Genomic DNA, 115343 nt, shown 5'->3' on the forward strand with positions numbered 1-115343 from the left:
AGAACCACCGGTGCCGGTCCCTCGTGATCACGTCGGGCGCCCCGAGCGGGGGTGCGTGGCGCCCTCGGCGGCCGTACGCAGGTAGTGGTGCAGACCGCGGGTGGGGAGCGTGAAGGTGTGCCCGCCTTCCTGTGGCGCCCGTGGCGTCGTCCCGCTCATCGACCCCACCCGGCTCTCGCCCATCAGCGGGTGAGCCACGACTCCCCTTCTCGTGCGCTGACCCGGCCGTCCGCCGCTCGGTGGATCAGTCCGTGCGTCTGCGCAGCAGCGCGAGCTCGTGGTTCAGCTCGGCGAGGAAGCGGACGACCACGCGCAGTTCCTCGGTCGTGAAACGCCCGCGCGCCGTGTCGGTGCTGCGCGCGAGCGGCTGGAAGTACTCCCGCGCCAGGCTCTTGGCCCGGTCCGCGTACTCCAGATGCACCACACGGCGGTCGTCGACCGCCCGGACACGCCGGATGTGCCCCGCCCGCTCCAGGCGGTCCAGGCATGCTGTCATCGCGCCGGAGGTGAGGTTGAGCTGTTTGCGCAGACGGCCGGGTGTCATGGGTGCGTCGGGTCCGCCGCCGTCGAGGATCGCTATCAGGGCGAGCATGTCGGTGTGGTGCAGACCGTGCGCCTGAGCGAACTCCTGGACGATGCGGTTGAACTCGCCGGTCATCCGGCGCAGTTGCACCGCGAATGACTGCAGCCCGGTCGGGCACTCCTCGGGCGGAGGAGGCGCTGGGGTTTGTGAGCCGCTCATAGCGGCCAGTATAGGATCACTCGATGATTGACATAATCGACCGTCGACATAATCTCTCGCGTCATAGGAACCCACATGACAACCGCACCACGGCGGGCCCGGTGGCTCGTACCGCTCGCTCTGTTGATCGTCTGGCTCGGCGTGGGCGGAATGCTCGGCCCCTACGCGGGCAAACTGGGCGAGGTGGCCACCAACGACCAGGCCTCCTTCCTGCCCCAGAGCGCCGAGTCCACACAGGTGCTCGACGAGCGCGAGGCGTTCGACCAGCAGGAGACGCTGCCCGCGATCGTCGTGTGGACCGCGGACGGCGAACGGATCACCGACGCCCAGCGCTCGGCCGCCACCCGCGCGGTCGCCGGGCTCGCCGGTGAGCCCGGCGTCGTCGGCGAGCCCTCGCCCGCCTTCCCCTCCGAGGACGGCAAGGCCCTGCAGTCCGTGGTGCAGGTGGAGCCCGACCTCGGTGATGGGCTGGCCGACGTCGTCGACGAGGTGCGCGAGGCCGCGGGCGCCGTCGACGGCACCACGGCCGAGGTGGCGGGCCCCGCGGCCAGCCAGGTGGACCTGTCCGACGCGTTCGCCGGCATCGACGGTCTGCTGCTCGGAGTGGCCCTCGCCGCCGTGCTGGTGATCCTCCTGCTGGTCTACCGCAGTGTCCTGCTGCCCTTCGTCATCATCCTCGGCTCCGTCTTCGCGCTCGGTCTGGCCTGCGCCATCGTCTACGTCCTCGCCGACCGTGACGTGGTGCGCGTCGACGGCCAGGTGCAGGGCATCCTGTCCATCCTCGTGATCGGCGCGGCCACCGACTACGCCCTGCTCCTCGCCGCCCGCTTCCGCGAGGAACTCGCCGTGCGGGGCGACCGGTTCGCCGCCGCGCTCGCCGCCGTACGCCGGTCCTTCGGCGCCATCACCGCCAGCGCCGCCACCGTCGCCCTCGGTCTGCTGACGCTGCTCGTCAGCGACCTCACCAACAACCGCGCCCTCGGCCCGGTCGGCGCCATCGGCATCGTGTGCTCCGTGCTGTCCGCGCTCACCTTCCTGCCGGCCGCCCTCGCCCTGCTGGGCCGCAGCGCGTACTGGCCCGCCAAGCCCAAGGAGTCGGACGCCACCGTCGAAGGACACAGGGTGTGGCGCCGCGTCGCCGCGACCGTCGACCGCAAGCCGCGCCGCGTGTGGGTGGTGACCGCACTGGTCCTGGCCGTCTTCGCGGCCTTCTCCCCGTCCCTGTCCGCCAAGGGCACCCCGCTCGACGAGATCTTCGTCAACGACGCGCCGTCCGTCGCCGCGCAGAAGACACTCGGCGAGCACTTCCCCGGCGGATCCGGCAACCCGGCCGTCATCCTCGCCGACGCCGACCGGCTCGACGAGGTCACGGCCGCCGCGAACAAGACCGAGGGAGTGGCCTCCGCCGCCACCGTCTCCGCCTCCGGACGGCCCGGCGGCGGGGAGCCCAAGATCGTCGACGGGCGGGTGCGCGTCGACGCCACGCTGGAGGCCGCCGCCGACAGCGACGCCGCGAAGCAGACCGTCGAACGGCTGCGGGACAACCTGCACGGCATCCCGGGCGCCGACGCCCTCGTCGGCGGTTACACCGCCCAGCAGGTCGACACCCAGCAGACCGCCTCCGACGACCGCGCGCTGATCGTGCCGATCGTCCTCGTCGTGATCCTGCTGATCCTCGTCCTGCTGCTGCGGTCCGTGATCGTGCCGGTGCTGCTGGTGGCGACCGTGGGGCTCAACTTCCTGGCCACCCTCGGCGTCTCCGCGCTGGTCTTCCAGCACCTCTTCGGCTTCAGCGGAACGGACGCGTCGGTCCCGCTGTACGGCTTCGTGTTCCTGGTCGCCCTGGGCGTGGACTACAACATCTTCCTGATGTCCCGGGTCCGCGAGGAGGCCCTGTCGCACGGCACCCGCCAGGGCGTGCTGCGCGGTCTGACCACCACCGGCGGCGTCATCACCTCGGCCGGCGTGGTGCTCGCCGCGACCTTCGCCGCGCTGATGGTGATCCCCCTGGCCTTCCTGGTCCAGATCGCCTTCATCGTCGCCTTCGGCGTCCTCCTCGACACCCTTGTCGTCCGGTCCCTGCTGGTCCCGGCCCTGGTGATCGACATCGGCCCGAAGGCCTGGTGGCCGGGCACGCTGTCCCGCCCGACGCCCCCGGAGAACCCGGACACGACGGCCCCCGAACGTACGTGACACAACCGGGAAGGGGGCGGGCGGCCAGGCGGCTGCCCGCCCCCCTTCCCGTGCCGTGAGATCGTCCCGGGCGTGCCCGAGTCACGGATGATCGGGGGCGGCGGGGCCGGCGCGGTGCCGCCGGAAGCCGTTCCGCGGGCGCTGCGAGCACGAGTCGACGCAGGGCACGGGGAGACGTGGCTGACGAGTGCGGGCGGACGCCCCCTCGGCTTCGTGACGAACGGCGGGCGGGCCCTGGTGGTGCCGCTCGCGGACGAGAACGACCCGGGCGCCGGAGGCGTGGGCGAGGGCTCCTCCTCGCCCACGGCCGGCACGGCCGTCACCGGAACGAGGACACCGTGCCCCTGACCGAGGTGTTCCGGCTCGTGGAGCACAGCGTGCGCACGGGCGACTGCCCCCCGGACGCACGTCGGGCCGTCGGCCGCTGACTCAGCGGCCGACAGCCCGATGCCGTCCGGTCCTCCTGCGTCACGCGGACGGATCCTTGCCGCAGGCGGCAGCGGGCGTCTCCTGCCCCGGCACCCGTTCGGCGCCCCCGCCCGTGGAGGTGAGCACGACCTTGGACGCGCGGCTGTCCCGGTCCAGGTAGCCGCCCGTCGCGGCGAGGGCGAGGCCGACGACCGCCAGGGCGGCGCCGACCAGCGTGGGCGAGGACCAGCCCCAGCCCGCCGCGATGACCAGGCCACCCAGCCAGGCGCCGCCCGCGTTCGCGAGGTTGAAGGCGGAGTGGTTGGACGCGGCCGCCATCGTCGGGGCGTCCTGCGCCTTGGTCATCAGCAGCATCTGCACCGGCGTGGTGATCAGCGAGCTCAGGCCGCCCGTGATCGTGATGACGACGAGCGCCGGCACCAGGTGCCCGATGACGAAGTGCAGCGTCACCAGCGCCACCGCGAGCAGCGCGAACCCGCCGTACAGGGTGGGGCGCAGCGCCCGGTCGGTGAGCGGTCCCGCGACGAGCGTGCCGAGGGTCATGCCGACGCCGAACAGCGCGAGGACCACGGTCGTGGAGGAGTCCGAGATCCCCGTGAGGTGGGTCAGCATCGGCACGAGGTAGCTGTACATGGCGAAAAAGCCGCCGAACCCGACGACCGCCGTGACCAGCCCGAGCAGCACCTGCTTGTTCTTCATCGCGCGCAGTTCGTGCAGGACTCCCGCCTGCTCGCCCCGCGGCTGGTGCGGGACGAGCCGCACCAGCGCCACGAGGGCGAGGACGCCGATGACGGCCACCGCCGCGTACGCGGACCGCCAGCCGAACTGCTGCCCGAGTGCCGTCCCGGCGGGGACGCCGACGATGTTGGCGACCGTGAGGCCGAGGAACATCATCGACACCGCACGGGCCGCCCGGTCCGACGCGACCAGCTTGGAGGCGACGACCGCGCCGACGCCGAACAGCGCCCCGTGGGGCAGCCCCGCCAGGACGCGCGCCGCGAACAGCAGCCCGTAGTCCGGCGCGAGCGCCGAGGCCACGTTCCCGACGACGAACAGGCCCGTGAGCATCAGCAGCAGCCGCTTGTGCGGCACCCGCGCACCGATCGCGGTCAGCAGCGGCGCGCCGATCACCACGCCCAGCGCGTAGGCGGAGACGAGGTTGCCCGCGGCCGGCACGGACACCGCCAGACCGTCGGCGATCTGGGGGAGGAGCCCCATGGTGACGAACTCGGTCGTGCCGATGCCGAACGCGACGACGGACAGGGCGAACAGGGCCAGGGGCATGCGGAGGGGACCTTCCGAAGAGGAGCCGGGTGGGGGCGCACACCGTCGGGCACCGCGTCACCGGTCATCGTCCGGTGGCAGCGGTGCCTGGTCGGTGGGGGCGGTCCGGCGCCGGTCCTCGTCGTCCGTGCGTGGTTGCCGCGTGCACCAGCCTGCCAGATCACCACACGGACGGGGGAACCGGGCGGTCACAACGCCCGGCCCCTGTGCCTGCCCCACCCCTGCGGCACGTGGTGCGCGACGACCCACCGCGATTCAGCCGGGCTCGCCGTGGAGCACCCCCAGCAGACGCGCCACCGCCTCCGCGACGGCGTCCCGCGCCGGACCGAGGTACCTGCGCGGGTCCACGGCCGACGGATGCGCGTCCAGGTACGTCCGCGCGGCCAGCGTGAACTGCTTGTTCAGGTGGGTGGAGACGTTGACCTTCGTCATGCCGGCCCGCACCGCCCGCGCCAGCTCCGCGTCCGCCACGCCCGACGAGCCGTGCAGCACCAGAGGCACGCTCACCGCGTCGCGCAGCGCCGAGACGAGGGAGAAGTCCAGCACGGCGTCCCGGGTGGTCATGGCGTGCGAGCTGCCCACCGCCACGGCCAGCGCGTCGACCCCCGTGGCGGCGACGAAGTCCCGCGCCTCGGCCGGATCGGTCCGCACCCCGGGCGCGTGCGCCCCGTCCTTCCCGCCGACCTCTCCCAGCTCCGCCTCCACCCACACCTCCCGGGCGTGGCAGTACTCGGCGACCTCACGGGTCGCCCGCAGATTCTCCTTGTAGGGGAGCGTGGAGGCGTCGAACATCACCGACGAGAAACCCAGCCGTACGGCCTCGCGCACGAGGTCCACGGACTCCGCGTGGTCGAGGTGCACGGCGACGGGGACCGGCGCGCGGCGCGCGACGGCGAGGGTCGCCAGCCCGATCGGCTCGAGCCCGCCGTGGTAGCGGACGGTGTTCTCGCTGATCTGCAGGATCACCGGGCGGCCCGCGGCCTCCGCGCCGCCGACGATCGCCTCGGCGTGCTCGAGCTGCACCACGTTGAACGCCCCGACACCGACGCCGGCGCGGGAGGCGGGGCCGACGATGTCGTCAGTGGGGCTGAGGGGCATGGAGGTCCTCCACAGTCACGGTGGTACGGAGACGTTCGTAGGCGGCGGCGTCGACCTCGCCGGCCACGGGGCGGACGACGGCGGCGGCCGACAGGGCCACCGCCTCGCGCAGGACGGCCGGCCAGCCCGCGCCGTCGGCGAGCCCCGCCGCGAGCGCGGCGACGCAGGCGTCGCCCGCCCCGGTGGGATTGCCGGCCAGCCGCTCGGGCGGCACCGCCCGCCTGCGGCCGTCGGGTGTGACGGCCAGGAGCCCGCCGGGTCCTGAGGACACCACGACGGACCGTGCGCCGAGGGCACGCAGCCGCTCGGCGCCCGCCCCGGCGTCCTCGGACCCGGTGGCGGCCAGGAGCTCGGCCGCGTTGGGCTTGACGACGTCGGGCCGTGCGCCGAGCGCGTCGAGCAGCGGGGCGCCACTGGTGTCCAGCACGGTCGGCGCCCCCCTCCCGGCAGCGGTGCGCACCAGGTGGGCGTACGCGTCCTCGGGCAGTCCCGGGGGCAGACTCCCGCAGAGCGTGACCGCCGACGCCTCGCGCACCAGCTCCGCGAAGCGCTCGGTGAACGTCCGCCATTCCCGCGGACTCACCCGCGGGCCCTGCTCGTTGAACACGGTGGCGTCCCCGTCGTCACCGGACACGACGGTCACGGTCTGCCGCGAGTCGCCCGCCACGGGGACGAGTTCGTCCCGCAGCCCGGGCACGGCGCGCAGGTCCTCATGCACCAGCGCGCCCGTGGGACCGCCGGCCAGCCCGGTGACGACGACGTCACGCCCCCGCCCGGCGAGCACCCGGGCCACATTGACGCCCTTGCCCCCGGCCCGCCGGTGGACGGACCCGACCCGGTGCGAGGTGCGGGGGCGCAGGGTGTCGACGCCGTAGGTGACGTCGAGGGCGACGTTCAGGGTGACGGTGAGGATCACGGCCGCCGGCCCTCCGCCCAGGGGCGGGCGCCCGCCGGCTCAGGCATGACCGTCCTGCAGGACGACGGACCGCGTGAGGTTGCGGGGCCGGTCCGGGTCGTACCCGCGTGCCTCCGCGCAGGCCACGGCCAGGCGCTGGGCGCGGATCAGGTCGGCGAGCGGGTCCAGGCTCCCGGCGGCGCCGGTGGAGTCCGCGACCAGGGCGCCGCCGACCCGGTCGACGTCGTCGGCCAGTCCCTCCGGAAGCCGGCCGAACACCCACGCCACGCGCCCGGGACCGGTGATGCTGATCGGGCCGTGGCGGTACTCCATCGCCGGGTACGCCTCCGTCCAGGCGCCCGCCGCCTCCCGCATCTTCAGCGCGGCCTCCAGCGCCAGCCCGCACGTCCAGCCCGTGCCGAGGAACGTGAACTGCTCCGCACCGAGCACGGCCCCGTCGAGCGTCACGTCCACGGCCCGCTCGGCGTCCCGGACGGCCGCCTCCAGCGGCAGCACACCCGCGGGCAGGGCGTCCTCCGACTCCAGATGGGCGCGCAGCAGCGCCAGGTTGGCGGTGGCGAACCGGGTCTGGACGACGGACTCCTCGTCCGCGAAGTCCAGGACGGCGACGGCGTCGGCCGCCCGCACGACCGGGGTGTCCGGGTCGGCGGTGACGGCCCCGGTGGCCACGGTGCCCTTGAGCCGGTGCAGCAGGTCGAGCACCTCGGTGGTGGTGCCGGACCGGGTGATGGCGAGGATCCGGTCGTACCGCCGGCCGGCGGGGAACTCCGAGGCGGCGAAGGCGTCGGTCTCCCCGTGGCCGCCGGTCTCACGCAGGACCGCGTAGGACTGGGCCATGAACCAGGAGGTGCCGCAGCCGACGACGGCGACGCGCTCGCCCCGCTTCGGCAGGGCCCCGGCCTGGCGCGGCAGGGACGCGGCGGCCTGGCGCCACACGGCGGGCTGGGAGGCGATCTCGGCCGAGGTGCGGGACGAACTGATGGCGGACAAGGCGATGTGCTCCTTCAGGAACGGGGGAGGGGGGACACGGCGCGGTCGGCCGGTTACTTCACCGCGCCGGCGGTCAGACCGGACACCACATGGCGCTCGATGAAGGCGAAGAGCACCACGACGGGCACGATCGCGATCACGGACGCGGCGAACAGGTAGTTCCACTGCACGGTGTAGTTGCCGATGAAGCTGTTGATGCCGACGGTCAGGGGCTGGCTCTCCGGGACGGTGGACAGGGTCAGTCCCATGACGAACTCGTTCCACGCGGCGATGAAGGTGAAGATGACCGCGGTGACCACACCGGGCAGGGCCAACGGCAGCGTCACCCGGAGCAGCGCGCCGCCCCGGCCGAGTCCGTCGATCATCGCTGCCTCCTCCAACTGCACGGGTATGGCGGAGAAATAGGCGGTGAGGATCCAGATCGCGAACGCCAGGTTGAACGCGGCGTTGCACAGCACCAGGGTCCACACCGAGTTGAGCATGCCCAGTTGGTGGAACTCGCGGTAGAGGCCCACCAGCAGCGAGGTCGGCTGGAACATCTGGGTGACCAGCACGAGCAGCAGGAACGCCTTGCGCCCGCGGTACCTGACGCGGGCCGTGTAGTACGCGGCCGGAATGGCGACGAGCAGCACCAGCAGCGTGGAGCCGCCGGCCACGAGGAGGGTGACGCGCAGGTTGCTGCCGAGGTTCGACTCCCGCCACACGTCGATGAAGTTGGACCAGGCGAAGTGGTCGGGCAGGTAGCCGGAGTCGCGCAGTTCCGAGGCGGGCCGCAGCGCGGTGATCACCATCTGCAGGTACGGCAGCAGGAACACGGCGGCGATCAGCCACGCGACGGCGGCGATGACCACCGTGCGGGGCCGCAGCGCGCGCGGGGGACGGACCGGGCGGCGCGCCTCGTTCCCGCGCGAGCGCTTCGTCCCGGGGCCGCCGACAGCGGCGGGGACCGTCTGCTGGGCCATCACGCCTCCTCCTGGTTCCAGCGGCTGACCTTGAGGAAGACCGCCACCATCACGACGACCAGGGCGAAGTTGACGACCGACATGGCCGCGGACTCCCCGATGTCGGAGCTCTTGAGCTGGTACATGAACACCGTGGTGGTCGCCGTGTCGCTGTCCGGGCCGCCCCGGGTCATGCCCCAGATCACGGGGAACGAGTTGAAGACGTTGATCAGGTTGATGACCACGCCGACCAGGAACGCCGGCCGCAGCAGCGGCAGCGTGATCCGGCGGTACGTCTGCCACACGCCGGCCCCGTCCACGCGCGCCGCCTCGTACACCTCGCCGGGCACCGTCTGCAACCCGGCGAGCAGCGTGTACGTGGTGAACGGCAGGGAGACGAAGACCGCGACGAACATCATCCAGGGCCAGGCGGTCGCCGGGTCGCCCAGCCAGTCCCTGGGGGAGTCGATGACGCCGAGGTCGGTCATCACCGTGTTCAGCACGCCGGCGGTCCGGTCGAGCATCCACTTGAAGCCGATGGCGGTCATCAGCACGGACGCCGCCCACGGGGCGATGAGCGCCCACCGGGTCACCCGGCGCCCGGGGAACCGCTGGTTGAACAGCTGGGCCAGTCCCAGGGAGATCACCATCGTCAGCGCGACCACGCCGACGGTCCACACGACGGTGGCGGTGATCACGGAGCCGAGGTCCGGCTCGTCGAACAGCTGCCGGTACTTGTCCAGGCCCGCCCAGCCCCGGACGAAGCCGCTGACGCTGATCTTCAGGAACGACGTGCGGACCATCTCGTAGACCGGCCACAGCACGACGGCCACGATGAGCAGGACGGCGGGGCCGATCCAGGGCAGCGGCCCCAGCCGGCCGAGGCCGGAGCGGCGGGCGCCGCTCCGGCCCGTGCGGGGCGGCCTGCGGCCGCCGGAGGTGACATTGCTGGACACGGGGGTGCCTTCCGTGTGTCGGTGTCCGCCGGACTACTGGTCGGCCGCGATCTGTTCGGCCTTCTTCTGCAGATCGCCGAGCACCTTGGCCGGGTCCTCCGCGACGGCCGTGCCGCCGCTCTTCTTGATCTCCGCGGAGACGGCGTCCCAACCGGTGTCGCCCAGCGGGTAGAAGGACGCCTTCGGCAGCAGCTCGAAGAACGGCTCGAGGTCCTTGTGCTTGCCGCTGGAGGTCATCTCCTGCAGCGTGTCCTCGGTGACGGGCATCAGGTTGTACATCTCGTCGAACTTCAGCGTGTTCTCCTTGGAGTACGCGAAGTCGAGGAACTCCTTGATCTCCTCCCGGTGACCGCGGTCCTTGAACGCCATCACCCAGTCGGCCACGCCGAGCGTGGAGTCGAGCGCGCCGTCCTTGCCGGGGATGGGCGCGACTCCGTAGTCGACGTTGCCGTCCTTGGACATCTGGATCAGTGAGGGGTGGCCGTTGAGCATGCCCACCTTGCCCGCGGCGAAGTCGGCGAACGCCGTCTTGCGGTCGGTGGCGGCCGGGTTGCCGTAGGTCAGGCCGGGCTCGACGAGGTTGGCGCGCAGCCACTGGAACGTCTCGACGTTGGCCCTGCTGTCGAGGGTGTACCTCCCGTCGGCGTCGGTGTAGCCGCCGCCGTTGCCGAGCTCCCAGATGAGGGTCTCGCCCTGCGCCTCCTCGGGGCCGAGCGGCAGTGCGTACGGAATGACGTCCGGGTTCTTCTTCTTGATCGCCTCGGCGGCCGCCTTGAGGTCCGCCCAGCTCTTCGGGGGCTCGGTGAGGCCGGCGTCGGCGAAGAGCTTCTTGTTGTAGAACAGGGCGCGGGCGGAGGAGACGAAGGGGATGCCGTACTGCACGCCGTCCACCTCGCCCGCCTCGGCGAACGTGTCGACCAGGTTGTCGCGGGTGGCGGGGGACAGCACCTCCTCGGCCTTGTACAGGAGATCGTCGGCGACCTTGTCGGCGTAGCCGCCGGTCTGCAGGACGTCCGGCACGTTGCCGCTCTGGATCATCGTCTTGACCTGTGCGTCGATGTCGTTCCAGTTGACGACCTGCACGTCGACCTTGATGTCCGGGTTGGCGGCCTCGAAGCGCTGCGCCACGTCCTCCCAGTAGACGGTGGAGCTGTTGGACGCCTTGTCGCCGTAATCGGCCGCGACGAGCTTCAGGGTCACGGTTCCGTCCCCGGACTCCCCGGCGCCACCGCCGCCGCACGCGGTCAGGACCAGGGCACCGGCCGCACAGGCCGCCGAGAGGACGAGCATTCTCTTCTTCACTGCCGTCTACCGCCTTGTCTCCACGAGCAATGCGTGAACATGCTCAATCAATGAGCTTTACGAGCAGCAATGAGCATCTGTCGTGTCGGGTAGTATTCAGGCGAACCGCAGGTCAGGTCCATACGCCGTTATCCGACCGTTGCCGAACGCGGGCGAGCAGACTGCATTGATATGCGCAGAGTGACAATTTTTCGAGCAGAACCACGCACGGTGTTTCCCCGAGGCGTCGCCGTCCGGCGTGTCCCTTACCGTGTCCGGAGCGCAGTACCGAGGCCGAGGGAGTCCGAGACATGTCCAAGCACGAGCGGTGGAGCAAGCTGCTGGAACTGCTGGCCGGCGAGGGCAGGATCGACGTCGACGACGCGGCCTGCGCACTCGACGTCTCCCCGGCGACCATCCGCCGCGACCTCGACGAGCTCGCCGAGCAGCAGATGCTGGTCCGCACCCGCGGCGGCGCCATCGCGCACGGCGTCTCCTACGAACTGCCCCTGCGCTACAAGTCCTCCCGGCACGCCCCCGAGAAGCAGCGCATCGCGACCGCCGTCGCCGGGATGATCGCCGACGGCGACGTGGTGGGGCTCAACGGCGGCACCACCACGACCGAGGTGGCCCGTGCCCTGGCCCTGCGGGCGGGCGGCAACCGCGAGGGACGGGGGCGGCGCGAGCCGGCCGAGACGTCGGCGCCCGCGTACACGGTCGTCACCAACGCCCTCAACATCGCCGGCGAACTCGCGGTCCGCCCCCAGGTGAAGATCGTCGTCACCGGCGGCGTCGCCCGCCCGCAGACGTACGAACTCGTCGGACCGCTCACCGTGGGCGTCCTCAACGAGGTCGTCCTCGATGTCGCGGTCCTCGGAGTCGACGGCGTGGACCCGCGGCTGGGGCTGATGACCCACCAGGAGGACGAGGCCAGCGTCAGCCGGCTGTTCGCCGAACGGGCGCGCCGCGTCATCGTGGTCACCGACTCCTCCAAGATGGGCCGGCGCGCCTTCGCCCGGATCTGCGGACTGGACCGCGTCGACGTGCTGGTGACCGACTCCGGCCTGCCCGCCGAGACGGCCGCCCGCCTCGGCGAGGCGGGCATCAAGGTCCACGCCGTCTGACGCCCGCCCCTACGGGGCGACGGCCATGGCGAAGACGTGGACGTTCCCGTTGGACGGCAGCACCACGAACGCCACCTGTTTCGACGCGTCCAGCGGCACGGAGTGGGCGAAGATCCGGTAGGCGATCCCCGCGTTGCCGTACCCGTCCGGCCGGTTGCGGCCGTCGGTGGACGCCACCAGGGTCGCGCCGTGCGCGTCGGCCGGGTCGAACGACCAGTTGGGGAACCCGAAACGGCCGCGGCTGCTGGTGCCGTCGGTGTAGTGGACGGTGGCCGTGCCGGTGGCCGCGCTGCCGACGCCCGACCCGAGGAACACGAGCCTGCTGCCCCGACCGCTCAGGGCGATCGCCTGACCGGCGGACGAGACGTTGCCCGGGGTGCCCGGCGCCGCCTCGGGCCAGGTGAGCTCCGCGCCGAGGGCGCGGACGGTGGCACCGGGCGTCAGCCCGACGGCGGCCAGCTTCTGCGCGGAGAAGCTGTTGCCCTCCCCGTCGTAGTCGCCGGGCGCCGTGTCACCCTCGTCGGTGACGCCCGCGTTGTCGTAGGCGGCGGCGAGATCGCGCAGCGGACTGCCGACGACCTCGGTACGGGTCCCGGTCGCCGAACCGGCCCCGTCCCCACCGCTGTAGGTCGCCGTGGCGGTGAACGTGCGCAGTACGAACCCGGGCCGCTGCTCCGGCACCCGGACACGGAACGCGGCCTCGGCGGACGCGCCCGCGGCGAGCGAGCCGGACACGGCGGCGACGGACGGCTGCACCGCCCAGCCGACGGGCCCCGCGAACGCCACCTTCAGCGACCGCATCCGCTGCGGCCCGGCGTTCTTCACGGTCACCGTGACGGTCGAGATCGCCGGACCGTCCAGGTCGACGGGCGAGACGGACACCTCGGTCCGCGCGGCCGGCGCGTCCGCCGGAGACTCGGCGGCGGTGGCGGCGGGCGCCGCGACGAGCGCCAGGGAGGCCGCCACCGCCACGGCTCTCAGCGCTCTGAGGGGACTGACCCAACGGGTCGCCTTCATACGTCACACTCCTTCGGTCGAGTGGTCCGGAACGCCGCTCACGCGACGGGAGGCATGGCCGACTCGCGGGAGTCCAGACCCATGCGGAGGTTGACCCAGGAACCGCGGGTGAAGTCCGGGTACGCCACCGGACGGCCCCCGGCGGCAAGGGACGTGACGCTCAGCGGCACCGGCGCGCACCAGGCGGCGGAGTCGTAGACGTCGATGTCCGGCACCAGACCGGCCCGCATCACCTGCACGGTGCGCCACTGCAGGATGTAGTCCATGCCGCCGTGGCCGCCGTTGTTCGCGGCGTCGTCGCCGATCGTCTTCCACAGCCAGTGGTCGAACTCCTTGCGGTAGGCGTCGAAGGCGCGCCAGGAGTGCCCGCCGTGGTCCGGCTCGACGTAGATCCGGCCCCCGGTCGCCGACGTGCCCGCATAGTCCTCGAAGATCCCGCGGCTGCCCGCCAGACTGTTGATCCTGCTGTACGGCCGCGGCGAACTGACGTCGTGCTCCGCCCGGATCACCCGCCCCTTGGCGGTGTCGATCAGACAGGTGACGAGGTCACCGTTGATGTAGGTCTCCTTCCACGAGGGATGGGACCGGTCGATGAAACGCTCCCGGTAGTCGGCGAGCCCCTTCGGCTCGGTGGCGGTCGCCCGCAGCACGGTCATGCGGTCACCGCGGTTGATGTCCATCGCGGCGGCGATCGGCGCCAGTCCGTGCATCGGGTAGAACGACGCGGTGCTGCGCGTGTGCCACAGCCGGCGCCAGGAGTCGGTGTAGTACGTGTCGGAGAACAGCAGCTCGCGCAGATCGTGCAGGTAGCCCCCGTGGCCGTTGGTGACGTCGCCGAACATTCCGTCGTGCGCCATCTTCAGCATGGCCAGCTCGTTGCGGCCGTAGGAGCAGTTCTCCGCCAGCATCAGGTGGCGGCGGGTGCGCTCGGAGGTGTCGACGAGGTCCCACAACTCCTCCAGCTCGGTGGCGACGGGCAGCTCGACGATGGCGTGCTTGCCGGCCTCCAACGCCGCCTTGCCCTGCTGGTGGTGGAACTCCCAGGGCGTGGCGATGTACACGAGGTCGATGTCGTCCCGCTTCAGCATCTGCGCGTAGGCGTCCGCGGAGCCGCCGTACTCGGCGGGACGGGGCCTGCCCAGGGCGACGAGCCGGTTCGCCACGGACGCGGCACGGTTGGCGCGGATGTCGCAGACGGCGGTCACCCGGCATCCGGGAACGGCCGCCCAGCCCTCCGCCATCCCCGACCCGCGGTTGCCGAGACCGATGATCCCCACGCGGACGGTCTCATGGACGTCGAACGGCACGTCGATCATCGAGCGCTGGCCGCGACGGCGCGGAGGAGTGCGCACCGGCAGCGGCGCGTGTGCGCCGACGGCTCCGGCCGCCGGCGCAGCGTGCGCCCCGCCGGTGGCCGCGACACCGGCGGCCGCGGCACCGGTGGCCAGGGCGCCGCCCAGGAGCAACCGGCGGGATACTTCGGGGAGTTCGGGCATGAGTGAACGCTCCTTCGGTCCGACGAACCAAGCATCACTGGCGGCAATGACTCTGGCGGGAGCGAGGGAGGCATGTCAATAGTTGCTCAAAGCGCCGACACTTCGAGCAGGAATGCGCAAACGAATCGCGCTCGCGCGCTTCGCTGTCGATCCGGCTGTCGACGCACCGCCTCGTCGATCCGGACGGACGCGACCTGACCGCTCAGCGCCGCGGCGTGTCCCCGACCGAACCGAGGAACTCGATCACCCGCCGAGTGAGGAGCCCCGCGGCCTCCGGTGCGTAGGACGGGAGCGAGCGGTCCGCGAACAGATGCCGATCCCCCGGATACAGGAACAGCTCCGCGTCACGTGAGCCGGTGACCAGCGCACGGGCGGCGTCGGCGTCCTCGGTGAAGAACGGATCGTCCTCCATCGCGTGCACCTGCACCGGCACACCGTCCGGCCAGGCCGCACCGAACTCGGACACCGGGAGGCAGGCGTGCACCAGCAGCGCGCCCCGCGCCCCGCCCCGCGTCTGCGCCAGCTGCTGCGCGGCCGTCACCCCGAGCGAGAAACCGGCGTAGACGACGTCACGGGGGAGGGTCTCGGTCGCGCGCACCCCGCGAGCGGTGACCTCCTCGAACCCGATCCGCTCCACATGCGCCATCCCCGCCTCCAGCGAGTCGAAGGTGCGCCCGTCGAACAGATCGGGGGTGTGCACGGCGTGCCCCGCCGCACGCAGCTCGTCGGCGAAGGCGACGACACCGGAGGTCAGCCCCTGCGCGTGAGGGAACAGTACGACGTCAACCATGCCCGAACCTTTCGCCTGGGACCGCTTGCGCGTACCCCGCGGATGATGTGAGGGCTCAGGCTAACCAAAGCAAACCGAACACAGTGTCGATTTCTGAGGAGCGGCTGAGGACGCTCGAACCGGCGACGCCACCGGCTCGAGCGCGCACTCGGTCCGCTGGGACGCTGTGCGCGCCGCCGACTCGTCACGCGGGGACACTCCTTCAAGGGCGACGAGAACCGTCCCCCCGATCACCGCCACCCCTCCGGCCAGGCCTAGACACGCACTTGTGCCTGCCCCGTCGCCCCCCGGCATCACCGCACCTGTTCCCGCTTCAACTCCTCCAGAAATCACGACGCGGCAGTTCGACCCATGCATCGGCCGGTCCCACGACGGCACGGCGGTCGGTGAGCCGCAGTCCGGCGTAGGCGCAGGAGTAGGCCACGGCGTGGTAGCGGTACAGGTAGGCGGTCAGCACCTCTTCCGTCGTGTCACCCTGCCGCGGCCCTCCGCCGGGGTGCAGGTCGGACGCCTCGATCACGCCGTCGCGAACGATGCGGCCCTGGTTTCCGCTCTTCGGATTGGCGTACAGGCCGTAGCACACCGTGCCCTCGGACAACCGACGGAGAACCCCCGTCATGTCCGGCGCGTACCCCCAGGGCTGTGTGACGACGCAGCCACCGGGAACGGTCGTCACGCCGACGATCCGCAGACTCTCGTCCATGTCATAGGAGTACGGATCGTCCAGGAGCAGGCCGACGACGTCACCCGCCGCCGGCGTCGCCTCGAGCCGCCGCACCGCTTCGGCGGCATCGATCCCGGCGACGCAGGCAAGCCCCGTGCCGTCGTAGTGAAAGGTGCCCAGGGCAGCGGTGAGCCGGTGTGCTTCCTCGGCAGCCGCCCGCTCGGCATCGGTCAGGCGCACCCCGTCGGGCACGGGAAACAGATCAGGCGTAGGCCCGGCAAGGCTGAGCCGCCCCGGCGACCAGCCCCCGAGCGCCGGACGCCACGGATCGGCCCCGGCGGCAGCCAGCGCCCGGGCGTTCTCCGGCTTGTGGTGCACCACGGCCTCCCACAGCGCCGTCACCCCGTCCTCCAGGGCGTCCACGTCCGCGACCCGCCCGGCCAGCTCCGCGACGACCTCCGGCGACCCGAGCACAGCGGCGCGGTGCAACGGCCGCCCTCCGCCGCCCCACCTCTCCGGGTCGGCCCCGGCGTCCAACCGCCGCCTCACCACGCCGACATCGGCCCAGTCCCACCCCGGACCGGCCCAGCCGTCATTCCTCCCCGACACACGACCCCCTTCAGACACGGCCCACGATCACGTCTCCCACACTGGCACAGGGGACTGACAACCGGGCGGTACCCGGTCGTCAGAGGCACCCGCCGGCCCCTTTTCCGGTTCCGGGACATCGGACTCGTCGGAGTCGCATCAGCCGCAGGGGGGAGCGACGGAGTACACGTACCGTCTCCCGCAGCCGTGCACGGAGTTCCTCGTCGATGAGCGAGCAGGACCGGCCGCCCCCCGTCGACAGCCCGCACCTCGATGCCGGTCCGCTCGTTCGTCCCGCCGTGTACACCGGGGGTGAGACATTATCGGCGGAGTCGCACACGCATCCGCCACCTCCCGTCGCGCGCGCCGCGCACGGCGGACGGGGCTGAAGCCAAGGCATGGGGAGAGAGTGTCGGGACGCATGGAGTGGATGACACCGCGGCAGGCCGCGCCGCTGGCGCGCTGCGCGGCCGTGTTCGAACCGGGTGACCCCGCCCGCACCGGCCGGGTCGCCTTCTGGGACCCGGCCGGCGGCACACCGCCCCGGGCGCCGGGCGGCGAAGCGGGCGAGGCGGACCTCGTGGTCCCGGACGGCGACGGATACGCCGTCCGGACCGTGCCCGTACTGCGCCTGACCCCGGCCCACGCCCTGCCCGCCCTCCTCCACGCCCGCCGCACGGCCACGGCCACCAGCGACGGCCTCACCGGCGGCGACGGAACCCCGCCGCACCGCGCCGCCGCCTTCTGGGGAGCCGTCACCGCCCTCGCCCTGCACCTGATCGCCCGCGAACGCCTGCTCCCCGGTGTTTCCCCGGCCGGCTACGACACCTGGCGGGCCGGCCCGTTCGACGCCGACGACATCGCCCGCATCCGCGAACTCGCCGACTCCGCCCCCGGCGAGGCCGTCGCCGTGCCCGGCACCGAACCGACGGCATCGGTGCGCGCGTTCCTCGACGCCGTGGCCGACACCCTCCCGCGCACCCCTGCCGCCGAACTCGCCACCGGACGTGCGGCGTTCGCCGCGACCGCACCCCAGCACGTACCGCAACTGCGCGCCTGGGCCGAGGAGATCTCCGCCGGGCTCGACTCGGGCGTGCGGATGTCCCTGCGCGTCGAACTCACCGACGCCCCCGGCACCCCTGGTGACGCGGAGCCGCCCCGTCCCCGCCTGGTGCCCCGCGCCCACAGCCTGGCCGACCCGACCCTGGCCCTGGACGCCGACGAACTGTTCGCCCGCGCCGATCACGCGCTCGGACCGCGCGCCCAGGCCGACATGGTCCTCGCCGTCCGCCGTGCCGCGAGCGTGTGGGAGCCGTTGGGACGGCTGCTGCCCGTACCCACCGCCCTGGACCTGGCCGACGAGGAACTGCGGGACCTGCTGGGCGGGGCCGCGGGCCGGCTGGCCGGGCACGGCATCGACGTCACCTGGCCCGAGACGGCCACCGGGGCGCTCACGACCCGCGCGGTGGTCGGCGCCGACCGGGTGCCGCCCGCCGACCTGCGCTCCTTCTTCGGCGGAGACGGCACCGTCGACCTGCGCCGGCGCATCGAACTGGACGGTGAACCCCTCACCGAAGAGGAGGCGGCGGCCGTCGCCGAAGGCGGGGCGGTGGTCCGGCTGCGCGGCCGCTGGATCCTCGTCGACGCCGGCGTCGCCCGCAAGGCCCGCGAACGCAGGCTGCCGCCGCTCACCGCGATCGAGGCGCTCGCCGTCGCCCTGACCGGCCACACCGACATCGGCGGGGAGCGGGTACGGGTGACGCCCAGCGCGTGGCTGGACGCCCTGCGCCGCGCCCTCGCCGATCCCGACCGCGGCGACGGACCGGTGGCACAGCCCGCCCGCCTGACCGCCACCCTGCGCGACTACCAGCTGCGCGGCCTGCGCTGGATGGACCGCATGACCTCCCTCGGCCTCGGCGGCTGCCTCGCCGACGACATGGGCCTGGGCAAGACGATCCAGTTGATCTCGCTGCACCTGCTGCGCCAGGAACGCCCCGAGCACCGCGGCCCCACCCTGGTCGTCTGCCCCGCCTCCCTGCTGGGCAACTGGGAACGCGAGGTCGGCCGCTTCGCCCCGGGCACCCCGGTACGCCGCTACCACGGCCCCGGCCGCACCCTCGACGGCGCCGACGAGGGCTTCGTCCTCACCACGTACGGCACCATGCGCCTGGACGCCGACCGGCTCGGCGCGCACGCCTGGGGCCTGGTCGTCGCCGACGAGGCCCAGCACGTGAAGAACCCCCACTCCTCCACCGCCAAGGCGTTGCGGCTGATCGGCGCCCGCGCCCGCATCGCGCTCACCGGCACCCCCGTGGAGAACAACCTCTCCGAACTGTGGGCGGTCCTCGACTGGACCACGCCCGGACTCCTGGGCACCCACGGCAGGTTCCGCAAGCGCTGGATCACGCCCATCGAGGCCGAACGCGTCCTCGCCGCGGACGGGGACGGCGAGCAGCACACCGCCCGCCTCCTGTCGGAACTGGTACGGCCGTTCCTGCTGCGCCGCCGCAAGACCGACCCGGGCATCGCGCCCGAACTGCCGCCGAAGACCGAGACGGACCGGCCGGTCGCGCTCACCGCCGAGCAGGAGACCCTCTACCGCGAGCAGGTCGAGACGGTCACGGGCGAGATCCGGGCCGGCGCGGGCGGCATCGCCCGCAGCGGCCTGGTGCTGAAGCTGCTCACCGGCCTCAAGCAGATCTGCAACCACCCCGCGCAGTTCCTCAAGGAAGGGGCGGACGCGGCGCTCGCGGGCCGCTCCGGGAAGCTGGAGCTGCTCGACGAACTCCTCGCCACCATCACCGCCGAGGGGGGCGCGGCCCTGGTCTTCACCCAGTACGTGACCATGGCCCGCCTCCTCGAACGCCATCTGCGCGAGCGCGGCACCGCCGCCGCCCTCCTGCACGGCGGCACCCCGGTGGCCAAGCGGGAGGAGTTGGTGCGGCGGTTCCAGGACGGCGAGTTCCCCGTCTTCCTGCTGTCGCTGAAGGCGGCCGGCACCGGCCTGAACCTCACCCGCGCCGACCACGTCGTGCACTACGACCGCTGGTGGAACCCGGCCGTCGAGGCGCAGGCCACCGACCGCGCCCACCGCATCGGCCAGACCAGGCCGGTGCAGGTGCACCGGCTGATCGCCGAGGGCACCGTCGAGGACCGCATCGCCGCCCTGCTGGAAGCGAAGAAGGAACTCGCCGACGCCGTCCTCGGCTCCGGCGAGCAGGCCCTGACCGAGCTGACCGACGACGAGCTGGCCAACCTGGTGGAACTGAGGAGCACGGCATGAACGAGGCACAGGGCAGCGGCGCACGGGGCTTCCCCGCCTTCGCGGCACGCCGGGGCGGCAGTGCCCGCGGCCGGTCCTTCTGGGCCAGGGCGTGGGTCGAGGCCATGGAGGACGTCTGGCCGGAGGAAGGCCCCCTGAAGAAGGGGCGCTCCCTGGCCCGCACCGGCCGCATCGGCCCGATCACGGTCAGCCCCGGCCGGGCGGCGGCGGAGGTGCACGGCGGTGAGGAGACGTACCGTACGCGGCTGACGCTGACCGTCCTGGACGACGACGAGTGGGACCTCCTGTGGGAGAAGACCGTCGGCCGGCCCGCCGAGACCGGGGCACTGCTGGCCGGCGACCTCCCTCAGGACCTGCTGGAGGCCGTCGAGGACGCCCGGGTCCGCCTGCTCCCCGGCTACGGCGACCTCGACGCCGACTGCGACTGCGACGCCCTCGACCACCCCTGCCCGCACGCCACCGCACTCGCCTACCAGGTGTCCTGGCTGCTGGACACCGACCCCTGGCTGCTGGTCCTGATCCGCGGCCGCGGCGAGCAGGAGGCGGTGGAGGAACTCAGGTCGGCGGTGCTGCTGAGGGCGTTGGCAGGTGACGACGAGGACGGTGAGTCGGGGGAGACGGAAGAGGGCGGGAGCCGGCCCGAGGCGACAGCCGGCACCCCGGACCCCGACGCGTACGCCGCGCAGCGCGCCGCCTACTCCCGCCCCACCACCGCACTGCCCGCCCTCCCCCCGCTGCCCGAACCACCCACCGCTCCCGAGGAACCGCTGACCGGCATCGAGGCCGACCCGCTGGACCGGCTCGCCGCGGACGCGGCCCTGCACGCCCGCGAACTCCTCGCCCACGTCCACGGGTTCGGCGCCGCACCACCGGAACCGCTCGACCTCTGGCAGGACACGGTGCGCCTGGCGGCCACCCACCCCGACCCACGCGCCGTGCAGCGGCTCCGCGAGGGCTGCGGCCGCCCCGGCGAGGACCTCGACCGCGCCGCGGCCGCGTGGCGCACCGGCGGCCGGGCCGCACTGGAGACCCTGGAACACTCCTGGACCCCGCCCGAACAGCAGGCCGCCCGCGCCCGCACGGCGCTCACCGCGGCCTGGGAGGCGGAGGAACTCCCCCCGATCGACGTCGACGGCAACCACTGGACGCTCACCGGCCGCGACCTGCAACTCCGTCTGGGCCGCGACGGCCGCTGGTACCCCTACCGCCGCCGCGACGACCAGTGGTGGCCGGCCGGCCCCCCGTCCGCCGGCCCCGCCGAGGCGCTCGCCGACCTGACCGGCCCGGCGGCCGACGACGAGAACACTGGGGGTGACCTACCCTGACACGGTCCCAGGCTTGCCGCGGTGGCGGAGTCAGGCAGTCCGGTGAAGATCGGATCGTGGACGGCACCGTCGAGCAGCCGGGACGTCTCGACGGAGCGGGGGTCATGACTGACTTGTTCGTAGGCATGGCGACGCGGCTGCCGACCGGCGGGGTCGAGTCACGGGCGGAATCGATTCCGACCGGGCTGGTGATCGCGGTCAGTTGGCGATCACGCCGGTCGATCCCTTCCTCACGCGTGTCCCAGCCGGGAAACGGTCCGTCTGCGACGAATGCCTGCACCTCAGGTCTCATGCCTGATCATCGTCTTCGCCGCTGACCCGCACCGCCCGTGAAGTCAGCCCCGGGACGGGACCGGGCGGGAACCAGGTGCCCGCCGTACCGCCGAACCCGTCCGGTGAGTGTGCGATTCGGGGGTACACGGGGGCGCATGGCACCGAAGAGTGAACGTACTCAGATCATGCGGGCCGTGCGGCAGCTCCGCCGCATCCGGTCCTTCTACGCCGCGGCGATGGTGTTGTGGGCCGGCTCGGCCGCGCTGACTGCCTGGCAGACGTCCGGGGGCCGGCAACTGTGGGTCTGCGTCCTCCTCCTGGCCGTCTTCGCCGCGTTGTTCGTCACGGCGAGCGTTGCTCTACGGCGCCTCGCCGTCCCGCCCGCTGACCGACCGGTGCGCCGTGCTGCCCAGCCCCCGGTCTCGAACACCCGCCGCCACGCCCCTGCTTGAGCGCTTTCTGGCCGGGGGCCCGAACCCCGAGTCCTGGGATGTGACGTCCGGCGCGGTGGAGCCACCCGTGATGGCTCCGCCGCGCATCAGCGTGCCTGTATGCTCCGGCGATCAACCGTTGAAGCAACGCTCCGGACTCGACGGCAGGAGCCGCAACCGTGGGTGAACCGCACCCGCTCCTCAGGTGCTTCCTGGCCGCCGCCGACGGTTCCTTCCCGCCGGTCGACGGCGGGGTGACGGTGTTGCCGCCCCTGGCCGGAGGGCTCGAGTGCTCGGTCGCCTTCACCGGCCACGCAGTCGTGGCCACAGCCCTGACCAGCCAGGCCGTGCACGCCCGAGGAGCGGACGGCTTCGGTGTGTCGCTCTCGCCCGACTTCCTGCGCCCCTTGGCCGGCCCGAAGGGCTGGATCGACGCCATCGACGTGACACTCGCGGCCCGGGGTACGGGCGGCTCGCCGCGCCTGCCAGAGCTCTCCGACGCGGACGGCCATCCACGCGTCCGCCATGGCGACTGCGCGCCGCCGACCCCGTCCCCAGACGTTGCCGACGGACGTCGGCCCGCGGTCACACGGCAGTCGACGGCCCCATCAGCAGTCGGCCCATGGCGGCCAGCACGGACGGCTCCACCCGGTAGTAGACCCAGGTGCCACGCCGCTCGGAGGTGAGCAGTCCGGCCTCCTTGAGCTTCTTCAGGTGGTGGGAGACGGTGGGCTGGGAGACGCCGACGTCGGAGATGTCGCACACGCACGCCTCGCCCTCCTCGTGCGATGCCACGGCGGAGAACAGCCGCAGCCGGACGGGGTCGCCGAGCGCCTTGAACATCCGGGCGGCCGTCTCCGCCTCCTCGGCGGTCATCGGGCGCTCGGTGAGCGGCGGACAGCACGGCGCCACCGGGCCATCGGCCGGATCGAGCAACGGCAGCACCTTGGCATTCGACATGCGTCTATGTTGACATACGTCGAACCGGTGCGGGAGGCCACCAGGTCCGTCACCGGCGCGCGAGGCGGGCGGCCAGGCGCCGGGTCGCCCGCACGGTCCGCGTCCCGGTCCGAGCCGCGCAGAGAGTTCGACGGCAAACTGCGCTGCCGTCCCAGTCCGACGACGGTCGGGCCCGACACCCCGGTGGTGATGCCTTCGCAACGCAGGGGCGCCCCGCCGGTGTCCAGGCCGACAGCAGGCCGCACGGCTGGACGCCTCCGGTGCAACCGGCCGCGTCCCGCGCCGTAGCGGCGCGCCGGCGAGGGCGGGACCGGACCGGCCGCCGCCGATCACGCAACGTCGATGCGCCCGTGACCCACTCCCTTGGATTCGGTAAATGTCTATGTTGACGCTTGTCGATGCAGGTGCCATGCTGGGCCGCGCAAGTCATCGACAGACGTCGAAACACGCAAGGAGTCGCCATGAACGCGCCCGCCACCACCGAGCTGCCCGTCATCGTGATCGGAGCAGGCCCCACCGGTCTGGCCGCCGCCGCCCACCTCCTCGACCAGGGCATCGAGCCCCGGGTCCTCGAAGCAGGGGCCACGGCCGGCGCCTCGGTGCGCGAGTGGTCGCATGTGCGGCTGTTCTCCACGTGGGGAGAAGTCGTCGACCCCGCCGCCGAAAAGCTCCTCGCGTCCACCGGCTGGACGAGGCCGGACCCGGCCACCTACCCCTCAGGCGGCGACTGGGCCGACCTCTACTTGCGGCCGCTCGCCGAGGTCCTCGGCGACCGCGTCCGCTGCGACGCCCGGGTCACCGGCGTCTCCCGTGCCGGCCGGGACCGGATCGTGGACGCCGACCGCGAGAACCAGCCGTTCGTCGTGCACGTCACCCACGCCGACAACCGCGAGGAACGCGTGTACGCACGCGCCGTCATCGACGCCTCCGGCACCTGGGCCACGCCGTCCCCGGCCGGCGGCAGCGGCCTGCCCGCCCTGGGCGAGAAGGCGGCCGCGGACCGGATCGCCTACCGCGTCCCGGACCTGGAGAACCCAGCCGTCCGCGCCCGGTACGCGGGCAGGCGCACCGCCGTCATCGGCTCCGGCGCCTCCGCCTTCACCGCCCTCGCCCACCTCGCCGACCTCGCCAGGTCCGACGACGGCGCGGGCACCAAGGGCGTGTGGATCCTGCGCCGGGGCATCTCCGGCTCCACCTTCGGCGGGGGAGAGGCCGACCAGCTTCCGGTCCGCGGCGCCCTGGGCCTGGCGGCGAAGGCCGCCGTGGACGAGGGCCACGCGGACGCGGTCACCGGCTTCCGCACCGAGGTGATCGAACGGGCGGACGACGGCCGCCTGATCCTCGTGGGCGAGGACGGCCGCCGCCTGGACCCGGTCGACGAGGTGATCGTCCTGACCGGCTTCCGGCCGGACCTGTCCTTCCTCGACGAGCTGCGCCTGAACCTGGACGAGCGCCTCCAGGCCCCCGTCGCCCTGGCCCCGCTGATCGACCCCAACCAGCACTCCTGCGGCACCGTCTACCCACACGGCCACCGCGAGCTCGCCCACCCCGAGAAGGGCGTCTACCTGGTCGGCATGAAGTCCTACGGCCGTGCTCCCACGTTCCTCGCGATGACCGGCTACGAACAGGTCCGCTCCGTCGCCGCCGCGATCGCCGGCGACCTCGACGCGGCCGACCGCGTGGACCTCACCCTGCCCGAGACCGGAGTCTGCGGGGGCGCCGGCCTGTTCGACGCCCCCGACGCCGCGGAGGGCGACGGCGGGGGATGCTGTACGCCCGCACCGCAGCTCGTCCGGCTCAGCACCCCCACCGCAGCAGCCGGGGCGGCTGGTGCTGAGGAGACGTCGACGGATGGCTGCTGCGGCTAGGGCGTGTATCGAAGGTGTGTGCGGTGGTCGGTGTGGCGTAGTACTCCTGGAGAGCCTCGACACCGACCTATTGTCACCTGGGAGTCACCAATGGCCGTTCGCCGTGTAGTACCCAATGTCCAGTCGGAGGCCGCGCAGGAGAGCCGAGAGTTCTACGGCCTGCTCGGATTCGAGGAGGTCATGAACCACGGCTGGATCATGACGCTCGCGTCCCCGTCCAGTCCGATGGCGCAGATCAGCTTCATGGCCGATGACAAGAGCGCACCGGTCACCCCCGACGTGAGCGTCGAAGTGGATGACGTGGACGCGGCCTACGCGACCATGCGGGAGAACGGCGCGGAGATCGTTCATCCCCTGCAGGACGAGGAGTGGGGGGTGCGCCGGTTCTTTGTCCGTGACCCCAACGGCAGGGTGGTCAACGTGCTGGGTCACCGTTGACGGTCCTCCGGCTGCAGGGGAATGCGAGTCACAGCCATTCGTCGATGACCGCGACGAGCACAGTCGCCTCGTAGCGGACGGCGAGTTTCTCGTAGCGGGTGGCCACCGCCCGGTGTCTCTTGAGCCGGTTGGTCCCGCACTCCGCCGCGTGCCGCCCCCTGGAGCCGATCTTGTCGGACTTCGGTGGGCGGCCACTGCGGGAGTCCGGCTCCTTGCGGTTGCGGGCGTGGGCGGCCTTGACCGGGACGGTGCGGCGGATCCCGCGCCGACGCAGGCAGGCGCGGTTCCTGCGGGAGCCGTACGCCCGTCGACCGCGGCCCCCGGTATTGGTTCCGCCTGGCCGGTACACAAGTTCGCTCACCGTCCTATGTCTCGCGGACTAGGTGGCGTTCCTCCTGGTGGACGAAGGCGCGGCGGATCCCGCGCGAAATGATCAAGACATGAACCGCATGGAAGTCTTCGTCGCGTTGCTCGCCGTTCTGGCCGTCGCCGTGACCGCATGGTGGAAACCCCTCAAGACACTGGCGTTCTGGCAGCTCGTCCTGGTGTGCGCCCTCTCCTACCCCGTGGGCGCGGCGCTGTTCGAGGCGCTGGAGCCAGCAGAGGGCGCCGCCGCGTGGGCCGAGTGGACCTTCCTGCTCAGCGTCGGCCTTCTGTGCTGCGTGCTCGTCACATCCGCCCTCGAGGGGTTCGGGTCCTCGCGAAACGCACCCGCCGACCGGACCGCCGACCGCCGCAACCGCGACGCCTGAGCGTCCGCACCCCCTCCTCCCTCACCCGTCAACGACCTGGAGACCGACACCAGCATGCCCGCACACCACCGCACGCCCCGGTTCGCCGTCGCCCTGGCATCACTCGCCGTGTTGGCGGCCACCGCGGTCACGGCCTGCGACCCCGGGGCCGATCCAGGCCCCGACACCACGGCTGCAACGCCCCCGGTGCCCGCCGCGCTCCTCGATCAGGAACTGAAGTGGCGTGCGTGCTCCGCCCCTTCCGTCGCCCAGGGCGGCGGCGACAAGCCTGAGAAGCTCCCGGACGGAACGACGTGGCAGTGCAGCACCATGAAGGCACCGCTGGACTACGCACGCCCCGACGGCGAGACCGTCGACCTGGCCCTCATCCGCGCGAAGGCGGCCCCGGACTCCGGTGGCGAACGCCTCGGCTCCCTGCTCTTCAACTTCGGCGGCCCCGGTGATTCCGGGGTGACGACCCTCCCCCTCGTCGCCGGCGACGACTACATGGAGCTGCACGAGCGCTACGACCTGGTGGGGTTCGACCCCCGCGGGATCGGCGACAGCGCCGGTGTGCAGTGCCTGGACGCGAAGGACATGGACGCCTGGCTGGCCTCGGACTCCACCCCGGACGATGCCGCGGAGGAGAAGGCCCACGCCCGTGGGGTACGCGCGTTCGCCCGGGCATGCGAAAGCAGGTCCGGCGCGGTGCTGGACCACGTCGGCACGCAGGAGGCCGCACGCGACCTCGACCTGATGCGCCGTGTCCTCGGTGACGAGAAACTGAACTACTTCGGCGTCTCCTACGGAACGCAGCTCGGCGGCGTCTACGCGCACCTCTTCCCCGAGAACGTCGGGCGGCTGGTCCTCGATGCCGTCGTCGACCCCACCGAGGACGTCCTGGCCGGCGCGCTCGGCCAGAGCAAGGGCTTCCAGCGCGCCCTGCGCAACTTCCTCGAGGACTGCGCGCGACAGGACTCGTGCTTCTTCGAAGGAACGGACCCGAAGCAGGGCGAGAAGGACATCATCGCGCTGCTCGAGCGCCTGGACGACGACCCCCTGCCCACGGAGTTCGGACGCACCCTCTCCCAGAGCCAGGCGCTCAACGGGATCGCCGCAGCCCTCTACGACCAGGAGGGCTGGATGCTGCTCAGGGGCGGGCTGGCAGCGGCCATGGACGGTGACGGCACCACGCTGCTCCTGCTGGCCGACAGCTACAGCCAGCGTGTCGACGACGACGGATACGCCACCATCAACTCCGCCAACACAGCGGTGAACTGCGCCGACTACAAGGACCGTTTCACCGTCAAGGACGTGCGCCGCCACCTGCCCGAGTTCCGTAAGACGTCGCCGGTGTTCGGCGCATGGCTGGCCTGGGGGCTGCTCCAGTGCACCGACTGGCCTGTGGACGGCCACGCCTCCACCGTCGACGTGTCGGCCGACGGTGCGGATCCCGTCCTGGTCATCGGCAACACCGGTGACCCTGCCACTCCTTACGAGGGCGCCAAGAAGATGGCGGACCGACTGGGCGACGGAGTGGGCGTCCACGTCACCGTGAAGGGCGAGGGCCATGGCACCTACGGCGTCAACGACTGCCTGACCGGTCTGGTCGACGAGTACCTGCTGGACGGAACGGTTCCGAAGAACGGCACCGTCTGCTCGTGACGGGGTCCGGCGCGGCGGAACCGACGGACCCGGCCGCCGCCCCGCGCCGGTGAACAGCTCACCCTCACCGACGGAGGGAGGCAGGCGGGTCATCCGCCGGCACTGCGCCCGGGGGCGCGGTCGCCCGGCCGCCGGAGGTCCGCAATGGGGTGCCTCCGCGGTGGACGGGCCGCCCCACACGCCGACTGACACCGCACGACGCCCGACACACGGCTTCGTCTGGCCGGTCTGCGGCGTGCGACGGCAGGGCGGGTTCCGATGGGACGGGGGAACCCACCAGGACGCCGACGTCAGATTGCGCGGCAGCGTTCGCCCGCGTATCGGAAGGGGCGGGAGGCGGCCGGCCGTGACTTCCCTGTGGCGGCACCTTCCCCTCACAAGGCGCTCGGCTGTAATGCGTCGAAGCGTCAGGTCATATGAGCTGATCAACGGGATCGGTCGGAGCACCCTGGTCGTCACAGGTGTGGCGTCAAACGTGTCACACCCGCTCATTCAGCAGTTCCCCCGGCGCCAAAAGCGAAGACCGGGATCCCGTGGCTCCTCCCGGCGGTTCCATGGGTCACGGATGCAGGCCCGAAATCGTCGGGTCGCGGAAGACAGGTGACGCACATGCGAGATGAGGCCGCCAAGCGGGTCGAGCTGGTCTTCTCCCTCTTCGACGCCAACGGCAACGGAGTCCTCGACTCCGGCGACTTCGACCTGATGACAGGCCGCGTTCTGGAAGCGGCGGCCGCTTCGGACGACGGTGCCAAGGACGCCATCAGAGCCGCGTTCCGCCGCTACTGGACGACGCTGGCCACGGAACTGGACGCCGATGGCGACGGTGTCGTCTCCGTGGAGGAGTTCCGTCCCCTCGTACTGGACCCCGAGCGTTTCGGACCCACGGTCGCCGAGTTCGCCGAGGCCCTCTCCGCACTCGGCGACCCCGACGGGGACGGCCTGATCGAGCGCCCCCTGTTCGTGTCGTTGATGACGGCGATCGGCTTCGAGGAGGCGAACATCCACGCCCTCTTCGACGCCTTCGGCCCGGACGCCGACGACCGCGTCACCGTGGCCGCGTGGGCCGCCGGCATCAAGGACTACTACGCCCCGGACAAGGCCGGGATCCCGGGCGACCGGCTGGTGGCGGCCCGCGCCGTCTGACCCGGCTCGCCAGGGGCCGCACCGCCGACGGCCGGTACGGCCCCTGGCCGGACGTCCGCGTCGCCAGTCCCGGGCGTTCGTCGGTACCCGGGCGTCAGGGCGCGAGCTTGCGCGCGAACACCCAGCGGTTTCCCTCCAGCGCGTCGTTGGGCTCGGGAAGGGGGCCACGCCCGTGCAGCCTGGTGAACTCGAAGGGCGTGTGCACCGAGGTGGACCAGCCCCTGGACGCCAGGGCGCCCGCGGAGTCGGGGCGTGGTCCCTTGTCGAAGAGGTGGAGCAGGTCGATGCCGATCAGCCGGCGCGTCGCCGTGTAGATCGGGCTGTCACGGTACGCCAGGAGATCCTTCTCCAGCTTGGCCTCGAAGGCCAGAGCACTGCCTGCGGCGGTCAGCCGGTCCACCGTGTCGACGAGGTACGTCTCGGCGGGGCCCGGCAGGTAGAAGAGGAGTCCCTCGGCCAGCCAGACGCTGGGGGCGGCCGGGTCGAAGCCGACGGTGGCGAGCGCTCCGGCCCAGTCCTCACGCAGGTCGACCGGCACGGGGACGCGTTTCGCCCTGGGAGCGGCCGACAGGCCCGTGAGCACCCGTTCCTTGAACGCCAGCACGCCCGCCCTGTCGATCTCGAAGACGACGCAGTCGGACGGCAGGTCCAGACGGAAGGCGCGGCTGTCCAACCCCGCCCCCAGCAGGACCACTTGGCGGGCGCCCGCATCGGCCGACCGGAGGACGAAGTCGTCGAGCACCCTCGTCCGCAGGCCGAAGTAGCGGGCGAACCTCCCCCACAGCGGATTGTCGTCCCCGTCCGGAACCTCCTCGATGCGCACCGGCCAGTGCGTGCAGGCAGGGGCCGCGCGCACGAAGTGCTCGGCGTAGGCGTCCTGGGCCAGACTGTCGTGGCGGTGGGTTTCGACGGCGCGTGACGCGGCGACCAGGAGGGCGGTCAGGCCCACTCCTCCGTCCACGCCTTCCACGTCCGTGTGTCGGGGTGTCGTGCCTGCCATGCTGCCTCCGTCGGCGGGAGTGGGAGCTGCGAGATGTCATGGGACGGGGTGAGCGGGCGCCCGGCGCCGCGGGCCGCGGTCATCGGCTCGCCTTGTCCGGGAGCAGGACGGGTTTGACCGTACGGCCCGCGTCGCAGTCGCGTTCGGCCTCGTTGATGTCGGACAGGGGATAGGTGCGGATCAGCTGGTCGAAAGGGAAGCGTCCGGCCCGCCACAGTCCGATCAGCCGGGGGATCAACAGCGCGGGCACGGCGTCCCCTTCGCAGATGTGGCGCACGCTGCGGCCGCGGTCGAGGGTGCCCGGTTCGAGGGTGAGCGGGCCGTGGAGGCGTGCCACCAGACCGAGGGTGCCGGTGGGACGCAGTGCGTGGAGCGCCTGGTTGATGAGCGGCGGCGAGGCGGTGGTGTCCAGCGCGTAGCGGGCGCCGCCGTCGGTCAGCCGCCGGATCCGCCCGGGCAGGTCGGGTGAGGCGGCGGGCAGCGGGACCGCGCCGAACCGCTCGGCCGCGGCGAGCCTCTCGGGATGCCGGTCGACGGCCACGGTCGGCGCGCCCGCGGCGGTCGCCGCCATCACCGCGGTCAGGCCGACCGCGCCCGCGCCGAGGACGACGAGGGTGTCGCCGGGTCCCGCGCCGAAGGTGTTCAGCACGGCTCCGGCACCGGTGAGGGAGCCGCAACCGAGGGGTCCGAGCAGTTCGAGCGGCAGCGCGGGGTCGACCCGTACGGCGTTGCGAGCGGAGACGAGGGCGTACTCGGCGAACGAGGACTGCCCGAACCAGCGGGGCGCCAGCGCGGTGCCGGACGCGTCGGTGAGCCGGGACGGCTCCCCCTCGCGTCCCCCGAAGAGGTTGAGGGAGGCGAAGGAGTCGCAGTAGGCGGGGGCCGCGCCGCGGCAGGCCGGGCAGTGTCCGCAGGAGTCGAAGCTGAGCACGACGTGGTCACCGGCACCGATCCCGGTGTCCGGGCCGCCTCCCGTGCGCACCACCACCCCGGCGCCCTCGTGGCCGAGGACGGCGGGCACCGGGCTCCGGCCGGCCGATCGCCGGACCGCGAGATCGGTCCGGCACATCCCGGTGCCCGCGATCTCGACCAGGACCTCGCCGACGGCCGGCTCCGTCCGCAGAACCACCTCCTCCACCGTGAACGGGGCGTCGTACGCGCGGAGTACGGCTGCCTGGAACCTCATGCGTCACGCCTCCAGCGGGCGGTGGACGACGAACGGCCGGAGGTTGCCGTACAGCCCCCACGGCCCGCCCGCGACACCGACGCCGCTGTCCTTGACGCCCGCGAAAGGCTGGGCCAGGGACAGTTCCGCGTGGTGGTTGACCCAGACGGTGCCGCAGTCGAGCCGCTCGGCCACCGCCTCGGCACGGTCGAGATCGGTGCCCCACACGGAGCCGCCCAGTCCGAAGCCGGTGCCGTTGGCCGCGTCGACGGCTTCGTCGAGGCTCCGGTACGGCAGCACCGGCAGCACCGGTCCGAACTGTTCCCCGGTCACCACCGGGCTGTCGGGCGGCACGTCGACGAGGACGGTGGGAGCGAAGAAGTAGCCCGGACCGTCCTGCCGGCGGCCGCCCGCCGCGGCCCGCGCGCCGTCCGCCAGAGCCTGCCGTGTGAGCTGCTCGACGCGGGCCAGCTGCGGGGCGTTGTTGACCGGGCCCAGCTCGGTCGCGGGGTCCAGGCCGGGACCGACGGCGACGGTCTTCGCCCGCTGGGCGAGGGCTTCGACGACGTCGGCGTGCAGCCGGGCGGGGACGTAGAGGCGTTTGACCGCCATGCAGACCTGTCCGCAGTTGCGGAACGCCGCCCAGAACAGCCGGTCGGCGATCCGCTCCACGTCGACGTCGTCGAGCAGGACGGCCGCGTCGTTGCCGCCCAGCTCCAGCGTCACCCGGGCGAGCGAGGCCGCCGCCGCCCGGGCGACCGCCCGCCCGGTGGACACCGATCCGGTGAAGGTGACGTGGCGGATGCCCGGATGGGACACGAGACGGGCACCGAGGGGTTCGCGGCCGGTGACGACGGTCAGGACGTCCTCGGGCAGGACGGCGGCGAGGACGGACCCCAGCATCCGGGTGGCCAGCGGGGTGAACGGAGAGGGTTTGAGGACGACGGTGTTGCCGGCCGCCAGAGCGGGTGCGAACTTCGCCGCCGCGAGCTGCAGGGGAAAGTTCCACGGCACGATCGCGGCGACGGGCCCGAGCGACCGCCACCGGATCTCGCTGCGCACCGGCCGGCCGTCGTCGATCGGCCGGGTCCGGGGGGCGAGGTCCGCGAAGTAGCGCAGGCGGGCCGCCGTACGGGCGACCTCCGCGTACGACTCGGCCAGGGGCTTGCCCTGTTCCCGGGTGAGCGACCGGGCGAGGCCCTCGCCGGCCGCTTCCACCGCGTCGGCCGCCGCGCGCAACGCGGTGGTGCGCGCGGCGGGGTCGGCCCGCCAGACGCTCCAGGCCCGGTGCGCCCGGCCGATCACGGCGTCCAGCTCGTCCGGCTGCTGATCGGGGGCCTCGTCGAACGCTTCCCCGGTGGCCGGGTCGACGACGGGGAAGCGGAGCGCCCCGGGGCCGGGCACGCGCTCGGGCTCGGTGGTCGGCATGGCGGCGGTCAGCGCGCTGCGGGAAGGCCGGCGGCGCGCTCCCGGTCGTGCCGGTCCATCTCCGCCCGGAAGGCGGCCACCAGGTGCGGCTGGATCCTCCCGGCGTTGCGGTCGCCGCCCTCGCAGACCGCTCCCCGCACGCCCACGATGTCCGTACCGATGCGGGTCAGCTCGCCGAGGTCGTCCTGCCGGACACTGCCCGCGAGGGCCGCGAGCCGGCCGGACGCGTGGGCCCGCCGGACGAACTCGGCGCAGACGTCCGGCGGAACATGGCCGAACAACCGTGTCCCGTCCTTCACGGCGGTGTCCAGCATGGCCGCGTCGGCGCCGGAGCGGGCCGCGATGTCGGGCACCGCGAGCGGATTGACGCAGCCGACCCGGTGGGCGTCGGCATAGCCCGAGGCGACGACGAGCGCGTCCGGGTTGTGCTCCTTCACCGCCCGGACGACGGCGCGCATGACCTCGATGCCCTGGTCAGGGGTCGTGCATCCGTAGAGACCGACCTTGATGTACGTGGCTCCGGAGACGACCGCGCCGAGCGCGGCCTGGGCCACCGTGCCGGGCTTGTAGGGGACATCTCCCACGGTCGCGGACACCGGCTTGTCCGCCGGGACCGCTTCGCGTATCTCCCTGATGACCCAGGGGAAGTTCGCGCCGAGAGAGCCCTCGTCGGGCTTCTTGACGTCGACGATGTCGAGGTGCTCCGCCGCCTTGGCGCAGTCGAGCGCTTCCTCGACACCGTCCGGGGAGATGAGAAGCAACACCTGGCCTCCTTCGCCGCGGATCCGCCCGGTCGATGACCGGGGCCGCGGATCGCCTGGTTCCCGTGTGGTGCGCTCATCATTTCCGTCGCCCTTCGCACCAGGAAGGGCGCACGGAGTGTTCATTGAGTGAGCGGGGCCAGGCCCCATGCGCCGTGCACACCGGAGCGAACGGGCCTGCGGCGCGGCCCGGTTCCGCGGGCGCCCCCGCCTCGCCGACCCGGTCGTCACTCGTCGGGACCGTCCGTGGTGCCCCGCGGGAGGGCGCACACCCTGTCGTCAGGAGCGTCCCCTGCCCCCGAGAGCGGCGACGCCGACGCCCTGTCACCCGCGCCGGCCACGCACTCGGTACCGCCGAACCGCTCCACCCGGAGCCACGCCATGACCGCCGGCGAGCGCGACAGCGCACCCGGTCCCGCGCCGGACGGCGACGGACAGCGCGGTCGCGGTCTGGGCGAAGGTGCGGAGGAGCCCGGCGCCACGCCGCCGGTGACGCCACCTGACACAGGCCGCACCGATGAGTTTCCGCGGCGGGACCGGTCTGAAGGGGTATGAGAACTCACACGCTTGAGACAGCCGGCGCGGACCTCGTCTACGACGTGCGGGGGCCGCTGCCGACCAGTGACGGACGACCGCCCTTGCTGATGATCGGGCAGCCCATGGACGCTTCCGGCTTCGCCGCGCTCGCCGCGCGCTTCCCCGAGCGGACCGTGGTCACCTACGACCCGCGCGGCCTCGGTCGCAGTGTCCGCAAGGACGGACGAACCGACCACGCACCGCGGACCCAGGCCGACGACGTGCACGCCGTCATCGAGGCGCTCGGGGCCGGGCCCGTCGAGATGTTCGCCAGCAGCGGCGGAGCGGTCACCGCGCTCGCGGTGGTCGAGAAGTACCCCTCGGACGTGACCACGCTGGTGGCGCACGAGCCGCCGCTCATCACCCTGACACCGGACGGCCCCGCAGCCGTGCGGGCGCGGGCCGGGGTCCGGGAGGCGTACGAGAAGCGGGGATGGGGGGCCGGGATGGCCGCGTTCGTGGCCATGACCTCGTGGGCGGGCGAGTTCACCGACGCGTACTTCGCGCAGCCCGCGGCCGATCCCGCCGCGTTCGGGATGCCCACCGAGGACGACGGCTCGCGCGACGATCCGCTGCTGTCCGACCGGTCGTGGGCGGTCAGCGGCTACCGGCCGGACGCCGATGCGATCACCGCCGCGCCGACCCGCGTGGTGATCGCGGTGGGCGAGGAGTCCGAGAACCTGCTGACGGCACGCACCTCCGTCGCGGCCGCCGAACTCCTCGGGCAGGAGGCGGTCGTGTTCCCGAGCCATCACGGCGGCTTCTGCGACGGGGAGTTCGGCCATCCGGGGAAGCCGGACGAGTTCGCGCTCCGCCTGCGCCAAGTCCTCGACGGCGCCGCGTAGGACACCGGGAGCGGGAGGTCCCGCCCAGGTGGACCCGGCGCGCCGAACGCTGCGAGGCCGAGGGCAGGCCGGCCCTCGGCCTCGCAGCGCGAGGAAGCCTGTGCCCGTGCGGGCCCTTGCCCCGCCCTCTCGTTCCTCCTGACGCACCGACGGAAGAGCGCCCGGACCGCACAGCGGGGGCACGTCGCCGTCTTCCGCTCGAACAACCGCCGCGCCCAGGAGGAACGAGTGCCTGGGACGGCCGTGCACCGACGGGGGAGCGGAACACCTCAGGATCCGGGACGAGGGCGGGCCCACCGCGACCACGTGGACGTCTGTTCCAAGCACGCATCGGCGGGGGAGCGCAGCCTCTTCACGGGCCGGCACACCGGATCGAGCGCGGCACTGAGCGGATGCCGAGCGTTCGACCTCGTAGCCGGTGTCGGGCCGGGCCGCGGTCAGCGGGGAGGCGCTCGTCGCCCAGACGGTCGACGAGACGGCGGTACGGGCGCCCTGGACGGAGGCGCCGACCGTCGATCGTCCCGCACCGCACGGCCCCTCGCCGGTCACCGGCGTTTCGGGCGACTCCGCCTCCGGATCCACCGCGTCCACCCCGTGCCGACCATAAACGGAACCTCGTGTACCGCTTGGATCAAGATGCAGGTAAGGTAAGCCTACATTTACTTCGGCGCGCGGCTCTTCCGTACCGGAACGCCCACGTCGATCCTGTCCGTCGGTGCCGTGCACCGACGCCGCCCGTTGCAATGGAGCCGTCAGAGCATGCTTACGCGCCGCCGTCACCTCCTCGCCGCCACCGCGGCATCCACCGTTCTGGCCTTCGGTCTCGCCGGGTGCGCGGGCGGCGAATCCGACGGGAAGGGCTCGGCCGACGCCGTCGCGAAGAAGGACGCCGCGTCGTCGGTCGAGATCGAGGACAACCACGGGACGCAGAGGGTCCGGCTGCCGGCGAAGAGCGTCGTGGCGACCGACAACCGCACGTTCCAGACCCTGTCCGATTGGGGCGTGAAGCTGGCCGCCGCGCCGGTCGACCTGATCGCGAAGGACAACCCCTACAAGACCGACGAGTCGATCGTGAACCTCGGGACGCACAACGAACCCGACCTCGAGGCGATCGTCGCGGCCGAGCCCGACCTGGTCATCAACGGGCAGCGCTTCGCCTCGTACCGCGAGGACATCAAGAAGCTCGCCCCCGACGCGACGGTCGTCGAGCTGGACCCGCGGGAGGGGAAGCCCTTCGACGAGGAGCTGAAGCGGCAGGTGAGGGGCCTGGGGAAGATCTTCGGGCACGAGAAGGACGCGCAGAAGCTGGTCGAGGACTTCGACGCCGCGATCGCGCGGGCCAAGAAGGCCTACGACCCCGAGGACCGTGTGATCGGCGTGGTCACGTCGGGCGGCGAGATCAACTACGCGGCGCCGGGCACCGGCCGTACGGTCGGCCCGGTCTTCGACATCCTCGGGCTGACCCCCGCGATCGAGGCCGAGGGCTCCACCGACCACCAGGGTGACGACATCTCCGTCGAAGCGATCGCCGCGGCGAAGCCCGACCTGATGATCGTGCTCGACCGCGACGCGGCCGTCAGCGCCAACACGTCCGAGACCTACGTCCCGTCGAACGAACTGCTGAAGGACTCCAAGGCGCTGCGGAACGTTCCCGCCGTCAAGAACGACAACATCGTGTACTTCCCGCAGCTCACCTACGTGAACGAGGGCATCCAGACCTACACCGCCTTCTTCGACGACCTCGCCGACAAGCTCGAGGCGAACGCCTGACCGTTCGGGCACGACCTGTCGAGCCCGTGGGGACGGGCCGGTGCTTCCGGCCCGTCCCCACGGGCCCGCCGCGGCGGGGTGACACCACCGACGCCGCGCGGACCACCCCGTCCCAGACCGAGAGCACACCGGCATGTCCCACCCACCCACCGGCGCCCCGACAGCCGGGCGTCCGTCCCCCGCCGCCGCCGGGCCCGCCCCCGCGCGCACCCCCCGGGCCCGCCTGTTCACCTGGCCGCTGCTGATCGGCCTCGCCGTCACCACCGGGCTCGTCGTCCTGTCCCTCTTCGTCGGTGTCTACGACATCTTCGGGGCGCGGGACGGAGCCGAGATGTTCACCATCACCCGCATTCCCAGGACCGTCGCGCTCGTGCTCGCGGGAGCCGCGATGGCGATGTCGGGCCTGGTGATGCAGCAGCTCACGCAGAACCGCTTCGTGGAGCCGACCACCACCGGCACGACGGAGTGGGCCGGACTCGGACTGCTCCTGGTCATGATCCTGGCGCCCGAGGCGCCCCTGCTGGTGAAGATGTGCGCCGCGGTCGCCGCCGCCTTCGCCGGAACGATGATCTTCTTCCTGTTCCTGCGCCGGGTGACGTTGCGCTCCTCCGTCATCGTCCCCGTCGTGGGCATGATGCTCGGCGCCGTCGTCGGCGCCGTCTCCTCCTACATCGCCCTCTCCACGGACATGCTGCAGAGCATGGGCGTGTGGTTCCTCGGCTCGTTCACCTCGGTGCTGCGCGGCCAGTACGAACCGCTGTGGGCGGTCGCGATCGTCGTCGTGGCGGTCTTCGTCGCCGCCGACCGCTTCACCCTGGCCGGTCTCGGCCAGGACATCGCCACCAACGTCGGCCTGAACTACAACAGGGTCGTGCTGCTGGGCACCGGACTCATCGCCGCCGCCACCGGCATCGTCACCGTCGTCGTCGGCAACCTGCCCTTCCTGGGACTCATCGTGCCCAACATCGTCTCCCTGTTCCGCGGCGACGACCTCCGGTCGAACCTGCCCTGGGTGTGCCTGACGGGCATCGCGACGGTCACCGTCTGCGACATCATCGGCCGTGTCGTCGTCATGCCCTTCGAAGTGCCGGTCGCCCTGATCCTGGCGATCTTCGGCTCGGTCGTGTTCATCTCCCTCCTGCTGAGGCGGCACCGCCGTGCCTGAAAGGACTTCCGCCCCGGCCGCCCCCCGCCCGGCCCGCCGCTCCGGCGCCCTGCCCACCGCGCGGGCACGCCGCCGTTATCTGGTCGTCCTGACCGCACTGGCCGCCCTCAGTGTGCTCGTCGTCCTCGGCAACCTCGCCTGGGGCAACCCGATGCCCTTCGGCAGTGCCGGCTTCTGGCGCATCGCCGAGCTGAGGGCGACGAACGTCGTGGTCGTCGTCCTCGTCGCGTTCTGCCAGGCACTGGCCACGGTCGCCTTCCAGACCGTCACGAACAACCGCATCATCACCCCCTCGATCATGGGGTTCGAGTCCCTCTACCGGGTGATCCAGACCGGCGCGGTGTTCTTCCTCGGCGTCGCCGGCGCCACCCTCGTACAGGGCGTGTGGCAGTACGTCCTGCAGGTCGTCCTCATGATCGGCTTCGCCGCCCTGCTCTACGGATGGCTGCTGTCGGGCAGGTACGGCAACCTCCAGCTCATGCTCCTGATCGGGATCGTCCTCGGCGGCGGTCTCGGGGCGCTGTCGACCTTCATGCAGCGGATGCTGACCCCCACCGAGTTCGACGTGCTCACCGCCCGTCTGATCGGCAGCGTCGCCAGCGCCGACGCGAGTCACCTCGCCGTCTCGGTCCCGCTCGCCGCGGTCGCCGGCGGGACGCTGTGGGCCGGGAGCCGCCGCCTGAACGTCCTCGCGCTGGGCCGCGAGGCCTCCCTCAACCTCGGCGTGAACCACCGGCGCGAGACGATCGCCGCACTGCTGCTCATCTCGGTGCTGATGGCCGTCTCCACCTCGCTCACCGGCCCGATGACGTTCTTCGGGTTCCTCGTCGCGATGCTCGCCTACCAGCTCGCCGACACCCACGACCACCGCTACGTGTTCCCCGTCGCCTGGCTCACCGGCATCGTCGTCCTGGGCGGCGCCTACTTCGTCCTGAAGAACGTCTTCTACGCGGCCGGCTCGGTCGGCGTCATCATCGAGATCGTCGGCGGCACGTTCTTCCTCGTCCACCTCCTGAGAAAGGGACGGTTGTGATCACCCTCACGCAGGTCGTCAAGCGCTACACCGAGGACGTCGCGATCGGGCCCGTCGACCTCACCCTCCCCGCCGGCGGACTCACCGCCCTCGTCGGCCCCAACGGCGCCGGCAAGTCGACACTGCTGACCATGATCGGCCGGCTCCTGGGCATCGACTCGGGGTCGATCGAGATCGCCGGCTACGACATCGCCGCCACGGACTCGAAGGACCTCGCCAGGATCGTCTCGATCCTGCGCCAGGAGAACCACTTCGTCACCCGCCTCACCGTGCGCCAGCTCGTCGGATTCGGACGCTTCCCCCACTCCCGGGGGCGGCTCACCGTCCAGGACGAGGAAGTCGTCAGCCGTTCCATCGACTTCCTGGGACTGCGGGAGCTCGAGGGCCGCTATCTCGACGAACTGTCCGGCGGCCAGCGGCAGCGCGCCTACGTCGCGATGGTGCTCGCGCAGGACACCGACTACCTGCTGCTGGACGAACCCCTCAACAACCTCGACATGCGGCACTCCGTGCAGATGATGCAGCACCTGCGCCGCGCCGCCACCGAACTCGGACGCACGATCGTGATCGTGCTGCACGACATCAACTTCGCCGGCCACTACGCCGACCGCATCTGCGCGGTCAAGAACGGGACGGTGCGCCACGTCGGCAGCCCGGAGGAGATCATGCGCGACGACATCCTCACGGACGTCTTCGACACTCCCGTCGAGATCACCGAAGGCCCCCGGGGCAGGATCGCGGTCTACTACTGAGCCTTCACCGGGTGTTCTCATCAGGCGTCTTCCGGGCGCACGGCGGTACGCGGTGCCGGTGCGCGATGAGGGACGGGGGCGGCCGCACGATGCCGGTGACCGCCGTACGACGCCGCCGCTCGCGGAGCGCCCCGCGGCCCCTCCCCGCCACCGGCGACCGCAACCACGTCCTCAGGCCGGCGACGCCGTCCCACCCGTGCGCGGCTGACCGGAAGGCTCGGACGCAGGCCGGCGTCACCGTTCGTCGCCCCCGGCTGAGACCGCCACGTCCGCCGCGCCCCGGCCCGCGCCGGCGGCGCCGTGTCGGCGATCGCCCTGCGCGGCGCCCGGCAGGTTCACCGCCGCTCCGGCCGTCGCTCGAGGCCTGGACGTCACCGCCCCGTGCAACGGCTGGTTCACCTCCTCGCGATCCACGGACTGCTGATCACGGACAGCGCCCTTCAGGTCGGACATGTTCGACATGTCCGTCAGGGGCCGGTGTCGAGTTGGACGTGCTCGATGTCCTCGTCCAGGAAGGCGGCCAGGTCCCGCGCCTCCGCATGGACGGCTTCTTGCTCCGGGGCGGTCAGGGGCCGGAGGGGACTGACGCGGAGCCGGTGGTCGCGCACCGTCCAGGTGGCGGTGACGCGTCCGTCGACGAGGACGGTGCGGTGGCCTGCCACGGACAGGCCGAGGTGGGGAGCGTCGATGATGCGGCTGCGGTCGTGGTAGCCGAGGACGGCGTTGTCGAAGGCCGGGAGGAACCGGACGGGGGCCGGGGTGTCGGGGTGGGGGCGGGGCGCGTCGGGCAGATCGAGCAGTTCGCGGCCGCGTTCGTCGCGGAAGACGACGAGTTCCTCCCGGCAGGCCTTGACAGCGGCGGGGAGGCCGGCGAGGCCGCACCAGGCGCGCAGGTCCGCACCGGCGGCGGGTCCGTAGGCGGCGAGGTAGCGGCGCAGCAGTCGCTGTCCGGCGGGATCGCCGTCCCCGGTGGGCAGGGGGTCGATGTCCCGTTCCAGCCAGGTGGCCAGCGGCAGGTTGCGCACGCCTGCCTTCCGCTGCCACAGGCCGCGGGGCGGGAGTTGGACCATGGGGATGAGGGCTGCGACGAGCAGCTCGCCCAGGGCGCGGCGTGGCGGGCCGGGCCAGCGGTCTTCGAGGGCTCGTACGAGTTCGCGCATGGTGCGGGGCTGCTGGTCGGCCATCACCGCGCGGCCGGCGGCGGCGACCTCGTCCAAGTCGACGCCGGCCAGTTCGTTTCGGTAGGTGCCCAGTACGCGTTGCCGGAGCATGGTGTCGTGACGGGCCCGCCAGGCGAGCGCGTCGCCCGCGGTGACGAGGTGGACGGTGCGGCGCATCAGGTGGGTGCGCACCACCGTGCGGCCGGTCAGCGCGTCGTCCAGTCGTCCGGGTTCGAAGCCGGCCAGGCGGGACCACAGGCCGATGAAGGGTTCCTGGGGCTCTTGCGCCTGCAGGCCGCACAGGTGGGCCACCGCCTCGGGCACGGAGGTGCCGGTGCGCGTGAGCAGGTGCTGACGGGCGAGGGTGGCGCGGTTGAGGGCGCGGTTGCCGAGGACGGTCATGGTGCGTGCTCCCATGAGGGCGGAGGCGGCGTCGAGGGCTGGTGGCGAAGGCCATGGCCTTCCTTTTCGTTGCCGTACGTGTCCGGGAACCGCGCCGTCCGGGCCGCCGCGCGTGTCGCCGCGGCGGCCCGGACGGCACGGATCATGTCCGGCCGGTTCAGCCGTTGTACGGGGCGGTGACGTCCAGGACCCAGGTGACCCCGAAGCGGTCGGTGAGCATGCCGTACAGCGGCGCCCACTGCGCGGGCTCCAGCGGACGCACGACGGTCGAGCCCTCGGCGAGCTTGCCCCACAGGGCGCTGATCTCCTCGGCGTCGTCACCGCGTACGGAGACGAAGAACGGGTTCTCGCCCTGGTTCCAGGGCAGGTGTGAGGGCACGTCGTAGGCCATGACGTGGAAGCCGTTGTCGCCGGACACCTCACCCCACATCACCCAGTCCGCCTCGCTGTCGTTCTGCACGGCGCCCGCGTCCTTGTAGGTGACCGCGACGGTGCGTCCGCCGAAGACGGACCGGTAGAAGTCCAGCGCCTCGCGCGCGGCGCCCCGGAAGTTCAGGTGAGTGGTGGTCGTGACGGACATGGCCGGTTCCTTGCCTCGAGGTGAAAAATACGTCGCCGCCCTGTCAGTCCCCGCTGGCGACTGTCGTGACCAGGGGCGATGCCCCCTGAGCGGCTTGTACGCCACCTTGGCAGGAGTACCGGACAGGATGTGTCCTCCACTGCGGGGATCATGGATCTCATGCAGAAGACGTCATCCCGGTTGCTCGCGCTGCTCTCGCTGCTCCAGACCCCTCGTGACTGGTCCGGCGAGGATCTCGCCGGGCGTCTGGAGGTCACCTCGCGCACCGTGCGCCGCGACATCGACCGGCTGCGCGGTCTCGGCTACCCGATCACCACCGTCAAGGGTCCGGACGGCGGTTACCGCCTGGAGGCCGGCGCCCGCATGCCGCCCCTGCTGTTCGACGACGACCAGGCCGTCGCCCTGGCCGTCGCGCTGCAGACCGCGGCCACCGGCACCGCCGTCGCCGAAGACGCCGCCCGGGCCCTGGCCACCCTTCGCCAGGTCATGCCACCCCGCCTGCGCCACCGCATCGACCTGCTGCGTGTCACCGCCGTCCGACCGCCCGCGGCCGGCGACGACCCCGAGGTGGACCCCCAGGTGCTGATGGAGCTCAGCCGCGTCATCCACGCCCGCCAGGAACTGCGCCTCGACTACACCCCGGACGCGAGCACCTCGGCCGGCGCCCCCCGCCGGGTACAGCCCCACCACCTGGTCACCTGGCGCCATCGCTGGTACCTCGTGGCCTTCGACCTGGGCCGCGAGGACTGGCGCACCTTCCGCGTCGACCGCATCCGGCCCCGCACACCCGCCGGCCCCCGCTTCACCCCTCGTGAACTTCCCGGCGGCGACGTCTCCACGTTCATCACCAGCCGCTTCCGCGGCAACGACGGCACCACCGCCGACTGGCCCTGCCGAGGCGAAGTCGTCCTCCACCTCCCGGCCGCCGACGTCGCCCCCTTCGTCCAGGACGCAGTCGTCGAGGAACTCGGCCCCCGGCGCTGCCGGCTCACCCTCGGCTCCTGGTCCTGGACCGCACTCGCCACCACCCTCGGCCACTTCGACACCGACATCGACGTCATCGGCCCGCCGCAACTCACCGCGGCATGCGCAGGCCTCGCCGCCCGCTACGCCCGCGCCGCGGAACCGGGGGCCGGCCCCCCGCTGTGAGAACACCCTCCGCAATCGCCACCCACGCCCTGTGCGGGTGGCGCGTGACCGTCGTGCGGAAGGCACGGACCTCTGGAGCGCACCGGATCAGCGTCCGTTCCTGCCCCGAACCCGAGAGGGAGATCAGCCCGCACCCCGAAGCCCGGTGGCCCTGACCGCCCCGGCTGCCTGAAGGCCGTCCTGCGACGTGCACCCATTTGGCCTGCCGTGATGGCGAGGCACACCGAGTCCGGTGAGGGTGGGGGCGGGACCGTCGCCGACCCCCGCCAGATCCACCCATCTCCCGCGAAGGAGCTCACCATGTCCGAACGCAATACCGCCATCCGCAGTCTGCACGATCTTGGTCTGGCCGCCTGGTTCGGTGGCTCACTGATGGGGGCGGTCGGCCTCAACGGCGCGGCCGAGAGCGAAGGCAGCACGGAAACGGCCCGAGACCGGATCTCCTCGGCGGGCTGGGCGAAGTGGACGCCGGTCAACGCCGCCGCGATCGGCGCGCACCTGTTCGGCGGCGGCGGGCTGCTCGCCGTGAACGCGCACCGGGTCGCCACCCAGCAGGGTGTGGCCGCCTCCACCACGGCCAAGACCGTCGTCACCGCCGCGGCTCTGGCCGCCACCGCCTACGCCCGCGTCCTGGGCAAGAAGGTCGAGCTGGCCTCTTCCACCGACCCTGATGACGCCGAGAAGGCGGCCAAGCACCCGATCGACCTGGAGAAGGCACGGCGGCAGCTGCACATGGCGCAGTGGGCGGTGCCGGCCCTGACCGGATGCCTGGTGGTGCTCAACGCCCTGCACGGCGAACAGCAGCGCCCGACCGAGCAGATTCCCGGCATGTGGGAGCGGGCCCGCTCCGCGACCCACCTGATGGCGTGACGCACCGCGAGACGGACGGAAAGTGATCAGCGGCTACGGCGCGCCCGCACCCGTGCGTTCCTGGTGTGCTGTCGTGGCATGTCTGCGACGACTGGGGGCACTCGAGGCGAGCTAGGGCGGACCGGGCATCCGGGGCCTGCCTCCGAGCGTGAAACAGGGAGTTGCCATGTCCACACATGCACGTGCCGCCCGCACCGCCCGAACCCCGGTACAGCAGGCCGCCCTGGCCGTGGGCGCGGTCTTCCTCCTGGTCGGAGTCCTCGGCTTCATCCCGGGCATCACCACGAACTACGACACCATGGAGTTCGCCGCGCACCACTCCGAGGCCAAGCTGCTGGGCATCTTCCAGGTGTCCGTCCTGCACAACCTGGTGCACCTGGCCTTCGGCGTCGCCGGACTGGCACTGGCACGCACCGCTGCCAAAGCACGGCTGTACCTCCTGGCCGGCGGCGCCGTCTACCTGGTCCTGTGGCTGTACGGGATGGTCATCGACCACGACAGCGCCGCGAACTTCGTCCCGCTCAACACCGCCGACAACTGGCTCCACCTCGTGCTCGGCCTGGGGATGATCGCGCTGGGCACCCTGCTCACCCGCAAGTCCGCCCCGACACGGACCGCCGGCTGACCGGTGCAGGCGCCTGATCACACCCGTCCGGTCACCCGGCCGACGACACGCTTCCGGGGCCGTCCCGCCACGCGCGGGACGGCCCCGGGCCGTCGTGGTCGGCCGGGGGCGGGGGTCTGCTACTTCAGGTAGACGATGCCGTCGGTGGTGATGGCCGGGCGGCCCTTGGTCCCGACGACGACGATCTTGATCGTGTGTTTGGCGCTGCCGCTCCAGGTCCTGGTCCAGATCGCGTCGCGGTACTTGGTGGTGGACGACTTCAGGTCCACGGTGGCGGCCTTCTTGCCGTCCACGTAGACGTGGGCCTGGCCGGAGGTGGCGGCGCGGGAGACGGTCCAGGCGACGGAGCGTCCGGTGAAGGTCCAGCTCAGCGAGGCGTTCTTGGTGGAGCTGGTGTACGACTTGCCGCCGAGGTAGCTGGCGGAGGACTTGGTCGTCCACGTGCCGGACTTGGCGGCGGAGCTCTCCTGGAGGATGACCGGGGTTCCCGCGACCGAGGCGGTGGCGGTGTTGCCGGCCCGGTCGTAGGCCTTCATCGACCAGGTGGTGGCGGCGCCGGACTTGGCGGTGTGGCCGGCGCTGGTGACCGTGGGGCCGTAGGTCTTGGCGGTCGGGGCGGTGAGCCGGACCTCCTTCAGCGCGACGCCGTCGGCGGCCCTCCACTTCAGCGTCAGCGGAACGGCGGCTGTGTTGACGGTGCCGGTGCGCAGGGCCAGGTTCGGCTTGGTGGTGAAGGCGGGGGCGGTGGTCTCGGCGACGACGGTCGCGGCCGCCGTGGTGGTCGTCCTGCCCGACTGGTGGACGGCGCGGACGGCCACCTGGTGGGTGCCGGCGGTCAGGGTGGCCTTGGCGGAGGTGGCGGTGCCGGGGGCGGTGGCCACGACCTTGCCGTCCACCAGGAGTTCGTATGCCGAGACGAGCGCGGCCGGGGTGGTGGCCGACCAGTTCGCCGTGATGCCGGCCCTGGTGTAGGTGGTCGAGCCGGAGGCGCTGTTGCCGGTGACGGACTTCAGGGTGAGGCCGGAGACCGGTCCGCCCGCCCAGGTGCGGATGGTGGCGAGCTTGGCGTAGAAGGCGTCGCCGGGGCACTGGGTGTTGTAGCCGTCGCGGTGGCCGTGGATCGCGGGCAGGGCCAGCCGAGCGCCCTTGGCCCAGGTCTTCCCGGCATAGCTGCGGCCGCTGTCGCCGGCGGTGAGGGTGGCGGTGCCGGTGGGGGCGACGCCGTACTGGCCGAGCTTCCACGCGGCGATCCGGGCGACGGAGGCCATGGCGGCCGTGGAGGGCGCGGTGGAGGTGTGGGTGCCCAGCACGGATATGCCGGTGGTCTCGGCATTGAAACCGTAGGCGTGGGCGCCCATCACCGGCCGGTCGACCCCGCCCTTGCGTCCCTCGTAGACCCTGCCGCACTTGTCGACCAGGAAGTTGTAGCCGATGTCCTTCCAGCCCAGCTGCTTCACGTGGTACGCGTAGATGCCGCGCACCACGGCCGGGGCCTGGGCGCAGGTGTAGTCGTTGGACTCGGCGGTGTGGTGCACCACGACCGCCTTGATCTTCCCGCCGGGCAGGTAGCCCGGCTCCTCCGGACTGATCGACTCGTCCGCGCCCCAGGCGGCGCGGGAGGTGATCGGCGGACGGGGCGCGGTGGACGGCGGCGCGGGCGGGGCGTTCACCGGAGGGCTGGGGGAGGCGGTGGGCGAGGAGGCGTCCGATTCCGGGGCGGACGGCGAGACGGGGGCCGACGGTTCGGTCACCGGGGGTTCCGGCGCCGGAGGCTCGGAGGGGGACGGCTCGGGCGGCGTCTCGGAGGCGGGAGTCTGCGGGGTGGTGGCGTCCGGCTGCGGTCCGGTGCCGGTCTCCGGTTCGGCGGCCGGGGGAGTGGGCTCCTCGCTCTCCTCGCTGCCTTCGGCCACGTACGCCGCCGGTTCCAGCGCGGTGACCTCGCCGCTGCCGGGGTCGACCAGGTCCAGGCGCAGGCCCTCGGGCAGCCTGGCCGAATCCTTTCCGTCGACCCGCACCTCGACGCCGTCGGACGGGCCCACCCACGCCGGTTCGGTACCACCGCGCACGGCGCCGCCCTCGCCCTGGCCGCTGTCGCCGTCCAGGGCCAGCCACCGCGACCAGTCCTGCGTGCCGGCGGCCCGGGTGCGGACCTCGACCGTGCCGCCGACGCGGGCGGACGGGTCGGACCAGGTCACGCCGAGCATGCTGAACGGCCCGGTGTCCCGCTTGCCCAGCACGGCGGAGGTGCCGTCCCCGGAGACCCGCAGCGCGGTGGTCTCCGCCTTGCTGGTGACGGGCCCCGGCGCACCGTCGGCGTGGGAGCCGCCGCTCTCCTGCCCCGTCACGGTCTGCAGGACGAGTGCCCCGGACAGGCCGGCCGCGACGACCGCGGACGCCTTCCAGAAATGCCGTGGTGTGCGCATGTCAGTTCGTGAGGTCCTTCTGCGTAAAGGGGGGAAACGGAGCGGGAAGCCCGCCGCCCGGACAGGCGGCACACGAAAGACTCACGTGACCGGGTGAAGGTTGTACGGCCACATAGACGTGCCGGAGCGAGAAGGCCGAAAACCGGCCGCGCGCGGTAAGTGAGCTGTCCTCGCCCGGGTGACCGGGATCACTTCCTGCGGGAGGCCGTGGCCGTGGTCACCGCGGACGGCATCGCCCTTCCGCCTGTCCCCGGAAGCCGCCGCCCACGAGGACCTCGGCGCCGGGTCGCTCCCGGCCGCCGACCGCACCGCGCCGCTGTCGACGCGGTCCGTGTACAACAGCACCGGAACGCGCGAGCTCGGGGGGCGATCAGTGCTCCCGCGAGACCCACTCCGGCCGCACCCTGACGGGCTCCCGTCCCTACGCTCCGGCGACGTGCCGGTCCGCTTCGGTGGACGCGGTCCGCTGCGGAAACGCCGGCGCCTACGCCTACTGCTCCGGCGACCCGGTCGGCCGCGAGGACACCAGCGGCGATCCCAGCATCAACGACCCCTGGCACGAGGGGAAGGCCTGCGCCACGTACTGGTGGGTCTGCCGGGGAGTGGCCGACGACAGCTACCGGGCCTCGAAAGAGGCGGAGAAGGCCTGCAAGCGCCGCAAGAAGACGCTGAAGGACGGAAGGCCGACCGTGCGCTGACCGCACGGGCCCTTCATCGCCCGGATCGCGGAACATCGCAGCAGGGAGCGGTTCCATCCGGCCGTCGGCTGCGTCACGCCGTACGAGGCGAGAACCCGCTTCCGACAGCGACTCGGCCTCGCGGCACGGAACGGACGTGCCGGGACAGGCGGGATCACTTCGCTTCCGACAGAAACCGGATCCGCCCCCAGCGCGTTGACCGGGTGACGCCGCCCTGTCGTCGCGAGCCGGTGAGCAAGGCGAGTTCGCCGATTCCGGCTCCCGTGCCGCGTACGGATGGGCTCGCCGCGCACCGCGCAGCGCTGCGGGAGGGCCGGCGGCGGGAGCCGGGACACATCGGGAGGGAGAACGGGATGACACAGGCCGTGGTGGGTGATCCGGGCGAGCGGGTGCCGGGGCGCTGGTGGACGGTGCGTCTGGACGCCGTCGGCCGGGGCGGTACGGCCGTGCGCGTCACGTGCAGCCGCCCTGCCTGCGCCGAACAGCGTCTGCCGTCCACGGCCGCCGGGCGCGCGGCCGCGATCGCCCACCTCAAGGCCCACCTGCGCGCCGTCCCCGCCCCCAGGGCCGAGGCGTACTGCGCGTGCCGGGCCGAGAGCTGCCGCACCCACCTGCCCGACGCCACCGGCCACCCCGCGCGTACCGAACGCTGGCGGTGCGGCGGCCCGGTCGTCCTCACCGTCCTCGCCGACCGGGGAGGACGCTGGTGGCAGGCGATGGAGTGCTGCTCGCGGTGCGCGGCCGCCACCCCCGGGGCGAGGACCGTGGGCACCTCCCGGACGCCCGCCCCGCGGACCACCGGACGCCCGGCTCCCGCGACCACGGGCGTGGGAGCGCCGCGGTTCTCCGACCACCAGCCCCCCGCCGGGACGACGGCTCCGGCCCCGGCCCCCCGCTCCGTACCCGCACGGCACCGCCCACGCCAGGCGAAGATCGCCCAACGGGTCATCCCGCACGACCTGCTGCCCGGCACCCTGCGGGACGAACTCACCGAACTCGGCGACCTCTTCCGCGCCTACCAGCGGCGCGAACAACCCGACCTGGCGCTCCTCGCCGACCTCCAGGAACGCAAGGCCCGCGCCTTCACGGCCTGGGCCGGTGTCACCGGCGACGACGGCCTGCGGGGGGAGGCCCGGCGCGCCGAGCAGGCCGCCGCCACCATCCGCCGCCAGCACCGGCAGCGCGCCGGGGGCGTCACCGACGACGACGGTCCGGCCGTGACGCGGCTGCTGACCACACCGGCACAGTGGGAGCACGCGCGCTCCGTCCTCGCGCACGTGGCCGGCCACGCCCCGCTGCCCGGACCGGAGGCACGGCTGCTGGTGCTGATGCTGACCCTGCGCACCGCGCGCACCGGAGCCGGCAACCTCGTCGGCCAGGACGTCAACGGGCTGGGCCTGACCGATCCGCAGGACCTGGTCGAGAAGTTGACCGACTGCGGCTGGCTGTCCCTCCCCGGCACCGTCGACGACCTGCTCGCCTCCCGGCCGGAGAACCCCACCCCGATCACCGTCCCCTCCCTGGCGCCCTCCGAGGACGGGACGGGCCCGTTCACGTTCGGCAGGAAGACGCGGCCCAAGCTCTCCGGCTGGGCCCAGCGGGTCGTGACGGACAAGAAGCTCCGCAAGACCAAGGCCCTCGCCGGCCCCCGGCTGCTCGCCCTGACTCTGGCCACCCAGGCCGACGCCTCGGGCCGTCTCGGCCCCGGCGGCCAGGGCATCGCCCTGGACACCCTCGCCACCCGGGTCCCGGCCGACCCCGACGGACTCCAGGACCTGATCGACCGCCTGACCGCGGCGGACTGGCTCACCGGGGCCACCCTCACCGACACCCACCTCACCGGCTGCCTGACCGAACGCGTGCTGCCCCTCACCTGCCCTCTTCCCTAGGCCGTTTCTGTCGGGCCGGCTCCAGCGCCCCGGCGTAGTCGACGCCATCCGGTCCGCAGTCCTTCCTCGGGATCTTCGGCCGGGCCCCCGGGGTGTCCGCGTGGTCGTCCTCCATCCGCTTCTCCCACGCCTCCCGCGTGGGGAAGGCGAGCACCGGATCCGTCGCGTTCTGTGATCCACCAGGCATGAACCCCATGAGAACCCACCACTTCGGCACGGCCAACCGGTGGTCCTCCCCGGTGGTGCCGTCCCGCGCGGGGCGACCGCGCTCTCTTGAGCAGAAGCCGCCGCCCGCGCCGCCCAGCGTGAACACGTCCCGGGGCAGAGCGAGGAGGGCCGTTGTGGCGGCCATGCCCGAGCACGTCGGCGGTGGGGAGTTCACCACCGTACGGGTGTGTGCCCGCCGGGCTCTCGCCGGTCTGGGCCTGCTCCCGTCCCCGTCCTGCCCGGCGAGGGCGGCGCCCTCCGCTGGCCGCAAGGGGTCGTCGGGAGCCTCACGCACCGCACCGGGTACCGGGGCGCGGTCCTGGGCAGAGCCACGGAGCCCGCGATGACCGGCATCGACGCGGAACCCCACGCGCCGCTGCCCGAGGGGGTCCTCGAAGCGACCTCGCCGGCGACGGATCGCAGTCACCTGCGGCTCCCCGCGGCGGCGGACCCGGGCGCCCACTGGGACCGGCTGCTGTCCTGCAGGAAGGAGGCCGTCTTCAAGACGTGGTCCCCTTCACCGGGCAGGCCCTCGGCTCCTGGGGCGCCGACATCACCATCGACCTCGCCGGATCCGCCTTCAGCGCCCGCATCCTGGCTCCCCGCGCCCCGCCAGGCAGCGGCAGCCGCCCGGTCCGCCCGAACGACCGCTGGCCCACCCACGGCGGCCTCGCCCTCACCGCCGTCGCGGTCCCCGGCGCCGGGCGGGCGGCGTGAGCCGGTCCGTGACGTCCCTTCGACGGGTGCTCGGTCTACTAGGCTTCCTGGTGTTCGGTGTGCACGAGTGAGGGGCGGAGACGATGTGGCCGCGGGTCGACGGAATGCGGGCCATGGAGCTGGGGGCTCCGGGTGCCATGAGGGACGGGTTGAACGCTCTCGTCCTGGCGGGGGCCAAGCGCGCGACGACCGGACTCCTCGCCGAGTACACCGAGGAGAACGAGAGCCTGGAGCACGTCGGTGAGCGTCTGGCGCTGCTGGACAACGAGGGCCTTGCCGTCGGCATCCTGGAGATCACGGGCGTCGAGGTGAGGCCCTTCGACGAGGTGACGTGGGAGCACGCCGAGGCCGAGGGCGAGGGGGACACCGACCTCGAGGCGTGGCGCGCCGTCCACCGGCGTTTCTGGAGCGACGAGGGAACCCCGGTCGAGGCCGACACCCTGGTCGTCTGTCTGGCCTTCAGGCTCAGGGACAGCCCGGCCGTCGCGTCGCCGTCGGTGTGATCTGATGAGACGCTGTTCGCCGCGGTCATCTGCGTCCTGGTGTCCGGTTGCGCCTGGCGTGCGGGCCGCCGTGTTTCGATGTCTCGAAGTCGACCGCCCATCGGCGGTTCCTGATCTGGTCCGGAGCCGGCGTCTGGGGGGCGGCCGCATGAGGCCGTGCCGCACCGGCTCGACGACGCCGGACTCGTCGACGTCACCCGCGTCGTGCTCGACACCGCCCGCGTCCGCGTCAAAAAAGGGGGGGCGAACACACAGGTCCGAGCCCCGTGGACCGGGGCAAGCCGGGTTCCGGCATGCACGTCTTGCCGGACGCGAACGGCCCGCCCCTCCTCGTCTTCGACGGCCGCCTGCCGGCGGCCCGTCGTCCCGTCACCCGTGCACAGCGCGCCAGGAGCGGCAGGCGCCAGTGGTGCCGCTCCTGGCGGCGCGGGCGCGTCAGCAGGAACGTACGAAGGCGGCGAAGCGGTCGAGCGCCTCCTCGATGTCCTCGGGACCGAGCGCGCTGCACGACAGGCGCAGACAGCGCAACGGTCCGACACCGGTCCCGGTGTCCGCTGCCGCGGCGTCGTAGAAGTGGTGCAGTGGCGTCCACAGCACCCGGTGGTCGCGCGCCGAGCGCTCCAGTACCGCGTCGGTGACGTCGAACGGCACCCGGACGACGACGAAGAAGCCACCCTCGGGACTGTTCCAGCTCACCCCGGACACCGACGGGTCGGGGAAACGGCGGGCGAGTCCGTCGACGATCCGGTCGAGGCCCTCCCGGTACACCTCGCTCTCCCGTTCGTTGGCGCGGACCAGGCTGCACCCGTGCTCCAGCAGCCTGCCCCCGGCCACGGCCTGGGCGAGGGGTGAGGTGTTGACGGTGACCATGCTCTTGGCCCTGGCGAGCAGGTCGGCCAGGCGGGGCCCGTCCTCGACGGACTGGTCGGCCACCGCGTAACCGATCCGCACGCCCGGGAACACCGTCTTCGCCAGCGAACCGAGATGGACGACCCGGCGCCCGGTGTCAAGGGCCTTGAGGGTCGGCAGTCGCATCCCCCGGCGCGGGAAGAGGCCGTACGGGTTGTCCTCCAGGAGGAGGATGTTCTCCCGCTCCGCGAGGTCGAGGAGGTCACGGCGGACCGGTTCCGGCATCCGGATGCCGGAGGGGTTCGCGTGGTCGGGGACGACGTACAGGGCGCGCGGGCGCAGCCCGGCGGCGCGAGCCTCGTGGAGCCGCCGTCGCAGGTCGTCCAGGTCGACGCCGTCCGGGCCCTCGGCGACCGGGCGCACCGGCAGGTCCAGGAGCCGTGCCGCCCCGGTGACGCCGACGTAGGCGGGGGTGACGGCCAGCAGCACGTCGCGGCCGTCGCGGCGCAGCAGCCGAAGGGTGAGGAAGAGCGCCTCCTGGCAGCCCGTGGTGACGACGACGGCCTCCGGATCGACGTGGATGCCCTCGTCCTCGGCCAGCTGGCGGGCGATCAGCTCGTGGATGATGCCCTTGGTGCGTCCGTACTGAAGCAGGGTGCGCCGGACCCGCTGCTCGCCGAAGCCCCGTTCCGTGCGCAGGTGGTCGGTGAAGACCCGCAGCGCGCGGTGGATGTCCTCGACGTCGTAGAAGCCCTCGTACGGGGTGCCCGCGGCGAGGGAGAGCGCGTCCGGGTAACGGCCCGCGACCTCGTTGAGGAAGTTCATCGAGGACAGCAGCGGGTCGCCCACCGAGGGGTGGAGGGCGGCCAGGTCGAGGCTTTCCGTGGTGGTGGTCATCTCGCCTCACCTGCCGGGCCCACGACGGTGCGCAGCCGGGCCGCGGCGGCGAGGTCCGGGCAGCCGGCCAGCGCGAGGGCCAGTTCCAGCTCCTCGCGGACGAGGTGGAGCACCCTGCGTACGCCCTGTCGTCCTCCGGCCGCGAGGCCCCACAGCACGGGGCGGCCCAGCAGTACGCCGTCCGCGCCCAGAGCGAGAGCCTTCAGGACGTCCGTGCCGCTGCGGATGCCGCTGTCGAGGAGCACCTCGCACCGTCCCGCGACGGCCCGGGCCACGGCGGGCAGGGCGTCCAGGGCGGGAAGCGCGCCGTCGAGCTGACGGCCGCCGTGGTTGGACACCACCAGCGCGTCCACGCCGCAGGCGGCGGCGCGTTCGGCGTCGGCCGGGTCCAGCACGCCCTTGAGGACCAGGGGCAGGTGCGTGTGTGCGCGCAGCCAGTCGAGGTCGGCCCAGGTGAGGGAAGGGTCGACGACGTCGGCGGTCTGTGCGGCGACCGCGCTGACGCCGCTGCTCGCGGTGCGCGGCACGCCGTCGGGACGGGGGCCGAAGTGCACGGGTGACACCCCGTCGGGCAGGGTGAAGGCGCCGCGCATGTCGGCCGTGCGGCGCCCCATCCGGGGCGTGTCGACGGTCAGCATCACCGCACGGCAGCCGGCCGCCTCGGCGCGCTTCAGCAACTCCTCGGTGTGGCCGCGGTCGCGCAGCCAGTACAGCTGGAACCAGGTGACGGCGCCGGTGGCGGCGATGTCCTCCACGCTGCTGCTGCTGAACGTGCAGGCGGTGAAGGGGACGCCGGCGTCGTGGGCGGCGCGGGCGGCGGCCAGTTCGCCGTCCGGGTGCACGGCCCGCTGGTACGCCATCGGGGCCACGGCCACCGGGAGGGCGCAGTCCGTGCCGAGCAGGGCGCGGGCGGTGCTCACGGACGAGACGTCCGAGAGCACCCGGGGGACCAGATGGAGCCGGTCGAACGCGGCGCGGTTGGCGCGGAGGGTGAGTTCCGCGCCCGCCGCCCCGCCGACGAAGCGCTCCACGCCGGCGGGCAGGACCGCCGCCGCGAGCGCCTCCGCGTCGGCGGGGGTGAGCAGGCCGGCGACCGCCGGGTCGGTCACGCGGCCTCCCCGTCGGCGTTCGCGGCGGCCTCGTGCTCGGCCTTCTCCGCCTGGACGGCGTCGTACAGCGCGCGGACGTTGCCGCCGCCGAAGCTGTCCGCGCCGGCCCGCTCGATGATCTCGTAGAAGACCGTGCGCCTGGGGTGGACGGTGCGCGTGAAGATCTGGAAGAGCTGGCCGCCGTGGTCCTCGTCGGCGAGGATGCGGGCTTCGCGCAGCTCGGCCATCGAGTGGCGGTTCAGCTTCAGACGCTGCTCCAGCCGGTCGTAGTACGTGTCGGGGGTGCCGAGGAAGACGATGCCGCGTTCGAGCATGCGGTCGACGGCGGTGACGATGTCGGTGGTGGCGAAGGCCAGGTGGTGCACGCCGCCGCTGCCGTGCCGCTCCAGGAAGTCGCCGAGGTGACCCGCGTCGTGCTCCGGGCTCGGCGCGAGGATGGTGAAGGTGAGGTCACCGGCGGGGCTGCGGACGGCCTTGGAGTCCATGGCCTCGGTGCCCTGCACCATCAGCTCCTCGTAGACGGACGCGTAGCCGAAGACCCGCTCGTAGTAGCCGGTGCTCTCGGCGAGCTGCCCCATGGGGACGCTGACGGCGACGTGGTCGAGGACGGTGAGCCCCACCGGCTCCCCGGACGCCTCGGCGGGCTCGGCCACCGGCTCGAAGCCGGGCAGGGGGACGGCCGTGTCCGTGTGGCCGGCGGGCCGCTGGACCAGGGTGTGGCGCACGTCGTCGAAGCCGGCGGCGACGGCGGCGGTGACCCAGCCGTCCCGCTCCGCGGGCTCGGCGAGGGGTACGGCGGAACGGGAGACGGCGTCGGCGAAGGCCTCGCGTGCGTCAGCGGCGCTCAACGCGATGTCGGCTATGCCGTCACCGTGCCGCGCCACGAAGGCGGCGGCCGGGTGGGTGTCGTCGAGCGCCTGGGTGACGACCAGGACGATGTCGGCCTGGCGGAGCGCGAGGGAGCGGGAGGCGCCCTCGGGGCCGCCACCGCGTTCGGCGGTGGCGCAGACCTGGAAGCCGTAGCCGTCGACGAACGCCGACGCGGCGGCCTCGGCGTCGGTGACGTACAGCTCGACGTGGCTGACGCGCAGGGCGGTGGCGGGGGTGTGGTCCGTCATGTCGTTCTCCTCACGGAGTGGGAAAGGGCGGCGGGCGGGGCGAGGGGTGGTCACTGCCCGGCCATGGCGTCGGCCAGGCTCTTCGGCCGCATGTCCGTCCAGTTCTTCTCGACGTAGTCCAGGCACTCCTGACGGCTCGCGGCCGGGAGGGCCACGGTCCAGCCGGCGGGGACGTCGGCGAAGACCGGCCACAGGGAGTGCTGGAGTTCGTCGTTGACGAGGACCAGGTACTGGGCGTCGTCGTTCTCGAAGGGGTTGGTCGTCATGGTCGTGCTCCGTGCTCCGTGCTCGGGATCAGGGGATCGGCGGCGGGGCGAATCGATTCGACTCGGGCCGGGGTGTGTTCGGGTCAGGAGGTGTGGGGGCGGTCGGCGCGTTGCAGGCGCCCGGCGACGACTCGGCCGATCTCGGTGAGGGGGCCGGGGCGCGTCATGTCGTGGTGGCCGCAGGCGACGGGACGTACGTCCAGGTGACCGCCGACGTACGGCGTCCACGAAGCCGGGTCCGGCGCGTCCGCCCCAGGATCCGGTTCGGCGGTGAACAGCAGGACATCACCGTCGAAATGCCGGGGAACGAACTCCCTCTGCAGACGGGCGTGACGGGCGGCGATGCCGGGCCACGCCCGCAGCGTGTGCGGCGGGATGCCGCTGAGGGGCGCGCCCTCGCGCCGCAGCACCTCGCGGGCCGTCTCCGCGTCCACCGGGCCGCCGTCCGCGAGGCCGGGCGCCTCGTGACCGAGGAAGCGCAGCAGCCCGGCGAGGACGTCGCCGTCCGTCCACTCCTGCGAGGGGGGCCCGTCGGCTTCGGCGGACCGTGCGGCGAGGGTCGCCTCCGGCGGGTAGGAGTCCAGCAGGGCGAGCAGCGCGACCTCCTCACCCGCCTCGCGCAGCCGCACCGCCATCTCGTGGGCCACCAGGCCGCCGAAGGACCAGCCCAGCAGGTGGTACGGGCCTTTGGGCTGGACGGTGCGGATCCGCGCCAGGTAGTCCTCGGCCGTCTCGCCCATGGACGCGGGCGGTTCCTCCGCGCGGGCCAGCCCTCTGGCCTGGAGCCCGTACAGGGGCCGGTCGTCGCCGAGGGGGCGGAGCAGACCGGCGTACGGCCAGCTCAGTCCGGCCCACGGGTGGACGCAGAACAGCGGCGGCCGGGTGCCCGTGGTGCGCAGGGGCAGCAGCACCTCCAGGGCGCGCGTGGACTCCTCGGCCCCGTTCCCGGTACCCCGCCCGTCGCCGGTGCGCAGCAGACGGGCCAGCGCCTCGGGGGTGGGCGCGTCGAACAACGAGCGGACGCCCAGGGCGGGTGAGGTACCGGCGGTGGTGGCCGAGCGGATACGGCCCAGCAGCCGGACCGCGAGCAGCGAATGCCCGCCCAGCTCGAAGAAGCTGTCCCCGGGACCGACCCGCTCCACGCCGAGCACCTCGGCGAACAGCTCGCACAGCAGCCGTTCCTCGGCGTCGCGCGGCAGGCGCCCGCCGCCGGACGCGGTGAACGAGGGCTCGGGCAGCGCCCTGCGGTCCAGCTTGCCGTTCACGGTGAGGGGCAGGTCCGGCAGGGTGACGACGGCCGAGGGCACCATGTACTCCGGGAGGCGGTCCGCGACGTGACCCCGCAGCAGGGCCGGCTCGACGGAGGCGGAGACGGGAGCCGGACCGGCGGCGGGCACGGCGTAGGCGATCAGCCGTGCCCCGCCCCGCCCGTCGGACCGTACGACGACGGCGGCGCGGGCGACGCCGGGGTGGGCGCGCAGGACCGCCTCGACCTCGCCCGGTTCGATCCGCACCCCGCGCACCTTGACCTGCTGGTCGGCGCGGCCCAGGTACTCCAGGACACCTTCTCCGGCCTCCGGCCCGGGGTACCCCCGGGTGCGCCAACGGACCAGGTCACCGGTGCGGTACATGCGTCCACCACCGGCGCCGTCCGGGTCGAACGGGTCGGCGACGAAGCGTTCGGCGGTCAGCGCGGGCCTGCCGTGGTAGCCGCGCGCCAGCTGCACCCCGGCGAGGTACAGCTCGCCGGTGGCCCCGGGCGGCACCGGACGCAGCGCGGCGTCCAGGACGTACACCCGGGTGTTCCAGACCGGCCGGCCGATCGGCACGGGGCCCGGGGCGTCCGGCTCGCAGTCCCAGTGGGTGACGTCCACGGCCGCCTCCGTGGGGCCGTACAGGTTGTGCAGCCGCACCTCGGGCAGCACGGTGTGGAAGCGGGCCGCGAGGTCGGCGGGGAGTTCCTCGCCGCTGCACACCACCCGGCGCAGTCCGGTGCACCCGGCCGCGGCGGGCTCGTCGAGGAACGCGCCGAGCATCGACGGCACGAAGTGCACCGTCGTCACCCCTTCCGCGCGTATCAGCTCCGCGAGGTGGGCCGGGTCCCGGTGCCCGTCGGGCCGGGCGACGACCAGGGCCGCGCCGGTGATCAGCGGCCAGAACAGCTCCCACACCGACACGTCGAAGCCGGTCGGCGTCTTGTGCAGCACCCGGTCCTCGGCGGTGAGCCGGTACGCGTCCTGCATCCACAGCAGCCGGTTGACGACGGCCTCGTGCGAGACGGTGACGCCCTTGGGCCGGCCGGTGGAGCCGGAGGTGTGGATGACGTAGGCGGGGTTGCGCGGGTCGGGAGCGGATGCGGGGGCGGGTGCGCACGCCCCGTCGTCATCGACGGCGTCCACGACGAGGACGGGCGCGTCGCCGACGGGCAGGGCGGACCGTGCCGCCACCGCCCCGGTGACCAGGATTCCGGCCGGTTCGGTGTCCTCCAGCAGCAGGGCGACGCGTTCCGCCGGGAGACCCGGGTCGACGGGCACGTACGCGGCGCCCGTTTCCAGGACCGCCAGTAGGGCGACGACCAGGTCGGCGGAGCGGGGCACGGCGACCGCGACACGGGTCTCCGGTCCGGCTCCGGCCCGGCGCAGGCGGTCGGCCAGCGCGGAGGTGCGGGCGGCCAGCTCGGCGTAGGTCAGCCGCTGCGTGTCGTGGACGACGGCCGGCGCGTCCGGTGTACGGGCGGCCTGGGCGGCGAACAGCCCGGGGAGGGTGGCCGGCGCGACGGGCACCGCCGTGTCGTTCCACCGGGTGAGAACCCGTTCGCGTTCCTCGTCGCGGAGGACGTCGAGGGCCGCCAGTCTCCGGCCGGGACCGGCGGAGAACTCCCGCAGCAGCAGGCCCAGCCGGTCCGCCAACGCGGTCACGGCCGCGTGGCCGAAGCGGGCCCGCTGGTAGCCGAGGCGGAGGGTGAGGGCACTGTCGTGAGCTCCCTGGGTGACGATGAGGCTCAACGGGTAGTGGGTGGCGTCCCGGCCCTTCACCCCGGTGAGCCGCGGCCCGGAAGCGCCCGCGCGCGGGGCGAACGACTCCCGGTGGACGGGGTAGTTCTCGAAGACCACGAGGGTGTCGAAGAGGACGGGGTGGCCGGACAGGCGTGTGACCTCGCTCAGACCGAGGTGCTGGTGGGCCATCAGGGACGACTGCCTGCTCTGGAGCCCGGTGAGCGTCTCCAGGACGGTCGCCCGTGGGTCCAGGGCGACCCGGACCGGCAGGGTGTTGATGAAGAGGCCGACCATGGACTCGACCCCGGCGACCTCCGGCGGGCGGCCCGCGACCGTGGCGCCGAAGACGACGTCGTCACGGCCCGTCATCCGGGACAGCAGCACCGCCCAGGCCCCCTGCACCAGGGTGTTGACCGTCAGGCCCGCCTCCCGCGCCAGCCGGTGCAGGGCCGCGACCGTGCCGGAGGGCAGGTCCAGCGCCACGTGGCCGGGTTCGGCCGCGGGCGCGTCCGCCGCCCCGGGAGCGAGCAGCGTCGGCTCGTCCAGTCCGGCCAGCTCGGCGGTCCAGGCGGCACGCGCCCCGTCCCGGTCCTGGACGGCGAGCCAGGCGAGGTAGTCGCCGTACGGGGTGACCGCGGGCAGTCCGGCCGCCGAGCCCCGCGACGTGTACAGCGCGAACATCTCGCGCAGCAGCACGGGCATGGACCAGCCGTCGAGCAGGATGTGGTGCGGCGTCAGGACGAGACTGTGGCGCTCCTCGCCGAGCTCGACCAGCGCTATGCGCAGCAGCGGAGGCCGCGACAGGTCGAACCGTGCCGACCGCTCCTCCTCGGCGACGCGGTCGCGCCGGACGGCCTGCTCCGTTGCGGGTGTGCCGGTCAGGTCCACGGTGCGCCACGGAAGTTCGGGATCGCGCACGACGACCTGGACGGGGGCGCCGGTGGCGTCGTCGTGCACGAACCCGGCGCGCAGGTTGGCGTGCCGGCGCAGCAGCGCCGTCCACGCCTCGCGCAGGACCTGCGCGTCCAGGGGGCCTTCCAGGTCCAGTACGAGCTGGGCGGTGTAGACGTCGGTGCCCTGGGCGTCGTACAGCGCGTGGAACAGGAACCCCTCCTGGAGCGGGGAGAGCGGGAGGACGTCCTCCAGGCCGGGGTAGGCGGCCTCCAGGTTCTCCACCTGGTGCTGGGTCAGGGGCACGAGGGGGAAGTCGGACGGCGTGTGGCCGCCGTGCTCCGCGCCCGTGTCCGCGAGGCTCTTGAGGGCCCGCAGCCACCGTTCGGCCAGGTCCCGCACCTCCGCCTCGTCGAGCAGCTTCCCCGCCCACGCGAACGTCGCCGACAGCACCGGGCCGTTCGGACCGTCGACCGTGACGGCGTTGACGTCCACGGCGTGCGCGAGCGGCGTGGCCGGATCGGTCTCGGGTCCCCCTGGCTGTGCGACCGGCGACCAGTCGGACGCGGCGGACGGGGAGGCGGACGTCGTCGGGGTGCGCCCGAGGTAGTTGAAGCCGACCTGGGGCCGGGGGAGACCGGCGAGCGCGGGCGCGGTGCCGGCGTTGAGGTGGCGGAGGAGGCCGTACCCCGTGCCGTCGCCGGGGACCGCCCGCAACTGCTCCTTGACCCGCTTCACCGCGTCCGCCGGGTCGTCCCCGGAGCCGGTGACGTCGAGTCGTACGGGGTGGACGCGGGTGAACCAGCCCACCGTGCGCGACAGATCGACGTCCGCCCGGCCGGTGTCACGGCCGTGGCCCTCCAGGTCGATCAGGACTCCGCCCTCGGCATCGGCGCCGCGCGCCTCGCGCCACTGGCGCACGGCGAGGGCCAGCGCGCCCAGCAGGACGTCGTCGACGCCGCCGTGGAAGGCAGCGGGGACGGACGACAGCAGCGGACCCGTGTGCGCACCGGGCAGCGTCACCGTCAGCCGCCGTGCCGTGCCGGCGGTGTCGCACGCGGGGTCCAGGCCGCGGTTGCCGAACGTCGGCCCGCCGCTCCCCAAAACATTTTGCCAGTACGGGAGTTCAGCGCTGACCCGCGGGTCCTGCGCTTGCTCGCGGAGCAGTCTTGCCCAGCGTCGGAACGATGTGCCCACCGGGTCGAGCCGCACCGGCTCACCGGCCGCCACCGCTTCCCACGCCTGCCGCAGGTCCGGCACCAGGATGCGCCACGACACCCCGTCCACGGCGAAGTGGTGCACGGTCAACAGCAGTCGGCCGGAGTCCTCCGGCCCCGCGTCGAACCACACCGCCTGCACCATCACGCCCGACTCCGGCGCCAGCCGCGCCACCGCCGCCCGCGCCTCCTGCGCCATGTCGGCATCGGCCAGGGACACGCGGCGCACGCACCGGGCGGCGTCCACGGACCCGCGCTCACCCACCTCCAGCGCCCAGACCGCGTCCGCGGGAATCCGCAGCCGCAGCGCGTCGTGGTGGTCGAGCAGTGCCTGCACGGCCGCCGTGAGCCGCTCCCGGCCCAGCCCCGGCGGGACCTGGAGCAGCACCGACTGCTGGAAGCCGGCCGCCGTGCCCCGCCAGTCCCGCAGCCAGCGCATCACCGGAGTCGGCTCCACCGGGCCCGTGCCGTCGTCCTCGGCGGTGTCCGCCGGTTCCTCGCCGGCGGTGCGGCAGACCTTTGCGAGCGCGGCCGGCGTCCGGTGTTCGAAGACGTCGCGCGGGGTGAGCACCAGACCGGCCCGCCGTGCCCGGCTGACCAGCTGGATCGACATGATGCTGTCCCCGCCCAGGGCGAAGAAGCCGTCGTCCACGCCCACACTGCCGAGGCCCAGTACCTCCGCGAACAGCGTGCACAGGGTCCGCTCCGCGGGAGTGCGGGGTGCGCGTCCCGCGCCCGCCGTGCCGGTGAAGTCGGGCACGGGCAGAGCCGCGCGGTCGAGCTTGGCGTTCGAGGTGATCGGCAGCGCGTCGAGCAGGAGGATGTCGGAGGGGACCATGTACTCCGGGAGTCGTTCGGCGAGGGCCGCCCGGAGCGTGCCGGGGTCGGGGACGCGGCCCGGCTCGGGCACGACGTAGCCGGTGAGGTGTTTGGCGCCGGAGGGTGCCTGGTGCACCAGGACGACGGCGTCGGCGACTCCGTCCTGCCGGCCCAGGACGCCCTCGATCTCGCCGGGTTCGATGCGGAAGCCGCGGATCTTCACCTGCTGGTCGGCGCGGCCGAGGAAGTCCAGCGCTCCGTCCGGTGTCCAGCGCACCAGGTCTCCGGTGCGGTACATGCGGGTACCGGCCGGTCCGAACGGGTCGGCGACGAAGCGCTCCGCGGTCTGCGCGAACCGGTTCAGGTAGCCGCGGGCCAGCGCGTCACCGGCGATGTACAGCTCCCCGGGCGCGCCGGGCGGCACCGGACGCAGCCGGCCGTCGAGCACATAGGCGCGCATGCCGTCGCGGGCGCGACCGATGGGAACGCTGCCCGGCACCAGGGCCGCGTCGCGCAGGGTGTGCTGGGTGGCGAACAGGGTGATCTCGGTCGGGCCGTAGATGTCGGTGACGACCGTGTCCGGGCACGCGGTCAGGACACGCCGCACGGACGCCGACGAGACCACGTCTCCGCCGGTCAGCACCTCGCGGACGCCCGCCAGGCAGCCGGGGTCCTCCTCCGCCACCACGCGGAAGAGGCCGGCCGTCAGCAGCAGCGAGGTCACACCGTGGGTGCGGAGGGTACGGGCGACGGTGGGGACGTCGAGGTCACCGGGCGGTGCGACGACGACCTCGCCGCCGCCGAGCAGGGGCATCCACAGCTCATAGGTGGACGGGTCGAAGCCGTACGGCGAGTGCAGCAGCACCCGGTGCGGGCGCGCGTCGGCACCGGACGCGGCACCAGTGCTCCAACGGCGGTCGGTGGCCAGGCTCACCACCCCGCGATGGGTGATCTCCACGCCCTTCGGTTCACCGGTGGAGCCGGAGGTGAACATCACGTAGGCGGCGCCGTCCGGCAGGACGCGCGGGGCGGGGGCCTGGGCGGCTGCCTCCTCCGGTCGGTCGTCGGCGCCGATCACGACCTCGTGCTCGATGCCGGGCAGCCTGTCGGCGGCCGTACTGCCGTCCGTGATCACGACGCGGCACCCGGTCAGCCGTGTCATCGAGGCGAGCCGGGCCTCGGGCAGTTTCCCGTCGAGGGGCACGTAGGCCGCTCCGGCCTTGAGCACGGCGAGGACCGCCGTCACGATCTCGGGCGAGCGCTCCATCAGCAGCGCGACCCGCTCCTCCGGGACGACTCCCAGGGACAGCAGCCGCGCCGCGAGCCGGTCCGCCCGCTCGTCCAGTTCGCGGTACGTGCGCACGCCGCCGTCCCAGCGGACGGCCACGGCCTCCGGCGTACGCGCCACCTGCGCGGCGAACACCTCGACAACGCTCGTCGCGGGTCTCACCGAGTCCGCGTCAGCGTCGTTCCAGTCGGTCAGGATGCGGTGCCGCTCCTCGGCCGTGAGGACCTCGACGGTGCCGGACGGGCGGGCGGGGTCGTCGGCGAGCGTCCGGAGCAGGGCGAGGAACCGTCCGGTGAGCGTGTGCGCGGCCTCCTCGGTGAGGAGGTGCGGCATGTAGTGGAGCCGCAGCCACAGTCGGTCGTCGTCGCGGAGTCCGGCGGCGAGGGTCACCGGGTAGTGGGTCGCGTCGTGGACCTTCGACCCGCTGACGGCGAGGCCGGAGGAGGGGACGGTCCCTTCGGCGACCGGGTAGTTCTCGAAGACGACGAGGCTGTCGAAGAGCCGCGGCAGGCCGGACAGCCTGTTGATGCGGCTCAGGCCGACGTGCTGGTGGGCCAACAGCTTCGACTGGGCGTCCTGGACGCGCAGCAGGAGGTCGGCCAGCCGTTCGGCCGGATCGAGGACGACCCGGACCGGGAGGGTGTTGATGAACAGGCCCGCCATGGACTCGATGCCGGGTATCTCCGGCGGACGGCCGGAGACCGTCGTGCCGAAGACCACGTCGTCGCGGCCGGTCAGCCGGGACAGCAGCAGCGCCCAGGCGCCCTGCACCAGGGTGTTGACCGTCAGGCCGCGGTCGCGCGCCAGCCGGCGCAGCGCCGTCACGGTCGGCGCGGGGAGGTCCGCGCCGATCCTCGCGGGCACGCCGGGTGCGCCGGCGACATCGGTCGGGGCGTCCGGGACCAGCAGGGTCGGCTCCTCGACCCCGTCGAGCGCGTCCGCCCAGGCCCGCTCGGCCGCCTGCCCGTCCTGGGCGGCGAGCCAGGCGAGGTAGTCGCTGTAGGGAGTCGGCGGCGGCAGTTCCGCGCCGACGCCACCGGCGTACAGGGTGAAGAGTTCCTTCGCCAGGACGGGCACCGACCAGCCGTCGAACAGGATGTGGTGGTTCGTCAGCACCAGGCGGTGGCGGGTGTCTCCCAGGCGGAGGAGGGTGAGGCGCATGAGCGGTGCCCGCGCCGGGTCGAGGCGCTGTGCGCGTTCCTCGGCGGCCGTCCGGCCGGCCTCCGCCTCCGCGTCCGCCTCGGGCAGGGCGCGCAGGTCGACGGTCCGCCAGGGCAGTTCGGGGTCGCGGACGACCACCTGGACGGGCACGCCGGCCGTGTCGGGTACGAACGCGGCCCGCAGGTTGGCGTGCCGGCGCAGCAGCGCCGTCCACGCCTCGCGCAGCGTCGCCCCGTCCAGCCGCCCTTCCAGATCGAGTTCGACCTGGGCGGTGTAGACGTCGGTCCCCTCGTGGTCGTAGACGGCGTGGAAGAGCAGGCCCTCCTGGAGCGGGGAGAGCGGCAGGACGTCCTCCAGGCCGGGGTAGGCGGCCTCCAGGGTCTCGACCTGCTCCTGGGTGAGCGCCGGTACCAGGGGGAAGTCGGACGGCGTGTGGCCGCCGTTCTCCGCGCCCGTGTCCGCGAGGATCTCCAGCGCCCGCAGCCACCGCTCGGCCAGGTCCCGCACCTCCGCCTCGTCGAGCAGCTTCCCCGCCCACGCGAACGTCGCCGACAGCACCGGCCCCCCGGGGCCGTCCTTCGCGATGGCGTTGATGTCAAGCGCGTGCGGCAGCGGCGTCGTCGGACCTTCGAGGCCGCCCGGCCGGTCGAGCGGCGTCCAGTCGGCCGCGGATCCCGGGGATGCCGAGGACCCCGAGGACGCAGACACGGAGACCGTGCGGCCCAGGTAGTTGAAGCCGATCTGGGGCTCGGTGAGCGCGGCCAGGACGTCCGCGGTGCCGGCGTTGAGGTGGCGCAGCAGACCGTGGCCGAAGCCGTCGCCGGGGACCGCCCGCAACTGCTCCTTGACCCGCTTCACCGCGTCCGCCGGGTCGTCCCCGGAGCCGGTGACGTCGAGTCGTACGGGGTGGACGCGGGTGAACCAGCCGACGGTACGGGAGAGATCCACGTCCGCGCCGACGCGGTCGCCGTCGCGGCCGTGGCCCTCCAGGTCGATCAGGACTCCGCCCTCGGCATCGGCGCCGCGCGCCTCGCGCCACTGGCGCACGGCGAGGGCCAGCGCGCCCAGCAGGACGTCGTCGACGCCGCCGTGGAAGGCGGCGGGGACGGACGACAGCAGCGGTGCCGTGCGGGCCCCCGGCAACGTCACCGTCAGGTGGCGGGCGGTGGCGGTCGTGTCCTGCGACCGGTCCAGCGGGCGACGGCCGAGCGGAGGCTCGTCGGCGTCCGCCATGTCCGTCCAGTAGGGGAGTTCCGCCAGCAGCGCCGGGTCCTGCGCCCGCTCGGTGAGCAGTCGCGCCCAGCGTCGGAACGATGTGCCCACCGGGTCGAGCCGCACCGGCTCGCCGGCCGCCACCGCTTCCCACGCCTGCCGCAGGTCCGGCACCAGGATGCGCCACGACACCCCGTCCACGGCGAAGTGGTGCACGGTCAACAGCAGTCGGCCGGAGTCCTCCGGCCCCGCGTCGAACCACACCGCCTGCACCATCACGCCCGACTCCGGCGCCAGCCGCGCCACCGCCGCCCGCGCCTCCTGCGCCATGTCGGCATCGGCCAGGGGCACGCGGCGCACGCACCGGGCGGCGTCCACGGACCCGCGCTCACCCACCTCCAGCGCCCCGTCCGCGTCCGCGGGAATCCGCAGCCGCAGCGCGTCGTGGTGGTCGAGCAGTGCCTGCACGGCCGCAGTGAGCCGCTCCTGGCCCAGCCCCGGCGGGACCTGGAGCAGCACCGACTGCTGGAAGCCGGCCGCCGTGCCCCGCCAGTCCCGCAGCCAACGCATCACCGGAGTCGGTTCCACCGGGCCCGTGCCGTCGTCCTCGGCGGTGTCCGCCGGTTCCTCGCCGGCGGTGCGGCAGACCTTTGCGAGCGCGGCCGGCGTCCGGTGTTCGAAGACGTCGCGCGGGGTGAGCACCAGACCGGCCCGCCGTGCCCGGCTGACCAGCTGGATCGACATGATGCTGTCCCCGCCCAGGGCGAAGAAGCCGTCGTCCACGCCGACCCGTTCGACGCCCAGCACGTCCGCGAACAGGTCGCACAGCACTGCCTCCCGCTCCGTGCGGGGCTCCCTGCCCCGGCCCGCCTCCTCCGGGCGCGGCACCGGCAGGGCGGCCCGGTCCAGCTTCCCGTGCCGGGTCAGGGGGAGTTCGTCCAGGACGAGCAGGGCGCCCGGGAGCGCGTACTCCGGGAGTCGTTCGGCGAGGGCCGCCCGGAGCGTGCCGGGGTCGGGGACGCGGCCCGGCTCGGGCACGACGTAGCCGGTGAGGTGTTTGGCGCCGGAGGGTGCCTGGTGCACCAGGACGACGGCGTCGGCGACTCCGTCCTGCCGGCCCAGGACGCCCTCGATCTCGCCGGGTTCGATGCGGAAGCCGCGGATCTTCACCTGCTGGTCGGCGCGGCCGAGGAAGTCCAGCACTCCGTCCGGTGTCCAGCGCACCAGGTCTCCGGTGCGGTACATGCGGGTACCGGCCGGTCCGAACGGGTCGGCGACGAAGCGCTCCGCGGTCTGCGCGAACCGGTTCAGGTAGCCGCGGGCCAGCGCGTCACCGGCGATGTACAGCTCCCCGGGTGCGCCGGGCGGCACCGGACGCAGCCGGCCGTCGAGCACATAGGCGCGCATGCCGTCGCGGGCGCGACCGATCGGCACGGTCGGCGGGACCGCGTCCCGGTTCTCCATGGTGTGCGCGGTGGCGTACACGGTGATCTCGGTCGGGCCGTACGCGTCGGTGACCACGGTCCGGGGGCAGCGCTCCAGCACCCGGCGCACGGTGGCGGCCGTGACGACGTCGCCGCCGACCATCACCTCGCGGACGCCGGCGAGGCAGCCGGGGTCCTCCTCCGCCACCACGCGGAAGAGGCCGGCCGTCAGCAGCAGCAGGGTGACACCGTGCTCGCCGACCGCCCGCGCGATGGCCGCCACGTCCGGGTCACCGGGCGGGGCCACCACGATCTCCCCGCCGTTCAGCAGCGGGACCCACAGCTCGCAGGTGGACGGGTCGAAGCCGTACGGCGAGTGCAGCAGCGTCCGGACCGGGCGCCCGGCGTCGAACGCGGTCGTCCAGTGGCGGTCGGCGGCCAGGCTCACCACACCGCGGTGGGTGGCCGTCACGCCCTTCGGCTCGCCGGTGGAACCGGAGGTGAACATCACGTAGGCGGCGCCGTCCGGGTGGGGGCGCACGGCGGCCGGAGGGTGGTGCGGGTCCTCGTCGGCCACCGTGACGAAGTGGTCGGCGCGAGGCAGCAGGGCGGGTGCCGTGTCGCGGTGGGTGCCGTCCGTGACGACGACCGACGCCCCGGTCTGCCGCAGCATCGTGTCCAGCCTGGCCGGGGGGAGGTCGGGAGCGAGGGGCACGTAGGCCGCTCCGGCCTTGAGCACGGCGAGGACCGCCGTCACGACCTCGGGCGAGCGCTCCATCAGCAGCGCGACCCGCTCCTCCGGGACGACTCCCAGGGACAGCAGCCGCGCCGCGAGCCGGTCCGCCCGCTCGTCCAGTTCGCGGTACGTGCGCACGCCGCCGTCCCAGCGGACGGCCACGGCCTCCGGCGTACGCGCCACCTGCGCGGCGAACACCTCGACAACGCTCGTCGCGGGTCTCACCGAGTCCGCGTCAGCGTCGTTCCAGTCGGTCAGGACGCGGTGCCGCTCCTCGGCCGTGAGGACCTCGACGGTGCCGGCGGTCCGGTACGGCTCGTCCACGAACGTCCGCAGCACCCGGACGAACCGGTCGGCGAGCACGCGTGCCTCCTCCTCGCCGAACGCGGTGGGCGCGTACTCGATGCGCAGGGACACCCCCTGTTCGTGCGGTGCCGCGAGCAGCATGAGCTGGTAGTGGGCCGCCTCACGGGTCTCCGCGCGGGTGAGGACGAGGGGCGTGCCGGTGAGGGCCGTGGCTTTCTCGTCGACCGGGTAGTTCTCGTAGACCATGGCCGAGTCGAACAGGCGGGGCAGTCCGGCGAGACGCTGGATGTCGCTCAGTCCGAGGTACTGGTGGGCCATCAGGTCGGCCTGCTCGTCCTGGAGGCCGCGCAGCAGGTCCTCCAGGGTCCGGTCCTGGTCGAGCCGTGCCCTGACGGGCAGGGTGTTGATGAACAGGCCCGCCATGGTCTCGATGCCGGGTACCTCCGGCGGACGGCCGGAGACCGTCGTGCCGAAGACCACGTCGTCGCGGCCGGTCAGCCGGGACAGCAGCAGCGCCCACGCGCCCTGGAGGACCGTGTTGACGGTGAGCCCGCGGGACCTGGCGTACGTGACGAGGCGGGAGGCCAGGCCCGGCGGGAGCTCGGGGTGCACCCGTTCGGGGCGTGCGACCGGCGCGGTCCGGTCGGGGGCGGCGGGCGCGGCGAGCGTGGGCTCGTCCACCCCGTCCAGGGCCCGGGCCCAGGCGGTGCGCGCGGCGTCACGGTCCTGTGCGGCCAGCCAGCTCAGGTAGTCGCCGTAGGGGGTGACCCGGGGCAGCGCGACCGCCACGCCCCCGGCCGCGTACAGGGCGAACAGGTCCCGCGCCAGGACGGGCACCGACCAGCCGTCCAGCAGGATGTGGTGGTGCGTCAGCACGAGCCGGTGGTGCTTGTCGCCGAGTCGGAGCAGCGCGGCCCGCAGCAAGGGCGGGCACGCGGGGTCGAAGCGCTCGGCGAGCTGCGCGTCCGCGATCCGGTCGCTCTCGGCGGCCTGCTCGGGCTCGGGCAGGGCGCTCAGGTCGGCCGTGAGCCAGGGGAGTCCGGGAGCGCTGACGATCACCTGGACCGGGGTCTCCGTGACGTCGTGGACGAACGCGGCCCGCAGGTTGGCGTGCCGGTCCAGCAGCGCCGTGCAGGCGGCCCGGAGCGCGTCGGCGTCGAGGGGTCCTTCGAGGTCGAGGCAGAGCTGCGGGGTGTAGACGTCGCTCTCGCCGCCGTCGTAGACGGCGTGGAAGAGCAGGCCCTCCTGGAGCGGGGAGAGCGGCAGGACGTCCTCCAGGCCGGGGTAGGCGGCTTCCAGGGTCTCGACCTGCTCCTGGGTGAGCGTCGGCACCAGGGGGAAGTCGGACGGCGTGTGACCACCGGTCCCGGTGTCCGTGCCCAGGTCCGCGAGGGTCTCCAGCGCCCGCAGCCACCGCTCGGCCAGCTCCCGCACCTCCGCCTCGTCCAGCAGCCCGCCCGCCCACGCGAACGTCGCCGACAGCACCGGGCCGTCCGCACCGTCGACCGCGACCGCGTTGACGTCGAGCACGTGCAGCAGAGGTGTCGCCGGATCGGTGCCGGCGCCGAGGCCGTGCGCGTCGTCGGCCACCCTCCAGTCGCCGTTCTCCGAAGCCGACAACGACGTGCTCGTGCGGCCCAGGTAGTTGAAGCCGATCTGCGGCCGGGCGCAGTGCGTCAGGAGCGGGGCCGTCTGCGGGTTGAGGTAGCGCAGCAGTCCGTGGCCGGAGCCCTGGCCGGGCACCCGGCCCAGCTGTTCCTTGGCCTGCTCGGCGGCGCCCACGGGGTCGTCGCCCGTGACGTCGAGCCGTACGGGGTGGACGCGGGTGAACCAGCCCACCGTGCGGGAGAGGTCCACGTCCGGGCGGTCGCCGTCGCGGCCGTGGCCCTCCAGGTCGATCAGCACCCCGCCCTCGGCCCCGCCGCCACGGACCTCGCGCCACTGGCGCACGGCGAGGGCCAGCGCGCCCAGCAGGACGTCGTTGACGCCGCCGTGGAGGGCCGCCGGGACGGACGACAGCAGCGGGCCCGTGCGCGCCCCCGGCAGTGTCACCGTGAACTGCCGCGCCGTGGCCACCGTGTCCTGCACGGGGTTCAGCGGGCGGCCGCCCAACGGCGGCTCCGGGGCCGCGAACGTGTCGGTCCAGTACGGCAGCTCCTCCAGCAGCGCCGGGTCCTGCGCGCGCTCGCCGAGCAGGGCCGCCCAGCGCCGGAACGACGTGCCCACCGGGTCGAGCCGGACCGGCTCGCCGGCCGCCACCGACTCCCAGGCCTGCCGCAGGTCCGGCACCAGGATGCGCCACGACACCCCGTCGACCGCCAGGTGGTGCGCCACGATCAGCAGCCGGCCGGAGTCCTCCGGCCCCGCGTCGAACCACACCGCCTGCACCATCACGCCCGACTCCGGCGCCAGCCGCGCCACCGCCGCCCGCGCCTCCTGCGCCATGTCGGCATCGGCCAGGGACACGCGGCGCACGCACCGGGCGGCGTCCACGGACCCGCGCTCACCCACCTCCAGCGCCCAGACCAGTCCGCCCGCCGTGCGGGTCAGCCGCAGCCGCAGGGCGTCATGGTGGTCGAGCAGTGCCTGCACGGCCGCCGTGAGCCGCTCCCGGCCCAGTCCGGCCGGGACCTGGAGCAGCACCGACTGGTGGAAGGCGTCGACGGGGCCGCGGCGCTCGCGCAGCCGGTGGACGATCGGGGTGAGCTCGACGGGTCCGGTCCCGTCGTCCTCGGCGCGCACGGCCGGCCGGTCGTCCTCGCGCCTGCCGACCCGCGCCAGCTCGGCCACCGTCTGGTGGGTGAAGACGTCGCGCGGGGTGAGGACCAGACCGGCCCGCCGCGCCCGGCTGACCAGCTGGATCGACATGATGCTGTCGCCGCCCAGCGTGAAGAAGCCGTCGTCCGCGCCCACGTTCCGGGCGTCGACGCCGAGCAGCTCGGCGAAGATGCGGCAGAGGGTCTCCTCGTCCGGGGTGCGCGGCCCGCGTCCTGCGTCCGCCGGACCGGCGGGGCCGGGCACGGGCAGAGCCGCGCGGTCCAGCTTGCCGTTGGGTGTGACGGGGAGCGCGTCGAGCACCATGACCTCGGCGGGGACCAGGTACTCGGGCAGGCTGTCGGCGGCCCGGCGGCGCACCTGTCCGCCGTCCAGGGTGCGGCCGGGCTCGGGCACGACGTACCCCACCAGGCGCTTGCCGCCGCCCGCAGGAGCCTCATGGGCCACGACCACGGACGCGGACACACCGTCCTGCTCGCCGAGCGCGGCCGCGGCCTCGCCCGGTTCGACGCGCACGCCGCCCACCTTGACCTGGTCGTCGACGCGGCCCAGGTACTCCACCACTCCGTCCTCGGTCCAGCGGGCGAGGTCGCCGGTGCGGTACATCCGGGAACCGGGCGGGCCGAAGGGGTCGGCGACGAAGCTCTCCGCCGTGGCGCCGGGACGGCCGAGGTAACCGCGGGCCAGCTGGGCACCGGCGATCCACAGCTCGCCCGAGGCGCCCGGCGGTACGGGCTGGAGGGCCGCGTCGAGGACGTACAGGCGGGTATTGCCGACCGGATGGCCGAGCGGCGGCGGGCCCTCCGGGTCGGCCGGGCAGCGCCACCAGGTGACGTCGATGGTGGCCTCGGTGGGGCCGTACTGGTTGAACAGGGCCACGCCCGACGCGCCGAGGGTGCTGTGGAAGCGCCGCACGAGGTCGGCGGGCAGGGCCTCGCCGCCCGAGAACACCCGGCGCAGGCCGGTGCACTCGGCGGCGCCCGGCCGGTCGAGGAAGGCACGCAGGACGGTCGGCACGAAGTGCGCGGTGGTGACGCCCCCGTCCCGGATCAGCTCGGCGAGGCGGGCGGGGTCGCGGTGCGCGTCGGGCTCGGCGACGACCACGGCGGCGCCGGTGAGGACCGGCCAGAAGAGCTCCCACACGGAGACGTCGAAGCCGGCCGACGCCTTGTGCAGCACCCGGTCGTCGGACCGGAGGCCGTACTGCTCCTGCATGCCGAACAGGCGGTTGACGACGGCCCGGTGAGGGACGGCGACACCCTTGGGACGACCGGTCGAGCCGGAGGTGTGGATGACGTAGGCGGTGCTGTCGGGGTGGGGTGCCGGGAACGCGGCCGCCGGGGACGCGGGCGCCGTCCCGTCGAGGAGCAGCACCGGGACCCGCACGGCGGCGGGCAGCAGGCCGCGCGTCCCGTCCGTGGTCACCACGCACACCGGGTCGGTGTCGGCGAGCAGCAGGGCGACGCGCTCCGCCGGGAGTTCGGGGTCCACCGGCACGTACGCGGCACCGGTACGCAGGACCGCGTGCAGGGCCACGGGCAGGCCCGCCGAGCGCGGGACGAGTACGGCGACGCGGCGCTCCGGTCCGGCCCCGGCCACGCGCAGGCGGCGGGCGAGGGCGTCGGCGCGGGTGTCGAGCTGCGCGTAGGTGAGCCGGTCGGCGCCGCAGACGACGGCCTCGGCGTGCGGGGTGCGCGCGACGCGGTCGGCGAGGAGTTCGGGGATCGTGGTGGACGGGACGTCCATGGTGGTGTCGTTCCAGTCGGTGAGGACCTGCCGGCGTTCGTCGTCGGCGGTGGTGGCGGCGCGGGACACGGTGAGGTCAGGGTCGTCGGCGAATGACTCCAGCAGCCGGGTCCAGCGCTGGGTGAGCAGCCGTACGGCCGCGGGGGTGAAGAGGTCCGCGCGGTACTCGACGCGGCCGTCGATCCCGTCCGGGGCGCCCTCGGGGGTGCGGCGTTCGGCCATGTTGAAGGAGAGCTCGAAGCGGGCGGTGGTGGCGCCGACGCGCATCAGTTCGGTGTCCAGGCCCGGGAGTGCGACGGCGTCGCGGGTGAGTTCGGGCTGGGCGGCCAGCATCACCTGGAACAGCGGGTTGCGGTCGGCCGAGCGGGCCACGCCCAGGTGGTCGACGAGCCGCTCGAAGGGCACGTCCTGGTGGGCGTAGGCGGTGAGGTCGGTCTCCCGCACCCGCCGCAGCAGTTCCCGGAAGTCCGGGTCGCCGCCGGTGTCGGTGCGCAGGACGAGCGTGTTGACGAAGCACCCGACGAGGTCCTCCAGCACCTCGTCGCCGCGTCCGGCCACGGCCGTGCCGAACGGGATGTCCGTCCCCGAGCCGAGGCGGGTCAGCAGGGCGGCGAGGGACGCCTGGAGCGTCATGAAGACGGTGGCGGAGTGCTCGCGGGCCAGCTCCGCGAGACGGGCGTGGAGCGGCGCGGGGAGACGGAAGGTGTACGAGCCGCCGGGCGCGGCGCCGGCGGTGTCACCGGACGCGGCGGCGCGGGGGTCCACGGGCAGGTCGATGCGGTCCGGCAGGTGGGCGAGCTGCTGCCGCCAGTAGGCCAGTTGACGGGCCGTCACGCCGTCCGCGCCGTCGTCCGCCAGCAGCTCGTGCTGCCAGAGGCTGTAGTCGGCGTACTGGACGGGCAGGGGCGTTTGGCCGGGAGCCCGCCCCGTCGTACGGCTCCGGTACGCGGCGGACAGATCGGCGGCCAGCGGTCCGAACGACCAGCCGTCGGCGGCGATGTGGTGCAGCACCAGCGCGAGGACGTGGTCGTCCTCACCCAGCTCGAACAGGGTCGCCCGCAGCGGGATGTCGGAGGCGAGGTCGAAGGGGCGCCGCACGGTCCGCTCCAGCGCGGCGGCCAGGTCCGCCTCGGTGACCCGGCCGGTCTCCAGGACCGGGCGGGCCCGCTCGGCGCCGGTGTCCAGGATCTCCTGGCGAGGAAGGCCCTCGGCGTCGGGGAAGACCGTACGCAGCACCTCGTGGCGCTCCGTCAGGTCGGTGAGCGCGGCGCGCAGCGCGGGGACGTCGAGGCGGCCGCGCAGCCGCAGCACCACCCGCATGTGGTAGGCGTCCGTGGCCCCCCGCGCGAGCTGGTGCAGGAACCACAGGCGGCGCTGGGCGGGGGACAGCGGGATGTCGTCCGGCCGGGCCACGGCGGTGGGGCGGGGCCGGGCCGGGGCGCTGGCGGCGGCGGCGACGTGTTCGGCGAGCTCCGCGACCGTGGGGGCCTCGAAGACGGCGCGGACGGGGAGATCGGCGCCGAGCGCGTTGTGTATGTGGGCGACGAGGCGGGTGGCGAGCAGCGAGTGTCCGCCCAGCTCGAAGAAGCTGTCGTCGATGCCGACGCGTCGGCCGGTGCCGAGGAGCCGCGCGTACAGCCCGCACAGCACTTCCTCGAGCGGTGTGCGCGCCTCGCGACCGCCGTACGCCGCGGAACCGTCGGTGGGGCCGGGGGCGGGCAGGGCGCGGCGGTCCACCTTGCCGTTGGGGGTCAGCGGCAGCCGGTCCAGGACGACGAACGCGGCGGGCACCATGTACCCGGGCAGCCGGGCCGCGGCGTGGCGGCGCAGCTCGGCCGGGGCCAGGGCGCTGCCGGACTCCCCGGACTCACCGGAGCCGGTGGGCTCACCGGACTCCGGGAGGACATAGGCGACCAGCCGGGGATCGCCTTCCGGGTTGTCCCGGCGCACGTCCGCGACGGCGCGGGCGACCGCCCCGTGCCCCTCCAGAACCGCCTCGATCTCGCCGAGTTCGACGCGGTGGCCGCGCAGCTTGACCTGGTGGTCGGCGCGGCCGAGGTGGTCCAGGCGGCCGTCCGCGGTCCAACGGGCCAGGTCGCCGGTGCGGTACATGCGGGTGCCGGACTCGCCGTACGGGTCGGCGAGGAAACGCTCGGCGGTCGGGCCGGGGCGGCCCGCGTAGCCGCGGGTGACGCCGGGTCCCGCCAGGTAGAGCTCGCCCGGAGTGCCGGCCGGGACCAGGCGCAGGCGGTGGTCCAGGACGTAGGCGCGGACGCCCGGGCGGGGGCGGCCGATCAGGAAGCGGCCGCCGGACCGCAGCGCGCCCGGCTCGTCCACCGCCTGGAAGGTGCTGCTCATGGTGGCCTCGGTGGGCCCGTACTGGTTGACCACCAGCGGGCTCCCGAGAGCGGCCACCTGCTGGAGGTGGCCCTCGGTGAGCGCTTCGCCGCACGTCATCACCAGCCGCAGGGAGGGGCGCTCGCCGGCGGGCAGCCGGTCCGCCTCCTCGATCAGGGCGGTCAGCAGGGACGGTACGACGGACAGCAGCGCGGTGACCCGGTGGCGGTGCAGGGCGCGGACGAGGGCGCGTGCGTCGTTCGCCTCGCCGGGCGGCACCATGACCACGCATCCGCCGGCCGCCAGGGTGCCGAGGACGTCACGCACCGAGGGGTCGAAGGACACGGACGCCAGGTTGAGCACGACGTCCTCGGGGCCGAGTCCGGCGACGCCGGACGTCAGGTACGGCACGTAGGCGGCGACCCCGCGGTGCGGCACCACCACCGCCTTGGGCCTGCCGGTGGAGCCCGAGGTGTGGATGACGTAGGCCGGGTGGGCGGGCGCCGGCGGTTCGGCGCTCCCGTCGTCGGTGAGGTCGCCGTCCGGCAGGGCGGACAGCGCGCGTCCGGTGGCCGGGTCGTCGAGCAGGACGGCGGTGGCGCGGGCGTCCTCGGGCAGCGATGCCGACGCCTCGGTGGTGGTCAGCACCGTCACCGGCCGGGCGTCGGCGAGCATGTGCGCGATACGGTCCGCCGGGTAGCCCGGGTCCACCGGGAGGTACGCCGCGCCGGACTCGACGACCGCGAGCAGGGCCACCACCAGCTCCGGGGAGCGGGGCACCGCGACGGCGACGGTCCGCTCGGGGCGGGCGCCCCGGGCGACGAGCAGGCGGGCCAGGCGGTTCGTGCGGGCACGCAGCTCCCGGCGGGTGAGCCGCTCGTCGCCGAAGAGGACCGCGGGCGTGTCGGAGCCGGCGGCCGTCCGGTCGCGGAGAATGCCGGTGACGGTGCCGGCCGCCGTGGCCTCGTCCCCGTCCGGTGCTCCCTGCCACGCGGTCAGCAGGCGGCCGCGTTCGCGCGGGGTGAGGATCCCGGCGTGTCCGGCGGGCCGGTCGAAGCCCTCGCCGAGCTCCTCGAAGAGCCGCACCAGCCGGTCCATCAGCGCCTGGGCGGCCTCCCGGTCGTAGACGGAGGTGTGGTAGCCGAGAGTGAGGTGCATCCGTTCGCCGGGGGCGGCGAGGAGGCGTAGCGGATAGCTCGTGGCCACGCCGCCGTCCACGGCGGAGACACGGATGCCGTCCGCCGGCCGGAACGCGTCCGGTTCCAGCGGGAAGTTGAGGAACACCACCATCGTGTCGGCGAGCGCCGAGGCGGCGTCGGTCTGCCGCTGGATCTCCGGCAGTCCGAGGTGCTGGTGGGCGGCGAGGCGGGACTGCTCCTCCTGCAGCCGGCGCAGGACGGCGGCCGCCGGCCGTGCCGGATCGAGGCGGACCCGCACCGGGACGGTGCTGAGGAACAGGCCGATGACGGACTCCACGTCCTCGACGTCGGCCGGGCGGCCGGCGCTGGGCGCGTCGAGGACGACGTCGTCGCGACCCGTCAGCGCGCCGATCAAGGTGGCCCACACGCCCTGCACCAGGGTGGCCGGGGTCAGGTCGTGGCGGCGGCAGTGCGCGGCCAGGCGGGCGGTGAGGTCCGGGGACAGCAGCCGTTCGACGACCTCGTGTCCGGGTGCGCCGGCCGCGTGGCCGTCCGTCCGGCTGCCGGTCACCGGCACCACGAGGGTGGGCTCGGCGCCGTCGAGCGCCTGCCGCCACGCCTGCCGGGCGGCGTCCTTGTCCTGCCGGGCGAGCCAGGCCAGGTACCGCCGGAACTGGGGCGCCGGGGGCAGCGGGGCCGGCTCCGCGTAGGCGGTCAGCAGCTCGTTCAGCAGCAGCGGCTGAGACCAGCCGTCGAGCAGGAGGTGGTGGTAGGTCACGATCATCGTGTGCCGGTGCGGGGCCAGCCGGGCCAGCGCCACCCGCAGCAGCGGCGGCCGGGCCGGGTCGAACGGGGCCGTCCGTTCCCGGGTCCGCAGCACGGTGAGGCGGGACTTTTGCTCCGCCTCACCGGCCGCGGACAGATCCGTCTCCCGCCAGGGCAGGTCCACCGCGGCGGGGACGACCTGCACGAGGCCCGCGTCCGCGTCGTGCACGAAGGCGGCGCGCAGGCTGTCGTGCCGGGCCAGCACCCGGGTCCAGGCGGCACGCAGCCGGGCCGGGTCGAGGGGGCCGTCGAGCGTGAGCGCCAGCTGGACGGTGTAGTCGTCCGCCCGGTCCGGGCCGTCCTCACCCGCCGCCGACGGGGTGCGCGCGGCGGCCAGGGACTCGAAGAGCAGGCCCTCCTGCAGCGGTGTGAGGGGCAGGACCTCCGCCGGGCCCGGGTACGGGGCGGTCAGCCGCTCCCGTACCGGCGCGGGCAGGGGCACCAGGTCCTCCTCGGGGGCCTCGCCCCGCGGCTCCGCGGGGTCCGTGGCCCGCGCCACGCCGGCGAGCGCGGCGACGGTGGGGTGCGCGAAGACGTCACGGACGGCCAGGACGACGCCCGCCCGGCGTGCGGCGCCCACCAGCCGCATGGCCAGCACGCTGTCGCCGCCCAGCGCGAAGAAGCTGTCGTCGATGCCCACGTGCGGAAGGCCCAGCAGCTCGGCGAAGGCGGCGCACAGGGCCCGCTCGGTCGCGTCGCGCGGTGCCCGGCTGTCCGGTGCGGCCGCGAAGTCGGGCGCCGGGAGGGCGGCACGGTCGAGCTTGCCGTTCGCGGTGAGCGGCAGTTCCGCCAGCACCACGAAGGCCGCGGGCACGAGGGCCTCGGGCAGGGTGCGTTCGGCGAGGGCGCGCAGTGCGGCCGGGAGCGCGGCGAGGTCGCGTGCGAGTCCCGGCTCGTTGGTGAGTTGTGCCGGGGCCGTGACGGATTCCGGTGCGGGGCGATAGGCGCACAGCACTTCGCCGGATCCGACGGACCCGGCGTCCGACGCGTCCGCGCGCCGGAAGACCGCGTCGACCGCGCCGGGGCCGGTGACCGACGGCGCGACGGCGACGTGGTAGCCGAGTTCCCCGGCGAGGGCGTACAGGTCCTCGGGGTCCACCGCGCCGGGCACGGGGACGTCGTCCGCCAGGAGGCGTGCGGCGAGGGCCGGTTCGGTTCCCTCGTCCAGCCGGCGGGCCGCCAGGGCCTGCCGGGCGGTGCGTTCGTCGGGGACGCCCGACAGCCGCAGCCACGCCGGGCGGGCCGTGGACAGGACGTGCCGCAGCCCGTCCGGAGGTGTTCCGTCACCGGCCTCGTGGGGACCGGCCGGAGACGCCGCCGGGGCCGTGTGCAGGACGACGTCGTAGCGGTAGCGGCTGAGTTCGTTGCGGTAACGGCCCCGCTTCACCTGGACGTCCGAGGCGGTGAAGGGAGTGCCCGCGCCGGTCCGCGCGGTGAACCAGGCGGGGTCGACGAGGAGTTCGTTCTCGTTCAGCAGGGCTCGGCCGACGGAGCGGCGCAGCGCCGCCGTACTGGTGTGCCGGCCCGGAGCGAGGCGGACGAGGTGCTTCTCCGTCTCGAACACGCGGGCGGCCCGCAGGTCCCGTACGTCACCGACGAAGATCCGGCCGCCGGGCGCCAGCAGCGGCGTGACGGCGTCGATCACCCGGTCCAGGTAGTCGGCGTCCGGGAAGTACTGGATCACCGAGTTGAGGACGACGGTGTCGAAGTACCCGGCGGGCAGGCCCTCGGTGTCGTCCGCCGCCCGGTGCCGCAGGGTCACCCGGCCGGCGAGGTGGTCCGGCATCCGGTCGCGCAGGGTGTCGATCACCGCGGCGGAGAAGTCGGTGGCCCAGTAGGCCTCGGTGTCCCCGGCGAGCCGCGACAGCAGCAGGCCCGCGCCGACGCCGATCTCCAGCAGGCGCACGGGACGCAGCGCGCGGATCCGCTCGACGGTCGCGTCCCGCCAGCGGCTCATCTCCTTGAGCGGGAGGGGCCGGCCGTCGTAGCTGCTGTCCCAGGTGGAGAAGTCCTCACCGAAGGCGGCGGTGAGGTCTCCCCCGCCCGGTGCGCCGGGCGTGCCCGGTGCCCGGCCGGGCGCGTAGGCGGACTCCCAGACGGCCTGCCACTCCCGCACCTGCTCGGACGTGGCGGACCCGGGCGCGGACGCGGAGCGCCCCCGGGCGTCCGGCACGACGTAGGCGGTGAGCTGCCTGCGGCCCGGCTCCTCCTCCCGCACGGTCACCACGGCCCGGCCCACCGCCGGGTGCGTGCCGAGCACCGCCTCGATCTCGCCGGGTTCGACCCGCACTCCGCGGATCTTGACCTGGTGGTCGGTGCGGCCCAGGTACTCCAGCGTGCCGTCACCGCGCCACCGCGCCAGGTCGCCGGTGCGGTACATCCGGCTGCCCGCGGGGCCGAAGGGGTCGGCGACGAAACGGAGCGCGGTCGTGCCGGGCCGGGCCGGGTAGCCGCGGGCGAGCTGGCGTCCCGCCAGGTACAACTCGCCCGCCACACCCGGGGCGACCGGCCGGAGCGCCGCGTCGAGCACGTACACGCGGGTGTTGTCCACCGGGGCGCCGATGGGCACCGGGCCCGTCCACGCGGGCAGGCACCGCCACCGTGTGACGTCGATGGCCGCCTCGGTGGGCCCGTACAGGTTGAACAGCGGGACGCCGAGGAGGGCGAGGGACGCGTCGGCGAGGTCGGCCGGGAGCGCCTCGCCGCTGCAGATCACGCGCCGCAGCCGGAACCCGGCCGCGGCGGTCCCGTCGACGGAGTCGAGGAACACGCGGAGCATCGACGGCACGAAGTGCACCGTCGTCACCCCGTGGTCCCCGACGGCGCCCGCCAGGTAGTGCGGATCGCGGTGCCCGCCGGGGCGTGCCACGACCACCGCGGCACCCGTGGTCAGCGGCCACAGCAGCTCCCACACGGACACGTCGAACCCGACGGGTGTCTTGTGCAGCACCCGGTCGTCGGCGGTCAGCGCGAACTCCCGCTGCATGCCCAGCACCCGGTTGGCGATGGCCTCGTGGGAGACGACGACGCCCTTCGGGCGGCCGGTCGAGCCCGAGGTGAAGATCATGTACGCGGCCGAGCCGGGTGCCACGGGGACCGGAGCGGTGCGGGCGGCGCCGGTGCCGACGGGGGCGTCGGCGCCGAGGAGGACGGTGCCCGGGCCGTCGAGGCGGGGGAACCGCTCGGCGAGGTCGCGCGTGGTGAGGGTGCAGGCCGGGGCCGCGTCGTCCAGCAGCAGTCCGATCCGCTCCGCCGGCAGCTCCGGGTCCACCGGCACGTACACGCCGCCCGCGCGCAGCACGGCGTGCACGGCGACGAGCAGGTCCGCCGAGCGCGGCAGGGCGACGGCGACCCGGGTCTCGGGCACCACGCCCCGCTCGCGCAGCAGTGCCGCGAGCGCCGCCACCCGGGCGTCGAACCGGGCGTACGTCAACTCCTCGCCACCGGCCCCGCCGTCCGCGTACACCACGGCGGTCGCGTCGGGCGTCGCCGCCGCCTGCGCCGCGACCAGCTCGGGCACCGACACGGACGGCACCGGCACGGCGGTGTCGTTCCACTCGACCAGCACCTGCCGCCGCTCCTCGGGGAGGAGCACGTCGACGGCGCCGACGGTGCGGGCGGGGTCGGCGGCCAGCGCCTCCAGCAGCCGCACCAGCCGTGCGCCGACGCGGGTGATGCCGTCGGGCGTGAAGACGCCGGTGCGGTAGCCGAACCGCAGGCTGAGCCCGGCGTCCTCCGGCACCACCAGCAGCGTCAGCGGATAGTGGGTGCCCGCGTGGACGTGCGGGTCGGTGACGGCGAGGCCGGGACCCGGCCGGAAGGTGGCCGGGTCGACGGGGAAGTTCTCGAAGGTCAGTACGGTGTCGAAGAGCCGGTCCAGGCCGGTGAGGCGGGTGATGTCCGGCAGGCCCAGGTGTGCGGCGGCCGCGCGGCGCGACTGCCGGCTCTGCATCCCGCGCAGCATGTCCCGCAGGTCGTCCGCCGGACGCAGTCGTACGCGCACGGGGACGGTGTCGACGAACAGGCCGACCATCGACTCGGCCCCGTCGACCTCGGCCGGACGGCTGGCGACCGTGGTGCCGAACACGACGTCGTCACGCCCGGTCAGCCCGGCGAGGAGGAGCGCCCACGCGCCCTGGACGACGGTGTTGAGGGTGAGCCCGTGCGCGGCGGCCAGGTCCCGCAGGGCGCCGGTGGTGCCGGTGGGCAGGTCGACGGTGTGGCGGCCCTGGGACGGCTCCGCCTCCGCCGTGGCGTCCGGCACGAGGAGCGTCGGCGCGTCCAGTCCGTCGAGCTCGGCGCGCCACGCGGCGCGGGCCGCGGCACGGTCCTGCCGCCCGAGCCAGGACAGGTACGTGCGCGGCGGGGTCACCTGCGGCAGGGGCTCGCCGTGGTAGAGGGCGAACAGCTCACGGCCCAGCAGGGGCAGCGACCAGCCGTCGAGCAGCATGTGGTGGTGGGTGAAGAGCACGGCGTGCCGTTCGGGGGCGAGCCGTACCAGGGCGACGCGCAGCAGCGGGGGACGCGCCAGGTCGAAGCGTCCGGCCCGTTCCCCGGCGGCCACCTGCCGCAGCCGCCGGTCCTGTTCCCGGGGGCCGGCGGCCGTCGGCGGCCCGGTGAGGTCGACGTCGCGCCAGGGGAGTTCGACGTCGTCGAGCACCACCTGCGCCGGCACGTCGGTGGTGTCGGCGACGAACGCCGAGCGCAGCACGGGGTGCCGGCGCAGCAGAGCCTGCCAGGCGCCGCGCAGCCGGGCCCCGTCCAGCGGGCCCTCGACCGTGAAGCCGAGCTGCACGGTGTAGTCGTCGTCCCCGGCGTTCTGCGCATCGTGCAGGGACTGGAACAGCAGGCCCTGTTGTACGGGGGAGAGGGGCAGGACGTCCGAGAAGGACGGATAGCGGGCCCGCAGGCGTCCGAGGTCGTCCTCGTCGAAAGCGGACGGGGCGGCGTCCCGCGCGGGGGCCGCGTGACCCGTGCCGCTGCCCCGCGGAACCGCGACGGCGGACAGGTCCGCCACGGTCGGGTGCTCGAACACGTCGCGCAGGGTGAGGGCCAGCCCTTCGCGGCGTGCGGCGGCGACCAGGCGCATCACCGAGACGCTGTCGCCGCCGAGAGCGAAGAAGTCGTCGTCGATGCTCACGCCGGACGGCGTGTCGAGCAGGTCGGCGCAGAGCCGGCAGAGGGTCTCCTCGACCGCGTTCCGGGGCGCCCGGCCGGCATCGGCGGCGGTCGCCGCCGGGGCGGGCAGCGCGGCCCGGTCGAGCTTGCCGTTCGCCGTCAGGGGCAGCTGCGGGAGGGCCACGAAGGCCGCGGGCACCATGTACGGGGGCAGGCGCCGGGCCAGCGCCCCGGCCAGCTCCCGGTCGCCTGCCACGGGCTGCGCACCCGGGACGAAGTACGCGGTCAGCTGCCGCCGGCCCGGCGTGTCCTCGCGGAGCACGACCGCGGCGCGGGCCACGCCCGGCTGTTCCGCCAGCACGGCCTCGATCTCGCCCGGTTCGATGCGGAACCCGCGCACCTTGACCTGCTGGTCCGCCCGGCCCGTGCAGACCAGCCGGCCGTCCGGCGTCCAGTGTGCGAGGTCGCCGGTGCGGTACATCCGGGTGCCGGGCGCACCGAAGGGGTCGGCCACGAAGCGTTCGGCGGTCAGGCCGGGCCGCTGCGCGTACCCGCGCGCCAGTCCGGCGCCGGCGATGTACAACTCGCCCACCACGCCGGGCGGTACGGGCTGCATGGCCCGGTCGAGGACGTACACCGCCGTGCCGGTGATCGGCCGTCCGATGGTGACCGGCGCCGATGACGCGGCGTCCGAGTCCTCGGGTGACAGCTCCGCCGCGGTCGACCAGACCGTCGTCTCCGTGGGGCCGTAGACGTTGGTCACCGACGCGGCGGACGCGAGGAGTTCACGGGCCAGTGCGGCCGGCAGCGCCTCACCGCCGACCAGGACGCGGACACCGCCGAGGGCGGGTGCGACCTCGGCGGCCACCGCCTGCCAGAGGCTCGGCGTCGCCTGCATCACCGACACCCGCTCGGCCACCAGCAGGTGCCGCAGCCGTGCGGGGTCGCGTACCTCGTCGGCCCCGGCCACCACCACGGCGGCCCCGGCCACCAGGGGCGCGAGCAGTTCCAGGTTGGCGATGTCGAAGCCCAGGGTGGTCACGGCGAGCAGGCGGTCACCCGGGCCCAGTCCGGCCCGTCCGGCCATGTCCAGCAGCAGGTTGCCGAGGCCCGACCGGGGGACGACGACGCCCTTGGGCCGCCCCGTGGACCCCGAGGTGAAGACGACGTACGCGGCGGCCGATCCGTGCACCGCGGCGGGGAGCACGTCCTGCGGCTCCCGAGGCCGTTGCCGCCCGTCGGTCAGGACGCGTCGCGGGCCGCTCGGCACCCGCTCGGCCAGTGCGGCCGTCGTCAGGACGACGGCCGGGCGCGCCTCGGCCACCGTGAGCTCCAGCCGTCCGGCCGGATGCGTCAGGTCCAGCGGCAGATAGGCGGCGCCGGATCGCAGGACGGCCAGCACACCGGCCACCAGGTCCGCGCAGCGCGGCAGCGCCAGCGCCACGCGGTCCTCCGGGCCCACTCCGTGACCGGCCAGGACGCCGGCCAGACGGGTCGCCCGGGCGACCAGTTCGCGGTACGTCAGGGTTTCCGGGCCGGCGGTGACCGCGACGGCGTCCGGCGTCCGGGCCGCCTGGGCCGCGACCAGCTGCCACGGGTCGCCCGCCGGGTCGCTCACCAGAGCGGGAGCGGGAACGGCGCGGTCGTGGGCGTTCCCGGGACCGGACCAGTCGCCCAGCACCCGCCGCCGCTCGCCCTCGTCGAGCAGGTCACCGTGGCCGATGGGCCGCGCGGCGGCGTCGTCCCCCACGGTGAGCCGTTCCAGCAGCCGCAGGAACCGCCCGTGATGTCCGGCCAGCTCACCGTCCGAGTACAGGGCGGGATTGCCGTCGACGACGACCTTGATGGCGCCGCGCTGTCCCGGGCGTCCGCCGTAGCTGGCGATCGACAGGTCGGCCACCGGCCCGACGGCCAGACTGTGCAGGGATCCGGGCAGGCCGCCGAAGGAGAAGTCCTGGCCGAACGGCATGACGTTGACGACCGGCCCGTAGAGCCGGCCGCCCGCGGAGAGGCCGAGGTCGCGGGCGAGGTCCGCCTCCGGGTAGCGCTGATGCCGTACCGCGTCCTTCATCTCGGCCGCGACCCGGGCGGTCAGCTCGCCGTAGGTCAGGCCGGGGTCCACCCTCAGGCGCAGCGGGACCACGTTGGACACCATGCCGGGGACGGCGTCCGAGGCGGACCCGGTGCGCGCGGTGACCGGGAAGCCCAGCACCAGGTCGTCCGCCCCGGTCATCCGGTGCAGGTAGGCGGCGGCGCCCGCGACGAAGGCGGCCGGCCAGCTCGACCGGGCGGTCCGCGCGACCGCCCGCATCCCCGACTCGGCCTCCCTGCTCAGGTACGCGGTCCGCCGGTGCGCCGGGGCGCAGGGCGGCGCCGAACGTTCCACGAGAGCGGCCGGCGCGGGCCGGCCGGCCATCCGCTCCCGCCAGTACGCCCGGTCGGCGCGGAAGTCGTCCGAGGCCCGGTAGGCCGTCTGCTCGTCCAGCAGTTCACGGAACGGGCGCAACGCCCCCTCCGCGGGATCGCGCCCTTCCAGGAGAGCGGTGTAGATGGCCGCGGCGCGCCGCATGGCGATGCCGGCGCCGGCCCCGTCGCTGATCACATGGTGGACGCCGGAGTACCACCAGTGGCGCTGCTCGGCGACGCGGATCACCGCGCTGGTGAGGTTCGGGGGGTGGCCGACACGGCGCGGGCGCGCCATGTCGGCCGTCATCCAGCGGTGCGCGGCGGCCTCGGGGTCGGCCTCGGCGGACACGTCGACGAAGAGCTGCTCCCACGCGTCGTCCGGCTCGGCCCACTGGCGCAGTTCGCCCTCGTGCTCCCGGATCCGGACGCGGAACCCCTCGGCCTCGTCCAGGAAGCGGCGCGTGGCCTCGGCCAGCAGCGCGATGTCGAGCGGGCCGGCGATGTCGACGTAGATGCCGAGGTTGTAGGCGCGGCTGTCCGGGGCCAGTTGCTGGCCGAACCACATGCCCGACTGTCCCGGGGTCAGTGGCAGGCCACGAAGGTGGTCGTCTTGCACGTACGTACTCCCAGGCGCATACGAGGGGGGTGAGCGGCGAGCGTGGTGCGACGGCGGTATCGGTCCGGGAAGGGCCTGGTGACCACGGCGTTCGCCGCGCCGGCCGGCCGCGATCCGGAATGATCGACTGCCGATCCGGTGTCTAGCACGGCGAGTTGACCGGCCGGGGTGTCCGCCGACCCGAAATGATCTTTGGGTGAACTGCCCCGCTCGGGGTGGGCGGGCACGGAGCCCGCCGCCGGGTGGAGGAACCGGAGGTTCCGCCCACGGCACGTCCACGGCGTTCACCCCGGCATCACCCGTGCGAGCCGCCTGTTCACCCAGCTGAACTCTTCCCCAACCGCAGTGACGCGTACGGCGCGTGCGGCGTCCCCTGCCCTCACGGCCGGATGCCATCATCCAGCCGTCACGGCGCCTCTCCGTGACCCCGCAGACCCCGAGGATCCCCATGGCACAGCCCGCCGCCCCGCTCGTGAGCGCGGTGGACAAGAGCGCCGTACGGACGCGCCGAGCGCTCCGTGCCCTGCTGCTCGGCCTCTTCGCCGGCCTGCTGTCCAGCACGGTGGTCGTCACCGCTCTGCCGCGCGTCGTCGCCGACCTGGACGGCGGTCAGGCCGCCTTCACGTGGGTGGTCGCGGCCACGATGGTGGCCTCGACGCTCGGTCTGCCGCTGTGGGGGAAGCTCGCCGACCGCGCCGACCGCAAGACGCTGGTCCAGATCTCACTGGGGCTGTTCGCCCTGGGATCGGCATGGTGCGCGCTCGCGGGCGACGTCGGGCAGTTGATCGCCGGGCGGGCGGTGCAGGGGCTGGGGGCCGGCGGGGTGAACGCGCTGGCCCAGGTGATCGTGGCCGCGCTGGTCCCGCCACGGGAGCGCGGCCGGTACAACGGCCGCATCACGCTGGTCATGACGGCCGGAACGGTCGCCGGCCCCCCGCTCGGCGGTGTGCTGGCCGACACTCCGGGGGTGGGCTGGCGCGCCTGCTTCCATCTGGGCGTGCTCCTCGCGGCCGGCGCAGCCCTCACCCTCCACCGCACGCTGCGGCTGCCCGACTCCGGGCGCATGTCGCACGGTCCACGTCCCGACCTGTGGGGTGCGGCCCTGCTCACCGCGACGGTCGGGGCTCTCCTCCTCACTGTCACCTGGGCCGGGAACGGCGTGCCGTGGGTGTCCTGGCCGGTGGCGGGAACGGCCTGTGCCGTGCCCGTCCTCGCCGTGCTGTTCGTCCGGCGGCAGTCACGGGCCGTCGACCCGCTGCTGCCGCCACACCTGCTGCGGGACCGCACCGTCGCGCTGTCGGCGCTGGCCGGCTTCGCGGTCGGCCCGGCGCTGTTCGCTGCTCCCGCCCTGCTGGCCCAGTACTTCCAGGTCGCCCGGGCGCAGCCGCCGGCCGTGGCGGGACTGCTGACCCTGCCGATGATCGCCGGCCTGCTGTCCGGGTCCGTCGTCTCCGGCCGGCTCATCAGCGAGCGGGGCCGCTGGAAACTCCCCCTGGCCGCGGGGGGCCTGCTGCTCGTCCTCGGCTTCTCCGTCATGGGCACCGTGGGGGCCCGTACGCCGCTGCTCCTGGTGGGCGCCGCCCTGTTCGCGGGAGGCTCCGGCGTCGGCGTCGTCTCGCAGAACCTCGTGCCGATCGCCCAGAACGCGGCGCCCCCCGACGACCTCGGCGCCGTCACCTCCTTCGTGATCCTCTCCCGCAGCCTCGGCGGTGTGCTGGGTCTCGCCGCACTCGGCTCCCTGCTGACCGCCCGCGTGGACACCCTTGCCGCCGCGCACGCCCCGGCCGGGACCGGACTCGACGGCGGCCTGCCGGACCTGCGCACGCTGGGTCCCCCGGCCGTGGACAGCGTCCGGACGGTGTACGGCCAGGCCTTCGGCGACGTGTTCACCGCCGCCGTCCCCTTCGCCCTGCTCGCACTGGCCGCCGTCCTGCTGCTGCGGGAGGCGCCTTTGCGCTCGGCCCCCGACGAGCACTGAGCGTGGGGCGCCGACTGCCCTCCGCGGCCTTCCAGCCGGCCGGGAACCGGCATCGCGTCGCTACGCCCCCGTTCCGCGTCACTCATGTCGGACGGGTGTCTCGGCCGCCTGTACGGTCGGTTCCCGGCGTGCTCGACGAAGCGCTTGCGGTAGCCGTCGTCGACCCAGACCTTGCGGGTGGTCGGGTGGTCGGGTGGTCGGGTGCAACCTGCCCGAGCAGACGGGTGCCGGCCACCGGGTCCTGGACACTGGCTGCGGTGACCAGCACCGCCAGCAGCAGACCGAGGACGCAGATCGCAGTGCAGATTCCCGTGGACGTGGCGGCCGGATGGCTGGAGGACAACCGGCTGCGGCTCGAGCACGTACGCAAGGCGGTCGCGAAGAGACGACCTGATGATCTGACGCAATGAGATGATCTTGGGGTGTCTGGTGTGATCACGGCGTCGGAGCCGTCCTGGACAGCCCCGTTCACCGGGCTGAGCCCGCGCCAGTTCGGCAAGCTGATCACTGCGCTCCGGCGTGAGGGGGCGGATCCGGTACGCAAGGGCCGGCCCTGGAGGCTGTCGCTGGAGGACCGGGTTCTGCTGGTCGCCGCGTACTGCGCACGAACCTGACCTTGCGGCAACTGGCCCCGCTGTTCGGGGTGTCCAAGTCGGCGGCCGACCGCATCATCGACCACCTCGGCCCCTTGCTCGCGCTCCAGCAGCGCAAGCGGTTCCGCAAGGACACCGTGCTGATCGTGGACGGCACCCTGGTCCCCACCCGCGACCACACCGTGGCCGAGCAGTCCAAGAACTACCGGTACTCCACCAACCACCAGGTCGTCATCGACGCCGCCCCCCGGCTCGTCGTCGCCGTCGGCCGCCCGGCCACCGGAAACCGCGACGACTGCAAGGCACGGGAGCTGTCCGGCGCGAAAGACGCCGTCGGCCACACCACGGTGATCGCGGACGGCGGCTACCGCGGCACCGGCCTGGTCATCCGCGGGATGGGCAGGGGCCCGGGAGCCGTGGCCCTACCGCGGCACCGGCCTGGTCATCCGTGGGATGGGCAGGGGCCCGGGAGCCGTGGCCACGATCATCGACTCCCAGTCGGTGAAGGCGGCCTCCACCGTCGGCAAGGACAGCCGCGGCTACGACGCAGGCAAAGAGATGATGATGAACGCCCGTCGGCATGCCCGGGACTACGAACGGCTCATCCAGCGCTCGGAGACGCTGATCACCTGGGCCGCAACCACGCTCATGACCAGGCGTCTCGTCCGAACCGGCCGGACGAAGCAGCAAGAGGCGGACCCGCCGACCCGTCATCCCGTCCTCCGACGAGGGAAGAAGCGGCGCCGCAGACGGTCACCGACTTCGCCGACGACCATCACCAGCACCGCACTCGCCGCACAGCCCGCGAGACTCGTCGGCTGGTCGAACAGCGTCCCCAAGCCCAAGAAGGCAGCGGTAATAGCCGCCCACCACGCAACCCACAAGCTGACCACGGACCACCAGCGCCGTCTCTTCACACGATCAAGATACGTCCCCCACACTCCGATCGGAGCGGGCCCGGCGTCAGAAGCAGGTGCTCGCCTTCAACGACGTCACCGTCGAGATCCGATCCTCGGGCTCTCAAGAACCGTCCCAGAGCCCCAGACGTTTGAGCCGACGCTGCCGCAGCCGCTCTCCAGCCGCTGTCAGAGCGAAGAGGAGCCACACAACCAGCCCGGCCAGCGCTGCTACCACGGGACCGTCAGATCCGTCCCCGGACGACACCATCAGAAAGAAAAGCGCAAAGGGCACAGCCATGCAGAGGCCGGCGCCGACCGGGCGCCGGGCCACCCATTTCTGAACACGAGTCGGGCGCCTCTGCCCACCAAACGCCCGGTCCACGGCCCAAAACGCATCACCCAGAGACCGCCACCAGCTCGTCACGGCTGAAGGATAGGGCAGCCGGTCGGACCTGCCGATAGAAGGCTCAGGCCCGAGCTGGTGGAGGAACAACTACTGAGTGCGGCCCTGCGTCACCGATACAACCATGTGGTCATGTCCGTCTCCAGACCGAGGCATGTCTCAGAGGCACCGGGTGGGAGGTCTGCTTCGGCACGGGCACAACGGTGGCGGAGCGTCGCGCGGTGGCGGGTGACACCCTTACGGCGAGACGGTCACCGTGCTTGGAGCCGGGGCCGGCCCGGCGTTCCGACGTCCCTTTCGCCCGCAGCGTCTCACCGGTCAGAAGGGCGTCTGACCTGCCTCATCCCGCCAGGCGGGCATGGATGGCTTCACTGATGGTCCGCACCGCACGGTCAACACCTCGCACCCTGGCCTCGGGGGAGAGCTGTTCGGATTCGTAGATGAACGCTGTGGAGCCGCGCCGGCTGCCGCAGTAGTCGACGATGCCGTGCTCGATCTGCGTCCGCAGTGCACTCTCGTATCCGTGGCGCTCGTACGCACCGGAGTCGTCGCCGGCGATAGGTAGAAGATGGGTGGTGAGGTTCTGCAGTTTCGGCCGCAGGCCCGAAGCGGGGGAGTGCTCGAAGGCCCAGCCGTTGACGAAGACACGGTCGATCCACCCCTTCAACAGTGCAGGCATCGACCACCAGTACACGGGGAAGACCAACACGAGATCGGTGGCACGCTCAAGACGACGGTGCTCAGCCATGACGTCAGCCGGATAGTTGCCGCCCTCGTGGTACGCCCGGCGATCCGCCGGAGTGAACCGGGGGTCGAACCGTTCCTCGGACAGGTCGGCGATCTCGACCGAACCGGGTTGAAGAGCTGCCTCCAGTCTTTCCAGCACGTAATGCGTCAGGGACCGGGGGTCCGGGTTGGCGGCGACTAGCAGGGTATGCATCGGTGGCTCCAGTTACGTGAAAAACGGACGCTGACAAGTGGTGTGGAGGTGCAGGACCGCGCGCGGTGCTCCGCCTCCCGGAGTGCAGTACGCCAGGCCGGGACCTGCGGGACTCAGCACCGCCAGGTTTCCGCTGCCGTGGCCCGCAGGACGAAGTCCTCGAAGGTCCGCGGCGCGCGTCCCAGCACGGTGGCGACGTCGTCCGTCGTCCAGGCGGCGGCCCCGCGTTCAAGCAGCACGAACATCTCGGCGAGGTGCCGGGCCTCGTCCTCGCTCCAGCCCTCCTGAACCAACCTCGCGGTGTACTTGGCTGGGGAGATGCGCCGGTAGACGATGGGCAGCCCGGACGCCCGGGAGATCAGGTCGACTGCCTCCGCCCAGGTCAGTCCGCGCGGCCCGGTCAGCTCATAGACCCGACCAGCGTGCCGGCCGGGCTCGGTCAGTACCGCGGCCGCTACGTCGGAGACGTCCTCGACGTCGATGAACGGCTCGGGGACTGCACCCGCCGGAAGCGCCAGCTCGCCGGCGGCCAGCGGGGCGCGGAAGGGGTGCCCGTCGAAGTTCTGGGCGAAGTTCGAGGCGCGCAGGACGGTCCATTCCAGCGCCGAGCCGCGCACGGCGTCCTCGGCCGAGCGCATGTCCAGCCCGAACGGGGAGTCGCCCCAGTCGTCGGCGCCGTGACCGGAGAGCAGGACCAGGCGCCGCACACCGGCGGCCTCGGCCTGCGCCACGAAGTCGTGCACCGGACCGGGCACGGGCGGGGGCACCACGTAGACGACGGTGACGCCCCGCAGGACCTGATCCCAGTCGGCGGGGTGGAACCAGTCGAACGGGGTCTGACTGGAACGGGAGGCGGCGCGCACGGGTGTGTCGCGCAGCCGCAACCGGGCGGCCACCCGCCGGCCGGTGTTGCCCGTCGCGCCGAGGACGAGAGTGATGTCGTTGCTCATGACGGCGAGCCAACAGCACGCACCCGGACGGTTCCATAGGTGATACGCCGGATCACCTGGGTAATCGTCTGGATCGTTTAGCCTTGGCGGGTGGATGCTTTCGGCGACCTACTGCGCGGATTGCGGGCCCAGGGCTCGTTGTTCGGCAGCTCGACCCTGACCCCGCCCTGGTCGCTGCACTTCGTGGACGGCGCACCGCTGACCTTGTGCACCGTCCTCTCCGGAGGCGGCTGGATCGTGCCGGAGCGCCGCCCGCCCGAGCGTCTGGACATCGGCGAGACAGTGATCGTGCGGGGCCCCGCGCCGTTCCTCTTCGTCGATGAGGTGGGCACCCGGGCCGAACCCGTCGCGTGCGGCGCGTTCTGCTCGACGCCCGAGCAGGGCGGGACCCAGTACCGGCTCGGCTGGCACGATGCCGGTACCGGCGGGGAGAACACGACGACCCTGGTCGTCGGCGCCTATCCGGTGCGCGGCGAGATAAGTCGCAGGCTGCTGGACGCGCTGCCCGTCGTACTGCGCGTGGGATCCGGCGACGGGCCCGACCCCGTGTGGGACCACCTCGCCGCCGAGGTCGCCGCCGACACACCGGGCCAGCAGGTCGTCCTCGACCGACTGCTGGACTGGATGCTGGTGTGTGCGCTGCGCGAGTACTTCGACCGGCCCGGCGGCACTCCGCCGGGCTGGTACTCCGCCGGGCGCGACCCGGTGGTGGGCGCCGCGCTGCGCCTGCTGCACGGGGAACCGGCAGCGCCGTGGACGGTTGCCTCGCTGGCCAGCCGGACCGGGGTGTCGCGGGCCACGCTGGCGAAGCGGTTCACCGACCTGGTCGGCGAACCGCCGCTGACCTACCTCACCCACTGGCGCATGACGCTCGCGGCGGACCTGCTGACCGAGCGCGAGACGGTGACTGTCGCGGAGGTCGCCCGCGCCGTGGGCTACTCCGACGCGTTCGCGTTCAGCGCGGCGTTCAAACGGGTCCGCGGCATCAGCCCCAGCGCGTACCGGCGCACTGCGACGGCTTCACCCCCCAGCCGGCCGGCACACTCCCCTGACACGTCCCCCGGCGTCCGCCCTCACCTTCAGGGCCCCCGCTGGTCAGCAAAATAGAGGTGCAAACGGCCTCCGAGTGTTCACCCCCACCCAGATGAACAGCAGTTGCACCGACTGACCCTGTTCTTTATCCACCAAGATCTTCCGGGCTTGCCGACGGCCTTGAGGGTCTCGGGGCGTTTGACGGCCTTGCCGATGTCGTAGCGGAGTGCCCGGTGTCTGTTCCTGGTGCCGGGTGGTCGTCCGGGGGCGGCGCCGCGGGGTCTGGGAACACGGGCCGGGCAGGCGAGGTGAGCGCGGATGTTCCTGAACCCCCGGCGGACCCGGGCGGGGGTGAGCCGGCCGGAGGCGGTGGGCTTCTCCCAGGGACGGCGGAGGCCCGCGGCGAGAGGGCGGGCGAGCCGGAGCTGGGTGCGAGCGACGATCAGGATCCGGGTTCAGCGGTCCGCCGCCTCGGGGGTACGGAGTTTCGGGGTGGTCCAGCCGAGGGTCTGCTTCGCGAAGCGGAAGGTGTGCTCCAGATCGAAGCGACGGGGAAACGCCTGCCAGAAACAGTGCCCGTCGTCCGGGGTGACACCAGTCTTCGAGGACCACGACCACACCGGCGGAGCGCGCCGTTCCTTCGACAGATCCTTCAACTGGATCAGCGCGCCATGCGCGGGGCGACCCGGTCGACCGGGGTGAGCTCGACCGGAACGGGAAAGTACTGCTCGCAGCGGCGCCGTGCCGTACAGCTCCTCCGGGCGGCTGCTGGCGAACCCGAGATGCTCACCCGGGCTCTGCCACGCCGCCTCGGCGTCATCGGAGCGCTCGTCATCGCCCCACACCACTTCCTCGAACAATGCCTGCACAGCCGGCCTCGGACGGACCACCGCCTGCCCCCCTCGCCCGGTACGAAGCGATGCTCTGCGGAACCGCGCCCGGCAGGCCATTCGGTGGCCGTGCAAGCACCGCCCGGGTACGCCATAGGGTTTGGAGGGACGGGTGTCTGGCAGTAGTGCGCCGAGGGAGGCCTGTCGTGCCCGCCGACGCTGTCGGCCGGGCGCCCTATGAAGCAACGGAGACCAGCGGTGGTGCAAGTGGAGCTCGGGACTGTGGTGGCCATGGCGCGGGAGATCGCCGAGGGGGTTCTCGCCCCGGAGGCTGCGGCCGTGGACGCGGAGCAGAGATGGCCGGAGAAGGGTATGGCTGCGCTGCGGTCCCGGCTGGGCGGGCTGGTGGTGCCGACGGGGTGCGGCGGGATGGGGCACGGGCTGCTGGCGGTGGCGCAGGTAGGTGAGGCGACGGGACGCGCCTGCGCCTCGACGTCGATCTGCTTCGGTATGCACCTCGTCGGCTCCGCGGTGATCGCTGCGAAGGCCAGCCGCCGGCAGCAGGAGCATTATCTGGAGCCGATTGCGGCCGGTGACCATCTGACGACTCTGGCTCTGTCCGAGCCGGGGACGGGCGGGGAGTTCTGGCTGCCGCAGACCCGTATGGAGCGGGTGGCGGAGGACCGGCTGCGGCTGACCGGATCCAAGAGCTTCGTCACCAACGCCGGCCACGCGGACTCCTATGTCCTGTCGACCCTGGCCGCCGGGCCGGGAAAGCCGCCGGGGCAGTTCTCGTGCACGGTGGTCGACGCCACCGTGCAGGGGCTGGAGTGGGGACCCGAGTGGCAGGGTTTCGGCATGCGCGGCAATGCCTCACGAGGGCTGGAGCTGCGGGGAGTCGAGATCGCCGACTGGTGCCTGCTGGGGGAGGAGGGCGATGAGATCTGGTACGTTTTCAATATTGTCGCCCCCTATTTCCTGATGGCCATGGCTGGCACCTACCTCGGTGTCGCCGCGGCGGCTCTGGAGGAGGCCCGTACTCATCTGCTGCGGCGCAAAGGGACGCGTGCGGGCCGGCCCGCTGCCGGGCAGCCGGTCGTCCAACACCGGCTGGGCACGATGTGGGCCCGCGTGGAACGCACCAGGCGGCTGATCTACCACGCCGCCTCCGAGGCGGAGATCGGCGCCCCGGAGGCTCTGCTGGGGCTGGCCTCGGCCAAGGCCGAGGTGGCCGAGGCCGCGGAGGCGACCGTCAATGACGCCCTGACCCTGGTCGGCGGCATCGGTTACGGTGAGCACTCACCCCTGCACAGACTGCTGCGCGATGCCCGAGCCGCGCACGTGATGTCCCCGGTGACCGATCTGCTGCGGGTGTGGACCGGCAGAGCCCTGCTCGACGAACCGCTCCTTGAGGGCTGAGGCGATGAATCAGGGTAGTCCTTTGCTGCTGCTCGTCGACGTCCCGCAGCGGACGGTCAACGCCATCACCGCCGAGCTGGCCTCGACGACCGAGATCATCCAGTGCACGGCGCAGGACGTGCTGGCCTACACGCGCGGAACGCCCGGCCTGCGCCGGCCCACGGTGGCGGTACTGGGGGAAAGCGTCACGGCGCCTGTCGGTGTCGTCCACTCCCTGCGGCCCCACCCTGCGGACCTGGCGGTCGCCGTGACGGTCGCCCCCGCCACGCGGGACAAGCTCGCCGTACTTCCGCTTCTGTTCCCCGACGATGTCGCTCACCGTGTGCAGGACAGCGAGACAGCGCAGCGGACAGCCCAGGTAGTGAGCGAGCTGCTGCAGCAGCTCAGCCGTCGCCAAGCGCACGCCGCGGCGCAGGCCGCGGCCCAGCAGCACCTGTCTTCGGGTACCTCGATCGACCGGCAGTTGGGGGAGCGGCTGCTGGGACAGTTCCTGGCCCAGGCCCCGACCGGTGTGCTCATGCTGGACGGCGACGCCGTGATCGCCTGGAACCCTCGGGCCGCCGACATCCTGGAGCTGACGGAGCCGGACTCGGTGCACCAGCCGGTGACCGACCTGTTCCCCGAAGACCAGCGCACCGTCCTGCAACACCACCTGACCACCTCCGGGCAATACCGGGACGCCGAGCCCGACGCGGTCTTCGAACGCGTTCGCAGCGATGGCACCTCCCAAGCCCTGCGCATGGCTGTCCGCCAGCTCCTGGACACCGAAGGACGCCACCGCACCCTGATCCTCACCGAGGATGTCACCGACCGCCTGCACGCCCAGCGCAAACTGGCCGAACGCACCGGCCACGCCCTGCTCACCGCCGAAGTCGCCGCCGCCATGACGGCGCCAGGGCCACTTGATGAACGCCTGCACAGGTGCGTGCGCGCCGCCACCGACCGCCTGGGCGCCGACCGCGTCTGCACCTGGACCCTGAACACCCGGGGCGAACTGGTCCACGCCGTCTGCGCCGAGGACGACGCCGAATCCCCCGATGCACCCTTCTGCGAGACGGTTCAGCGCGCCCTGGTCGAACAGGTCGTCGCGGCACGCCGCCCGCACCTGGACGCCCCACCCCACACCGACCCGCACGCCTCTCCACCCACGGACGGCCGGGGCTCTTTCGCCGCTTTCCCTCTCATCTCCGGCGGGGAGCTGCTCGGCGTGCTGACGCTGACCACGCGCCTGGCGCTGCCCGGCTCCGTCCTGGCCACCTTGGAGAACATCGCTGACCAGATAGCCGTCGGCATACAGCAGGACCGCCTGCTCAACCGCCTCAGCGAGGCAACCCGGGCCCTCGAACGCCCCCTGCTCCCACCCAGACTGCCCGACCTGCCCGGCTTCGACCTCGCCACCCGCTACGCCCCCTTCAGTCAGGGTCTGCATATCGGCGGCGACTTCTACGACGCCTTCACCGCTCCCGACGGCCGCCACGTCCTGGTCCTCGGGGACGTCTGCGGAAAGGGACCCGACGCGGCCGCCATCACCGGCCTGGTCCGCCACACCCTGTGGGCCGCCGCCCAGCACACCAGCGACCCCGCACACGTCCTGAACCTGGTCAACAACGCGTTGCGCCGCCAGAGCACCCCCTTCTGCACCCTCGTCTACGTGGTCCTCGACACCACCCGCACCCCCGCCCGCCTCCGCATCGCCAGCGCCGGCCACCCCGCACCGCTCCTGCGCCGGGCGAACGGCGACACCGCGCCGCTGGAGACACGGGGCACCCTGCTGGGCGTACTGGAGACGCCGCGCCATACGGTCACTGAAGTGGAACTACGACCCGGCGATACCCTGGTGCTCTACACCGACGGCTTCACCGAAGGGGCCGGTGCCGCAGACCAGCGCGACCCGGAAGACCTCGCTGCCATCGTCGCCTCCCTGGCGCCGACCGGCACGGCGGGCTTCGCCGAGAACGTGGCCACCGCCCTGCTGGACGACGCCCGCCGCTGGTGGGGCGAACGGCTGCGCGACGACCTCGCCGTCCTGGCGCTGACGGCCCTGCCGGCCCCAACGGCGCCCGGACAACACGGCACAGGGTGAGGGGACGGCACGGAGCTCACCAGCCGCCGGCTCACGACCTGCGGCGCTGACCCGGGCCGACAACTGACCCGAGGCCAGTCCGGCCGCGAGGTGAGGTTCGCGGGCGGCGCCGGAAGCCACGCCATCCGCTCGGCCATATGTAACCCGGCAAACGCCGCGGGTGTGGGGTCTGAGCCGGCGGCGCGCCCACGCGGCGCCGGGCGCAGGCAGTCGGGCCCCGGAAGGTGGCCGGCCGCCACGGTCGACCGGGCAGGTCCGGGACGGCCGCCCCACGCAGGGTGGTGCGCCGGATCGATGCCCGGCCGTTGCCTCACCGCGTGGTTCTTTCGCCGACCGCGGATGTGCCCGCGCCGATAGCGGGGAGCGAGCGCAGTTCCACGTGAACCGCTCCGGCATCGGCGGAGGCTCCGGAGTGTCCTGAGTTTGGTGGAGTCGTGTCGCTTGGTTTTACGCTACAGGCGCTGCACGTAGTTCGTACTCGACCGGAGTGAGCATCTCCAGGGCCGAGCGCCTGCGCTGGCGGTTGTGGAAGATCTCCAGATACTCGGAGAGTGCCGTGGACAGCTCCAGTCTGGTCCGCCAGCGCCGGCGGTTGAGCAGTTCCACCTGGACCCGGGCCCAGAGGGACTCCATCATCGCGTTGTCCACGCAGTTCCCGATCGAGCCCATGGACGGCAGTAGACCGGAGGCGCGGGCCCGTTCGGTGAACGCCCAGGAGCCGAACTGCACTCCGTGATCGGAGTGGATGATGGTGCCGCCGGGCCGGGGACGGCGGTTGCCGATGGTCATGCTCAGTGCATTGGTGGTCAATGCGGCGGTCGGGGACGCGTCGATGGACCAGCCCACCGCCCGGCGGGCGAAGGCGTCCAGGACCACAGCGCAGTACACCTTGCCCTCCATCGTGGGATGTCCGGTGATGCCGGTGACCCCCAGTGGGTCCCGGGCGTGACGGGTGAAGTTGCGTTCCACCAGGTCGGCGGCCGACGGTGTCTGCGGTCTGGGCCGCCGACGGGCTCGGTTGCCAGGCAGGCCGTGCAGGCCGGCCCGCTGCATCAGCAGTTCCACGGTGCCGTGGTGCACGTGGACGCCCAGACCCAGGGCGAGCTCGGCGTGCACCCGGCGGGAGCCGTAGGTGCCGCGTGAGGCGGTGTGGATGCCGATGAGGGCCTCGGTCAGCCAGGCGTGCCGGACCGTGCGGGCCGAGGGCGGGCGGTCCTTCCAGGCGTAGGAGCCGGACTCCGCGACGTGCAGTGCGCGGCTGGCCGGCTGGACCGGCAGGCCCTCGTCAGCCATCACGCGGATGGCTTCGTACCGCCTTTTGGGCGGGTCGCCTCGCCGAGGAGCACCGCGGCCCGTGAGGTTCCCCCGCATCTCGGGGGAACCTCATATCGAGGGCGACGGCCCGGCCAGTTGCTTCCTCCCTTGCTGCGGTGCATTCGATGACTGCGCCGGATCCGGATCCGGTTGGGCACGACCCGACGGCCTGCCCCAGGCACTGCTGAACTGGTCGTACTTGGGAGCGCCCCCGGTCAAGGACGTGGCCACGGTGGTGGGATGGAGCGTTGAGGAAGTCAGACGGTGCCGCCAGTCCGGCCGTGCGGCCGCCTGGCACCGCCATGCCTCGGCAGGGGTCAGGACCCGGAGGCGGGACGGCGGGGGGAGGGAACCGCGCTCAGGATTTCCCACAGCGGAGTGGAGCCGGCGGCCCACCTGGCGAGCATGTGACGGTCGACGAGGTGGAGTCGCTGGGAGCGGGCGAAGGCGACGGCTTTGTCCGTGAAGCGGCCGTTGGTGACCAGCACGACAACGTCGCCGTTATGTACGGGCCGGCCGGTGCCGTTGAGGACATGCAGGTCCGGGGTTCCGACAGCGGAGCCGGCCAGTCCGGCCTTGCGATGCTTGCATTGGATCACCCACAGGCGACCAAAGGGATCGGTGGCCTTCACATCGGCGCCATTGTCGCCGGCCCCACCGACCCGGATCGCCTCGGGGCAGCCGTCACGGCGCATCAGATCCCGTACGGCTTCTTCAAACTGCCGGTGGTGCAGGGCGTCGATCTGTGGCATCGCGTAGCGCAGTCCCTGCTCCCGCACCCGGTTCCAGCGAGCGGCCTCCCGGCGCCGGTGCACCCATACCCCGGCGGCCGCCGCCGCGACGAGCAGCAGCACGATCGGCACCCAGGGGTGCGCGGCCAGCCACCGCAACGCGCCGACCACCAGGCTCCACGCCACGGCGAGCACCAGGAGCAGCAGACCGGCCTGCTCCCAGCCGGAGGCCCGCCTTGGGCGGTAGGAAGCCGGGCGACGCCTCGGCGCGGACCGGCGCCGAGAGGCGGGAGACGTACGGGGCCGGCGTCGGGCGGGGGAGCGGCGAGTGCTTCGGGATCGAGGGCTCATGCGCCGGCCTGCGAGATGCCGCTCACCAGCTGCTTGATCACGTCGAAGAGGCCCTGGCCCAGTGGGGTCGGCGCGATCACGATGCCCAGGGCCAGGACGAAGAGGGCCGTGTTGCGTTCCTCGACGCGGCTTCTGGCCTGGGTCCTGCGGCGTAACCGCATCACTACGATGACCGCGAGCAGCACCCCCACGTTGATCGTCACCATGCGAAACCCGCTCCCGCCCTGCCCTCGTCCCCTGCACTGTTCCTGGCTGCCCTGAAGGGGCCGGGGAACAGTGCAGCCGATCAGGCGACCGGATCGCAGCGGGTCAGTGAACGTTGGCGGAACGTCGCCGGACGCTGTCTGGTTACCGTCCGGACACCCGTTCCCACAGGTGAACGAGGCAGAAGACCCGACCGGCCGTTCCAGCGCATCGACACCGACCACCCGCAGCTGCGAGCGGGGCCGGGGCCGGGGCTGGCTGCAGATGGCCATTCGCACGGGTGTTTGCGGCCCCTGTCGTGGACCAGGTGGTGAGGAGCTGGTCGGCGACGGCCTCCAGCCCCAGGGCGTGGGCACCCTTGACCAGCAGTAGGTCGCCCGGGAGGAGGATGGCGCGGACGGCGGCGCTGACCGTGTCGGCGGTATGCCCGTCGCAGGCGGGCCCGGTGGTCCGGCGTTCCGGCGGGGTGCACGGTCACGGCCGGATCGCTGCTCGCGCCACCGTCGCCGCGTACGTCCCGATTCCAGGCCCGGACCGCCTCCGCCGGCTTCTCGCCGAGAGCGGGACCCTGGTCACCGAAAGCGTGGACGTACCACTCCCACTCACGCTCCTCGCGGTTCTCACTGTGCCGGGTCTGTACGTACGTGAGGTAGGCGAGCGAGGCCCCGGAGAGGACAACCGGCGCGTCCGAGCCGGTGGCGATCTCGACGACCGAGCTCTCCTGGTCGGCGGCGACCGCCAAGCGGCAGAACCCGGGCAGCGTCGTGGCCGCGTACAGCTGCAGCGACCCGAAGTACGTCCACCGCCGGCAGTCGTCGCCACCGGAAAGCACGGCATGCGGACGGCCGCCCGTTCCGCGGACCTGTGGATCACCCAGGACGTCGGCCAGGCCCCGACCGCCTGCGCCGGCGCACCACATGCCGAGGTGCGCCGCCAGGTCGCCCTGCTGGACGAAGTCTGTGCACGGCAGGGGCGTGAGCCCGGCATGCTGCCGCGCCTGGCCGTATCGGGGTACGGCGGTGAGCACCCCCTGTCCTCGGTCGAGGGGTTCCGCGACTGCGTGGGCAGGTATGCGGAACTGGGCATCGCGACACTGGCCGTCCTGTGGCCCCGCGGGAACCAGGAACGCACCCGCCTCGCTGTGCTGGAACAAGCGGCGGCCGAGTGCCTGAGACATCGGTCCGTCCCCTGAACCCGTCTCAGGGCCGGCGTTGGCCGACGGTCCCGTGCGACGGAGCCCTGCCTCTGTGCTCCCGTACTTCGAGGCAGGCGGCCCTTCGCCGGTCTCCGGTCCGGGCCCGGTGTCCCGAGGTGCGGGTGGCAGGCCGCCGCGCGGCATCCGCACGGCGCCGCGCGCCCCGGTGCCGGGAAACGAGGGGGAGGTCCGCTTCCGCCGGCCGTGCTTGAAGCCGTTCCGCCGGAAGTCCTCAGTCGAGAGCACACCCGGCGCATCGCGAGGGCCGTGCCGAGCGCCCCGCTCGAGGACCGACGTGGTGCGGACGGGGGAGGACCGCCTGGCGGACGTAGCCGAACGACATCCGGTCGTCCGTCCGCCCGGGACGCACTTGTACGCGCCGCCCGCGTCGCACCACCCCGTACGGAACCACCACTACGCCGAAGGAGTCGCCGAGCGCCCGCTGTCCGCAGGCGTTCGGGTGGAAGGATCTTTTGAGGCCTCCCTGGAACACGCCGGTGCTGAAGTAGCGGGTCCAGTCCGTGGTCGCCGGGGCCGGTCGGTTCTTCGCGTCCGCGCCCCTGGTCGACTTCGAGCAGGTCTCGTGTCCTGGAAGGCGTCGATCAGGTCGGTGAAACCGGCGTTGTGCGCATGGGCGAGGCAACGATCCCGGACGAGAGCGGGGGAACCAGGGAGCCCCGTGCCCGGCCGGGGGCCTGATCGCCCGGTGGGCACCCCTGGTGGGCCCGGCTGTTCGCCAGGGTGCCGTTCTCCGGGGAGCGCGTTTCCGATGCGCGAGGCAGCCGGACGGGTGGGACTGGACGACCAGCCGGTAGGCGTTTACGCCGGTCTCCTCGTACCCGTTCTCGGCCATGACGGGGCGAATGTCCTTGACGGCCTTGTCGAGGAGGACCACGGTCCGGCCGGGCTCCGTGTTCGGAGCGGCCTGCTCCGAGACGTGGCACGACGTCCCGAACGGGCTCTCGAACGCAGTGATGCAGTCGGCGGTGATGTCACCGGAACCCACGCCGTTGCCGCTGACGGGGACGACGGCCCGGACGCTGTCCTGCTTCGCCACCTGATCCAGCCGACCGTCCTGCGACTGTTCGCACCCGGACGGCTTTCCGCCCGCCTCGAGCGGTGGGATGTTCTCCGGGCTCGCCCGGAGCGCGCCGGATTCACCGTCTTGAGCATCCCCCTTGGAGGGAACGGCCGCGCTTTTGATCCCGGCCGTGTCCGACCGGTGGCACTCCCCGCTGTCGCCCAGGGACACGATGGCCGGAACATCCTGCGCACTTCTTCGACCTCCCGGGGGACCTCGAGATCGAGCGGGAAGGGCGTCATGCGTGTCATGCGTGCCTCATCTCGTGATGCCCTGATGTCCTTGTCGCGGTTCCCGCCCTTCACGCTCCTCGACCGGTGCTCCGGTACAGGCACGCAGCTCCGCCCGTCCCGTCGGCTGCGCCGAGGACGGCATCGGCACGCCGTCGACGACCACTCCCGCGCCGTCCTGAGCACCGTTTACCCCGGTGTGCCGAGCACCGGGGACTCAGGCGTGCGGTGTGCGCGTCCGCCGTCGCGTGGCCCCGACCGCGGACGTGTTCGCGCAGTTCACGGCTCCGGCCTCGCCGGTCGGCCCGGGCAACGGAAAGCGCGTCGGGCCCTGTTGCCGGGCAACCGGAGGGCGTCACGGCATGAGCATTTCGTCCATTCCCTCACAGGCGCGGCACCCGACCGGGAGGCGGCAGGTTCTCTCATGTGTTCAAACGAACAGAATGCTGTTAGAAATAGTTTATGAGCGCCGGAGACCGTCTTGACCTGACCCTGCGGCTTGTCCAGAACGCGGGCAAGCTGTCCGTGTCGGAACTGGCCGGACGTCTCGGCGTCTCGGAGATGACCGTTCGCCGGGACCTGGACGCGCTGGAGAGCCGGGGCCTGCTGCGCCGGGTCCACGGGGGCGCCGTTCCCGTGCGCCCGCGGGAAGAGCGCGGGGGCTTCCTCGCCCGTCGCGAGTGGCAGGCCGCAACCAAGGACCGGCTGGGGGCGGCGGTCGCCGCGATGATCGAACCGGGGTCAAGGGTGCTGCTGGATGCGGGCACCACCACGGTTCACGTCGCCGAACACCTGGTGGAGCGCGCCCCGCTCACGGTGGCCGTGCTGAGCCTGCAGGCAGCCGAGGTCCTGGCGGACAGGCCGGGCATCGAACTTTTCGTCGTGGGAGGGCGATCACGTCCGGGTGAACGCTCGCTGGTGGGCCCTCTGGCGCTGCGCACCCTGGAAACCCTGAGCTTCGACTGCTTCGTCATGTCGATCGGCGGGGTCCACGCCGAACGCGGCTGGACGGAGCTCTCCCTCGACGACGCGGCGGTCAAGCAGGCGGGTCTCGTGCAGGCGGCGCGAACCGTCGTAGTGGCGGACGCCACCAAACTCGGCGTGCGAGCGTTCAGCCGGGTGGCTCCGCTGAGCGCGGTGGGCGCCTTCGTCACCGATGCCGCGGCGAAGGACGTGCAGACCCATCCGAACGGGCCGCTCACCCTCCAGACGCTGAGGGAGGCCGGGGTCGAGGTCCACCTGGCATGACGGCCGTCGGCTCCGCGTCCGGGGCAGGCGAGACCCGTCTCACGCGGCGGCCGTCCGTACAGGCCCCGCGGTGTGCGCCGGCCTCGGCTCCGCGCAGGCCCTGTCACGGCCTCCTGCGCTCCGCCTGCCGGTGTTCAGGACCGCTCCGGGGAGCCTCCGGCCCGGCCGTCGGCGATCAGATGCCGCAGGGCACGGGCCACCTGCTCCGGGTCCTGGAGCTGAAGTCCGTGTCCCACACCGTGCAGCTGCGCGATCCGTACGTCGGGGACCTGCGCCCTGATGAACTCGACGTCCGCATCGGTGAGGAGGCCGCCGGCCGCCGGGTCGGCCCGGAGCAGCGCGACGGGGACGCCCAACCGGCCCAGCAGGCCCTCGTCCAGCCGCCGGTACGTATCGGTGAAGCGCTGCGTCACCGCGTCGAGAAAGTCGCCGTCGTGCCGGAACAGGGAAGCGGCCATCTCCCGGACGTACGGGTGGTCCTCGCCGAAGACGTCGGCCATCGTGGCGGTTCCCTGCGGGGTGGGGACCTCCAGTGCCAGGAGGCCGTCCAACACGTCGCGTTCCGACGAGACGACGGTGGTCAGAGTCCGCCACGATCGATTGATCCCGTAGGCCGACTGCATGTGGGCGAGCATCCTGCCGCGGGTCATCGGAGCGTCGCCGATGACCAGGCCGGCCACCAGATCGGGGCGGTCCTCCGCGAGCACGCCACCCACGTGGGCGCCGTGGGAGTGTCCCACCACCCAGCAGGGCGGGGCTCCGGCGTGTTCCAGGACCTCGGCCACGGCCGCGGCCGAGTCCTCGAGCCGGTAGGCCCCAGGGGTCGCCGGCGACTCCCCGTGGCCCGGCATGTCAGGACGAACCATCCACGCTTCGCCCGACAGCAGAGGGGCCAGGGAGTCGAACCACTGACGACGGCCCGAACCGCCGTGAAGCAGGAGCAGTGTCGTCTCACCGCTGCCGAGCATGTCGTAGGCCACGCCTGTTGCGGTCCGGCGCGTCTGTGTCTGCATGTCACCACTCCCGAGTGATTTTCCGTGTGGGGCTCGTCGGGGGCAGGGGGGTGAGGCGGTCGTCGAGGCGGCTGCCCCTGCCGCACGCCGGGACGCGCCGGAGCGACGCGGGGCGTGGCCGGCGGGGCGGCTCGCACGCCCTTTCGCCCCCGGATCAACGCCGCGGGGACACCTCGGGATCATGCGAAGTCCTGTGGGCGGAAAGCGTGCTCCGTGAAGCTGCCGCACGCCGTGAACCCCAGGCGCCGGTAGACCGGCTCACCGTCCGCTGTCGCCTGGAGCACCGCGCGGCACTGGCCGTGTCCGCGTGCCGCGTGCAGCGCGGCCACGGTGATGGCGCCGCCGTAGCCGCGTCGGCGGTGGCCGGCGAGGGTGCTGATGTTGTAGATGCCGGCCACACCGGCGTGGTGGAAGACTTCCGCCGAGCAGACCGGCTGGTCACGGTGGTACCCGACGAGATATCGGGCAGGACAGTCGGGTCGGAGGGCCCAGTGGGCCGCGTCGCGGTAGAAGGTCCGCACCGTGGTGGCCGGCGGGTCCCAGTTCGCGGACAGCACCGCTGCATAGTCGGCGAGCTGTTCAGGAGTCCTGACCTGACGGACGTCCAACTCCGCGATGTGAAGGAGGGGCGGGAGCGCATCGAGGGGCGCCCACATCGCCGTCTCGCTCTCGGTCGCTCCGAGGCCGGCCGCCTCGAGACGGTCGGAGAGGTCCGAGGGCGTGGAAGCGGGTCCGACCCACCAGGAGAAGGGGCGTCCCGCGGCCTTCAGCGTGTGGACCGTCGATTCGATGCGAGCCACGGCCCGCCCGGGGGCGAAGCGTGCGGCCGCCACGATGTTGAACGTGTCGTCGTCGGTCCCGCTGTCGGCGATCAGCAGATCGTCCGTCTCGGTCACCGTCGCACCGCCCACCTGCCGGTGCAGGTGGGCCGCGTGCTCCGCCAGGTTGGCCTCCATGCGCACGAGGATGTCCGCTGTACCGACACCTGCGCACTGCTTCGTGATCACTACCGTCTCCCATCTCTCCAGGTGTCACACGGCTTCCGCCTCGCCGGACGGCCGGTTCCACACCGGGTGACCCGTCAGTGATCCGGAGACGGTGAGCGGACTTGAACGAGAAGTGCTGCCAGCGCATGCGGCGGCAGGTATCCTCCCGCCGCTCGGCGGGAGACGGAGCCGTGCTTCGTCGCAGGCCTCCTCCGGGGCGGGGCCACTGCCCGCGGGGGTGATCCTCTGCCGCGTCGCTCGACGGACTCCGTGGGGGTGTTCACCGTCCCGCGGCCGGTCGGCAGCCGTCCGGGGGAGGGGACGGCCGGCGAGGGCGGGACGCCCCCGTCCGGGCACCGTGTCGGGGCTTGAAGGCCGAGGTCCGCCCAAACGCCTTCGCCGATCACGACATCACCGCGGGGCACCGGGGTCAAGACGGCGGCGTCGCCGGTGCCGCTCGTGAACTTCGCAGTGAGGCCGTAGACGTAGGGCAGACTGCTGCCGTTGCGCACCGCGCTGCCAGACGCTCGATGGCATCGTCGTACGCGCAGTTCACGATCCGCACGTCGTGCAGGGCGTTCGTGGCGCCCGGCTTCAAGTGGCCGGTCCTCTGGTGTCCTGTGTGCGTGCTGTCGGACTTTTTGCCGGAACTGCTGCCGTGCGAGCCGCATCCACCGGTCAGGACGACCGGAACGACGCCGAAGGCGGCGACGGTACAGATGTTGCGAGACTTCACCCTAATCCCCCTGAATCGGCGCGACGGGCACACCGTCGGCAAACGCGATCGCACTGTAACATCAATCGCACATGGCATGTTCGTATGAACATGAAGATTGCGGGACCGTGTGAGATGGGTTGTCCCGTCGACGCGGCACACCCCACTCCGCCCCACTGTCCTGAGAACGGCACCTCTGATCCTTCCGAGGGGTGCGTGGCGGCACGGTGGTCCGTGTCGGTCTTGCTCCCATGAGGGGCATCCTCTGCGGCTGGCCGAGTGCCGACATTTTCCGCCCTGTGCTTCCACGCCGTGACCGGCAGGAATGATCGATGAGCGCTGCTCGGCAGCGAAGCGGGCAGGTGTGAATCTGGCCGAAAGGGCGTGGTCGTCGACCTCTGCTTCCGTGAAGAAGCCGCAGGTCGGCAGGTTTCGGTCAGGATTCTCTCCGGAGTCAGTGTCGGAATTGTCAATTCTGCTCGTTCTTCGTGGTGGTTGGGGCCTGAAGTCCCGTTGTGTTCCACCGGAGGGGTGGGGCTGGTTCCGGCCCGCATGCACAGGAACTTCAAGGGCGCGGTGCGTCGCTTTGTGTGTTTTGTGGCGGCTTGTGGGGCGCCGGTGACCGTGTCGGGCCACGGGTCCTGACCCTCTTTATGGCGCGCTTCTGACTTCCTGTGGGGGGGGGAAGCCGATGCATCCGCACGTTGCGCACACGTCGGACGGATTCAATCGGTCGTCGCAACACTGGTTGGTGGGAGCGATCGCAGCTGCTGGGTGAACACTTCAGCCGAGGCTCGCCACCCGAGGGTTTTCCGGGGCCGGTTGTTGAAGACCGCTGCGACGGCCTGGAGCTCTTCGCTGTTCCAGCGGGACAAGTCGGTGCCCCTGGGGAAGTGCTGACGCAGTAGGCCGTTGGGGTTCTCGTCGGTCCCGCGTTGCCAGGGGCTGTGGGGGGTGGCGAAGCAGACAGGGATGCCGGTCTCGACCGTGGAGGCGGCGTGCGCGGACAGCTCCTTGCCGCGGTCCCGGTCCCAGGCGAGGGACCGCCGGAGTTGGTCAGGCAGTGTGGTCATCGTTCTGGCCAGGGCGTTCTTCATCGTGATGGCGCCGTGTCCGGCCAGAGCGGGGCCGTTCTTCGTGCGCGGGACCACACCGTGGCCCTCCTCGCGCGGCAGGGGGACCAGCATGGTGAACCTGGTGGTGCGCTCGACGAGGGTCCCGGTCGCCGAGCGTCTCAGCCCGATGATGAGGTCGCCCTCCCAGTGCCCGGGAGCGGCGCGGTCCTCGGCCTCGGCGGGACGCTCGCTGAGGAGGGCCTTGTCGGTGACGTGGGCCCACGCCTTCTGCCGGCTGCGTGCCCGGGAACAGGCAGCGCCCGTCCGGTACGCAGGCAGGCCACCAGCTCGCGTTTCAGCGCACCTCGTCCCTCGACGTGGAGAGCCTGGTGGATCGCCTCGTGACGGATGCGCATGTCCTCGTCGTCGGGGGACTCGACCGGCAGGCGGCGCGCGATCTGCTCCGGGCTCCATGCGGTAACCCAGCCTCTGTCGCCGCGGTGCGGCTTGTTGCGCCCCTTCCAGGCCGGGCCCTGCGGGCCGACACGGTTGCCTCCGGCGTCGGTGACGTCCCCCGACAGCCGGTCCTGGACCCAGGCTCTCAGCCTCGGATTGTCCACGAGCTTGGCTGTCTTCGGGCGTCGGGCCCGGCGCTCAGCGTGCCGGAACCAGCGGAGTCCCACCGGCCCGGACACCCCGGCAGCACTGCACGCATCCTCGGTCTTGGCACCCCGGGCGATCGCCGTCCAGAACCTGACCCTGTCCTCACGCCAGGCCACCGACGGCCTGCCCGGCGACGGCATCGATCCCCGATACGCACGAACCTGCTTGTGCCGCTCCACAGAGCCCATCGCTCCACCTCTCGATCAAGGTGTTGCGACGATCAGTTGAATCCGTCTTGCTTCACTGCAGGTCGCCGATGCCACCAGCGCCGTGGCGGCCTGTTTCTCAGGCATGGAACTGGCAACTGGCCCGATGTGGATGTGCCGGCGGCGCGGCCATCGCCACCGGGCTCACCGCCAGCGCGGTCGTACTGGTCGTTCTGCGGCGGAGCGTTCATCCACACGGCCGACGGCAACGGGGTGCTGCCGACCCTTTGCGGTTCGGCAGCACCCGGCACGAACTCACCGCCGGAACGTGGCTCCGGCGGTGAGGGCCGCAACCGCCGGGCCCCCGCGCACCGGTGCCCCTGGTCGGCGGTACCGGTGGCCGCGGCCGCCGGGCCGGCGGGCCGGCCGGCCTGTCCGGGCGTCGGGTCGCGGCCGTCGGTTCAGGGCGCGTCGACCAGGGTTCGGCCGTCGGTGACGACGGAGGCGGCGAGGGCGTTCGCGTAGTTGGACTGCACGCGGGACCGTTCGGTGGCGTTGGGGACGGCGCTGGTGCAGGCGGTTCCGGCGCTGGAGCCGGACATCAGCTGGGAGCAGGGGCCGGGCTTGGTGTCTGGCAGGCCGAGGCTGTGCCCCAGTTCGTGGGCGGCGATCCGGGTCTTGTTGTATCCGTCCTTCACGGCCTGGCTGCCGAGTTCGACGCGGACCTGGCGGCCGGGGCGGACGGGGCCGAGGGTGGCCTGGGGCCAGCCCGACGTCGCGACGATCACGATTTCGGCGGCGCCGCCGGGGGCTGCTTCCACGAGTTTCACGTTGGTGACGCTGGCGTTCCACGAGGCGACTCCGGCCGCGATGGCGGCTTCCCAGCCCGCGGCACGGCTGTCGTCGTAGCGGAGGGTCACCACCGCCGCCCGGGCGTCGGGCTGCTCGGCGGGGGCGGCGGACGCGGTGCCCGCCGTGGCGAGGACGAGCGCAGTCGCGGACGTGCCTGCCTTGATCCATGTGGCGAGGGGCATTGCTGCTCCTGTTCCGTGGGGAGTCCGGCCCCGGCGGGGCCGGGTGTACGGAGGAGCGGCTGAGCTGTCCGGTGGGGCCGGACGCGCCGTCGACCGCCCCTCCCGGCTCATGTGAGGATACGCCGAGGCACCTTGATCAGTCATGTACCTGCCATGTCGGTTTTCCGTCACATTCCGCGGCGAGGGTTGCACCAGCCGCAACCCCGGCGCCTGTTCGTCACCCGCTGAGGCACCGCCACCATCGGGCGCTGCCTCCCGTACGTCACCGCCGCTACCCCCGGGCGGCCCGTCCGCGGTCCCGTACCTGACCGCGCCGACCGTGCCCGCGCTCTCCTCGGGCACGGCACACAACCGCCCGACCGTTCAGCGCGGATGGTGCAGGCCGCGCCAGTCCCGGGGCGTCATCCCGTAGGCCCGCTTGAACACCTTGCTGAAGTGGGCCGCGTCCACGAATCCCCACCGTCGGCCGATCGCGGCGATGGTCCGCGATCTGCCATGCGGCCCGGCGGGTTCGCGCCGGCATTCGGCGAGGCGCCGGGCGCGGGCGTGGTCGCCGAGGCTGATGCCGGAGCGGACGAGCACGGCGTACAGGTGTCGTACGGAGATGCCGTGCGCGGCGGCGATCCGTGCGGCCGACAGATCGCGGTCCGCGAGGTGCTCGCGGATGTACCGGGTGATGCGCAGGAAGTGGTGGTCCCCCCTCGTCGAAGAGCAGCGTGTCCGGGGCGATCGACTCGGAGACGGCGAACTCGCCCGCATGCAGCACGCATTCACGTCCCCGCCGCGCCACCAGACTGCTGCCGGAGACCTGGAGTCCGAGGAAGACGGCCGGTTCCTCGTCGTCCCTGCGGGCGAGGGGGCCGTGCGGTGGATGGTGATGGCGGTCGCCCGCGCCGAACAGAATCCGCATCGGCCCGACGGCGCCCAGCCCGACGCGTACGGACATCTCCTCGGCTGGGGCCCGTGGTCGATGTCGACCGCTACCACGGACTCCCACACCGCGTTGCGGACCACTTCCTCCCGCTCCCCGGGCGACACGAAGGCCGTGTCCAGCACAGAGCCCGCCGGGCCGCCCCCCGCCCCTCGCGACGCCCCGGCCGCCCCGGCACCAGCCCGGCCCGTGATCTCATCCGTCCGCCCCCGGCGCGTACGTCTCGCAGCACCGGCCCACCCGCATGGGTGCACAGGCGGCACCGGCCCGTGCACAACTGACAAAGCTTCCGGCATGAACGACACCGTTCGTCGACCGCGGTGATCTTGAGGTCCATGGCTGGACCAGTTGCTGAGACGACGTCACCGACCAGAAGGATTGCACCGTGTACGGCGACGGTACGGTGTCGGCCGTCCGCTGGCTCCAGGCCAACCGCCTCGGCGTCAGCGCCGACGACGTCTACGGACCGGACACCCGCGCGGCGATGCTCTGGCCGGACTACTGGCGCGACCCCTCCAACGGCAGCGTCGAGTTCGCGGCCTGCTACAACCCGCCGTTCTGACCACCCGGTCACGGCGCATCCCTGTGGGGACGCGGGGGTGGAGCGCGGGAGGCTCGTGCGACCACAACGGTCCCACGAGCCTCCCGGCGCTCACTCCCGGTGCCCGCGGTGGATCAGGGGAACGGTGCTGGAACGGCGTGCGTCAGTAGAAGCGGCGGACGAAGATGTCCGACGTGCCGTTGGTGTCGCCGGGCACGATGTCGTCGGCCTCGGAGTGGAAGACCACGTCGCGTCCGCCGACGCTGACTGCGCCGGGTCCGGCCGTGGCGGGCTTGTCCGTGACGGTCTCGTCGGTGCCCGTCCGCAGGTCCCGCAACGTGAGGGACGGCCCGGCGGGGTCGTTCGGCGCGTACAGGAGGTAGCGGCCGGTGGGGTCGACGGCCACGCCCCGCGCGTCGGGCACCTGCTGTGCGTCACCCGTCTCCAGATCGTGGACGTAGGTGGCGTCGCCCACGAGGTAGACGACCTTGGTGCCGTCCTCGCTGAGCTGGACGAGTGTCGCGTCCACGGACGGACCCTCGACCGGCCCGAAGGTGGTGCCGTCGCCCCGCCGCCACACGAAGACGTCGTGCGCCCGTCCGTCCTGGTAGGCGACGAGGCCGCCGTCACCGCTGATGGACGGCGCGGACGAGACGTAGTGGTCGAACTCGGCGATGGTCTCCACGGAGACGGGCCCTTCGACGCTGACACGCTGCCGGGGTACAACTCCCGACCCCGACCTGTTGTGGCCGGAGGCGGCGACGTACCGGCCGTCCCCGCTCAACGACGGCGGCGTCCTGCAGATGATCGCACAGCGGGTGAACGAGCTCCCTCCCGAGCGCATCTCGTAGATGCGAATGTGGACGAAGTCCATGAACGCTTCCGGCCAGGCGACGTACTCGCCGTCACCGCTGATCGCCGGGCGGCCGGCGGGACGGTGAGATGACACCTGCGTGATCTGTCCCGTCCGCTGGTCGCGGATGTACACGCGCTTGTCCGCACCGGTGCCGCCGGGCACGAGGTCCGTCGCCGATGACACGAAGACGACTCGGCGGCCGTCGGTCGTGACCGAGGCCTCGACCGAGTCGCCGTCGGCCTGGGCGCCACCGGGCGCGAGACTGATCCTCTCGACACCGGCTCCGCTTCCCCGGGCGACATCCGCCGCGCCCGTTGGCGGTCCGGCTGCGGCGGGCGTCGCCTGGGACAGGGCCGTGACCGCGCAGACAGCGACCGCCATGCTCCAGACGGCCCGCACCCGTCTGACGGTGGTTCCCCGGTTCGTACGGACGCTCATGTTCCCCCCGAGCAGTCGTCTCTGTCCTCGGCACCTCACCGAGGGCCAGCGGCATGCAACCGTGACGGCGTTGCGGGGTCAATGCGTCGATGCGCCATATGACGTGCTCGAAGGGGGTTATCCGGCCACTGGAGGCGAGGCCCTGCACGGGCGGCCTGTGTGTGAGGCCAGCCGGGCAGGGCTTGGACGGGTGTCACTATCAGTGCCGGTCGATGCTGGTGAAGCGCGCGGCGACCGTGGCCTCGATGGCCGCGGTGTCGGCGTCGTCCTGTGCTCAGGCTGCGTATCCGTCGGGGCGGACTAGGACGGTGGTGCGCCGGTCGCCTGCCCAGTGTTCGACGGCCGGTTGCGTGCCGGGCTCGTCGTCCGGGGCGGTGTGGTGGGGGAGTCGGGCGGTGGGCGGGGCGATGAGGACGAAGCGTCCGCCGCGGAGGGCTTCGTAGAGGCGGCGGCCGCCAGCGCGGGTGACATCGAGGATGCGGGTGCCGGTGAGCCGGTGGGCCCCGCGCGGGGCGGGGTAGCGGTAGCCGATGCCGGTGATCCGGGCGAGGGCCTTGGTGCGGTCGGGAGCGGCGGTGTTGACGAGGGCGGTGACAGCGGCGCGGAGGGCACGCAGGGCGGGATTGTGTGCGCGGGCGAGGCGGACGAGGCCGCGGCGGCTGCGCAGGGCGGCTTTGCCGACGGGACGGCGTTCGCTCTGGTAGGTGTCCAGGAGGCTGTCGGGGGCCTGCTCCCTGAGGACGGCGGCCAGTTTCCAGCTGAGGTTGGCGGCGTCCTGGAGGCCGGTGTTCATGCCCTGTCCGCCGGCGGGGGAGTGGATGTGGGCGGCGTCGCCGGCGAGGAAGACGCGGCCGACCCGGTACCGGGGGGCCTGGCGTTCGTCGCTGTGGAAGCGGGACAGCCAGCGGGCGTCGTGCATGCCGTAGTCGGTGCCCAGGGCGCGGCGGGTGACGTCCTTGACCTCGTCGAGGCCGAGGGGTGCGTCGTCGGGGACCTCGTTGCGGCGGTCCCAACCCATGACGCGGTACCAGCCGTCGCCGAAAGGGGCGATCATCGCGAAGACGTCGCCGGCGCCGTCGACGGTGAGGACACTGTCGGGCTTCTCGGCGAGCCGGAGGTCGGCGAGGAAGAGGGAGGTGATGACGGAGACGCCCGGGAAGGGCTGGCCGATGGCGCGACGCACGGCGCTGCGGTGGCCGTCGGCGCCGACCGCATAGGCCGCACGGAGGGTGGCCGCGGTGCCGTCGCTGTTGCGGACGTCGAGGTCGACACCGTCGGTGTCCTGACGCAGGGCGAGGAGTTCGGTCTCGTACTCAAACCGCACGCCCAGCCACCGGGCGCGCTGCTCCAGGAGGCGTTCGACCTCGTACTGGGGGTGATCAGCAGGAAGGGGAACCGGGAGGGCAGGGTGCTCAAGAGGGCTGACTTATTCGTGCTCCGCGACGTCGCCGACGATGCGGGATGGTGGCTCCTCGCCACCGTTGGCCGCGACCCCTGCCGACTTCGTGTGACACGAGTGAAGAGAAGTCGGTGCCATTCGGTGCACACCGTATGACATGTGGCTCCTGACCTGCATGGATGTGTGCATATCTGGGGCTGTAGTCCTGTCAGTAGGAGGCAGCGTTCACTTACCCGCTCGCCTGACTGAGGTCATGGAGTCCGCGCGGACGCTGTGGATGGTCTTCAGGGCCAAGTCGAATTCGACGCCATGGAAGTACTCGCCTATCGCCGAGGATCCCTCAAGCTCCTCCAGCGCGTTGAGGGACCTGAACTCCCAGTTGCGGGCGTTGGCTACGGGCCTCGATATCCAGGCCCGCACCATGACCGTGTGGTGAGCCATGCTGACCCGCTCCAGGGACTTGATGCGATCAGTGGCAGTTCTGCCAGATCCCGCGGTGTGCCCCCGTCGTGAGCTGGTGAGCCCGACCTTCAGATCTGGCCCAGGTCCTACGAAACCGAGAGCGTAAATCCGCTCGCCGGGCACATCTAGGGGCGCGCCTGCCGCCTCCAGTTCCGCCCAGGCCAGTTGGTTGGCCTGCCGTAAGTCGTCGGCAGTAACGTCCGGTACGGCGTGCGGCAGTTGTGCGTATGCCCGTATCACTCGCTGCCGCGCGGCAACGGCTTCTTCTCGATTCAGCATGCGGGGCAGTGTGCCGGACAGGACTGACAGTCACACGGATCACGGTGGAGCTCGGCCTCACAGTTCCGCACGGCCCACCAGCATGACCTGCTCGGTCTGCCCTGGTCGCTGCTGTGGGGGTGGCTCTGTCCACGAGAACGGACAGCAGTTGTTCAGCGCTTCGGGAGGCGCTCGGGCATCGTGACACTCGGGAATGTTCACGAGTTCCGACAGCAGCCGGACGTTGTCGGGGGCTGATCGAGTTCATCCGCAGCAGTCGCGGCCGGGACGGCAACCGCACCCGTCTGCCGAACCCTCAACAGACGGCACTCCCATAACAGGGGCTGCGCAGCATCCCTTGCCCTGCCAGGCATCACGCCCTTCCTTGAGGGCGACGGCGGCGATGACGAGTGCCGCGATGGGGTCGGCCCACGACCAACCGAGGGTGGCGTTGAGGACCAGGCCGACCAGGAGGACGGCGGACAGGTAGGTGCAGAGCAGGGTCTGCTTGGAATCGGCGACGGCGGAGGCGGAGCCAAGTTCGCGGCCCGCTCGGCGCTGGGCGGCCGAGAGGAACGGCATTACCGCGAGGGAGAGGGCGGCGAGGACGATGCCGAGGATGGAGCGTTCAGCCCCGCCGGTGCCGGCCAGCGCACGGATGGCATCGACGGTGACGTACGCGGCGAGCGCGAAGAACGAGACGGCGATGATCCGCAGAGTGCGCTGCTCACGGGCCTGGCGTACGGCGTGGTCGCGGGCGGAGAACTGCCAGGCGACCGCGGTGGCGGATGAGACCTCGATGACGGAGTCGAGGCCGAAGCCGATCAGGGCGGTGGAGGAGGCGAGGCTCCCGGCCGTGAGGGCGACGATCGCCTCGATGACGTTGTAGATGATGGTCACGGCCACGAGGAACCGTATCCGGCGGGTGAGGGCGTCGCGCCGGACGGAAGGGGGCCCGAGCGTTATGGAAATGTCGGCGGCCATCAACAGCAGCCCTTCTCGTCCGCGTCCGGGCAGGTTCGGTCGGCATCGACGGCGACCACGGCGGTGCGCAGGTCGTTGAGGGCATGGCCGAGGCGTTCGTCGGCCAGCTCGTAGCGGGTACGGCGACCGTCGGGCACGGTGACGACCAGACCGCAGTCACGCAGGCAGGCCAGGTGGTTGGACAGCCGGGTGCGGGAGATGCCGAGGGCGTCGGCGAGGTCCGCTGGGTAGGCGGGGGCATCGCGTAGGGCGAGCAAGATGCGGCAGCGGATCGGGTCTGCGAGCGCGCGGCCGAACCTGGCCAGCACCTCGATGTCGGGGGCAACAGTCAGCACGCCCACGACAGTACACGAAGTTCTGAATTCAGAAAATCATGGATTGAGTTGCAGTCTCGGCGAGTGCCGCGCCTGCGTGTCTCCCGTTCTCGTGAACATCGATCCGAGCTCCAAGCCGGCGCCTCCCAGAGACCTGAACAACTGCTGTCGGTTCTCGGGTTCTGGCTCAGGTTCTGTGGTCCGTGACTGTGGGTTACCGATTAGATCTCGAACAGGGCTTCCTCTTGTGGCGGGATCGGAGGGTCAAGGACGTCGCGGAGGCGGGCGATGTCCTGGCGCCACTTCGACCAGTTCGCGGCTTCGGCCCACAGCTCGGCGAGTTCAGACTGGTTGGAGACCACTTGATCCAAGGCGTCGACGGCGAGCATTCGAAGGTCTGCGGGCAACTCCGGTAGCGGCTCTGAAGGGCCATAGTTCGAACACGGCCGATCGCAGTCAGAATGCTGGGCAACGACCAGAGCCGCCGCCCCCACGGCTCGCTCGCCGTCGTAGATACCCAGGAAGTCCGCGGGCCCGGCGGCACGCTTGAGCACGCCCCGGATCATGGCTTCGCGCTCTTCTAGTGCTGCCTCGTCCAATTCATCGGCGAAGTCGGCGGCGGTGTCGTTATCGAAGGGGCCGATGTCCCAGGTGCCCATGTCTCTCCTCGCGCGGTCGTTTGGGGATCGTCGCACTGGCCACTGACGGTGCGCTCAGGAGGCAAGCAGCACCCGCTTGCGCAGGAGGTTGAAGCCAGCGCGTCCATACATCTGCCGTTTGATCATTTTGATGCGGTTGACATGGCCTTCGACTGCGCCCGAACTCCAGGGCAGGGTGAGACCGGCGATGACGGCATCGCGGTCGCGGTCGATGCCGGCGGCAAGGGTATGGAGACTGGGCAGATCGTCCTGCCGGACGGCGACGAGCCAGTCCGGAAGACGCTCGCCCTGGCGCTCGGTCAGCATGATGGCGAAGGCGCGGACGTGTCGGGTGAGCGCGTCAATCTCAGGGCAGTGGGTGCGCACGGTTTTGAGCAGCAGTTGTTCGGGCTCGGGAAGGGTTTCCGGTCGCCGGAGAATCCATCCGGCGACCGTTCGGGGTGAGGGCGGCCGGGCGACTACCGGTCGTGGGGAAGTGCGCTTTTTGTGCAGGTAGGCGCGGACGCGCTGGTAGCTGCCCTTGTAGCCGAGCGGCACGTTTTCTTCCCACAGCTTCCAGGCGTTGGTGCAGCCCTCGTTCCAACGGTCGTCCAGGTAGGGCTTGTACTCATCGAGGACCGAGGGCCGATTCTGCCACTGGCCGGTGAACAGCTCCTCCGGCGCCTTGGCCTCGGCGAGCTGCTTGACGGTCCGCCAGGTCATGCCGAGCTGCCGCTGGACCGAGCGACGACTGTGCCCGGCTTCCAACAGTGCGTGGACGTCGGCGTGCCGAGCCCTGGTGCGGTCGGCAAAACGATGACCGCTCGGCCATGGCGAGTCAGAAGCATCTTTCTCCCGCGCAGGCTCCGGATCGGGATCGGGGGCGGCCGTAACAAGGGCGCGGAGGCAGCGGCGGTGCTGAGCGACGGCCCGTTCGGCAGCCTCGCTCACGTTGTGCCAGAGGTGCCAGCGGTCCGCGACCTGGACCGCCTGTGGAGCGCCGACGGTGGCACCTTCGGCGAAGAACGGCGCCCGGTCACGGCAGATCACCTCAACGCCCGGCCGCGCGGCGAGCCAGGCCGCCAGGCTGGACGCCTCCCGGTCGGGCAGCAGGTCGATGGGGCGGCGGGTCTCGATGTCGATGAGGACGGTGCCGTAGTGGCGGCCCTTCCGAGTCGCGTACTCGTCAACGCCGACAACCCGTGGTGCGGCCACCTCGGGGTCGGGAAGCTCGTCCACCAGACGAAGCACCGTGCTGCGGCTGACGGAAACGCCGAGAACGCCGGCGAAGCGTGCCCCGGCCCGGCCCGCGAGCGCCAAGCCGACCGACGCCAGGGTCGAGCGCAACCGTTCGGTCCGCTGACTGTGCCGGCGCGTCAGTCCCGGTATTTGCTCGACGAAGGTACGGCGTGCGCAGTCCGAGTTTCCACAGGTGAACCGTCGGACCTTCAATTGAAGGACAACCCGCCGGCCTCCGCTGGGAACATCAGCAGGAAACCGCCGGTAAGAACCGTGAACCCGGTCCGACCAGGTGCCACAGACCGGGCACGCGGCGCCGTCGGCGGTGCATTGTGCGTCAACGCGCACTATCTCGATGTTCACGTCTACCGACAGCACCGCGACGGCTGCGATCGACGGGAACAGCAACTCCTTGAGCTGGAGCAGGACCTCTTCCACGGCCCTGAACATTCAGCCCAACGGTGTTCCCCAGAGATCATTTTCAGGCGACTTCACTCACAGCTCGAAGAGGCCCAGCAGTCACGGAGAGTGGCCGTGTCACAGAAGTTGAGCCAGAGCCGGTTCTCGTGAACAGAGCCACCTGCTGTGGGCAGAG

At 72.7% G+C, this 115343-nt stretch carries 74 protein-coding genes and 9 pseudogenes; 36 read left to right on the forward strand and 47 right to left on the reverse strand.

Translation table 11 applies throughout. The features are described 5' to 3' along the window. Positions 1 to 27 precede the first annotated feature (27 nt). Entirely contained in the window at positions 28 to 198 is a 171-nt protein-coding gene (locus tag ACWH4W_RS21235; RefSeq protein ID WP_473077291.1) for a hypothetical protein, read from the reverse strand. Positions 199 to 244: 46 nt separating this feature from the next. Beyond that, positions 245 to 742, reverse strand: coding sequence for a MarR family winged helix-turn-helix transcriptional regulator (locus ACWH4W_RS21240; RefSeq protein ID WP_473077292.1), 498 nt, complete (start codon positions 740 to 742; stop codon positions 245 to 247). 75 nt (positions 743 to 817) lie between these two features. Here ACWH4W_RS21240 and ACWH4W_RS21245 point away from each other — a divergent pair, with 75 nt between their 5' ends. Both ACWH4W_RS21245 and ACWH4W_RS21250 read left to right on the forward strand, forming a co-directional pair. Beyond that, entirely contained in the window at positions 818 to 2935 is a 2118-nt protein-coding gene (locus tag ACWH4W_RS21245) for an MMPL family transporter (protein ID WP_473077293.1), read from the forward strand. 72 nt (positions 2936 to 3007) lie between these two features. Beyond that, positions 3008 to 3283 (forward strand): hypothetical protein, encoded by a 276-nt coding sequence (locus ACWH4W_RS21250; protein ID WP_473077294.1) that lies wholly within the window; start codon positions 3008 to 3010, stop codon positions 3281 to 3283. A gap of 120 nt (positions 3284 to 3403) precedes the next feature. Here ACWH4W_RS21250 and ACWH4W_RS21255 read toward each other — a convergent pair whose 3' ends face one another. From ACWH4W_RS21255 to ACWH4W_RS21285, 7 genes are all read right to left on the reverse strand, one after another. Continuing rightward, complete coding sequence (locus tag ACWH4W_RS21255) at positions 3404 to 4648, reverse strand: MFS transporter (protein WP_473077295.1); 1245 nt, start codon at positions 4646 to 4648, stop codon at positions 3404 to 3406. Positions 4649 to 4903: 255 nt separating this feature from the next. Beyond that, on the reverse strand, positions 4904 to 5746 hold the full coding sequence (locus ACWH4W_RS21260) for a class II fructose-bisphosphate aldolase (RefSeq protein ID WP_473077296.1): 843 nt from the start codon (positions 5744 to 5746) through the stop codon (positions 4904 to 4906). After that, on the reverse strand, positions 5727 to 6662 hold the full coding sequence (locus ACWH4W_RS21265) for a 1-phosphofructokinase family hexose kinase (protein WP_473077297.1): 936 nt from the start codon (positions 6660 to 6662) through the stop codon (positions 5727 to 5729). The genes ACWH4W_RS21260 and ACWH4W_RS21265 overlap by 20 nt, the downstream gene beginning before the upstream one ends. A 39-nt stretch (positions 6663 to 6701) precedes the next feature. After that, a complete protein-coding gene (locus tag ACWH4W_RS21270) occupies positions 6702 to 7652 on the reverse strand; it encodes an SIS domain-containing protein (protein ID WP_473077298.1) in 951 nt (316 codons plus the stop codon). A gap of 53 nt (positions 7653 to 7705) precedes the next feature. Next, positions 7706 to 8614 (reverse strand): carbohydrate ABC transporter permease, encoded by a 909-nt coding sequence (locus tag ACWH4W_RS21275; protein ID WP_473077299.1) that lies wholly within the window; start codon positions 8612 to 8614, stop codon positions 7706 to 7708. After that, positions 8614 to 9549: a carbohydrate ABC transporter permease gene (locus ACWH4W_RS21280; RefSeq protein ID WP_473077300.1), complete on the reverse strand. Its 936-nt coding sequence runs from the start codon at positions 9547 to 9549 to the stop codon at positions 8614 to 8616. Before ACWH4W_RS21280 ends, ACWH4W_RS21275 begins: the two co-directional genes overlap by 1 nt. A 33-nt stretch (positions 9550 to 9582) precedes the next feature. After that, positions 9583 to 10851, reverse strand: coding sequence for an extracellular solute-binding protein (locus ACWH4W_RS21285; protein ID WP_473077301.1), 1269 nt, complete (start codon positions 10849 to 10851; stop codon positions 9583 to 9585). Positions 10852 to 11141: 290 nt separating this feature from the next. On the opposite strand from ACWH4W_RS21285, the gene ACWH4W_RS21290 reads away from it, so the two are divergent. After that, positions 11142 to 11954: a DeoR/GlpR family DNA-binding transcription regulator gene (locus ACWH4W_RS21290; RefSeq protein WP_473077302.1), complete on the forward strand. Its 813-nt coding sequence runs from the start codon at positions 11142 to 11144 to the stop codon at positions 11952 to 11954. Positions 11955 to 11963: 9 nt separating this feature from the next. Here ACWH4W_RS21290 and ACWH4W_RS21295 read toward each other — a convergent pair whose 3' ends face one another. From ACWH4W_RS21295 to ACWH4W_RS21310, 4 genes are all read right to left on the reverse strand, one after another. Then, a complete protein-coding gene (locus ACWH4W_RS21295; protein WP_473077303.1) occupies positions 11964 to 12971 on the reverse strand; it encodes an NEW3 domain-containing protein in 1008 nt (335 codons plus the stop codon). Positions 12972 to 13009: 38 nt separating this feature from the next. Next, entirely contained in the window at positions 13010 to 14467 is a 1458-nt protein-coding gene (locus ACWH4W_RS21300) for a Gfo/Idh/MocA family protein (RefSeq protein ID WP_473077304.1), read from the reverse strand. A 202-nt stretch (positions 14468 to 14669) separates the two neighbouring features. After that, positions 14670 to 15257, reverse strand: coding sequence for a dienelactone hydrolase family protein (locus tag ACWH4W_RS21305; RefSeq protein WP_473077305.1), 588 nt, complete (start codon positions 15255 to 15257; stop codon positions 14670 to 14672). A 313-nt stretch (positions 15258 to 15570) separates the two neighbouring features. After that, positions 15571 to 16530 (reverse strand): ankyrin repeat domain-containing protein, encoded by a 960-nt coding sequence (locus tag ACWH4W_RS21310; RefSeq protein WP_473077306.1) that lies wholly within the window; start codon positions 16528 to 16530, stop codon positions 15571 to 15573. Between the two features lie 400 nt (positions 16531 to 16930). On the opposite strand from ACWH4W_RS21310, the gene ACWH4W_RS21315 reads away from it, so the two are divergent. From ACWH4W_RS21315 to ACWH4W_RS21325, 3 genes are all read left to right on the forward strand, one after another. Further along, positions 16931 to 19792 (forward strand): DEAD/DEAH box helicase, encoded by a 2862-nt coding sequence (locus ACWH4W_RS21315; RefSeq protein ID WP_473077307.1) that lies wholly within the window; start codon positions 16931 to 16933, stop codon positions 19790 to 19792. Next, the gene (locus tag ACWH4W_RS21320) at positions 19789 to 21117 is read left to right on the forward strand and encodes an SWIM zinc finger family protein (RefSeq protein ID WP_473077308.1); all 1329 of its coding nucleotides are present in this window, start codon (positions 19789 to 19791) and stop codon (positions 21115 to 21117) included. The genes ACWH4W_RS21315 and ACWH4W_RS21320 overlap by 4 nt, the downstream gene beginning before the upstream one ends. 428 nt (positions 21118 to 21545) lie before the next feature. Further along, entirely contained in the window at positions 21546 to 21842 is a 297-nt protein-coding gene (locus ACWH4W_RS21325) for a hypothetical protein (RefSeq protein ID WP_473077309.1), read from the forward strand. 564 nt (positions 21843 to 22406) lie between these two features. Here the strand turns inward: ACWH4W_RS21325 and ACWH4W_RS21330 are convergent. After that, the gene (locus ACWH4W_RS21330; protein ID WP_473077310.1) at positions 22407 to 22781 is read right to left on the reverse strand and encodes an ArsR/SmtB family transcription factor; all 375 of its coding nucleotides are present in this window, start codon (positions 22779 to 22781) and stop codon (positions 22407 to 22409) included. 461 nt (positions 22782 to 23242) lie between these two features. Here ACWH4W_RS21330 and ACWH4W_RS21335 point away from each other — a divergent pair, with 461 nt between their 5' ends. Beyond that, positions 23243 to 24649 (forward strand): NAD(P)-binding domain-containing protein, encoded by a 1407-nt coding sequence (locus ACWH4W_RS21335; protein ID WP_473077311.1) that lies wholly within the window; start codon positions 23243 to 23245, stop codon positions 24647 to 24649. A 90-nt stretch (positions 24650 to 24739) separates the two neighbouring features. Further along, positions 24740 to 25087: a VOC family protein gene (locus ACWH4W_RS21340; RefSeq protein ID WP_473077312.1), complete on the forward strand. Its 348-nt coding sequence runs from the start codon at positions 24740 to 24742 to the stop codon at positions 25085 to 25087. Positions 25088 to 25115: 28 nt separating this feature from the next. Here the strand turns inward: ACWH4W_RS21340 and ACWH4W_RS21345 are convergent, their stop codons facing one another. Continuing rightward, entirely contained in the window at positions 25116 to 25448 is a 333-nt protein-coding gene (locus tag ACWH4W_RS21345; protein ID WP_473077313.1) for a hypothetical protein, read from the reverse strand. A gap of 79 nt (positions 25449 to 25527) precedes the next feature. Here ACWH4W_RS21345 and ACWH4W_RS21350 point away from each other — a divergent pair, with 79 nt between their 5' ends. The 3 genes from ACWH4W_RS21350 (at position 25528) to ACWH4W_RS21360 (ending at position 28626) form a co-directional block, all read left to right on the forward strand. Then, a complete protein-coding gene (locus tag ACWH4W_RS21350; RefSeq protein ID WP_473077314.1) occupies positions 25528 to 25839 on the forward strand; it encodes a hypothetical protein in 312 nt (103 codons plus the stop codon). Positions 25840 to 25893: 54 nt separating this feature from the next. Beyond that, the gene (locus ACWH4W_RS21355) at positions 25894 to 27483 is read left to right on the forward strand and encodes an alpha/beta hydrolase (RefSeq protein WP_473077315.1); all 1590 of its coding nucleotides are present in this window, start codon (positions 25894 to 25896) and stop codon (positions 27481 to 27483) included. 609 nt (positions 27484 to 28092) lie between these two features. Then, on the forward strand, positions 28093 to 28626 hold the full coding sequence (locus ACWH4W_RS21360; RefSeq protein WP_473077316.1) for an EF-hand domain-containing protein: 534 nt from the start codon (positions 28093 to 28095) through the stop codon (positions 28624 to 28626). A gap of 94 nt (positions 28627 to 28720) precedes the next feature. Here the strand turns inward: ACWH4W_RS21360 and ACWH4W_RS21365 are convergent, their stop codons facing one another. From ACWH4W_RS21365 to ACWH4W_RS21380, 4 genes are all read right to left on the reverse strand, one after another. After that, positions 28721 to 29626: a class I SAM-dependent methyltransferase gene (locus ACWH4W_RS21365; protein WP_473077317.1), complete on the reverse strand. Its 906-nt coding sequence runs from the start codon at positions 29624 to 29626 to the stop codon at positions 28721 to 28723. Between the two features lie 79 nt (positions 29627 to 29705). Next, positions 29706 to 30812 (reverse strand): NAD(P)-dependent alcohol dehydrogenase, encoded by a 1107-nt coding sequence (locus ACWH4W_RS21370; RefSeq protein ID WP_473077318.1) that lies wholly within the window; start codon positions 30810 to 30812, stop codon positions 29706 to 29708. A gap of 3 nt (positions 30813 to 30815) precedes the next feature. Beyond that, the gene (locus ACWH4W_RS21375; protein WP_473077319.1) at positions 30816 to 32219 is read right to left on the reverse strand and encodes an aldehyde dehydrogenase family protein; all 1404 of its coding nucleotides are present in this window, start codon (positions 32217 to 32219) and stop codon (positions 30816 to 30818) included. Between the two features lie 8 nt (positions 32220 to 32227). Next, positions 32228 to 32983 (reverse strand): (5-formylfuran-3-yl)methyl phosphate synthase, encoded by a 756-nt coding sequence (locus ACWH4W_RS21380; RefSeq protein ID WP_473077320.1) that lies wholly within the window; start codon positions 32981 to 32983, stop codon positions 32228 to 32230. A gap of 548 nt (positions 32984 to 33531) precedes the next feature. Here ACWH4W_RS21380 and ACWH4W_RS21385 point away from each other — a divergent pair. From ACWH4W_RS21385 to ACWH4W_RS21405, 5 genes are all read left to right on the forward strand, one after another. Continuing rightward, the gene (locus ACWH4W_RS21385) at positions 33532 to 34401 is read left to right on the forward strand and encodes an alpha/beta fold hydrolase (RefSeq protein ID WP_473077321.1); all 870 of its coding nucleotides are present in this window, start codon (positions 33532 to 33534) and stop codon (positions 34399 to 34401) included. A 759-nt stretch (positions 34402 to 35160) separates the two neighbouring features. Next, a complete protein-coding gene (locus ACWH4W_RS21390) occupies positions 35161 to 36171 on the forward strand; it encodes a siderophore ABC transporter substrate-binding protein (protein WP_473077322.1) in 1011 nt (336 codons plus the stop codon). Positions 36172 to 36304: 133 nt separating this feature from the next. Beyond that, a complete protein-coding gene (locus ACWH4W_RS21395) occupies positions 36305 to 37336 on the forward strand; it encodes an ABC transporter permease (protein ID WP_473077323.1) in 1032 nt (343 codons plus the stop codon). Beyond that, complete coding sequence (locus ACWH4W_RS21400; protein ID WP_473077324.1) at positions 37329 to 38369, forward strand: iron chelate uptake ABC transporter family permease subunit; 1041 nt, start codon at positions 37329 to 37331, stop codon at positions 38367 to 38369. The genes ACWH4W_RS21395 and ACWH4W_RS21400 overlap by 8 nt, the downstream gene beginning before the upstream one ends. After that, positions 38366 to 39121 (forward strand): iron ABC transporter ATP-binding protein, encoded by a 756-nt coding sequence (locus ACWH4W_RS21405; RefSeq protein WP_473077325.1) that lies wholly within the window; start codon positions 38366 to 38368, stop codon positions 39119 to 39121. Before ACWH4W_RS21400 ends, ACWH4W_RS21405 begins: the two co-directional genes overlap by 4 nt. A 467-nt stretch (positions 39122 to 39588) precedes the next feature. Here ACWH4W_RS21405 and ACWH4W_RS21410 read toward each other — a convergent pair whose 3' ends face one another. Continuing rightward, on the reverse strand, positions 39589 to 40683 hold the full coding sequence (locus tag ACWH4W_RS21410) for a winged helix DNA-binding domain-containing protein (RefSeq protein ID WP_473077560.1): 1095 nt from the start codon (positions 40681 to 40683) through the stop codon (positions 39589 to 39591). Between the two features lie 157 nt (positions 40684 to 40840). After that, on the reverse strand, positions 40841 to 41263 hold the full coding sequence (locus ACWH4W_RS21415) for a VOC family protein (protein ID WP_473077326.1): 423 nt from the start codon (positions 41261 to 41263) through the stop codon (positions 40841 to 40843). A 159-nt stretch (positions 41264 to 41422) separates the two neighbouring features. On the opposite strand from ACWH4W_RS21415, the gene ACWH4W_RS21420 reads away from it, so the two are divergent. From ACWH4W_RS21420 to ACWH4W_RS21430, 3 genes are all read left to right on the forward strand, one after another. Beyond that, positions 41423 to 42412: a helix-turn-helix transcriptional regulator gene (locus ACWH4W_RS21420; protein WP_473077327.1), complete on the forward strand. Its 990-nt coding sequence runs from the start codon at positions 41423 to 41425 to the stop codon at positions 42410 to 42412. 300 nt (positions 42413 to 42712) lie between these two features. Continuing rightward, positions 42713 to 43282 (forward strand): hypothetical protein, encoded by a 570-nt coding sequence (locus tag ACWH4W_RS21425; RefSeq protein WP_473077328.1) that lies wholly within the window; start codon positions 42713 to 42715, stop codon positions 43280 to 43282. A gap of 166 nt (positions 43283 to 43448) precedes the next feature. Beyond that, complete coding sequence (locus tag ACWH4W_RS21430; protein WP_473077329.1) at positions 43449 to 43907, forward strand: DUF4383 domain-containing protein; 459 nt, start codon at positions 43449 to 43451, stop codon at positions 43905 to 43907. A gap of 119 nt (positions 43908 to 44026) precedes the next feature. On the opposite strand, the gene ACWH4W_RS21435 is transcribed toward ACWH4W_RS21430, so the two are convergent. Next, on the reverse strand, positions 44027 to 46330 hold the full coding sequence (locus ACWH4W_RS21435; RefSeq protein ID WP_473077330.1) for a peptidoglycan recognition protein family protein: 2304 nt from the start codon (positions 46328 to 46330) through the stop codon (positions 44027 to 44029). A 452-nt stretch (positions 46331 to 46782) separates the two neighbouring features. Between ACWH4W_RS21435 and ACWH4W_RS21440 the strand changes: the two genes are divergently transcribed. Both ACWH4W_RS21440 and ACWH4W_RS21445 read left to right on the forward strand, forming a co-directional pair. Next, positions 46783 to 47028, forward strand: a complete 246-nt coding sequence (locus ACWH4W_RS21440) for a hypothetical protein (RefSeq protein ID WP_473077331.1) — start codon at positions 46783 to 46785, stop codon at positions 47026 to 47028. A gap of 353 nt (positions 47029 to 47381) precedes the next feature. Further along, positions 47382 to 48917 carry a hypothetical protein gene (locus tag ACWH4W_RS21445; protein ID WP_473077332.1) on the forward strand — a complete coding sequence of 512 codons (1536 nt, stop codon included), beginning with the start codon at positions 47382 to 47384 and terminating at the stop codon, positions 48915 to 48917. On the opposite strand, the gene ACWH4W_RS21450 is transcribed toward ACWH4W_RS21445, so the two are convergent. Beyond that, positions 48898 to 49269 (reverse strand): hypothetical protein, encoded by a 372-nt coding sequence (locus tag ACWH4W_RS21450; protein ID WP_473077333.1) that lies wholly within the window; start codon positions 49267 to 49269, stop codon positions 48898 to 48900. The genes ACWH4W_RS21445 and ACWH4W_RS21450 overlap by 20 nt on opposite strands. A 42-nt stretch (positions 49270 to 49311) precedes the next feature. Between ACWH4W_RS21450 and ACWH4W_RS21455 the strand changes: the two are divergent. From ACWH4W_RS21455 to ACWH4W_RS21470, 4 genes and pseudogenes are all read left to right on the forward strand, one after another. After that, positions 49312 to 49434: pseudogene (locus tag ACWH4W_RS21455) on the forward strand (hypothetical protein); the annotation flags it as partial. 197 nt (positions 49435 to 49631) lie between these two features. Continuing rightward, on the forward strand, positions 49632 to 49841 hold the full coding sequence (locus ACWH4W_RS21460) for a hypothetical protein (RefSeq protein WP_473077334.1): 210 nt from the start codon (positions 49632 to 49634) through the stop codon (positions 49839 to 49841). Positions 49842 to 49990: 149 nt separating this feature from the next. Next, complete coding sequence (locus ACWH4W_RS21465; protein ID WP_473077335.1) at positions 49991 to 50344, forward strand: ASCH domain-containing protein; 354 nt, start codon at positions 49991 to 49993, stop codon at positions 50342 to 50344. A 3-nt stretch (positions 50345 to 50347) separates the two neighbouring features. Then, positions 50348 to 50679 (forward strand): annotated as a pseudogene (locus ACWH4W_RS21470) (transposase); the annotation flags it as partial. A 100-nt stretch (positions 50680 to 50779) separates the two neighbouring features. Here the strand turns inward: ACWH4W_RS21470 and ACWH4W_RS21475 are convergent. From ACWH4W_RS21475 to ACWH4W_RS21495, 5 genes are all read right to left on the reverse strand, one after another. Next, entirely contained in the window at positions 50780 to 52090 is a 1311-nt protein-coding gene (locus ACWH4W_RS21475) for an aminotransferase-like domain-containing protein (RefSeq protein ID WP_473077336.1), read from the reverse strand. Further along, positions 52087 to 53199 carry an alpha-hydroxy acid oxidase gene (locus ACWH4W_RS21480; protein ID WP_473077337.1) on the reverse strand — a complete coding sequence of 371 codons (1113 nt, stop codon included), beginning with the start codon at positions 53197 to 53199 and terminating at the stop codon, positions 52087 to 52089. Before ACWH4W_RS21480 ends, ACWH4W_RS21475 begins: the two co-directional genes overlap by 4 nt. Then, entirely contained in the window at positions 53196 to 54317 is a 1122-nt protein-coding gene (hppD, locus tag ACWH4W_RS21485) for a 4-hydroxyphenylpyruvate dioxygenase (protein WP_473077338.1), read from the reverse strand. Before hppD ends, ACWH4W_RS21480 begins: the two co-directional genes overlap by 4 nt. Positions 54318 to 54367: 50 nt before the next feature. After that, positions 54368 to 54583, reverse strand: a complete 216-nt coding sequence (locus ACWH4W_RS21490; RefSeq protein WP_106410863.1) for an MbtH family protein — start codon at positions 54581 to 54583, stop codon at positions 54368 to 54370. Between the two features lie 83 nt (positions 54584 to 54666). Then, positions 54667 to 83595: a non-ribosomal peptide synthase/polyketide synthase gene (locus tag ACWH4W_RS21495; RefSeq protein WP_473077339.1), complete on the reverse strand. Its 28929-nt coding sequence runs from the start codon at positions 83593 to 83595 to the stop codon at positions 54667 to 54669. 448 nt (positions 83596 to 84043) lie between these two features. Between ACWH4W_RS21495 and ACWH4W_RS21500 the strand changes: the two genes are divergently transcribed. Then, a complete protein-coding gene (locus ACWH4W_RS21500) occupies positions 84044 to 85573 on the forward strand; it encodes an MFS transporter (RefSeq protein ID WP_473077340.1) in 1530 nt (509 codons plus the stop codon). A gap of 125 nt (positions 85574 to 85698) precedes the next feature. On the opposite strand, the pseudogene ACWH4W_RS21505 reads toward ACWH4W_RS21500, so the two are convergent. Then, positions 85699 to 85859: pseudogene (locus ACWH4W_RS21505) on the reverse strand (IS5 family transposase); the annotation flags it as partial. Here ACWH4W_RS21505 and ACWH4W_RS21510 point away from each other — a divergent pair. The 3 genes and pseudogenes from ACWH4W_RS21510 to ACWH4W_RS21520 all read left to right on the forward strand — a co-directional run. Then, positions 85831 to 85983, forward strand: coding sequence for a DUF5959 family protein (locus ACWH4W_RS21510; protein WP_473077341.1), 153 nt, complete (start codon positions 85831 to 85833; stop codon positions 85981 to 85983). The pseudogene ACWH4W_RS21505 and the gene ACWH4W_RS21510 sit on opposite strands and share 29 nt — an antisense overlap. A 12-nt stretch (positions 85984 to 85995) precedes the next feature. Beyond that, positions 85996 to 86612, forward strand: a pseudogene (locus ACWH4W_RS21515) (transposase family protein); the annotation flags it as partial. 1 nt (position 86613) lies between these two features. Then, a pseudogene (locus ACWH4W_RS21520) lies at positions 86614 to 87033 on the forward strand (hypothetical protein); the annotation flags it as partial. 775 nt (positions 87034 to 87808) lie between these two features. Here the strand turns inward: ACWH4W_RS21520 and ACWH4W_RS21525 are convergent. Further along, positions 87809 to 88408 (reverse strand): NAD(P)H-dependent oxidoreductase, encoded by a 600-nt coding sequence (locus ACWH4W_RS21525; RefSeq protein WP_473077342.1) that lies wholly within the window; start codon positions 88406 to 88408, stop codon positions 87809 to 87811. Between the two features lie 113 nt (positions 88409 to 88521). After that, a complete protein-coding gene (locus ACWH4W_RS21530) occupies positions 88522 to 89358 on the reverse strand; it encodes an NAD(P)H-binding protein (RefSeq protein ID WP_473077343.1) in 837 nt (278 codons plus the stop codon). A 90-nt stretch (positions 89359 to 89448) separates the two neighbouring features. Here ACWH4W_RS21530 and ACWH4W_RS21535 point away from each other — a divergent pair, with 90 nt between their 5' ends. Beyond that, entirely contained in the window at positions 89449 to 90465 is a 1017-nt protein-coding gene (locus ACWH4W_RS21535; RefSeq protein ID WP_473077344.1) for an AraC family transcriptional regulator, read from the forward strand. Between the two features lie 23 nt (positions 90466 to 90488). On the opposite strand, the pseudogene ACWH4W_RS21540 reads toward ACWH4W_RS21535, so the two are convergent. Continuing rightward, a pseudogene (locus ACWH4W_RS21540) lies at positions 90489 to 91061 on the reverse strand (NF041680 family putative transposase); the annotation flags it as partial. Between the two features lie 426 nt (positions 91062 to 91487). Here ACWH4W_RS21540 and ACWH4W_RS21545 point away from each other — a divergent pair. Further along, positions 91488 to 92639 (forward strand): acyl-CoA dehydrogenase family protein, encoded by a 1152-nt coding sequence (locus tag ACWH4W_RS21545; RefSeq protein WP_473077345.1) that lies wholly within the window; start codon positions 91488 to 91490, stop codon positions 92637 to 92639. A gap of 4 nt (positions 92640 to 92643) precedes the next feature. Then, positions 92644 to 94722 carry a SpoIIE family protein phosphatase gene (locus ACWH4W_RS21550; RefSeq protein WP_473077346.1) on the forward strand — a complete coding sequence of 693 codons (2079 nt, stop codon included), beginning with the start codon at positions 92644 to 92646 and terminating at the stop codon, positions 94720 to 94722. 447 nt (positions 94723 to 95169) lie between these two features. On the opposite strand, the gene ACWH4W_RS21555 is transcribed toward ACWH4W_RS21550, so the two are convergent. From ACWH4W_RS21555 to ACWH4W_RS21565, 3 genes are all read right to left on the reverse strand, one after another. Beyond that, positions 95170 to 96093, reverse strand: coding sequence for an IS3 family transposase (locus tag ACWH4W_RS21555; RefSeq protein ID WP_473077347.1), 924 nt, complete (start codon positions 96091 to 96093; stop codon positions 95170 to 95172). A gap of 260 nt (positions 96094 to 96353) precedes the next feature. Beyond that, positions 96354 to 96971 carry a restriction endonuclease gene (locus tag ACWH4W_RS21560; protein ID WP_473077561.1) on the reverse strand — a complete coding sequence of 206 codons (618 nt, stop codon included), beginning with the start codon at positions 96969 to 96971 and terminating at the stop codon, positions 96354 to 96356. Positions 96972 to 97114: 143 nt separating this feature from the next. Then, positions 97115 to 97324, reverse strand: a complete 210-nt coding sequence (locus ACWH4W_RS21565; RefSeq protein ID WP_473077348.1) for a hypothetical protein — start codon at positions 97322 to 97324, stop codon at positions 97115 to 97117. An 833-nt stretch (positions 97325 to 98157) separates the two neighbouring features. Between ACWH4W_RS21565 and ACWH4W_RS21570 the strand changes: the two genes are divergently transcribed. Together ACWH4W_RS21570 and ACWH4W_RS21575 are read left to right on the forward strand one after the other, a co-directional pair. Beyond that, on the forward strand, positions 98158 to 98514 hold the full coding sequence (locus ACWH4W_RS21570; protein WP_473077349.1) for a hypothetical protein: 357 nt from the start codon (positions 98158 to 98160) through the stop codon (positions 98512 to 98514). A 1776-nt stretch (positions 98515 to 100290) separates the two neighbouring features. Next, positions 100291 to 101076, forward strand: a complete 786-nt coding sequence (locus ACWH4W_RS21575) for a DeoR/GlpR family DNA-binding transcription regulator (protein ID WP_473077350.1) — start codon at positions 100291 to 100293, stop codon at positions 101074 to 101076. A 134-nt stretch (positions 101077 to 101210) separates the two neighbouring features. Here ACWH4W_RS21575 and ACWH4W_RS21580 read toward each other — a convergent pair whose 3' ends face one another. Together ACWH4W_RS21580 and ACWH4W_RS21585 are read right to left on the reverse strand one after the other, a co-directional pair. Continuing rightward, entirely contained in the window at positions 101211 to 102089 is an 879-nt protein-coding gene (locus tag ACWH4W_RS21580) for an alpha/beta fold hydrolase (protein ID WP_473077351.1), read from the reverse strand. A 179-nt stretch (positions 102090 to 102268) separates the two neighbouring features. Next, positions 102269 to 103045 carry a GNAT family N-acetyltransferase gene (locus ACWH4W_RS21585; RefSeq protein WP_473077352.1) on the reverse strand — a complete coding sequence of 259 codons (777 nt, stop codon included), beginning with the start codon at positions 103043 to 103045 and terminating at the stop codon, positions 102269 to 102271. A 398-nt stretch (positions 103046 to 103443) separates the two neighbouring features. Between ACWH4W_RS21585 and ACWH4W_RS21590 the strand changes: the two genes are divergently transcribed. Further along, the gene (locus tag ACWH4W_RS21590; protein WP_473077353.1) at positions 103444 to 103899 is read left to right on the forward strand and encodes a hypothetical protein; all 456 of its coding nucleotides are present in this window, start codon (positions 103444 to 103446) and stop codon (positions 103897 to 103899) included. 616 nt (positions 103900 to 104515) lie between these two features. Here the strand turns inward: ACWH4W_RS21590 and ACWH4W_RS21595 are convergent. From ACWH4W_RS21595 to ACWH4W_RS21605, 3 genes and pseudogenes are all read right to left on the reverse strand, one after another. After that, a pseudogene (locus tag ACWH4W_RS21595) lies at positions 104516 to 105696 on the reverse strand (IS30 family transposase). Positions 105697 to 106115: 419 nt separating this feature from the next. Beyond that, on the reverse strand, positions 106116 to 106688 hold the full coding sequence (locus ACWH4W_RS21600) for a snapalysin family zinc-dependent metalloprotease (protein WP_473077354.1): 573 nt from the start codon (positions 106686 to 106688) through the stop codon (positions 106116 to 106118). A 363-nt stretch (positions 106689 to 107051) separates the two neighbouring features. Beyond that, positions 107052 to 107741: pseudogene (locus tag ACWH4W_RS21605) on the reverse strand (helix-turn-helix domain-containing protein). Between the two features lie 263 nt (positions 107742 to 108004). On the opposite strand from ACWH4W_RS21605, the gene ACWH4W_RS21610 reads away from it, so the two are divergent. Continuing rightward, the gene (locus ACWH4W_RS21610) at positions 108005 to 108181 is read left to right on the forward strand and encodes a peptidoglycan-binding domain-containing protein (RefSeq protein WP_473077355.1); all 177 of its coding nucleotides are present in this window, start codon (positions 108005 to 108007) and stop codon (positions 108179 to 108181) included. A 142-nt stretch (positions 108182 to 108323) separates the two neighbouring features. On the opposite strand, the gene ACWH4W_RS21615 is transcribed toward ACWH4W_RS21610, so the two are convergent. The 7 genes and pseudogenes from ACWH4W_RS21615 to ACWH4W_RS21645 form a co-directional block, all read right to left on the reverse strand. Next, positions 108324 to 109397 (reverse strand): TolB-like translocation protein, encoded by a 1074-nt coding sequence (locus tag ACWH4W_RS21615; RefSeq protein WP_473077356.1) that lies wholly within the window; start codon positions 109395 to 109397, stop codon positions 108324 to 108326. Between the two features lie 331 nt (positions 109398 to 109728). After that, a pseudogene (locus tag ACWH4W_RS21620) lies at positions 109729 to 110870 on the reverse strand (FAD-dependent monooxygenase); the annotation flags it as partial. A gap of 208 nt (positions 110871 to 111078) precedes the next feature. Then, positions 111079 to 111594, reverse strand: a complete 516-nt coding sequence (locus tag ACWH4W_RS21625) for a hypothetical protein (protein ID WP_473077357.1) — start codon at positions 111592 to 111594, stop codon at positions 111079 to 111081. A gap of 243 nt (positions 111595 to 111837) precedes the next feature. Then, positions 111838 to 112557, reverse strand: coding sequence for a cation efflux transmembrane domain-containing protein (locus ACWH4W_RS21630; RefSeq protein ID WP_473077358.1), 720 nt, complete (start codon positions 112555 to 112557; stop codon positions 111838 to 111840). Further along, positions 112557 to 112892, reverse strand: a complete 336-nt coding sequence (locus ACWH4W_RS21635) for an ArsR/SmtB family transcription factor (RefSeq protein ID WP_473077359.1) — start codon at positions 112890 to 112892, stop codon at positions 112557 to 112559. The genes ACWH4W_RS21630 and ACWH4W_RS21635 overlap by 1 nt, the downstream gene beginning before the upstream one ends. Positions 112893 to 113092: 200 nt before the next feature. After that, positions 113093 to 113530 carry a DUF4259 domain-containing protein gene (locus ACWH4W_RS21640; protein WP_473077360.1) on the reverse strand — a complete coding sequence of 146 codons (438 nt, stop codon included), beginning with the start codon at positions 113528 to 113530 and terminating at the stop codon, positions 113093 to 113095. 54 nt (positions 113531 to 113584) lie between these two features. Further along, on the reverse strand, positions 113585 to 115186 hold the full coding sequence (locus ACWH4W_RS21645; protein ID WP_473077361.1) for an ISL3 family transposase: 1602 nt from the start codon (positions 115184 to 115186) through the stop codon (positions 113585 to 113587). Between the last annotated feature and the right edge of the window lie 157 nt (positions 115187 to 115343).

Source organism: Streptomyces sp. DSM 120436, assembly GCF_055778765.1.

Excerpts from the sequence above, each read along its gene's own strand:
- ACWH4W_RS21395 (WP_473077323.1), top strand. The coding sequence starts at position 36,305 with ATGTCCCACCCACCCACCGGCGCCCCGACAGCCGGGCGTCCGTCCCCC.
- ACWH4W_RS21570 (WP_473077349.1), top strand. The coding sequence starts at position 98,158 with ATGCGGACGGCCGCCCGTTCCGCGGACCTGTGGATCACCCAGGACGTC.
- ACWH4W_RS21530 (WP_473077343.1), bottom strand. The coding sequence starts at position 89,358 with ATGAGCAACGACATCACTCTCGTCCTCGGCGCGACGGGCAACACCGGC.
- ACWH4W_RS21390 (WP_473077322.1), top strand. The coding sequence starts at position 35,161 with ATGCTTACGCGCCGCCGTCACCTCCTCGCCGCCACCGCGGCATCCACC.
- hppD (WP_473077338.1), bottom strand. The coding sequence starts at position 54,317 with ATGACGGACCACACCCCCGCCACCGCCCTGCGCGTCAGCCACGTCGAG.
- ACWH4W_RS21260 (WP_473077296.1), bottom strand. The coding sequence starts at position 5,746 with ATGCCCCTCAGCCCCACTGACGACATCGTCGGCCCCGCCTCCCGCGCC.
- ACWH4W_RS21375 (WP_473077319.1), bottom strand. The coding sequence starts at position 32,219 with ATGCCGACCACCGAGCCCGAGCGCGTGCCCGGCCCCGGGGCGCTCCGC.
- ACWH4W_RS21585 (WP_473077352.1), bottom strand. The coding sequence starts at position 103,045 with ATGGAGGCCAACCTGGCGGAGCACGCGGCCCACCTGCACCGGCAGGTG.
- ACWH4W_RS21475 (WP_473077336.1), bottom strand. The coding sequence starts at position 52,090 with ATGACCACCACCACGGAAAGCCTCGACCTGGCCGCCCTCCACCCCTCG.
- ACWH4W_RS21630 (WP_473077358.1), bottom strand. The coding sequence starts at position 112,557 with ATGGCCGCCGACATTTCCATAACGCTCGGGCCCCCTTCCGTCCGGCGC.
- ACWH4W_RS21420 (WP_473077327.1), top strand. The coding sequence starts at position 41,423 with ATGCAGAAGACGTCATCCCGGTTGCTCGCGCTGCTCTCGCTGCTCCAG.
- ACWH4W_RS21575 (WP_473077350.1), top strand. The coding sequence starts at position 100,291 with ATGAGCGCCGGAGACCGTCTTGACCTGACCCTGCGGCTTGTCCAGAAC.
- ACWH4W_RS21360 (WP_473077316.1), top strand. The coding sequence starts at position 28,093 with ATGCGAGATGAGGCCGCCAAGCGGGTCGAGCTGGTCTTCTCCCTCTTC.
- ACWH4W_RS21435 (WP_473077330.1), bottom strand. The coding sequence starts at position 46,330 with ATGCGCACACCACGGCATTTCTGGAAGGCGTCCGCGGTCGTCGCGGCC.
- ACWH4W_RS21305 (WP_473077305.1), bottom strand. The coding sequence starts at position 15,257 with ATGGTTGACGTCGTACTGTTCCCTCACGCGCAGGGGCTGACCTCCGGT.
- ACWH4W_RS21385 (WP_473077321.1), top strand. The coding sequence starts at position 33,532 with ATGAGAACTCACACGCTTGAGACAGCCGGCGCGGACCTCGTCTACGAC.
- ACWH4W_RS21335 (WP_473077311.1), top strand. The coding sequence starts at position 23,243 with ATGAACGCGCCCGCCACCACCGAGCTGCCCGTCATCGTGATCGGAGCA.
- ACWH4W_RS21410 (WP_473077560.1), bottom strand. The coding sequence starts at position 40,683 with ATGACCGTCCTCGGCAACCGCGCCCTCAACCGCGCCACCCTCGCCCGT.
- ACWH4W_RS21500 (WP_473077340.1), top strand. The coding sequence starts at position 84,044 with ATGGCACAGCCCGCCGCCCCGCTCGTGAGCGCGGTGGACAAGAGCGCC.
- ACWH4W_RS21625 (WP_473077357.1), bottom strand. The coding sequence starts at position 111,594 with ATGCTGAATCGAGAAGAAGCCGTTGCCGCGCGGCAGCGAGTGATACGG.
- ACWH4W_RS21315 (WP_473077307.1), top strand. The coding sequence starts at position 16,931 with ATGGAGTGGATGACACCGCGGCAGGCCGCGCCGCTGGCGCGCTGCGCG.
- ACWH4W_RS21600 (WP_473077354.1), bottom strand. The coding sequence starts at position 106,688 with ATGCCCCTCGCCACATGGATCAAGGCAGGCACGTCCGCGACTGCGCTC.
- ACWH4W_RS21295 (WP_473077303.1), bottom strand. The coding sequence starts at position 12,971 with ATGAAGGCGACCCGTTGGGTCAGTCCCCTCAGAGCGCTGAGAGCCGTG.
- ACWH4W_RS21525 (WP_473077342.1), bottom strand. The coding sequence starts at position 88,408 with ATGCATACCCTGCTAGTCGCCGCCAACCCGGACCCCCGGTCCCTGACG.
- ACWH4W_RS21240 (WP_473077292.1), bottom strand. The coding sequence starts at position 742 with ATGAGCGGCTCACAAACCCCAGCGCCTCCTCCGCCCGAGGAGTGCCCG.
- ACWH4W_RS21290 (WP_473077302.1), top strand. The coding sequence starts at position 11,142 with ATGTCCAAGCACGAGCGGTGGAGCAAGCTGCTGGAACTGCTGGCCGGC.
- ACWH4W_RS21300 (WP_473077304.1), bottom strand. The coding sequence starts at position 14,467 with ATGCCCGAACTCCCCGAAGTATCCCGCCGGTTGCTCCTGGGCGGCGCC.
- ACWH4W_RS21425 (WP_473077328.1), top strand. The coding sequence starts at position 42,713 with ATGTCCGAACGCAATACCGCCATCCGCAGTCTGCACGATCTTGGTCTG.
- ACWH4W_RS21415 (WP_473077326.1), bottom strand. The coding sequence starts at position 41,263 with ATGTCCGTCACGACCACCACTCACCTGAACTTCCGGGGCGCCGCGCGC.
- ACWH4W_RS21555 (WP_473077347.1), bottom strand. The coding sequence starts at position 96,093 with ATGCGGGGGAACCTCACGGGCCGCGGTGCTCCTCGGCGAGGCGACCCG.
- ACWH4W_RS21255 (WP_473077295.1), bottom strand. The coding sequence starts at position 4,648 with ATGCCCCTGGCCCTGTTCGCCCTGTCCGTCGTCGCGTTCGGCATCGGC.
- ACWH4W_RS21450 (WP_473077333.1), bottom strand. The coding sequence starts at position 49,269 with ATGGCCGCCACAACGGCCCTCCTCGCTCTGCCCCGGGACGTGTTCACG.
- ACWH4W_RS21445 (WP_473077332.1), top strand. The coding sequence starts at position 47,382 with ATGACACAGGCCGTGGTGGGTGATCCGGGCGAGCGGGTGCCGGGGCGC.
- ACWH4W_RS21580 (WP_473077351.1), bottom strand. The coding sequence starts at position 102,089 with ATGCAGACACAGACGCGCCGGACCGCAACAGGCGTGGCCTACGACATG.
- ACWH4W_RS21365 (WP_473077317.1), bottom strand. The coding sequence starts at position 29,626 with ATGGCAGGCACGACACCCCGACACACGGACGTGGAAGGCGTGGACGGA.
- ACWH4W_RS21490 (WP_106410863.1), bottom strand. The coding sequence starts at position 54,583 with ATGACGACCAACCCCTTCGAGAACGACGACGCCCAGTACCTGGTCCTC.
- ACWH4W_RS21350 (WP_473077314.1), top strand. The coding sequence starts at position 25,528 with ATGAACCGCATGGAAGTCTTCGTCGCGTTGCTCGCCGTTCTGGCCGTC.
- ACWH4W_RS21245 (WP_473077293.1), top strand. The coding sequence starts at position 818 with ATGACAACCGCACCACGGCGGGCCCGGTGGCTCGTACCGCTCGCTCTG.
- ACWH4W_RS21565 (WP_473077348.1), bottom strand. The coding sequence starts at position 97,324 with ATGGTGACGATCAACGTGGGGGTGCTGCTCGCGGTCATCGTAGTGATG.
- ACWH4W_RS21355 (WP_473077315.1), top strand. The coding sequence starts at position 25,894 with ATGCCCGCACACCACCGCACGCCCCGGTTCGCCGTCGCCCTGGCATCA.
- ACWH4W_RS21340 (WP_473077312.1), top strand. The coding sequence starts at position 24,740 with ATGGCCGTTCGCCGTGTAGTACCCAATGTCCAGTCGGAGGCCGCGCAG.
- ACWH4W_RS21370 (WP_473077318.1), bottom strand. The coding sequence starts at position 30,812 with ATGAGGTTCCAGGCAGCCGTACTCCGCGCGTACGACGCCCCGTTCACG.
- ACWH4W_RS21320 (WP_473077308.1), top strand. The coding sequence starts at position 19,789 with ATGAACGAGGCACAGGGCAGCGGCGCACGGGGCTTCCCCGCCTTCGCG.
- ACWH4W_RS21330 (WP_473077310.1), bottom strand. The coding sequence starts at position 22,781 with ATGTCGAATGCCAAGGTGCTGCCGTTGCTCGATCCGGCCGATGGCCCG.
- ACWH4W_RS21615 (WP_473077356.1), bottom strand. The coding sequence starts at position 109,397 with ATGGCGGTCGCTGTCTGCGCGGTCACGGCCCTGTCCCAGGCGACGCCC.
- ACWH4W_RS21275 (WP_473077299.1), bottom strand. The coding sequence starts at position 8,614 with ATGGCCCAGCAGACGGTCCCCGCCGCTGTCGGCGGCCCCGGGACGAAG.
- ACWH4W_RS21550 (WP_473077346.1), top strand. The coding sequence starts at position 92,644 with ATGAATCAGGGTAGTCCTTTGCTGCTGCTCGTCGACGTCCCGCAGCGG.
- ACWH4W_RS21430 (WP_473077329.1), top strand. The coding sequence starts at position 43,449 with ATGTCCACACATGCACGTGCCGCCCGCACCGCCCGAACCCCGGTACAG.
- ACWH4W_RS21325 (WP_473077309.1), top strand. The coding sequence starts at position 21,546 with ATGGCACCGAAGAGTGAACGTACTCAGATCATGCGGGCCGTGCGGCAG.
- ACWH4W_RS21640 (WP_473077360.1), bottom strand. The coding sequence starts at position 113,530 with ATGGGCACCTGGGACATCGGCCCCTTCGATAACGACACCGCCGCCGAC.